At 50.3% G+C, this 115343-nt stretch carries 114 protein-coding genes, 7 tRNA genes and 1 pseudogene (1 of these 122 running past the window's edge); 38 read left to right on the top strand and 84 right to left on the bottom strand.

What is annotated here, in order from left to right:
• From GWK74_00610 to GWK74_00595, 4 genes are all read right to left on the bottom strand, one after another.
• Nucleotides 1-47: the start of a hypothetical protein gene (locus tag GWK74_00610; GenBank protein ID QHU90037.1), read on the bottom strand. Its footprint begins 982 nt before the window's first position; 47 of the gene's 1029 nt are visible here — the first part of the coding sequence; its start codon is at nt 45-47; its stop codon lies off the left edge, out of view.
• Nucleotides 22-555, bottom strand: a complete 534-nt coding sequence (locus tag GWK74_00605; protein QHU90036.1) for a PH domain-containing protein — start codon at nt 553-555, stop codon at nt 22-24. The genes GWK74_00610 and GWK74_00605 overlap by 26 nt, the downstream gene beginning before the upstream one ends.
• A gap of 7 nt (nt 556-562) precedes the next feature.
• A tRNA-Arg gene (locus GWK74_00600) sits at nt 563-639 on the bottom strand.
• A gap of 58 nt (nt 640-697) precedes the next feature.
• Entirely contained in the window at nt 698-1201 is a 504-nt protein-coding gene (locus GWK74_00595; GenBank protein QHU90833.1) for a nucleoside-diphosphate kinase, read from the bottom strand.
• A gap of 107 nt (nt 1202-1308) precedes the next feature.
• Here GWK74_00595 and GWK74_00590 point away from each other — a divergent pair, with 107 nt between their 5' ends.
• Nucleotides 1309-2229 (top strand): tyrosine-type recombinase/integrase, encoded by a 921-nt coding sequence (locus GWK74_00590; GenBank protein ID QHU90035.1) that lies wholly within the window; start codon nt 1309-1311, stop codon nt 2227-2229.
• A 12-nt stretch (nt 2230-2241) separates the two neighbouring features.
• On the opposite strand, the gene GWK74_00585 is transcribed toward GWK74_00590, so the two are convergent.
• From GWK74_00585 to GWK74_00510, 16 genes are all read right to left on the bottom strand, one after another.
• A complete protein-coding gene (locus GWK74_00585; protein QHU90034.1) occupies nt 2242-3396 on the bottom strand; it encodes a hypothetical protein in 1155 nt (384 codons plus the stop codon).
• Nucleotides 3389-4123 carry a prepilin-type N-terminal cleavage/methylation domain-containing protein gene (locus tag GWK74_00580; protein QHU90033.1) on the bottom strand — a complete coding sequence of 245 codons (735 nt, stop codon included), beginning with the start codon at nt 4121-4123 and terminating at the stop codon, nt 3389-3391. Before GWK74_00580 ends, GWK74_00585 begins: the two co-directional genes overlap by 8 nt.
• Entirely contained in the window at nt 4107-4667 is a 561-nt protein-coding gene (locus GWK74_00575) for a hypothetical protein (GenBank protein QHU90032.1), read from the bottom strand. The genes GWK74_00580 and GWK74_00575 overlap by 17 nt, the downstream gene beginning before the upstream one ends.
• Complete coding sequence (locus GWK74_00570) at nt 4651-5388, bottom strand: hypothetical protein (protein QHU90031.1); 738 nt, start codon at nt 5386-5388, stop codon at nt 4651-4653. Before GWK74_00570 ends, GWK74_00575 begins: the two co-directional genes overlap by 17 nt.
• A gap of 27 nt (nt 5389-5415) precedes the next feature.
• A complete protein-coding gene (locus GWK74_00565; protein QHU90030.1) occupies nt 5416-6282 on the bottom strand; it encodes a hypothetical protein in 867 nt (288 codons plus the stop codon).
• A 78-nt stretch (nt 6283-6360) separates the two neighbouring features.
• A complete protein-coding gene (locus GWK74_00560) occupies nt 6361-6834 on the bottom strand; it encodes a prepilin-type N-terminal cleavage/methylation domain-containing protein (protein ID QHU90029.1) in 474 nt (157 codons plus the stop codon).
• A 65-nt stretch (nt 6835-6899) separates the two neighbouring features.
• Entirely contained in the window at nt 6900-8111 is a 1212-nt protein-coding gene (locus GWK74_00555; GenBank protein QHU90028.1) for a type II secretion system F family protein, read from the bottom strand.
• A 3-nt stretch (nt 8112-8114) separates the two neighbouring features.
• Nucleotides 8115-9185, bottom strand: coding sequence for a PilT/PilU family type 4a pilus ATPase (locus tag GWK74_00550; GenBank protein ID QHU90027.1), 1071 nt, complete (start codon nt 9183-9185; stop codon nt 8115-8117).
• An 18-nt stretch (nt 9186-9203) separates the two neighbouring features.
• Nucleotides 9204-10967 (bottom strand): type II/IV secretion system protein, encoded by a 1764-nt coding sequence (locus tag GWK74_00545; GenBank protein QHU90026.1) that lies wholly within the window; start codon nt 10965-10967, stop codon nt 9204-9206.
• A gap of 12 nt (nt 10968-10979) precedes the next feature.
• A complete protein-coding gene (locus GWK74_00540; GenBank protein ID QHU90025.1) occupies nt 10980-11210 on the bottom strand; it encodes a hypothetical protein in 231 nt (76 codons plus the stop codon).
• A complete protein-coding gene (locus GWK74_00535; protein QHU90024.1) occupies nt 11207-11884 on the bottom strand; it encodes a hypothetical protein in 678 nt (225 codons plus the stop codon). The genes GWK74_00540 and GWK74_00535 overlap by 4 nt, the downstream gene beginning before the upstream one ends.
• Complete coding sequence (locus tag GWK74_00530; protein QHU90023.1) at nt 11884-12615, bottom strand: hypothetical protein; 732 nt, start codon at nt 12613-12615, stop codon at nt 11884-11886. Before GWK74_00530 ends, GWK74_00535 begins: the two co-directional genes overlap by 1 nt.
• Nucleotides 12612-13658 carry a type IV pilus assembly protein PilM gene (gene pilM / locus GWK74_00525; GenBank protein QHU90022.1) on the bottom strand — a complete coding sequence of 349 codons (1047 nt, stop codon included), beginning with the start codon at nt 13656-13658 and terminating at the stop codon, nt 12612-12614. The genes GWK74_00530 and pilM overlap by 4 nt, the downstream gene beginning before the upstream one ends.
• Before the next feature lie 40 nt (nt 13659-13698).
• Nucleotides 13699-15708, bottom strand: a complete 2010-nt coding sequence (locus GWK74_00520; protein QHU90021.1) for a hypothetical protein — start codon at nt 15706-15708, stop codon at nt 13699-13701.
• Nucleotides 15709-17367, bottom strand: a complete 1659-nt coding sequence (locus tag GWK74_00515; GenBank protein ID QHU90020.1) for a hypothetical protein — start codon at nt 17365-17367, stop codon at nt 15709-15711.
• A complete protein-coding gene (locus GWK74_00510) occupies nt 17345-17839 on the bottom strand; it encodes a hypothetical protein (protein QHU90019.1) in 495 nt (164 codons plus the stop codon). Before GWK74_00510 ends, GWK74_00515 begins: the two co-directional genes overlap by 23 nt.
• Nucleotides 17840-17903: 64 nt before the next feature.
• Between GWK74_00510 and ychF the strand changes: the two genes are divergently transcribed.
• Nucleotides 17904-18983 carry a redox-regulated ATPase YchF gene (ychF, locus tag GWK74_00505; protein ID QHU90018.1) on the top strand — a complete coding sequence of 360 codons (1080 nt, stop codon included), beginning with the start codon at nt 17904-17906 and terminating at the stop codon, nt 18981-18983.
• 69 nt (nt 18984-19052) lie between these two features.
• Here ychF and GWK74_00500 read toward each other — a convergent pair whose 3' ends face one another.
• The 5 genes from GWK74_00500 to rpsF all read right to left on the bottom strand — a co-directional run bounded on the left by GWK74_00500 (nt 19053) and on the right by rpsF (nt 22097).
• Nucleotides 19053-19772 carry a TlyA family rRNA (cytidine-2'-O)-methyltransferase gene (locus tag GWK74_00500; protein ID QHU90017.1) on the bottom strand — a complete coding sequence of 240 codons (720 nt, stop codon included), beginning with the start codon at nt 19770-19772 and terminating at the stop codon, nt 19053-19055.
• Nucleotides 19773-20217: 445 nt separating this feature from the next.
• The gene (gene efp, locus GWK74_00495) at nt 20218-20778 is read right to left on the bottom strand and encodes an elongation factor P (GenBank protein ID QHU90016.1); all 561 of its coding nucleotides are present in this window, start codon (nt 20776-20778) and stop codon (nt 20218-20220) included.
• 278 nt (nt 20779-21056) lie between these two features.
• Nucleotides 21057-21260: a 30S ribosomal protein S18 gene (rpsR, locus tag GWK74_00490; protein ID QHU90015.1), complete on the bottom strand. Its 204-nt coding sequence runs from the start codon at nt 21258-21260 to the stop codon at nt 21057-21059.
• Between the two features lie 11 nt (nt 21261-21271).
• Nucleotides 21272-21700: a single-stranded DNA-binding protein gene (gene ssb, locus GWK74_00485; protein QHU90014.1), complete on the bottom strand. Its 429-nt coding sequence runs from the start codon at nt 21698-21700 to the stop codon at nt 21272-21274.
• 37 nt (nt 21701-21737) lie between these two features.
• On the bottom strand, nt 21738-22097 hold the full coding sequence (rpsF, locus tag GWK74_00480) for a 30S ribosomal protein S6 (protein ID QHU90013.1): 360 nt from the start codon (nt 22095-22097) through the stop codon (nt 21738-21740).
• 136 nt (nt 22098-22233) lie between these two features.
• Here rpsF and GWK74_00475 point away from each other — a divergent pair, with 136 nt between their 5' ends.
• Nucleotides 22234-23043, top strand: a complete 810-nt coding sequence (locus GWK74_00475; GenBank protein ID QHU90012.1) for a prephenate dehydratase — start codon at nt 22234-22236, stop codon at nt 23041-23043.
• Between the two features lies 1 nt (nt 23044).
• Here the strand turns inward: GWK74_00475 and GWK74_00470 are convergent, their stop codons facing one another.
• From GWK74_00470 to GWK74_00435, 8 genes are all read right to left on the bottom strand, one after another.
• Nucleotides 23045-23875 carry a hypothetical protein gene (locus GWK74_00470; GenBank protein QHU90011.1) on the bottom strand — a complete coding sequence of 277 codons (831 nt, stop codon included), beginning with the start codon at nt 23873-23875 and terminating at the stop codon, nt 23045-23047.
• A 147-nt stretch (nt 23876-24022) separates the two neighbouring features.
• Nucleotides 24023-26245: a hypothetical protein gene (locus GWK74_00465; GenBank protein ID QHU90010.1), complete on the bottom strand. Its 2223-nt coding sequence runs from the start codon at nt 26243-26245 to the stop codon at nt 24023-24025.
• A 71-nt stretch (nt 26246-26316) separates the two neighbouring features.
• Nucleotides 26317-28485 (bottom strand): RNase J family beta-CASP ribonuclease, encoded by a 2169-nt coding sequence (locus tag GWK74_00460; GenBank protein ID QHU90009.1) that lies wholly within the window; start codon nt 28483-28485, stop codon nt 26317-26319.
• A gap of 143 nt (nt 28486-28628) precedes the next feature.
• On the bottom strand, nt 28629-29207 hold the full coding sequence (locus tag GWK74_00455) for a uracil-DNA glycosylase (protein QHU90008.1): 579 nt from the start codon (nt 29205-29207) through the stop codon (nt 28629-28631).
• A 63-nt stretch (nt 29208-29270) separates the two neighbouring features.
• Nucleotides 29271-30149, bottom strand: coding sequence for a hypothetical protein (locus GWK74_00450; protein ID QHU90007.1), 879 nt, complete (start codon nt 30147-30149; stop codon nt 29271-29273).
• Between the two features lie 60 nt (nt 30150-30209).
• Entirely contained in the window at nt 30210-32327 is a 2118-nt protein-coding gene (locus tag GWK74_00445; protein QHU90006.1) for a polyribonucleotide nucleotidyltransferase, read from the bottom strand.
• A 128-nt stretch (nt 32328-32455) separates the two neighbouring features.
• Entirely contained in the window at nt 32456-33235 is a 780-nt protein-coding gene (locus GWK74_00440) for a hypothetical protein (protein ID QHU90005.1), read from the bottom strand.
• Nucleotides 33236-33256: 21 nt separating this feature from the next.
• On the bottom strand, nt 33257-33877 hold the full coding sequence (locus GWK74_00435; GenBank protein ID QHU90004.1) for a hypothetical protein: 621 nt from the start codon (nt 33875-33877) through the stop codon (nt 33257-33259).
• Between the two features lie 121 nt (nt 33878-33998).
• Between GWK74_00435 and GWK74_00430 the strand changes: the two genes are divergently transcribed.
• A complete protein-coding gene (locus tag GWK74_00430; GenBank protein ID QHU90003.1) occupies nt 33999-34592 on the top strand; it encodes a sortase in 594 nt (197 codons plus the stop codon).
• 60 nt (nt 34593-34652) lie between these two features.
• Here the strand turns inward: GWK74_00430 and rpsO are convergent, their stop codons facing one another.
• The 4 genes from rpsO to GWK74_00410 are packed head-to-tail and all read right to left on the bottom strand — an operon-like array spanning nt 34653 to nt 37913.
• Nucleotides 34653-34919 (bottom strand): 30S ribosomal protein S15, encoded by a 267-nt coding sequence (gene rpsO, locus GWK74_00425; GenBank protein QHU90002.1) that lies wholly within the window; start codon nt 34917-34919, stop codon nt 34653-34655.
• Between the two features lie 52 nt (nt 34920-34971).
• A complete protein-coding gene (locus GWK74_00420; GenBank protein QHU90001.1) occupies nt 34972-35466 on the bottom strand; it encodes a prepilin-type N-terminal cleavage/methylation domain-containing protein in 495 nt (164 codons plus the stop codon).
• Between the two features lie 17 nt (nt 35467-35483).
• Nucleotides 35484-36140 carry a tRNA pseudouridine(55) synthase TruB gene (gene truB / locus GWK74_00415; protein QHU90000.1) on the bottom strand — a complete coding sequence of 219 codons (657 nt, stop codon included), beginning with the start codon at nt 36138-36140 and terminating at the stop codon, nt 35484-35486.
• Between the two features lie 3 nt (nt 36141-36143).
• Entirely contained in the window at nt 36144-37913 is a 1770-nt protein-coding gene (locus GWK74_00410) for a hypothetical protein (protein ID QHU89999.1), read from the bottom strand.
• 170 nt (nt 37914-38083) lie between these two features.
• Between GWK74_00410 and rpsT the strand changes: the two genes are divergently transcribed.
• Nucleotides 38084-38371 (top strand): 30S ribosomal protein S20, encoded by a 288-nt coding sequence (gene rpsT / locus GWK74_00405; protein QHU89998.1) that lies wholly within the window; start codon nt 38084-38086, stop codon nt 38369-38371.
• 64 nt (nt 38372-38435) lie between these two features.
• Here the strand turns inward: rpsT and GWK74_00400 are convergent, their stop codons facing one another.
• The 6 genes from GWK74_00400 to polA form a co-directional block, all read right to left on the bottom strand.
• Entirely contained in the window at nt 38436-39293 is an 858-nt protein-coding gene (locus GWK74_00400; protein ID QHU89997.1) for a hypothetical protein, read from the bottom strand.
• Between the two features lie 96 nt (nt 39294-39389).
• Entirely contained in the window at nt 39390-40301 is a 912-nt protein-coding gene (locus tag GWK74_00395) for a hypothetical protein (GenBank protein ID QHU89996.1), read from the bottom strand.
• Between the two features lie 51 nt (nt 40302-40352).
• The gene (locus GWK74_00390) at nt 40353-41225 is read right to left on the bottom strand and encodes a hypothetical protein (GenBank protein QHU89995.1); all 873 of its coding nucleotides are present in this window, start codon (nt 41223-41225) and stop codon (nt 40353-40355) included.
• 26 nt (nt 41226-41251) lie between these two features.
• Complete coding sequence (mutM, locus tag GWK74_00385) at nt 41252-42229, bottom strand: bifunctional DNA-formamidopyrimidine glycosylase/DNA-(apurinic or apyrimidinic site) lyase (GenBank protein QHU89994.1); 978 nt, start codon at nt 42227-42229, stop codon at nt 41252-41254.
• A 9-nt stretch (nt 42230-42238) separates the two neighbouring features.
• Nucleotides 42239-42886 carry a hypothetical protein gene (locus tag GWK74_00380; protein QHU89993.1) on the bottom strand — a complete coding sequence of 216 codons (648 nt, stop codon included), beginning with the start codon at nt 42884-42886 and terminating at the stop codon, nt 42239-42241.
• Between the two features lie 46 nt (nt 42887-42932).
• Nucleotides 42933-45467 carry a DNA polymerase I gene (gene polA / locus GWK74_00375; GenBank protein ID QHU89992.1) on the bottom strand — a complete coding sequence of 845 codons (2535 nt, stop codon included), beginning with the start codon at nt 45465-45467 and terminating at the stop codon, nt 42933-42935.
• A gap of 34 nt (nt 45468-45501) precedes the next feature.
• On the opposite strand from polA, the gene GWK74_00370 reads away from it, so the two are divergent.
• The gene (locus GWK74_00370) at nt 45502-46089 is read left to right on the top strand and encodes an AAA family ATPase (protein QHU89991.1); all 588 of its coding nucleotides are present in this window, start codon (nt 45502-45504) and stop codon (nt 46087-46089) included.
• Nucleotides 46090-46150: 61 nt separating this feature from the next.
• Here GWK74_00370 and rpoD read toward each other — a convergent pair whose 3' ends face one another.
• Both rpoD and dnaG read right to left on the bottom strand, forming a co-directional pair.
• Nucleotides 46151-47116 (bottom strand): RNA polymerase sigma factor RpoD, encoded by a 966-nt coding sequence (rpoD, locus tag GWK74_00365; protein ID QHU89990.1) that lies wholly within the window; start codon nt 47114-47116, stop codon nt 46151-46153.
• On the bottom strand, nt 47113-48846 hold the full coding sequence (gene dnaG, locus GWK74_00360) for a DNA primase (protein QHU89989.1): 1734 nt from the start codon (nt 48844-48846) through the stop codon (nt 47113-47115). Before dnaG ends, rpoD begins: the two co-directional genes overlap by 4 nt.
• Nucleotides 48847-48900: 54 nt before the next feature.
• Here dnaG and GWK74_00355 point away from each other — a divergent pair, with 54 nt between their 5' ends.
• Nucleotides 48901-49521: a hypothetical protein gene (locus GWK74_00355; protein QHU89988.1), complete on the top strand. Its 621-nt coding sequence runs from the start codon at nt 48901-48903 to the stop codon at nt 49519-49521.
• Nucleotides 49522-49592: 71 nt separating this feature from the next.
• Here the strand turns inward: GWK74_00355 and GWK74_00350 are convergent, their stop codons facing one another.
• The 3 genes from GWK74_00350 to GWK74_00340 form a co-directional block, all read right to left on the bottom strand.
• Nucleotides 49593-49928: an MmcQ/YjbR family DNA-binding protein gene (locus tag GWK74_00350; GenBank protein ID QHU89987.1), complete on the bottom strand. Its 336-nt coding sequence runs from the start codon at nt 49926-49928 to the stop codon at nt 49593-49595.
• A 15-nt stretch (nt 49929-49943) separates the two neighbouring features.
• Nucleotides 49944-50657, bottom strand: a complete 714-nt coding sequence (locus GWK74_00345; protein ID QHU89986.1) for a hypothetical protein — start codon at nt 50655-50657, stop codon at nt 49944-49946.
• A gap of 86 nt (nt 50658-50743) precedes the next feature.
• Complete coding sequence (locus GWK74_00340; GenBank protein ID QHU89985.1) at nt 50744-51298, bottom strand: oligoribonuclease; 555 nt, start codon at nt 51296-51298, stop codon at nt 50744-50746.
• Between the two features lie 43 nt (nt 51299-51341).
• Here GWK74_00340 and pyrH point away from each other — a divergent pair, with 43 nt between their 5' ends.
• A complete protein-coding gene (gene pyrH, locus GWK74_00335; protein QHU89984.1) occupies nt 51342-52046 on the top strand; it encodes a UMP kinase in 705 nt (234 codons plus the stop codon).
• 112 nt (nt 52047-52158) lie between these two features.
• On the opposite strand, the gene GWK74_00330 is transcribed toward pyrH, so the two are convergent.
• From GWK74_00330 to GWK74_00275, 12 genes are read right to left on the bottom strand one after another with little or no spacing between them, the layout of a single operon-like run.
• Nucleotides 52159-52593: a hypothetical protein gene (locus GWK74_00330; GenBank protein ID QHU89983.1), complete on the bottom strand. Its 435-nt coding sequence runs from the start codon at nt 52591-52593 to the stop codon at nt 52159-52161.
• Nucleotides 52594-52639: 46 nt separating this feature from the next.
• Entirely contained in the window at nt 52640-53281 is a 642-nt protein-coding gene (locus GWK74_00325) for a hypothetical protein (GenBank protein ID QHU89982.1), read from the bottom strand.
• 23 nt (nt 53282-53304) lie between these two features.
• Nucleotides 53305-53727, bottom strand: coding sequence for a hypothetical protein (locus tag GWK74_00320; GenBank protein ID QHU89981.1), 423 nt, complete (start codon nt 53725-53727; stop codon nt 53305-53307).
• A 14-nt stretch (nt 53728-53741) separates the two neighbouring features.
• Nucleotides 53742-55373 (bottom strand): arginine--tRNA ligase, encoded by a 1632-nt coding sequence (gene argS / locus GWK74_00315; protein QHU89980.1) that lies wholly within the window; start codon nt 55371-55373, stop codon nt 53742-53744.
• 30 nt (nt 55374-55403) lie between these two features.
• A complete protein-coding gene (locus GWK74_00310; GenBank protein ID QHU89979.1) occupies nt 55404-55559 on the bottom strand; it encodes a hypothetical protein in 156 nt (51 codons plus the stop codon).
• Nucleotides 55560-55612: 53 nt separating this feature from the next.
• Nucleotides 55613-57214, bottom strand: a complete 1602-nt coding sequence (locus GWK74_00305) for a CTP synthase (GenBank protein ID QHU89978.1) — start codon at nt 57212-57214, stop codon at nt 55613-55615.
• Between the two features lie 49 nt (nt 57215-57263).
• Entirely contained in the window at nt 57264-57665 is a 402-nt protein-coding gene (locus GWK74_00300; GenBank protein QHU89977.1) for a hypothetical protein, read from the bottom strand.
• Nucleotides 57634-60138 (bottom strand): hypothetical protein, encoded by a 2505-nt coding sequence (locus GWK74_00295; GenBank protein ID QHU89976.1) that lies wholly within the window; start codon nt 60136-60138, stop codon nt 57634-57636. The genes GWK74_00300 and GWK74_00295 overlap by 32 nt, the downstream gene beginning before the upstream one ends.
• 60 nt (nt 60139-60198) lie before the next feature.
• Nucleotides 60199-60372, bottom strand: coding sequence for a hypothetical protein (locus tag GWK74_00290; protein QHU89975.1), 174 nt, complete (start codon nt 60370-60372; stop codon nt 60199-60201).
• 58 nt (nt 60373-60430) lie between these two features.
• Entirely contained in the window at nt 60431-60829 is a 399-nt protein-coding gene (locus tag GWK74_00285) for a hypothetical protein (protein QHU89974.1), read from the bottom strand.
• Between the two features lie 18 nt (nt 60830-60847).
• Nucleotides 60848-61849, bottom strand: a complete 1002-nt coding sequence (locus GWK74_00280; protein QHU89973.1) for a ribonucleotide-diphosphate reductase subunit beta — start codon at nt 61847-61849, stop codon at nt 60848-60850.
• A gap of 11 nt (nt 61850-61860) precedes the next feature.
• Entirely contained in the window at nt 61861-64266 is a 2406-nt protein-coding gene (locus tag GWK74_00275; GenBank protein QHU89972.1) for a ribonucleoside-diphosphate reductase subunit alpha, read from the bottom strand.
• A 198-nt stretch (nt 64267-64464) separates the two neighbouring features.
• Between GWK74_00275 and GWK74_00270 the strand changes: the two genes are divergently transcribed.
• Nucleotides 64465-64656: a hypothetical protein gene (locus GWK74_00270; protein ID QHU89971.1), complete on the top strand. Its 192-nt coding sequence runs from the start codon at nt 64465-64467 to the stop codon at nt 64654-64656.
• A 2-nt stretch (nt 64657-64658) separates the two neighbouring features.
• Nucleotides 64659-65582, top strand: coding sequence for a hypothetical protein (locus tag GWK74_00265; protein QHU89970.1), 924 nt, complete (start codon nt 64659-64661; stop codon nt 65580-65582).
• 104 nt (nt 65583-65686) lie between these two features.
• Here the strand turns inward: GWK74_00265 and GWK74_00260 are convergent.
• A tRNA-Ser gene (locus GWK74_00260) sits at nt 65687-65778 on the bottom strand.
• Nucleotides 65779-65853: 75 nt separating this feature from the next.
• On the opposite strand from GWK74_00260, the gene GWK74_00255 reads away from it, so the two are divergent.
• Together GWK74_00255 and GWK74_00250 are read left to right on the top strand one after the other, a co-directional pair.
• A complete protein-coding gene (locus GWK74_00255; GenBank protein QHU90832.1) occupies nt 65854-67017 on the top strand; it encodes an ATP-binding cassette domain-containing protein in 1164 nt (387 codons plus the stop codon).
• A complete protein-coding gene (locus GWK74_00250) occupies nt 67014-68231 on the top strand; it encodes an FtsX-like permease family protein (GenBank protein ID QHU89969.1) in 1218 nt (405 codons plus the stop codon). Before GWK74_00255 ends, GWK74_00250 begins: the two co-directional genes overlap by 4 nt.
• A 95-nt stretch (nt 68232-68326) precedes the next feature.
• Here the strand turns inward: GWK74_00250 and GWK74_00245 are convergent, their stop codons facing one another.
• Entirely contained in the window at nt 68327-69364 is a 1038-nt protein-coding gene (locus tag GWK74_00245) for a hypothetical protein (protein QHU89968.1), read from the bottom strand.
• Nucleotides 69365-69441: 77 nt separating this feature from the next.
• Here GWK74_00245 and GWK74_00240 point away from each other — a divergent pair, with 77 nt between their 5' ends.
• The gene (locus GWK74_00240) at nt 69442-69912 is read left to right on the top strand and encodes a hypothetical protein (protein ID QHU89967.1); all 471 of its coding nucleotides are present in this window, start codon (nt 69442-69444) and stop codon (nt 69910-69912) included.
• Between the two features lie 113 nt (nt 69913-70025).
• Here the strand turns inward: GWK74_00240 and groL are convergent, their stop codons facing one another.
• The 4 genes from groL to GWK74_00220 all read right to left on the bottom strand — a co-directional run bounded on the left by groL (nt 70026) and on the right by GWK74_00220 (nt 73330).
• Nucleotides 70026-71669: a chaperonin GroEL gene (gene groL / locus GWK74_00235; GenBank protein QHU89966.1), complete on the bottom strand. Its 1644-nt coding sequence runs from the start codon at nt 71667-71669 to the stop codon at nt 70026-70028.
• A gap of 19 nt (nt 71670-71688) precedes the next feature.
• Entirely contained in the window at nt 71689-71955 is a 267-nt protein-coding gene (locus tag GWK74_00230; protein ID QHU89965.1) for a co-chaperone GroES, read from the bottom strand.
• Nucleotides 71956-72024: 69 nt separating this feature from the next.
• Complete coding sequence (locus GWK74_00225; protein ID QHU89964.1) at nt 72025-72444, bottom strand: hypothetical protein; 420 nt, start codon at nt 72442-72444, stop codon at nt 72025-72027.
• 28 nt (nt 72445-72472) lie between these two features.
• Nucleotides 72473-73330 carry a hypothetical protein gene (locus tag GWK74_00220; GenBank protein ID QHU89963.1) on the bottom strand — a complete coding sequence of 286 codons (858 nt, stop codon included), beginning with the start codon at nt 73328-73330 and terminating at the stop codon, nt 72473-72475.
• A 142-nt stretch (nt 73331-73472) separates the two neighbouring features.
• Here GWK74_00220 and GWK74_00215 point away from each other — a divergent pair, with 142 nt between their 5' ends.
• Both GWK74_00215 and GWK74_00210 read left to right on the top strand, forming a co-directional pair.
• A complete protein-coding gene (locus tag GWK74_00215) occupies nt 73473-74759 on the top strand; it encodes a hypothetical protein (protein QHU89962.1) in 1287 nt (428 codons plus the stop codon).
• Nucleotides 74759-75286 carry a hypothetical protein gene (locus tag GWK74_00210; protein QHU89961.1) on the top strand — a complete coding sequence of 176 codons (528 nt, stop codon included), beginning with the start codon at nt 74759-74761 and terminating at the stop codon, nt 75284-75286. The genes GWK74_00215 and GWK74_00210 overlap by 1 nt, the downstream gene beginning before the upstream one ends.
• Here GWK74_00210 and GWK74_00205 read toward each other — a convergent pair.
• The 7 genes from GWK74_00205 to GWK74_00175 all read right to left on the bottom strand — a co-directional run bounded on the left by GWK74_00205 (nt 75275) and on the right by GWK74_00175 (nt 83119).
• Nucleotides 75275-75574, bottom strand: a complete 300-nt coding sequence (locus GWK74_00205; protein ID QHU89960.1) for a hypothetical protein — start codon at nt 75572-75574, stop codon at nt 75275-75277. The two genes, GWK74_00210 and GWK74_00205, sit on opposite strands and share 12 nt — an antisense overlap.
• Before the next feature lie 145 nt (nt 75575-75719).
• Nucleotides 75720-76019 (bottom strand): hypothetical protein, encoded by a 300-nt coding sequence (locus GWK74_00200; GenBank protein QHU89959.1) that lies wholly within the window; start codon nt 76017-76019, stop codon nt 75720-75722.
• A gap of 94 nt (nt 76020-76113) precedes the next feature.
• Nucleotides 76114-76413 carry a hypothetical protein gene (locus GWK74_00195; protein ID QHU89958.1) on the bottom strand — a complete coding sequence of 100 codons (300 nt, stop codon included), beginning with the start codon at nt 76411-76413 and terminating at the stop codon, nt 76114-76116.
• Nucleotides 76403-77620: a hypothetical protein gene (locus GWK74_00190; GenBank protein QHU89957.1), complete on the bottom strand. Its 1218-nt coding sequence runs from the start codon at nt 77618-77620 to the stop codon at nt 76403-76405. The genes GWK74_00195 and GWK74_00190 overlap by 11 nt, the downstream gene beginning before the upstream one ends.
• Nucleotides 77621-77685: 65 nt before the next feature.
• Complete coding sequence (locus GWK74_00185; protein ID QHU89956.1) at nt 77686-79584, bottom strand: hypothetical protein; 1899 nt, start codon at nt 79582-79584, stop codon at nt 77686-77688.
• A 76-nt stretch (nt 79585-79660) separates the two neighbouring features.
• A complete protein-coding gene (locus GWK74_00180) occupies nt 79661-81817 on the bottom strand; it encodes an AAA family ATPase (protein ID QHU89955.1) in 2157 nt (718 codons plus the stop codon).
• 3 nt (nt 81818-81820) lie between these two features.
• Complete coding sequence (locus GWK74_00175) at nt 81821-83119, bottom strand: UDP-N-acetylmuramoyl-L-alanyl-D-glutamate--2,6-diaminopimelate ligase (GenBank protein ID QHU89954.1); 1299 nt, start codon at nt 83117-83119, stop codon at nt 81821-81823.
• Nucleotides 83120-83159: 40 nt separating this feature from the next.
• Between GWK74_00175 and GWK74_00170 the strand changes: the two genes are divergently transcribed.
• The 3 genes from GWK74_00170 to GWK74_00160 all read left to right on the top strand — a co-directional run bounded on the left by GWK74_00170 (nt 83160) and on the right by GWK74_00160 (nt 88072).
• Nucleotides 83160-84404 (top strand): tRNA (adenosine(37)-N6)-threonylcarbamoyltransferase complex transferase subunit TsaD, encoded by a 1245-nt coding sequence (locus GWK74_00170; GenBank protein QHU89953.1) that lies wholly within the window; start codon nt 83160-83162, stop codon nt 84402-84404.
• 18 nt (nt 84405-84422) lie between these two features.
• The gene (locus GWK74_00165) at nt 84423-85346 is read left to right on the top strand and encodes a peptidoglycan bridge formation glycyltransferase FemA/FemB family protein (GenBank protein ID QHU89952.1); all 924 of its coding nucleotides are present in this window, start codon (nt 84423-84425) and stop codon (nt 85344-85346) included.
• A gap of 170 nt (nt 85347-85516) precedes the next feature.
• On the top strand, nt 85517-88072 hold the full coding sequence (locus GWK74_00160) for a valine--tRNA ligase (protein QHU89951.1): 2556 nt from the start codon (nt 85517-85519) through the stop codon (nt 88070-88072).
• Here GWK74_00160 and GWK74_00155 read toward each other — a convergent pair.
• Both GWK74_00155 and GWK74_00150 read right to left on the bottom strand, forming a co-directional pair.
• A complete protein-coding gene (locus GWK74_00155) occupies nt 88059-88412 on the bottom strand; it encodes a hypothetical protein (GenBank protein QHU89950.1) in 354 nt (117 codons plus the stop codon). The two genes, GWK74_00160 and GWK74_00155, sit on opposite strands and share 14 nt — an antisense overlap.
• Nucleotides 88413-88607: 195 nt before the next feature.
• Nucleotides 88608-88700 (bottom strand) — tRNA-Ser (locus tag GWK74_00150).
• Between the two features lie 108 nt (nt 88701-88808).
• Here GWK74_00150 and GWK74_00145 point away from each other — a divergent pair.
• The 7 genes from GWK74_00145 (at nt 88809) to GWK74_00115 (ending at nt 91510) form a co-directional block, all read left to right on the top strand.
• Nucleotides 88809-89216 carry a hypothetical protein gene (locus GWK74_00145; protein QHU89949.1) on the top strand — a complete coding sequence of 136 codons (408 nt, stop codon included), beginning with the start codon at nt 88809-88811 and terminating at the stop codon, nt 89214-89216.
• Nucleotides 89217-89247: 31 nt separating this feature from the next.
• The gene (locus GWK74_00140; protein QHU89948.1) at nt 89248-89778 is read left to right on the top strand and encodes a hypothetical protein; all 531 of its coding nucleotides are present in this window, start codon (nt 89248-89250) and stop codon (nt 89776-89778) included.
• A 109-nt stretch (nt 89779-89887) separates the two neighbouring features.
• A tRNA-Arg gene (locus tag GWK74_00135) sits at nt 89888-89964 on the top strand.
• 12 nt (nt 89965-89976) lie between these two features.
• Nucleotides 89977-90064: transfer RNA gene (locus GWK74_00130), tRNA-Ser, on the top strand.
• Between the two features lie 23 nt (nt 90065-90087).
• Nucleotides 90088-90177: transfer RNA gene (locus tag GWK74_00125), tRNA-Ser, on the top strand.
• Between the two features lie 11 nt (nt 90178-90188).
• Entirely contained in the window at nt 90189-91061 is an 873-nt protein-coding gene (locus GWK74_00120; protein QHU89947.1) for a hypothetical protein, read from the top strand.
• Complete coding sequence (locus GWK74_00115; protein ID QHU89946.1) at nt 91058-91510, top strand: 50S rRNA methyltransferase; 453 nt, start codon at nt 91058-91060, stop codon at nt 91508-91510. Before GWK74_00120 ends, GWK74_00115 begins: the two co-directional genes overlap by 4 nt.
• Here the strand turns inward: GWK74_00115 and GWK74_00110 are convergent.
• Entirely contained in the window at nt 91443-92009 is a 567-nt protein-coding gene (locus tag GWK74_00110) for a hypothetical protein (protein ID QHU89945.1), read from the bottom strand. The genes GWK74_00115 and GWK74_00110 overlap by 68 nt on opposite strands.
• A 293-nt stretch (nt 92010-92302) precedes the next feature.
• On the opposite strand from GWK74_00110, the gene GWK74_00105 reads away from it, so the two are divergent.
• Nucleotides 92303-92791 carry an Hsp20 family protein gene (locus GWK74_00105; GenBank protein ID QHU89944.1) on the top strand — a complete coding sequence of 163 codons (489 nt, stop codon included), beginning with the start codon at nt 92303-92305 and terminating at the stop codon, nt 92789-92791.
• A gap of 107 nt (nt 92792-92898) precedes the next feature.
• Here GWK74_00105 and GWK74_00100 read toward each other — a convergent pair whose 3' ends face one another.
• From GWK74_00100 to GWK74_00075, 6 genes are read right to left on the bottom strand one after another with little or no spacing between them, the layout of a single operon-like run.
• A complete protein-coding gene (locus GWK74_00100) occupies nt 92899-93279 on the bottom strand; it encodes a hypothetical protein (GenBank protein QHU89943.1) in 381 nt (126 codons plus the stop codon).
• 58 nt (nt 93280-93337) lie between these two features.
• Nucleotides 93338-93712 carry a hypothetical protein gene (locus GWK74_00095; GenBank protein QHU89942.1) on the bottom strand — a complete coding sequence of 125 codons (375 nt, stop codon included), beginning with the start codon at nt 93710-93712 and terminating at the stop codon, nt 93338-93340.
• A gap of 17 nt (nt 93713-93729) precedes the next feature.
• On the bottom strand, nt 93730-94095 hold the full coding sequence (locus tag GWK74_00090) for a hypothetical protein (protein ID QHU89941.1): 366 nt from the start codon (nt 94093-94095) through the stop codon (nt 93730-93732).
• On the bottom strand, nt 94092-94391 hold the full coding sequence (locus GWK74_00085; protein ID QHU89940.1) for a hypothetical protein: 300 nt from the start codon (nt 94389-94391) through the stop codon (nt 94092-94094). Before GWK74_00085 ends, GWK74_00090 begins: the two co-directional genes overlap by 4 nt.
• On the bottom strand, nt 94388-94846 hold the full coding sequence (locus GWK74_00080; GenBank protein QHU89939.1) for a hypothetical protein: 459 nt from the start codon (nt 94844-94846) through the stop codon (nt 94388-94390). Before GWK74_00080 ends, GWK74_00085 begins: the two co-directional genes overlap by 4 nt.
• The gene (locus GWK74_00075; protein QHU89938.1) at nt 94846-95223 is read right to left on the bottom strand and encodes a hypothetical protein; all 378 of its coding nucleotides are present in this window, start codon (nt 95221-95223) and stop codon (nt 94846-94848) included. Before GWK74_00075 ends, GWK74_00080 begins: the two co-directional genes overlap by 1 nt.
• Before the next feature lie 97 nt (nt 95224-95320).
• On the opposite strand from GWK74_00075, the gene GWK74_00070 reads away from it, so the two are divergent.
• From GWK74_00070 to GWK74_00015, 12 genes and pseudogenes are all read left to right on the top strand, one after another.
• Nucleotides 95321-95398, top strand: a tRNA-Asp gene (locus GWK74_00070).
• Between the two features lie 197 nt (nt 95399-95595).
• On the top strand, nt 95596-96534 hold the full coding sequence (locus GWK74_00065) for a hypothetical protein (GenBank protein QHU89937.1): 939 nt from the start codon (nt 95596-95598) through the stop codon (nt 96532-96534).
• Nucleotides 96535-98273: 1739 nt separating this feature from the next.
• Nucleotides 98274-98543: pseudogene (locus tag GWK74_00060) on the top strand (hypothetical protein).
• A gap of 1300 nt (nt 98544-99843) precedes the next feature.
• Complete coding sequence (locus GWK74_00055) at nt 99844-102459, top strand: hypothetical protein (GenBank protein QHU89936.1); 2616 nt, start codon at nt 99844-99846, stop codon at nt 102457-102459.
• A 9-nt stretch (nt 102460-102468) separates the two neighbouring features.
• Nucleotides 102469-103368: a hypothetical protein gene (locus GWK74_00050; protein QHU89935.1), complete on the top strand. Its 900-nt coding sequence runs from the start codon at nt 102469-102471 to the stop codon at nt 103366-103368.
• A gap of 647 nt (nt 103369-104015) precedes the next feature.
• Nucleotides 104016-104453, top strand: coding sequence for a hypothetical protein (locus GWK74_00045; GenBank protein ID QHU90831.1), 438 nt, complete (start codon nt 104016-104018; stop codon nt 104451-104453).
• Nucleotides 104446-106308, top strand: coding sequence for a DUF87 domain-containing protein (locus GWK74_00040; GenBank protein QHU89934.1), 1863 nt, complete (start codon nt 104446-104448; stop codon nt 106306-106308). The genes GWK74_00045 and GWK74_00040 overlap by 8 nt, the downstream gene beginning before the upstream one ends.
• 15 nt (nt 106309-106323) lie before the next feature.
• Nucleotides 106324-109539, top strand: coding sequence for a hypothetical protein (locus GWK74_00035; protein ID QHU89933.1), 3216 nt, complete (start codon nt 106324-106326; stop codon nt 109537-109539).
• Entirely contained in the window at nt 109536-110030 is a 495-nt protein-coding gene (locus GWK74_00030) for a hypothetical protein (GenBank protein QHU89932.1), read from the top strand. The genes GWK74_00035 and GWK74_00030 overlap by 4 nt, the downstream gene beginning before the upstream one ends.
• Before the next feature lie 8 nt (nt 110031-110038).
• A complete protein-coding gene (locus tag GWK74_00025; protein ID QHU89931.1) occupies nt 110039-110506 on the top strand; it encodes a hypothetical protein in 468 nt (155 codons plus the stop codon).
• Nucleotides 110491-111837, top strand: a complete 1347-nt coding sequence (locus GWK74_00020; protein ID QHU89930.1) for a CHAP domain-containing protein — start codon at nt 110491-110493, stop codon at nt 111835-111837. Before GWK74_00025 ends, GWK74_00020 begins: the two co-directional genes overlap by 16 nt.
• The gene (locus GWK74_00015; GenBank protein QHU89929.1) at nt 111824-112633 is read left to right on the top strand and encodes a hypothetical protein; all 810 of its coding nucleotides are present in this window, start codon (nt 111824-111826) and stop codon (nt 112631-112633) included. The genes GWK74_00020 and GWK74_00015 overlap by 14 nt, the downstream gene beginning before the upstream one ends.
• 1 nt (nt 112634) lies before the next feature.
• On the opposite strand, the gene dnaN is transcribed toward GWK74_00015, so the two are convergent.
• Nucleotides 112635-113735, bottom strand: coding sequence for a DNA polymerase III subunit beta (dnaN, locus tag GWK74_00010; protein QHU89928.1), 1101 nt, complete (start codon nt 113733-113735; stop codon nt 112635-112637).
• A gap of 261 nt (nt 113736-113996) precedes the next feature.
• Nucleotides 113997-115343, bottom strand: a complete 1347-nt coding sequence (gene dnaA, locus GWK74_00005; protein QHU89927.1) for a chromosomal replication initiator protein DnaA — start codon at nt 115341-115343, stop codon at nt 113997-113999.

The raw sequence follows: 115343 nt of genomic DNA, 5'->3' as shown, positions 1-115343 counted from the left end.
AGTGAGCGTTTGTCCTTTTTCTTACCCTTCGTTGTCTTCTTTAGCATGATCACTCCTTTCAGCAGCGAGGTCCACCGCATCTTGCAGCTTATTATAAATCTTATCTGGGTGCTCGACATTTTTAATGACAAGGTCCCCGACAAACGTCTGAATAACTATTGTACCAAATTTGAACATTTCGCCCGTAAAACCAGGCACGACATAACTGATATTCTGGACTTTCGCTAGTTTAAGTTCAATTACATCCTTACCAAAAAAACCATGCTGCGTTATCTGGCGAAGTCGCTGATTTGTCACAATGTAATATGTATAAAACCACATTAAAAAATGATAACCAAACAGAACGAGTCCAAAGATGAAGCTGCCGAGAAATACCCATAAAAGATTGAGATTATCCTGCCAGATGAGATACGGTAATGCGCCAACAGTCATTGGAATGAGCAATAGATAAAAACCCTTACGCATAGCAATAATATGTCGACGAAACACAAATAACAGCTCCTCGCCATCGCGCTGGCCATCAAATGATTTATCTAATTTGGCTTTCTTCGTCATAATTCTTTGGTACCCCGGGCAGGAGTCGAACCTACAACCTTATCCTTAGGACGGATCTGCTCTATCCAGTTGAGCTACCGAGGCACACACAAAAAACCACCCGTGTTAATTATAACACGGGTGGTCGTCGGTCGCGACAATACTACCGAGTAAACTTTTCGTTTAACGTCGCATAATCCATCAACTCTTCGGGTTTAAACCAGTGGGCGACTTCTTGCGCCGCCTCGTCAGGATCACCCGATGCGTGAATCAAATTCGGCACACCCTTCTGGCACTCGTTGGCGTAGCCAAAGCTAACATGCGAATAGTCACCACGAATCGTACCCATATCGGCAGACTTTGGCTCGGTTGGGCCAACAATTTTACGCACCACGGCAACCGCTTCAACTCCTTCAAGAACCATAGCGATAACCGGCCCGTCCATCATCATATCAAGCGTCATGTCAAAAATTTCTTCACCACGACGGGTCACCATCTTGCCAATCGTTTCGTAGTGCGCAAAGTAATGCTCACGACCCGGAGCTACCATCTTGACACCGATAATCTTGAGACCAACACGCTCAAACCGCTGCAAGATCTCGCCAACGATTCCCCGCTGCACTGCATCGGGCTTGAACACAATCAGTGTTCGTTCAATGCCACACATATTCTTCTCTTTTGATTCAGTCATATGTCTCCTTCGTGTATTATTTTCTTCATCATAACAAAAAGTATTCGTTTGATAAACGGTATAGATGTTGTTAAAATTAAACTATGTATCTCTCAGAAGCATTAGCAGATTTCCTAGAACATCTCGAAGTTGAAGGTGGTCGCAGTCCGCGCACCATTGAGAACTACAAATTATACCTTGAGCGCTTCATTGATTTTGCTGGTGATATTGATGTTGCAAAAATAACATCAGAGACAATTCGTAAGTATCGCCTCTGGTTAAACCGTTATAAAAATAGCAACACCGGTGAAGAATTGTTGTTAATTACACAAAATTACCACTTAATTGCCCTACGTGGATTATTGACGTATTTATCACAACGAGACATCTCATCACTGGCAGCCGACAAGATCATCCTACCAAAAACCGTTCGCAAACAAGTCACATTTCTCCACTACGACGAGGTGGTACGGCTCATCGAGCAGATCCCATTGGACAATGAACCAGGCCTTCGCGACCGCGCAATTATTGAGCTTTTGTTTTCAAGCGGACTGCGCGTGTCAGAGCTTGTTAACCTGAATCGTGACCACATCAATCTCGCTCGACGCGAGTTTATGGTGCGCGGTAAGGGCCAGAAAGACCGGCCCGTATTCGTTTCAATGTCTGCTGCCGAGCACGTCAAAAATTACCTTGATGCGCGAAGTGACAGCTTGCCGGCTCTATTCATCAGCTATAGCAGGCGCCTAGCAAAGCCATCAGTTTCTGGCGATTATCGTCGGCTGAGTGCTCGCTCGATCCAGCGGATGGTATCGCACTATGCCCGACTTGCTGGCATCACCAAGCACGTTAGCCCGCACACTATGCGTCATAGCTTTGCCACCGACCTTCTGATGAATGGAGCGGACCTACGGGCGGTACAATCGATGCTTGGTCATAGCAATATCGCCACGACCCAGATTTACACACACGTCACCGACCAGCACCTCAAAGACGTCCACGAACGCTTTCACAGTGATACGAGATAGACCCCTAAGACACTACGGCCGACAGCTACCCGGCGTTACACTACCCTCAGTCACCGAAAAGTCTTTACAGAGGCTATTCTCAAGATCGATAGCATTTTCAGGATACGGGAAGTCGTCACCTATCTGAAGGCGCGCCTCAACCCGCCGAAATACATTACTAGCACGACCAGTTGCATCAACCGCTGGCTGAACACCATCAAATTTAACCGGTTCTGCACCATTATATAGGGCAATTCGCACGTGTGACATGCGATATAGCGGCGTCAGACGCAAGAATGAATTAACGCTGGCGGCAGCCGTAACAGGTGATATATCAATTGTGGCTCGGCACGAATAACCACTATTCGCAAAATCCGGAGAACAGCTCACCGGTGTCGGAGCATTATTAAATTGCCCACCACCGCCCGCTCGCGGTAGATTAATTGCCGATACACCTCCGTTCGTCGGTCCGGGGACACTCAGCGTCCGTGGATAAAGGAACATTGTCGCAACACGAGAGCTATCAAGACTAGCAAGGTCGAATGTATCGCCTGGAAAAATCATCTGAGTGCGCAGTAGCGCGGGTGCAGGACGAGACGGCGACTCATCCCAGTCACTGTATGCCGGCAGCGAAGTTGATACGGAGGCAGCATTTTTTACTCGTCCAGCAGCCACGTTGCCGTTCGCGTCCTCTTTAGTAAACCACTCGAGGACAATTTTATTAAATTCAGATTTGGCTTTCAGCGGCACCAAACGAGATGATCCTTCGGGTATGCTAACCAGGAAATCTTCCGTGTCCATCGTGATGTTGACGCAGGTATAGGCTTGGTTGAACTCTTTACCGTCCCCTGAGCGGCGCGACTGGATCAGTGTCTCGTTGGCGGCCACATTACCGGCAACGCCCGAACGTGCGACGACTTTACAATCGTTAGGTAATCGCAACTGCTCGCATGCCTTGCCACCATTATCTCCTTTTTGGCAGGCACGCACGACTCGCTTGGCGTCTTCAACACCAGACAGGGCGGCGTCATACGCACTTTGTGACAGCTCATTATTTAGAGCCTGTCGCTGATCAACCATCATCAGCCGCATAAAACCAAGCATCAAAACCGTTAGTAATAGCGTCGCAAAGATTACTGCAAATAACGATACCGCGCCTGACTGATTATCTCTTGTGATTTTATCCATTTGTCCTCACAATCATCTCAAAGCTATTTATCGCACAAAAATCGAGATTCTCGCTGTTGTCCGCTGGTGGCTTACAGGTGCCATTAGCGGTGTTAATCGCCTCAAGCTGGCTAGTCCCAAGTACAAACTCCAAACGATAGAGGCTATCCGCTCCGCCATCGCCCACCACTCGCGCTGCTTTCATGTGATGAATTGCCAACACCACATCATTCGACCCGGCTGGCTTGAGAAGATGCGTCACCTTATCCGTCGCAACTGTCGACACGTACGCCCCTGTTGTTTGATTTTTTTGACACAGCATACCATCTGGGTCAATCACTCGAGCAAAATTAATTGGACGACCAGAATGAGGCCCACCAACTTCGGTAATAATGCCTGCTCCAGCTTTCACTTCTCCAGAAACAACCGTTGGCACATTCCAGACATATGAATAATCACCGAGGCACAGTCGACCACTTCGATCGGCACCACCTGCCTGCACCATGACAACGGCCGAGTTAGCATTGCCGCTTATCTTGCCAGCATTAGCCTGCAGAAAGTCGCGCCGCAAACTATCGCTAATCTCGCGGCCGGACTGATTGATACTTTTGAGCGTGAGGCCTCGATTATACAGCTTGCCGGCCTGAATTGCTATCGTGGCGATTGCCAGCAGCAACACCGACACAAATGCCATCGCCAACATCAACTCAATCAAGGTAAACCCATATCGTCTATACTGCGGTGTCATACATCCTCACAATCGTCCCCGTGGTCATTGGCCGGTCAGTCCCCACACTCATCCAGCAGGCCTGAATGTATGCATCATAGGCGCGGCCACCTTCAACGCGCACCAGCTGAATTGAAATGCCTAAAGAAGTTGGATTTTGAGTAGTTGAAACCTTGGCATATGTCGATGATAATTCGTATTTATTGGTAATCAACTGAAAAGTATTTTTGTTGGGCGCCAGTGCAAATCCTCCACTTGGCATCGCCTCCGGACATCGATCAACATTCAGCACCGAATTAGCATGGTCAATCGTCCGATTCTTTATTCTATCCCAGAGAGCAGCAAATGAGCTCCCAGCCTGAGATGACTTATCATGAACGTAGCGCAGCATTTCTGCTTGACTATCAATTTGCTGCCGCACAAGCGTCAACTCTAGCGACCGCTGCGCCATTGCAATACCGCTGTTCATAAGCGCCATGATACCAATCGCCAGCATACTAAACATCGCTACCGCCATGACTACTTCGATGATCGTATCACCCCGGGCGCTATGCCGTCGCTTCATTATCACACCCCTTTGTTGCATGACCAACCGTCACCGCCTCGCTCGAGCCAGCCTTTGCACCCAAAAAGACTGACAGCCTCTGGCCAACTGACCAGCCAGTATCATAAATACAAAACTCTCGCTGCCGCAGCTGCAAATCGGCTGTATACGTACCACCATTTGGCTGCATATTACGGACAAAATTACTGATATTAGCCGGTGAATACGGTGTGTCATTCGTGCGTACGATAACCTGCCCGCTGTCTGGATCGCGGTATATTAATAGAGCAATTTCTCTACCAATAGTATTAGTTGCCGTGAGTGATCGTACCTGCGCACCCCAGCCAACCGTATAGGTATTTGCCTCACTTTCACTATAGCTATACGTCCACACTCCCGAGCGTTTCAGAGCATACAGCGGATAGGCGGTAAATGAACGTGCCTCGGAATTCGTCGACTTGACATAGCGACCAACGACAACGCAATTCGACTGGCCCCGAGTTCCGTCGTTTGTTGCACCCTTAACAGGACATGTGTCGCGATCGCCCCGATCATTCTCGATACTAATCACTCGGCTATACTGATCACGAATAAAGCCGGCGAACGATTGAACAGCGTCATGATACTGCTGTTGACGCAGCGCAGCGCTCACGCCAGCTAACAAGCCAACGGTCAATAGACCGGTGATCGCCAAGAACAACACCACTTCAACGATTGTAAACCCGGATTGCCACCGCTTCATATGCTCATTATTATAGCATAAGCACTATCAAATCACGATAAGCCAATCCACGATCCTCACGCCGAAAAACCACGCAATAAGAAAGCCAATGATTAATAATGGCCCAAATGGTATTCGTGCTCCACGCTGTACTGTACCCCGAAGCATCCCCGGTAGTACCAGTAGTGTGCCGAGTAAATTTGCTAGAAAGAGCGCGAGAAATGCCAGGCGCCAATCCATTAAAAAGAGTGAGAGACCGAGTGTCAGCTTGACGTCACCAAACCCTATCCAGCGACCACGTGACACGACATAGAGCAGCGCGTATACGCCACTAAGAATGACGACCGCCGCCATCAGTCCAAGCACTCCGCCCGGTAGCTGACCAGTTGCCGCGTGAATCCCAGCAAACAGTACTCCTAGCATCACAAATGGCCAATTCGCCACATCCGGGAGCAAAAACCACCGCTTGTCATACACGAACAGAAACGCTAAATACGATACCCCCATCAGAGCAATTACAACCTTGGTTATCACGAGCGGCGCCGTAAACGCCATCATGCCATGCCACGTCACGGCGACAAATAATCCCCCCATTACCAGCTCGAGTCCCAGCTCCATCCAGCCAATCGGTGCCTGGCAGTACCGACAACGACCTCTGGCAGCCAGCCAGCTTACTACCGGCAGCAAATCATACCAGCGTAGCTCGTGCCCGCAGGAAAGACACCGTGACCGATCGTCTTTGAGAGGTTTCAGCAGCGGCTTTAGGCGGCGGAGCTCCAGCATATCAACCGGTTCACCGGCCTGCTTGTCTTCAACCAGCTGCCGAGCACGAACTCGCCATACCTGAGCACCGATAAAACTCCCCATCACCGCACCAAGAGCAGCTACAACCACTAGTATTATCATTGACATCATACTGTTAATGGTAACAAGAAATCATGAAAAAAGCAGCCCCCTGGTAGTAGGAGGCTGCCAATAATTCGTTGTCCCTGCTTAGTTTTGGTTATCTTTACAAAACGCACCGCTTCCTTCTAGCTGCACCTTGACGGCAAATGACCGCGGCGAACCACTTTTGGCAACAATATTTTCGCCATCACACTGGGCACTCGTAGCATAGACCATCTTTTCGGTCGTTGCCGAACCCTGTTGGGCGACGCCAGTTACCACGCTGTAATTGTTGCCGGTCTGCGGGTCCTTGAATTCACCATTGCCACGTTTCATATACGAATCAAGGAAGCTATTAATCGACCCTGTATCGGTTTTCGGGATACTTCCCTTGTTATTCGTTGCATAACTATTCACCTGCGAGACGAACCGCGTTACATCGCTCCGTCGTTGTGTATCGCGCTGGCTACGCTGTAAAGCCGGCCATGCCAAGAATACCATCAAGAATATCAGTCCAGCAATTGCTAGCACCAACACGACTTCGATGATTGTGAATCCTTTATTTGCTTTTTGCTGAGCCATGAAGTTGCCCACCTTTCTGTGACTTAACTTTCTCTTGCTATTATACTGTACTGCTTATGGATTGTCTAGAGGCTAATGTCTCCGACCAGATTATAAATTGGGAAGATTATCGCACCGACCATCACACCAGCCACCACCGCGAGCACCACCATCAGCACCGGCTCAATCGTCGTCGTGATTGCCTTGATCTCCTCGTCCAGCTCATCTTCGTAAATCTGTGCGCACTTACCCATCATCTCATCGATTTTACCCGACTGTTCACCAATCTTGATCATCTGTGGCACCATCGGCAAAATATAATCTTCATTCTTTAACGACACCGACAATGCCTTGCCGCCCTTCACCTTCTCGCTGGCACGCTCAATGCCTTGACGGATGATCGAATTATTGACCGCCCGAGCAGTAATGCGCAGCATGTCCAGCATCGCTACCCCGCTATTGAGAAGCGTCTGACCAGTGCGAGTAAAGCGCGCCATATACAGTTTCCGGAACATGGTGTCAAACACTGGCACATTCAGCTTGAAAGTGTCTTTGGTGCGAATACCAGCCTCGGTCTTGAGGTATTGCTGAAAGAAGTACAAGCCAATGCCAAGCAAAATCACTAAGGCCCACCAAAACTGCGCCAAAAAGCCAGCGACACTCACCATCACCTTGGTCATGAATGGTAGTTCTTTGTGCAAGCTACTATACAGGCCTTCGACCTGCGGCACTACCATCACGAGCATAAATACCACCACCGCGATAATTACTAACAACACAATTGCTGGATAGACCATAGCGCCACGTACTTTACCAATCATTGCTGCATCTTTTTCCTGTTGTGATGCGATGCGCTTCAGTGCTTCGTCCAATGTTCCCGACGCTTCACCGGCCGCCACTAACGCTACGTATACGTTATCAAATACTTCTGGATGCTTCTCAAATGCACTTGACAGTTGCCGACCACCTTCGATATCAGAGATTATCTCCTGAATGATGTTCTGCATCTGCTTGTTTTGCGTTTGCTCCAGCACAGTATGCATACTCTGCGCCAGTGGTAATCCCGCGCCAATCAGTGTCGCTAATTGCCGCGTAAAGACGATCTTATCCTTGGGCGATATTTTATTTGATAATCGCTGAAAGAAGCCCTCGCGCTCATCCTGCAGCTCAATTTTCAGCGGCACGAAGCCTTGAGCGCTCAGCAGCTTCGCTGCGGCAACCTCACTCTCAGCCTGCACAACCGACTTGGTGATCTTTTGCGTGGCTGAATCTCTGGCCTCATAGTAATATTTTTTCATGCGTTATCCTCGAATAAGCCGCTCAAACTCCGCTAGATCAACCGCAAACTCACGGGCACTGTCATAGGTAATCGTACCGTTTTGCACCAGATTTACCAGCGTCCGGTCCATCGTCTGCATGCCTTGATCAGCGCCCGTCTGAATGACAGCATCCAGCTGATGGCTCTTGCCTTCGCGAATGATATTACGCACCGCCGGATTGGCAATCATGATCTCGGCCGCCACCACCCGGCCGCCACCAATGGATGGCACTAGTCGCTGCGAACAAATTGCCATCAGAATGTTCGATAGCTGCGCCCGAATCTGCGGCTGCTGATGCGGCGGAAAGACGTCGATCATACGATCAATAGACTGTGCCGCCGAGTTGGTGTGTAGCGTCGCAAACACCAAGTGCCCGGTCTCGGCAATGGTAATCGCCGCCGAGATCGTCTCGAGGTCGCGCATCTCGCCGATCAGCACCACGTCTGGATCTTGACGGAGGCTGGAACGTAGCGCCGCCGAGAATGAATAGGTATCATAATGAACCTCGCGCTGCACCACCACTGATTTTTTTGACTTGTGCGTAAATTCGATCGGGTCTTCGATAGTAATGATGTGCTGCGACTTTTCGGCGTTAATTTTGTCGACCAGCGCCGCCAGCGTCGTCGATTTACCAGAGCCAGTCGGCCCCGTCACCAACACCAAACCGCGTGGGAAATCGGCAAATGTATTGACAATTGGCGGCATGCCCAGCTCCTGCGCAGTCTTGATCTCGTTTGGAATTAAGCGCAGCGCCGCTGCCAAATTACCCCTCTCATGAAAGGCATTCACCCGGAATCGTCCCAGTGTACCGAACGCAAACGAAAAGTCAAACTCCTTATCTTTGAGCAAAATTTGCCGCTGATCCTCATCAAGAATCTGAAATACCAGCCGCTCCACGGTTGCCTCATCAAGCGGCTGCGTGCCCGTTGCTGCGACCAACGTTCCGTCAATACGCAGCATCGGTGGCAGGCCCACTTGAATGTGAAGGTCTGAGGCCCGCTTTTTAACCACCTCTTCGAGTAAAATTTCGATGCGTAATTCTTGATTGTTCATAATCGTCCCCCTTTTCTTTTATGCTGTATCGGCTGCTACCCGATTTACTTCTTCTAATGTTGTCACGCCACTGAGCGCCTTGAGATAACCATCTTGACGCATCGTTATCATGCCTTGCTGAATGGCGAGCCGCTGAATCTCGGCGCTCGTTGCCCGCTTGACGATCAGGTTTTGAACTTCCTCAGTGACGTCCATAACCTCGTACAAACCGCACCGGCCAGAGTAACCTTGCGGCGTCTGCGGCATATCGCGGCCCCTGACTAAAGTATAAGCGGCTTGACCAGATAATGGCAAGGCCTTGTAGCCCAAATCCTGCGAAACAGTCGATATGTCAGCCTGGGTTTTTGGCAGGAGGTGGCCAACCGTTGACTGAATGGTCTCCGTTTCAAGTGGTGACGATTGATATGAATCATATTTTGGCGCCACCCGCCTGACCAGCCGTTGACCAATGATAGTATTTACGGTACTAGCAATCAAGAACGGTTCAATCCCCATATCCAACAGCCGCGGCAGCACACCCGCCGCCGAATTAGTGTGCAGCGTCGAAAATACCAAGTGTCCGGTCAATGCCGCTTGCACCGCCAAGTTCGCCGTCTCAGTATCGCGGATCTCACCGACCATCACCACGTCGGGATCCTGCCGGAGGATTGACCGTAAGCCCGATGCAAACGTCAGTCCAACATCAGCGTGCACCTGAATCTGATTGACGCCGTCAATCTTGTACTCCACCGGATCCTCCAGCGTCACAATATTGATCGAGTCGTCCTTGATTTCCTTGATCAGCGCATACAAACTGGTTGACTTACCCGAACCAGTCGGCCCAGACGTCAAAATCATTCCGCTCGGCCGCTTGATGCCTTTTTTGATGGCTCTCAGTGCCCGCCCAGCATACCCCATATCAGTCAGATCAAACGAGTTACCTGTCTTATCAAGCAGACGAATCACCACCTGCTCTCCCCATACCACCGGCGAAATCGCGATACGTAGGTCGACGTCCTTGCCAGCCACATTGACTGCAAACTGGCCATCCTGCGGAATTCGATGCTCATCAATTTTGAGATTTGATAGAATTTTAATACGGCTAACCAGCGCTGGTTCAATACTTTTTGGTAGCTGCATAATTTCCCGCAACACGCCATCAACACGGCAGCGAATTTTCAACGCCTTTTCTAACGGCTCAATGTGCACGTCCGAGGCATGGCTCTTTACTGCATACTCTAGGATTGTACTAAGCGCCCGCGAGATCGGCGAATCTTGAACGATCGTCACAATGTTCTGCGACGACTCATCCAGTGCTTCGCGCTGTGAGTCCTCCGCTGCCTCATTGACCGATGATAAGTCTGTTCTGTACTGGCCAAGGACATGACGGATGCTTTCTTCGGAGGCCATAAATACCTTCAGCGGCCGCTGAATACGATTTGCTAGGTAGTCAACCGCCTGGACATTATTGGCGTCAATCATCGCCACCGCCAAGCGCCCCTGCACCTCGGCCAGCGGTACCGCCATAAATCGCTCGGCAACATCCTCCGGCAGCAGGTTCAAGATGTGCTGCTCAATCACGCTGCTTGCGAGATTAACATACGGCACACCAGACAATTGCGCCACCGCATGCACCAATAATTCATTCTCCAAAAGGTGCTCCTCGGTCAACAGCGACAGTAACGGCTTACCCGACTCGCTGGCACGCTTTTGCGCCTCCTTAACAACCGACCGCTCAATCAAGCCCTCGCTCGTCAGCAAGCCAATCAATTTTCCCTGCATATCATCCGTCAGTAGCGCCATATCACCTCCGCGCTAACTACCAGTCGCTTTACCAACAATTGCTTCCACCGTTGGGTTAATAGCATCGCGATGAAACACTGCCTTATCCGGCTGCTCAATATCTGGACTAATTTTTGATATCGTCTGTACCTCTACACCTGATGACGGTACGCGCAAGAACGGAATACTACTGGCAACGAAATATGCCACTACAACGCCGAGACTGGCTATCAACACAATCATCGCTATATCGCTCTTCTTCATGGCTTGATCACCTTCTTTCCTAATCCAACTTTTTGCGCCGGCTCAAAATAAGCCTTGCCAGAGATATCCATCGTCATCTTGCCGTCCTCGCTGGCCTGCATCTCGATCTCGGTAATATTGATAACCCGAATTGATTTTTCAAAGCGCGTCAATAGCTCCTTGAGGCTCGATGACGTGCCGCTCACTGTCATGGTAAAACTCACCGCCGAGCGACCATCACCAGCGTCCTCTTGCTCCGCACCCGACTCATTCGCCGTATAGTGGACCGAGATACTTTCTAGTGACAGACCGGCGATGCCATTAACGAACTTCTTCTGGATGGACGCACCAAGCGCATCGGCATTCGCACTAGCCGGCAGTGCATCAAGAATCGTCTGCAATGGACTACTACTATCCTTTAACTTCACTGAGTTAAGCGCCTCATTCGCCTCTAGTGAACGCACATTATCTTTGAGCGACTCGGCCGCCTTTTTATTATTCTCCAGTGTGTTGATGGTGTCTTGCTTCGCAAGGACAACTGCGCCATGAAACAAAATCTGCCGCACGAGGAAGAACGACACCACAATTGCCACGCCACTCACAAATGCCGCACCCGCCACGAACAGAAACATGGTTTTCTTTGATGAATCAATCTGCTGGCGTTTACGGATGGCAATGTCTTTATTTTCAGGCATTAGTTTTTCTCCTTATTTGAAGCGTCTTTTGGCTTCTTGGCAAATAGGCTCTCTGGTACCCCCAGCCGCGAATCAGTCACATCAACTTTACCGTTTGGCGTCGCAATCACCACTGAGCCACTCGTTTTCGAAAACAATTCTGCCGGATAGGTAAACGTGAACGAGAAGCGCAACACCTTCTTACCGTTGGCATCTTCACCAAAGCTGGCCTCACCCGCCTGCAGATTCTCAGCCAGCGGCTGTTTAACCTCTTGCCCATTTTGTGTTGTCTGCACAGTCGTATTGGTAATCGTCTTCTTAAATATCTCCAGCGCAATATAGCCATTCTCAGCTGATCCCTCAATAGTAATTGTCCGTGACTCTGGCTTGAGTTTTAGCGTCGCAATTTTAATACTATTTGGCGCCACCGGATTGACCGCCGTCATCACGTCAAATAGCCGCGAATCGGCCTGACGCTCACTTGATAGTTTGTTAATTGTCGCCAGCTGATGCTGAATGGTCACTAACTTATCGAGATCTTCAATCGACGTCAGCTCGCGCGTCTTACTCTTAATTGTTCCATCATGCAGCGCCTCCAAGGCTATCTGACCACCAAAGATTAAGCCGAGAGCAACCGCCACTCCGACCGCGATCATGCTGACGGTTATCGACATCGCTGTCACGGTGTTGCGCATCATTTTTGCCCGAAGCAGCTCGCGCTTGACATCGGGAATCAAGTTAATCTCAATCACGACCCACTCCTCCGCTGCGCTAGACCAACAACCGTCGCAAACTCCGAGGCAATTGGTGCTAATTTTTGCTGATCGGCCTGCCCAAGACTAACATGCTGCCACGGATCGGCCGTAGTCGCCGGTATACCAGTCTTGTTAGTAATATAATTATCCATCATCGGTATCGCCGCGCCAAAGCCCGATAGTAAAATTCCTGACACGGAAATACTCGGATAGCGCGTCTGAAAGAACTTAATTGATTTGGTCAGCTCGGTCGCAAAGTTATCCAGCACGCCATCAATCGCCCTGAGGACTTGCCCTTCAAGCCGGTCAGGCGCCAAACCAAACTTGATAATAAACTGGCGAGCCTGATCATCCTGCACGTTGAGATTTTGCACCGCCGCTCGCACCAGCGCCTGCAATCCGCTCGGCACCGTGCGCACTAACCGCGGCATATCGCCATAAATGACCGCCAAATCGGTCGAGTGTTCGCCCATATCTAGTACTAACTTTGCGGTCGCTCCATCAGTCGGTGCTAATGCCCGAAGCATCGCGATCGGATCCGGCTCCTCAGCAACCACATTAAAGCCAAGACCTTCGATGAACTCAAGCCGCTCCTCGACATAGCTAATCGCTGCACTCGTCAATAACACCTCATACTGGCCTTGCTCGCGCAAACTGTCGCCGAGCAGTGCCCAATCAACCTTGGCATCCTCAATCGCCATAGGAATGTACTGATCAACCTGGTATTTCATAGTCGCCTTTAGCTCTTGGTCTGACACTTTTGGCACATCAATAATCGCCGTAAAGGTCTTGCTCGACGGTAGCCCAATCGCTACATTTTGCGTCTTGATACCGCTCTGTCCGACAGCAGTCATGATCACTTCACCAAGCTTACGCTGCGCCTCTGGCGAATCACTACCCGTAACCTTCGGGTCAACAGGTGCATAACCATAGTGCAGCAGATTCCATCCGTTGCTCGTTCGTGCCAACTGAACGACACGCACCGCATTCGTCCCGATGTCTAATCCGAAAAAGTCGCCCAGCCCTTTAGCTAATTTCATACTATTCTATTATACATAAGCATATTGAAATGTAAAACCCTTAAAATCGTGGCGGTAGCTCTTTTAGATGCATCGTTTTGATAGCCCCCGATTCTTTCGACCGCTCATTTCCCCACAAATATGCATCAGCACGCAAATTCAATATTTCCGCCGGCTCGCCCGGATTATTGCCAGAGGTATCGCCACCCTTGGTAAAGGTACGACGCAAAAAGAGGTGCTTCGCAACAATCGGACCGTTGATCCGCAGCTGTTTTTCACACGTTTTCGCATCCAGCCCCGACAGCCACTGACGACTATCACGAACTATGGTATCACAGGTATTGATTGTACCATTCTTGGCCACCAGCCAAGCATCAAGCTGCGTGACATTCGGCTCAATGATAATATGCCGAGCGCTGATAATCAACTGCGGCAGATCCCGAGCCGCCGAATAGTTACCGCCCTCCTGCTTTACGTCACCCTTGATAGTCACCACGCCGCCCGATTTGATAACAATTTGCCGGCCACGCTTAATTTCTCCACCGGTAATCGTCAGGTTGCCAGCCTGATACACACCACCGGCCACGTCACTCATAGACACCGCCCCGGATAAATTTCCCGTGTTCGTAAAATAGGCATCAGGTGTGCGTACGGTCGGCATCTTGTCGCGAAAATTACCAAACGGGATGTTAGTGTTCTGAAACGTCAGATCATTATATTGCCGTGCCTCAATCGCCCCCGTTCGCCCTGTCGGCGTAGACGATAGTCCTGCCCCCGAAGAGGAAATAATTTGTCCAGGTGCACTAATGGCATATTCCGCCCACGATCCGTACAGCCGCGGCTCCCCCGGCACCGGCTGCCACCCCTTTGGCGCATACACACCGAGCAGCCACCGAGCAGCCGCATTAGCATTGGCGAGGCTAGTTGGAGCAATCGCATCTTGCACCTCTAGGGCAATCACATTATCACCAGCCCGTAAATAATCCGCGATGATTCTCTTCATCTCGACACCAGACGACGCTTTCGGATTAGCGAAGACTGGCTTGCCATTAACGTACACCGCAGCATAATCATCAACCGCCAAACGTAAGTATAGCCCTGAGCGCCCATCGTTCAACAAATCCAGCTGACGAATCTCTTCAAGCTGCTGGCTCGTCAGCCGGAATTTCTGCCGAAATAGCGTCACGCCAGACGACTTCACGTAATTTCCACCATTAGTATCAGTTTGCGGCGCATTATGGCGTCGAGTTAAGAACTCCTTTAACTTCGTCTCATCCTTGCAACGCGCACCCCAGAGCGGCTTTGATTGGCCGCCTTGATCATACATTGACTGCCGAAAAGCCCCGTCAGTCGCCCACGCCGATGTCCCCGATTCCTTGGCAACCCCGCCGCATTCGGCAAACTCGGCCGCCCCAGCCGCGCCCGATCGCTGGGCGGGTACACCAAACGGCACTTTCGTCGTGGTATTAGCGTCCGTCGCCCAGCCACCATACGCTCGTGGATTAACATATGCTCCACCCGCTAGACCACCGCTATTAGCCGCTACCACATCGTCAAACCAACTCGGCGCTGGCGTCGCCGAAGACGTGCTATTTTCACCATCCGGTGCCGTCCATGCTGACACCGATCCACTACACTTATCCTGACCAGCCGTCCGATTACCAGACATCGGTAATGGCATCATCATAAACCCACCATAATTAAACGTCCCGCCAATACCATCGACCACTGTCGTGGCATTTGCGTTCACACGACAGTCAAACCCACCATCCCCAGCCGTTGGCCAATTGCTAATCCGTTCTGGTGTCCCGCCGATCTGCTCTCTCTCGCCAACCGGATATTTCTCCCATGGCATGTGATATGACGTGGCTGGGCCATAACTACTGCCGCCCGGTGGCGTTGTCGTGCTTGCTGCTAGCACCGCCCTCTCGACGTGAGTTACGTCAGGCGCTACTTGCGCCGTCACGCTGATATAATGACGCCAGATATACACTCCAAGGCTTCCGAATACCACTAGCCCAACAACACCGACTCCGATCCACCACCTTTGGGTTTTTAACTGCAGCGCCATCTATCGCCTCACTCTCGTCAGTGATGTCCTGACTTCCGCATTATTATTACCCGCACTACCGTCTATTCCGATACCAACTCGCACATCCGCCCCCCAAAACTGAACTTTTGGCCGTCCGGCAACCTTTGCACAATCGACCGCATAGCGAAACGTACTGGTATTCACATGCTGGTTGTACGTACTCACGATGGTCATATAGCACAACTGGTCACCAGTCGTCATCGTCACCCCGCTCAAATTATCCTTACCGAGCGGAATTTCCAGCCCACCTCGCTGGATAATTGTTCCCGCGCCATTACGTGCCAAATTATTTGATGTACAATCTGCCACCTGTAAACCCGGTCGACTATTTTTAATCGTGTTCTTGGCGATATAACAATCCCAATCGCCCACTAAATTACCCGGCGAACGTCTATCATACGGCACAACAACTCCCTCACCGCCTGGCACGGTATAATTTCCACCGCCCCTTAACACAAACCGCACCACAGCATAATTTGCCCGATTTGACCGTGTCGATCCTGTATGATTAATTCGCGCGGTCACGCCACTCACCTCAATCGTTCCTTCATTAATATAATCTGGCGCCTGCACTTCAGGTCGCAACTCATAGTCATACGGCACCGACGCACAGGCATTCGATGAGACCCCCCAGCCATCAGTATTCCACGCGCCCGGCAGCCATAAAATCTTTTGACACACTGTTTTACCGACATCATCCTGCGTCACGATCCCCTCAGCCCCAAAGACATTATTATATGGCTTAACATCGCTCGGCTCATAAAACGTATTCCACGGGCTAGCACTATGCGTATACGGCGACGCCCACGCGTGATGCGTTGTCGTACCATTAACATCCTGATTAATTCCTATGCGCTTTAGGGTGTAGGGAGGAATCGTATATGAAGAATTATTCCGTAGATAATGAAAAAATCGTACGCGCTGTCCTGGCGCAGCGGTCGCGTTTTGCACTAAGCTGCCACCATTGATTGATACTCGCGATTGTCCTTCGACAGTCCATTGGTTTGGCGCCTGCTCACGCTTAATCCACACCTCAACATCTTGTGTCGCACAAACACCGCTACCGCCTGGACTACTATAGAAACAGCGCCGCACCTGCAAAATGATACGGCCGGAACTTCCTGGTGCAATTACGCCAGATATATCAATCCCATTTACTCGAATGCTGCTACCGCCATCAACCCAGTGGTACGCGCCCGATGGATGCGTCCCACGATCAAGCGTACCGCCAGATACTAATGTCCGACCATTCTGACTAACCGTTACATTTGTCGCCCACACCCGCGCCTGCGACTGGCCATTACCATTCACCGACCCCCTCAAGTCGAGTGATAATGACGTCGCATTCCAGCTAGCAGTGTTAATAACATCATTCGTATACGACGTCCCAGGCGACGACATCCACATCGCACCGCACCGCGTTCCGCCGCCCTTACAGATATATTGCACCGCAAACCGTTCACCATCATTGCGCGCATTAATACACATCAAATGTCGTCGACCGCTCAAACCGCTACAGTCCACCGCCTCTGCTTTATCCGCACCAATAATCACCAATGTCGATGCGACAACCACAAGTGCCAGCATATAGCCAATAATGAGACGCAGTCCGACCCTAGCCCTGACCCGGTGTACCATCCTTATTCCCCGCACCCGCATCAGCCTTACCGATCTCGACCAGTGCTTTTACCGTATCCTGATTAATACCCAGTCGATAAAACGGCTCGACCGCCTGGCGCATCTTCATTGAGTTGATCAACCCTTGATGAATCTGATCAATCCGCTGGCGATCATTCCGTAGTGATGCATCGTGAAGCACAACATAGTGACACACCGTATCGTCACCCGGGCCGCCACGCTCTGAGATCTTCTTCACTAGCCCCTCAAGCGCTGTCGGACCATACCCATTCGGTGCAGCGATAATTGATTGATATTCTTTTATCATATCCTCGCCACATATCATCTTAGCGGTTGGCGCGATATCTTGGCTCGGCTCTTTTAATCCAACATGCAATCGCCCCATCACCATCATGATAACGGCGACTATCGCCCCGACACTCAACACGATACCCGCTATCATAAATATTCGCGAGACAATAATCTTATTCATACTGCTTATTCTAATACATATTATATACTGAGGCAAGTTTGTATAATTTGTTATAATACACGATATGAGTCTATCAATCGGAATCGTCGGCCTGCCAAATGTCGGTAAGTCGACCATATTTAATGCACTTACTAACAATAATATTCTAGCGGCTAATTACCCGTTTGCCACCATTGAACCGAATACTGGCATCGTACCGGTTCCCGATGAGCGGCTCGATGTACTCGCAAAACTGTATGATACGCAAAAAATTATCCCCGCGACCGTAACGTTCGTCGACATTGCTGGATTGGTAGCTGGCGCCTCAAAAGGAGAAGGGCTTGGCAATAAATTCCTGCACAATATTCGCGAATGCGACGCCATTATCCACATCGTTCGCGCCTTTGAAAACTCAGATATATTACGACACGACAATACCCCGATTAACCCTCAAGCCGACATTGACATCATCAATACCGAACTTATCCTTGCTGACATCCAAACCATAGAACATCGTCTGCCTCGTCTCCAAAAAGAAGCCAAAGCCAAGCCGGAGGCACGACAGGTCGCTACATACCTTGAAACACTCCTGACATCACTTAATTCAGGTACACCGATAGCATCCATAGAAAATATCAAATATGAGATAATTAATGATCTTCATTTACTCACCGCCAAGCCAATTATTTATACATTTAATGTTGACGAGGCGGGGCTCGGCGACCATGTCCTACAGGAAAAACTTGCCAAACTCGTCGCGCCAGCTCGAGTATTATTTATTTGTGCCAAGCTTGAAGAAGAGCTCAGAGAATTGTCAAATAATGACGCCTTGGAACTGCTCGATAGCTACGGGGCTTCCGAAACTGGATTGTCGCAGCTTATCCATGCCGCGTACGACATACTTGGTCTACAAAGCTATCTCACGGCAGGTCAGAAGGAAGTTAGAGCATGGACAATACATAAAGGCTGGACGGCGCCACAGGCTGCTGGCGTCATCCACTCAGACTTTGAGCGCGGATTCATCGCCGCACAAGTCATTAGCTACCACGACCTTGTTGCCGCAGGTTCAGAAGCTAGGGCCCGTGAAGCGGGTAAAATACGTATTGAGGGTAAAAATTACATCATGCAGCCTAATGATGTTGTCGAATTTCGGTTCAATGTCTAATATTATTGTATAGTATACTACGTTGACTTAAGTACAACGATGCCATTTTTACTACAACTATTACCCCTGTTATTTTTTTAGTTGTAGCTTATAGAAGCGCTCGACATTACCCTTACTGCCAGCGACGGTGCTATCCTTTTTATCAAGAACTACAAAGTACTGTTTTGCCCATTGCTCAAAATCGGTCAGGATCTTTCGTCGTATAGCAGCATTTTTTACAACACCCTTTTGTACCAAATGACGCCCTGCCTCAAACTGCGGTTTTACCATTGCTACAAGCACCGTCGTACTGCCCATCAGCCGTTTTGCAACGTGTGGTAGAATGTCGCGCAGACTAATAAATGACACGTCTCCCACGATAATGTCTGGTGGACAATCAAGCTCAAAGTCACGAATGTCTGTCTTTTCGTGTAATATTATACGCCGATCGTCACGCAGTCGATGATGCAACTGATTCGTGCCCACATCAACAGCATACACGCGTCGGGCGCCATGACGCAGCGCAAAATCAGTAAATCCACCAGTACTCGACCCTATGTCCAGCACTGTTTTCCCCTGAAAGTCCAACCGAAAACTATCCGCCACACTCGCTAGTTTGAGGCCTGCACGCGAAACGTACCGCTCACGAGTCAGCAACGTAATGTCTGCTGTATCATTAACGAAACATCCGGGACGCGTCGCCACCCTACCATTGACCATGACTTGCCCTAAGCCTATCCAATTCTCTGCTTCTGAACGCGATTCAACCAACCCGCGTTCTAGTATCATTTTATCTAATCGCTGCTTCATGTCACTTCTCATTGTAGCCTGAATACATATTTTTCTCAATCACTAGTGACCTATTGTGATAGTAGAACTGCTGTTATAAATACATCAATAGTTATTCTTACTTTTACCTATAGGCCGATCTTCGCTATCGTTAATTCTACGTTAACTAAAATACAACGTTGTATACTACACACCAGTGTAATTTATACATCAATAGTTATATTTACCTCTGTAGTGGCCAAGGATACTCTCACCATTATCGCAAATAGACCCATAATTTTCATGAAAACAATTGTCGTATGTATCACCAAAAACACCCTACCAGCTATACATATATTACGTTGTATTTTTAGCATCAATACCTAAACTCTTGCTCCACTCTTTATCGTTATTTGATGTATTAACAACAACAAAAAGCATCGCCCGAACACCCTGGGCGACGCTTCCGACAAGAAGACCCCTTTGTTTATTTTTTGCGCTCTCGATATTCACCCGTCGCTGTGTCAACACTGACAATATCGCCCTGTTTAATGAATGCTGGTACCTTAATAATAAGGCCCGTCTCAAGCGTTGCATCCTTAAGTACGCTTGAGGTTGTATCGCCCTTTACGACATCTTCAGTATATGTAACTTCGAGATAGAGATTTTTTGGTAATTCAACATTAATCACTCGCCCATCAAACACCTGGAGATTCAGCTCACAACCCTCTTTCAAATAATCTTTCGCCTCATCTACCACGTCATTAGACAATTCAAATTGTTCAAAATTTTCTGGATCCATGAAGCAGAACATATCTCCGTCATGATATAAATATTGAACAGTCTTGCTAGCCACTTCAGCTGGCTCAATTTTGTCTTGACCCTTAAAAGTCTTCGGGATGACACTTCCATCCAGTAAGTTTTTCAATTTAACGTTCACAATAGAACCTCCACGCCCCATAACCTTCTGTCCATATTCAATGACGCGATATGGCTTACCGTCAATCTGACAAACCGTACCCTTTTTAAGATCTGTCGGCTGATACATATTGTTTTTCCTTTCCTATAACTATTAAGCTACCGTACCTAATTCTAACATTCTTTCGGACGGTAGAGTATTTCTCGCTGACTGAACATATTTTTTACTCAAATACCCCACGGTGGTCTTAGTAACATCATAATACTATCCTGCATCAAAAATAAAAACGCGCTGTACAGCAGCCCACAAGCAACAGTGGCCTGTGCCTTACCCCTGCACAGACCACTCGACTTTCTCTCTTATCTATAAATACGTTCGGGGTTAGAGAGTTCCCTCAATGTATACTTTTATTGCCCTTGCGATACAAACGGCAGCAATGCTAAGTGCCGAGCACGCTTGATCGCCACTGCCAAGCTACGCTGCTGCTTGACACTGAGACCCGTCTTTGCTATCGGCTCAATTTGGCCATACGCGTTAACATAGCGCATTAATGTTTTAACATCCTTATAGTCAAAAACCGTTGGGGTATCTTTCTTTAATCGTTTTGCCATTTTGTTCTCCTTTAGAACGGTATCTCGCTAAGATCGATCGGTTTATCATCAATATCCGCTACGGTCTCAGCCTGCTTGGTATTAGTATTACGTGATGCGGTTGTATTCGCGCTATCACCGCTCGGGGCGTCAAGGAATGTTACATCGGTCGCCGTCACTTCAATACGCGAGCGGCGCTTGCCGGTTTCTTTATCATCCCAGCTGTCCTGTCGCAACCGACCCTGCACCAACACGCGGCGGCCCTTTGACAGGTACTGCATCACCAGTTCGCCCAATTTTTCCCACGCGGTAACGTCGAAGAAATCAGCTTGATCATCCTGTCCGGCACGATCAACCGCGATACTAAAGCTAACAACTGTCCGACCTGATGGCGTTGTCCGCTGCTCTGGATCGCGCGTTAACCGTCCCAGTAAAATAACTTGGTTGATACTTCGTGCCATGATGACCCTCCTTTTTTATTATGTATCGCGTCGAATATTAGGCTTCTTTATCAGCCGCCTCGGTAGCGACCTTAGCTTCGCGCTCTTTCTGCTCAGCAAGCGCCTGGCGTGTCTTCTCGTCGGTCTTAACCAACAAATAACGAAGTACCTCGTCGGTGATATTCAGAACATTTGATATCTTGAGCGGTGCACTGCTTGGCAACTTCACCTCAAAGTAAACATACACCGCAAAGTCTTCACGGCGAATCGCATAGGCTAGTTTTTTCTTGCCCCAGTTGTCTTCTTTGGTGATTTCACCACCATTGTCTTTGATCAACGCTCGAACCTTGTCCAGCGCCGCGTCCAAATTTGCTTCCAAATCTGGATGAATAAGAACGGTCAGTTCGTATTCGTTCATGTTTCCTCCTTTGGAATCCATTACGGATGGTTATGTTATCGCACATAACCTTAGGTTATTATTCCTCCGTATTATACGGTAATCTAATGCAAAAGTCCAGTGATGCACCCCGCCAGACCATGCTACAATAGAGTTCATGCGTATCGCCATTCAAGGACAAGCTGGATCATTTCACGAACAAGCAGCAAAACAATGGTATGGATCTGACATCACCATTGTTCCGTGCATGACCTTTGGCGACATCTTTCAAGCCTATGCTCGCAATAAAGCCGACGCCGTTGTTGTGGCAGTAGAAAATACCATTTACGGCACCATCAACGAAACCTACCGTCACATCGAATCTTGTAGCGCTCCCGTCGTCGGTGAAGTGACGCTTACCATTCAACAAACCCTCATCACCAATCCAGGCACACAACTTGAGGACATTACTACTGTCTATTCACATCCTGTCGCCTTGTCACAATGTCAGCGTTTTCTCCAAGAACGCCTACCGCAAGCTGCACAAATTGAATATTTTGATACCGCTGGCGCTGTCGAATTCATCAAGCAACAGGGTTCACCACACCTGGCAGCCATCGCCGGTGAAACCGCTGCCCAACTATACAATATGCCAATTCTCAAACACCACATCCAAGATGCCCAGGACAACATCACTCGTTTCCTCGTCCTTGATCCAACCGCCACAGTGACTAACGCCAATCGAGCAACACTTGTGGTGACCACTGCCCATCAACCAGGCAGCCTCCTTGAAATACTCCGCACATTCGCCGATCAGTCCATTAACCTCACCAGCCTCCAGTCCCAACCCATCATCGGCCAACCATGGAACTACAAATTCTTCATGACCGTTGACGCTGCCGGCCCGTCATTGCATCACGCCATCAATAAAATTACCTCAACTGGTCACAAAGTAACATTACTCGGTGAATATCTGGCGGCACGTTAGTTTACTGAGAAGGCAAGATATCGGATATATCACCATCGGTCGCGAGCCGATCAAATAGGCTTTTTGCCGCATCATATACCTTAGCACTCTTCACGGCCCGACCGTTAATCTCTCCCTTAGCCGGTACCGCCGCTATGCTTTCATAATCTGGTCTCGATGGCGAGACAGACTTTGGTGAAACGATCGTAATTGCCTTAGTCTCCGACCAACCATCAGTGATCTGTCTGTGCGACCATTCCACTTTCGTCAGTAACACGCCTTCGAGGGCCGGTAGTAGTGCTTCTGGAGATTCAATATGCTGATGTGCCACAGGTTCTGGAGACAAAAAATCCAACCGCCACGTTATCCGGTCCGTCTGTCTACTCTTTGCGCCGACCTCAATCATATCAGTGGCAACTTCTACTGCGATCTCACTTCCACCAAGCCTTTTGTCGCCTTGAGTAACATCAACCGATACCACATTTCCCCTATCATCTGTAATCGCTATTGACTGCTGTTTAAGCCTATTGTGATCATCATGATAATCTTGGCGAGTAAGTCGAGCGGCCTTACTATCAACCAACTTCCCCGCAGCAGTAAGCACTCGTCCGGCAATACCGCGTGCCTGTCGAAGCATATCAGGATTCTTTAAAAAGACCTCTGCCTCTTGACGGCCTTCGGTGTCTGGTAGCGTAAATGTAATTTCTTCCGCTCTCGAACTATCATTGGACTCTTTGAATGTTCCACCATCGGTATTTTCTACTGATGGTGCGGGCGGAACATTGTGTGACCGGCCAAGACTATACCCAAGTATACCTGATACGGCTAACGTGACCGCAGCAACCCCCACCACAAGAGGCCTCCTTAACTTGTCGGCTCTACTATTAGGAGATAATTCTCCATTATTTCTACAACTTATGCGCGCCACGTAGCCATCCTTCCACATACAAATCAATTTCTCACTTAGCGTATTATAACCTATAAAAATAATTATGTCAAGCTAGCTATTACCCAGCTCGTCTATACTTGAGACCAAAACATCACGAGCTTTTGAGCCGTTCGCTGGGCCGACGATGCCACGCTCTTCCATCTCTTCAATCAGTCGCGCTGCCTTGCCGTAGCCAATCCGTAGCCGCCGCTGCAAATAGCTGGTAGAGGCCTTGCCACCCTCAATCACCACTCGCACCGCGTCCATAAATGCTTCGTCTTCACCGCCGCCGCTAAAGTCAACTGCCAGGCCGCCCTTGCCATTTAGTTGTACTGGCTGCGCCACCACCTCATCATTATACTGCGGTGCTGACTGCATCCGCAAATGGTCAGTAATTTTATTGACCTCGTCATCGGTCACCCACGCGCCCTGGATACGTTTTGGCTTACTCATGCTCGGCGTATACAGCAGCATATCACCCTGGCCAAGCAGTTTCTCGGCACCAATTTGGTCAAGAATGGTCCGCGAGTCAACCTGCGACGCCACGGTAAAGCCGATACGCGCTGGCACGTTCGCCTTGATCAATCCGGTAATTACGTCAACACTTGGCCGCTGCGTTGCCAGGACCAAGTGAATACCCACCGCTCGGGCTTTCTGCGCCAAGCGAACAATCAGCGCCTCGACGTCGCGTGCTGCCACCATCATCAAATCGGCTAGCTCATCAATTACAATAACGATGTACGGCATCGCTCCATCTTCGTGCTGTTGAATGTTGCCATCAGCGTCCGCTACCGGGATTTTTTTAGCTCGCGTGGCTAGCCGTTGATTATACCCTTTAATATCACGAATCTTCTCCGCCGCCAGTAATTTATAGCGCCGCTCCATCTCATTGACCGCCCATTTCAAGGCCGAAATAGTCTTTTCTGGCTCAGTAATCACCGGGGTCAGCAAATGTGGAATGTCTTCATACGGCGCCATTTCCACCTGCTTTGGGTCAACCAAAATCAACTTCATATCGCTCGGGCTGTTGCGATATAGCAAACTGGTCAGTAGGGTATTAATCATCACCGACTTACCAGAACCAGTCTGTCCAGCGATCAACATATGTGGCATTTTGTTGAGCTCACCGACCACTGCTTCACCAGAGATGTCCTTACCAATTGCAAAGCTCAGCGGCTCGCGAGCATTCTTCCACTGCTTAGAATCCAACACGCCATACAGCCGCACATCAGCCGCTCGGCGATTTGGCACCTCAATACCAACGGCTTTTTGCCCAGGAATTGGCGCTTCAATCCGCAAGCTCTGTGCCGCCAGATTCAAAGCAATATTCGTCTCCAGTGCCGTGATGCGTGTCAATTTCACACCACTCGGCGGCCGCAAGGTATACTGCGTCACCTTTGGTCCAATATTTGCGTCTTCCATCTCCACATCAATGTTAAATTCTGCCAAGGTATCATGAATAATCTGCGCATTCTGCCGAATATCACCAGCATCAGCTGGACTTTGCTTCTTCTCCAATAGATCAAGGCTCGGTGCCTGCCAATTCGGGTCGTGTGCCGCCACCAGTGCTGCCTGCTCCTCAGCTGCCTTATCCCGCGCTACACTACCACGCAGACTGCTCAACGGCGATGCCTTTTTATCCTTTGGCGTAACCGGATCGACGGTTGGGACGCCGGCATTCAACTTGATGTCGCTCGATGATTTGGCGCTGGCCGCATCTTCACGAGCCGCCTTCTTCATCACCGCCGCATTGTTATCCTCCTCGGAGTGGTCGCGCTTGAGCGCCTCGGCGATTTTCTTGATCACCATAAACGGCGACGTCTGAGTAATAAATAGCGCGGTAATAATGATGAGGACCACATATATCAAAGCAGCGATGCCCGGGTCGACCATGGCGCTCATCGCCCGATTGGCCGTATCACCGATAAATCCACCAGCATTTGGGCGGGTTGGTGTCTTTAATAATCCAAACAAACCAGACAACCACACCACCTCGAGGATGGCTGCTAATTTCATCGCCAGCGGCAACCGATTATTCTCCGCCCGGAAAATCTCCACAGCAATATATATCAGCAAAATCGGCAGCCCATACATCGCGTAACCAAGCATGCTCAGAATCGCCTTATGTAGCCACTCCAGCACCGGGCCACCAACACCAAACCACGCCACCATCAGAAGAAGCGACAACACAACGAGCAGTACCGCGCCGACTTGCGCCCAAAAGCCGCTCGGCACATCATGTTTTGGAGCGGTGGAAACTGATTTCTTGCGGGTAGATTTTCGTTTTTTTGGCATACCTGTTTTTATTATATCACTTTACCGACGTTCACATTGTAGCATATTTTACAACAAATAGCAAGTGTTGGCTAGTATGCGCGCACTCGGCCGACCTCTCGCGCCTTGGTATCATTTGCCTCGGTGTCTGGCACCTGGCGGCGCGGGAAGCGGCGGCGCGGCATAGTTGGCAGAGTCATTTTTGGCTCCGCCGCCGAGTTAGTCACAACCTTTTTACTGCGCGCCGGTGCTTTTGCGGTAGAAGTACTCGAGGTAGCGGCTGATTTTACTGTCTTCAAGCCACCCACTTCGTTAATCACCGGGATAACAATCGGTGTCCGACGCGTCTGGTCATACAAAATATGCGTAACTTCATCCTTAATCTCTTTTTTCACTACATCAAGATCATACTTACCAGCAAAACTGCGCGCTGCCTTCTGTTTCAAATACTGACGAATCATGTTCATCAATTCCTCGGAATCACGCAGATAAATGAAACCGCGGGAAATAATGTCTGGGCTGGTCAGTAACCGACCTGTGCCGCGTTGCACCGTCAATACCACCACGAACATTCCTTCCTGAGACATATGAATGCGGTCTTTTAGTACCACCTCGGATACAATAGCACCCGTATCATCATACATCACGCCGCCAACTTGAATTCGACCAGCTTTCTTGGCTTGGCGCTCAATATCAATTTCAATAATATCACCAGCGTCACACACAAAGATGTTCTTCCTCGGAATACCACACTCTTTCTCTGCCAGCCGGGCATTGTGAACCAACATGTGGAATTCGCCATGAATTGGCATATAGTACGTTGGGTTCAAGGCGTTGATTAGCTTAATGTGATCGTCGTAATAACCATGTCCCGACAAGTGCAGCGGTCCAATCCCGGTAAGGTGTGTCTTACCATTCTGAATCACATCAGAACCCTCGCGCATTAAGCCATCCACTGTTCGCACCACGTTTTTCTCATTGCCCGGAATCGGATTAGAGCTAAACACCACCACGTCAGAGCCTTTAATCTTCATGTATTTATGCGCGCCAGTCGCCATACGGCTCAGCACAGCATTAAACTCACCCTGCGAACCAGTACAAACCACCGTGACCTGGCTGTCTGGTAGCTTGATGATATCCTCCATCTTCATGACGGTATTTTTCGGAATCTTAATGGTGCCTGAACGCAGCGCCACTTCCAAGTTCTGAATCATCGAAAATCCGGCAAACGCCACCTTACGCCCATGCTTATGCGCTTCTTCCAAAATTAATTGCAAACGGTGTACCTGTGATGAGAAACAACTTAAAATCACTCGACTATTACTAAATTTATCCATCACCTGACCAATGGAGTATTGAATATCAAACTCAGTGTGAGTGTGCGTACCGGCCGATTCACAGTTGGTCGATTCGTTCATGAACATCAACACGCCTTCTTTGGACGCCACTTCAGTCATCCGTTTGAGGTCGAACTTCTGACCATCAACCGGACTTTCCTCAAACCGCCAGTCACCAGAGTCAATCACCACACCCAACGGCGTCCGAATCACCACCGCCGTTGAATCTGGAATTGAGTGATTCACCCGCACCAATTCTACCGAAAAGTGCTTCGACACCTGAACAACTTCGTGGCTCAATGGATCCATCACCCGAAAGTCCGGCTGGAAATCAGTATCCGCGTCAGCCATCGACTTATCTAGCATGCCGACGGTAAATTTCGACGCATAGACCGGTGCTGGAATCCGGTGGATAAAGTGCCGGAAGGAACCGATGTGATCAAGGTGCCCGTGGGTGAACACATGCGCCTTGATTTTATGTTTATTTTCCTCCAGCCAGGTGATATCCGGTGTGATGTAATTAATACCTGGATAGTCGCTCCCTGGAAATAAAAAGCCCATATCCACAACGATAATTTCATCGTCATACTCAATGGCGTTCATGTTTTTACCGATACCCATTTCGCCGACACCGCCGATTGGGATAATCCTCAGCTTCGATTTGCCGCCGCGAGTCCGTTTTGGCTGCATTTTAGCGCTAAATTGTTCGCCGCCATAGCCGTTGTAAACTGATTTGTTGACCGGAATATCGATCACGTGCTGCGACGCCCTGAGATTAACGTTCTCACTCGTGCGCCGCTGCGCCCGAAACACCTCACCCTTGCGAGTAGTAGTGCTATTCATCACCGCTGTGTTACTTTTTTTTGTAGCTGGTCGTTTTGACTGATCATCGCCCTTCGGCGTCGCAAGTCGTCTCTGGCCCATGCGTATTGTTCTCCTTTTATAAAAATAAATACCTTGCAAAATTAGAATGACAGGTGATAGACACGGGGGCAACGTACGACAAATCTATCCCCTAACAATTGTGTTCATTATAGCACGGGGCGCCAGCTCTTGTCAAAAATAGCTCAGGCGCTCGCCTGGGCGGCCAATTGCGCCGCCCGCACAAAATCGTCAATTAACGTCTGCCGCAATGCCCCGTTATACAGCGCTGCTGCCGGATGATACAGCGGAATTACCAAGAACTTCAAACCGTTGAATTGTGCCCAGCGCGGATTACCATGATCACGCGAAATCGCCAAGTCAGGAATGAATGCCGTGCCGCTATGCCGACCCAATGTGATGACTACCTTTGGCTGAATAATTTGCAGTTGGCGCATCAAATACGGCCAAAAAGCGCGCTTCTCCTCCGGCAGCGGGTCACGATTGTTTGGCGGCCGATATTTAACGATATTGGTGATATAGACATCTTGACGACGTAACTGGGCTGCGGCTAACATCTCGTCAAGAAATGTACCAGCTGCCCCAACGAATGGTTTACCCTGAAGGTCTTCATTTTTTCCCGGCGCTTCACCGATAAATACAATGTCCGCGTCAGCTCGACCGTCGCCCATCACCAGCTGCGTTGCCTGTAGCGCCAAGTCATGACAAACATCACCAGCGATAATCTCTGCCGCCAAAACCTCCAGTTGCGCTACCTCATCCATATTTCTATTATACAAAACACCTCGTCACTATGCGAGGTGTTTTGCTTGATGCTGAGGCGAAAATTACTTTTCAGCTTTTTCTTTCACTAAGTTGATGAATTCTCGCTCGTGTTTCTGTAGGTTTGACTCTTGAATCTTTTTAGCAAAGCCGGCCAGTGGATTTGAGCTACCCGACGGTAGACGCGGTACCCGAGTAGTGTAGTCTTTATTAGCGCGTGCCACGAAGTAATCACCCAGCAACTTGTAATACTCTTTCATTTGCTTGCCAAAGTCCTGTGCTTCTTTCTGTTCTGATTTGGCAACGTTATCGAGCAGCTTATAGCAGTCGCTCATCTTTTCATCGTAGAGCTTCTTTACTTCGTCTCCTGACTTACCGACATAGCCGAAGAAGCTTGGTGCGCACTTCTTAGAAAAGTCCTTCATATCTCCTATCAGACTGGCAATGGCAAGCAAATTCGGGCGTACTTTTTCGTAGGCAGTCTTGTATTCACCGAAAGATTTTTTGGTCTCCTCGTCGCGCATAATCTTTGATGCATCAAGTTTTTTCATCATTGTATCAGCACGCTCCACCGCCTCTTCAATCAGCTTCTTTGCGTTATCAGCATTCGACGACTTGAGTGCCGAGTTGAGGCTGTTGCCGTCAAACTCTTTCATGGCCTTAGCAGCTTCTTGGTAATCAGCCTTTGATGGCCCACCAAGGAATATAACTGCCAACACGATACCAACGACAATGACTATCAAACCAATTGAGCCACCGATGATACCCCATAGCGCACCCTTGCTCAAGCCCTTTTTGGGCTGCATTGGCACACCCTGCTGCAGCGGCTGCTGCGATTGTGGAGCCGATGGTACTGGCTGTGGTACTACTGGAGCAGCCTGCTCATTTGCTGCTGGCGGTGTTGCTGTCGGTTGTGGTACGTTTTTATTATTCTTATCGTCCATAATCCCCCTCAATTAGTCTTATATTCTCCTATTGTAGCGTACTTTGCTAAAAAGCAAAAGTTACAACCCGATCATCGTCAAGTTAATCTTACCGCGCTCATCGATGCCAGTGATTTTCACGCGAACGGTTTGTCCTTCCTTGACCACATCAGTCACCTTAGCCACGCGATGATCGGCCAGCTTCGAGATGTGCACCATCCCGTCAACTCCCGGCAGAATATTCACGAAGGCTCCGAAATCTTTGATACTGACCACCTTGCCCTCATAGATTTTGCCAACTTCCGGCTCCTCAACCAGGCTTTTAATCCAATTGAGAGCTTTCTCGATCGATTCGCCATTCGGGCTGGCGATGGTGATCAAGCCGTCTTCCTTAATATCAACCTCGGCGCCAGTCTCGCTGGTGATCTTGTTAATCACCTCGCCGCCCTTGCCAATGACCGCACCGATTTTATCTGGGTCAATTTTTAGCTTTTCAATCCGCGGCGCGTATGGGCTGAGTGCTTCGCGCGGCGCTGGCAAAATACTTAGCATATGGTCAAGGATAAATGCCCGGCCAGCCTTACTCTGCTCAATCGCTTGGCGCAGCACTGCCACCGGCAAACCATGCACTTTCATATCCATCTGCAGCGCCGTGATGCCCTTGGCTGTACCAGTCACCTTGAAGTCCATGTCACCGGCAAAGTCCTCGGCATCGGCAATATCGCTCAATACGTACGGTGTATCACCGTCCATCATCAGACCCATGGCGATACCGCTAACTGGTGCCGAGAGAGGCACGCCAGCATCCATCAACGCCAGACAGCTCGAACAGGTCGCTGCCATCGACGTCGAACCGTTCTGGCTCATAATTTCGGTAACGCTGCGAATGGCGTACGGGAAGTCTTCTTCGCTCGGCAACACCGGCGTCAAGGCTCGCTCCGCCAAGTAGCCGTGGCCAATCTCGCGCCGGCCCGGGCTACCCATCCGCTTGACCTCGCCAACCGTGTAGCCCGGCGCATTGTAATGATGCATGTAGCGCCGCTCGCCGTCGTTAACTTCCATAGTATCAACCAGCTGCGCATAACTCAGTGGCGCCAAAGTGACGATATTCATACCCTGCGTCACGCCGCGAGTAAACAGACTTGAGCCGTGTGCTCGCGGCAACAAACCAACTTCTGAACTTAATGGGCGAATTTCCGTTAATTTGCGGCCATCTGGACGCATATTATCCTCGACGATACCGCGGCGAACATCTTTGTGCAATGCCAGCGTGAACGCTTCATCATAATCATTGCGAACTTCGCTATATTCTTCCTCATCTATGCCAAGTCTTTTGGCCATCGCTTCATGAAACTCAGCACGAATATCGCGAATCAGCTCATTGCGCTCCGGATACGGCCGGCGAATTTGCTCACCCAATTTACCATCAACCCATTCGTCAGCCGTCTGCTGAATTGCTTCATCAGGTAAAACTAATTCATATTCTTGTGCGGCTGGCGCCACTTTGGCTGCCAACTCTCGCTGCAACTGAATCGCCGGTTGCATCATCTGGTGCGCCCAGGCCATAGCGTCGACGATCACCTCTTCTGATACCTCCTCGGCGCCAGCCTCCACCATGGTGATGCCACTCTCGATACCCGCCACCACCAAATCCAAATCAGATTGCTGGCGCTCCTCTGGCGTCAAAAAGGCCTTAAACTCGCCATTCACCCGCCCGACGCGGAGCCCTGCTACCGGTCCGTCAAACGGCGTCCCGGTCAGCATCAGGGCACTCGACGCCGCAATCATCGCCACCACGTCCGGGCGGAAATCCGGATCCATGCTCAGCACCGTCGCCACGACTTGCACCTCTTGACGGTAGCCCTTTGGAAACAGCGGCCGAATCGGACGGTCGATTAGCCGGCCGACCAGCACCGCCTCGTCGCTCGGCCGACCCTCGCGCTTGATAAACCGCGAGCCAGAAATTTTACCCGCTGCATAAAACCGTTCTTCATAATCAATCGACAGCGGGAAATAATCCAATTGCACCGGCCGGCTGCCCACCTGAGCACTGCCCAAGACCACCGTATCGCCATAGCGTACCAGCACACTACCAGTCGTCCGAAAACCAACACGGTTGACCTCGAGCGTCAACGGCCGGCCACATAATTCCGTCGTAACCGAAAAAATCTCCTTACCACTCGGGTTAATAATTGCCATAGATCCTCTCTTTCTCGCAAAGACAGTAACAGGTGCATGCGTGCTGGTTTACTATCAACACACCACACATCCATCACCGTCTGCGGGTTATGCTTCGTACCATCTATTATATCACAGCGCCGCACGCTTTATAGGAAGCCGGCCTGAGCAAACGCATCCCGAACCGCAGCGAGCTGCTCACTTACTCGATCCAAAACCTCTGGCGTTGGTGACAACGTCTCCGGCGAACTACCGCCAGCCGCACCAACGACTTGTTGTATCACATTAAAACTCTCCGTTCCCGGCAGCATAGCAGTCCACTCATACGGATGCTCGCTAGTTGGTGCTGTCGGTAGCCTCTGAGATTTTGGCACAAAGGACAACATCAGCTCTTCCGGATTAATCTCATACAATATGTCCCGAAAGGCACGTTCTGTCGGCAAACCTCGCCTTGAAATTCCCCAAACCGCCATCAGCTCAGCGATCTTAGCTTCGGGTTTGCCCGCCAACAGCTCAAACGCGACGGCTACACGCACCCTACTGTCATCATCCAAATCCGAAGAGACTGCTGTTCCGATCACTGCTCGCTCAGAATGACCGGCCTTACGAAGTAGCGCACCCCCCGTCATAAAACCACGCCTACCTCCGTCTCGAGAGATAGATACCGATGCGGGCGGTGGCAATATCGGCGGCATCTCACTCGTAAACACGGGCGCCTCCTCAATACATTGCCGAAACATATCACGGGCTTGGCCATATATCTCATACGCCCAATCAAGATCAAGCTTCGGAGCATTCGTCTCTACCGATACTCTCCGTTGACTTTCATCGCCACGATTCATAAGCAGCCCACCAGCTGTGGCCGCCACTGCCCCAACCGCACCACATAATAGACCGCGCCGACTTATCCTTGGTGGCTCTGCATTCATATTTCTTACCATACCGAACTCCTATTTGCACAAATACTCATGCGCACTTGAACACTCAGCCTCAATAACATTTTGTTGAGTAACCGTATGTAGTGCCAGCACATAGAGCATAAACATTGCCTCCTTAAGATCGGTAAGGTGCTCTTCACCAGCTGCTGACTCCAGGGTAGCAAGTTTGTGGCTATCAATATTGGTATCCTCAAATAACATCCCAAACAACTGCTGAACCGATGTGAGGAGCTCTCCTCCCGCCAGCTTCAACCGTTGTCGCGGTGGTTTGCTTAGCACAACCGAGCCCAACAGCTCATCCTTCTCAAACATTTCATCCGGAAAAAAGTACTGCCAAAAATTATTAACAAATTTACTCGGCAGTTTTTCAGACGCATCAGAGCCGTCTTGCGACGAATTTGCTCGCGATGGATCCATGCCGTTTTTCCAAAAATCATCCGCATTCGTAAACCTTGGATTATGATCATCAGCACTCGGCTCTTCCAACTTCTCAAGATGCAGCGGGCTATCACTTAACCGTCCCCCATCCGGACCAAGCTGCTTCTTAACAGCAGCCAGAACTTCACCAATCTTTGTCACTTGGTCAGCCACATCTGGCGGTAATTTATCAGCCCGCGGTGCGTATTCACTCATAATCTGTAATTTAGCATAAAAACTATAAAAAGTCAATTTAATACCCCTAAATAGATCAACCCACTCCGATAAGGCAACAACCCATACTGCCAGAAAAACCCGCCCATGCTACAATTAACAAGTGAAGCAGATAACCCACGCCAGAAACCGCCGCCGATGGCTCAGTATGAGTCTGGCCATTATCATGCTCACTGGTGGCGGCTACACACTCATCACGGCGTTTAGTCCATTCTTTCGTGCTCAGCTCATTAACCCAACGCGTAACGAAACCACCCAGCTTCTCGCCGCCACGCCAGAAACCAGCATCACCGAGGATCGTCTCTATATTCCCAAAATTGACATTAACGTGCCGTACGCTACTGGCGGCGCCGAGACTATGGAGCGGGGTGCGTGGTGGCGCCAACCAGAGAATGGCAATCCAGTCGACGGCGGCAACTTCGTCTTGTCGGCCCACCGATTTATCATGGGCCTGACGCCGCAGCAAACCATCCAAAAATCACCATTCTACAACATCGATAGACTACGCATTGGCGATGAAATAATCATTGACTACCGCGGCAAGCGCTATACCTACGTCATATCTCAGTTATTTGATGTCAAGCCAGATGCCGTTCACATTGAAAACCGAACCAACAAACCACAGCTTACCCTCTATTCATGCACCCTTGGCGGCGCAGCTGACGGCCGGACGGTTTTTGTAGCCACACCGCGCTAAATAAAAATACCCACCTCGTGATATATCAAGGTGGATATCCGTACAACTACCGAGGCGCGACTACTTACGCAGACCCAGGGCAGCCACAACCGCTTTATAACTCTCAAAATCAGTTCGCTCCAGGTATCTGAGCAGGCGTTTGCGCTTGCCAACCATCTGGATTAAGCCACGGCGCGCCATGAAGTCGTGCTTATTCGCCTTCAGGTGCTTGGTGACCTCTTTGATACGAGCCGTCAAGATCGACACCTGCGCCTGCGGGCTGCCAACGTCGTCCTTGCTGACCTGAGTCAAAGCAATTGCTTTCGCTTTATCGTCTTTGCTAATCATAGCCTCGTCATTATACCAATGCTACGCTAAAAACGCAAATCAACCGCATTTACTAAAATGTCTGCACGTAATTATAGGCTGGTTTACCCGTAGTCGGCACGGCTGCGCCCGGAATGTTGCAGGTCGCCTTGACCGCATTAACCTGAGCTGCCTCCTGCGGCTTAGCGGAATTAAGGGCCGCAAATACCGCAATACCTGTTATCTTACCAGAGGTATCTTTGCACGGATACCAGACAAAAATATCATCCGGACCAGACGCGTTCTTGCTGCTGACACCCTCACGATATCCTGGCTGGATATACTGCGGTACAAGCGAGTCAACGCCATTAGCGTTATTGAACGTCCCCTGTCCTGACGGCAGCGTTCGTTTCTGTGTGTCATATATCTGCAGCGCATCCCCGGCGATCTTGACGATGGAACGGATCTTAGTATCAGTAGCATCCTGGCGCACGCCTGAATACGCCACAATACCGATGGTCGCCAAAATCGCGATCACGACCATCACAATTAATAATTCAACGATTGTAAAACCTGTCTGCCTACCCATGCTTTGATAATAGCACTTCAAGACAAAATCCCAAAATCCGCTAATGGTTTTGCTTCGGCAACGTCATACTCGGCGATAGCCTGGCGGCGTAGCTGGCAGCAGTAGGCCCCTGTTCCCAGCTTCCGACCAATATCAACCGCCAAGCTCCGAATATACGTACCGCTCGAAACATGTACTCGAATCACCAGGCGAGGATACGCATAGGTGACAAGCTCCAAGGCATAAATCGACACGGTGCGCTCTGGCATATCGACCGGCTGACCCTGACGTGCCAGCTGATAGGCCCGACGGCCATTGATCTTGATGGCGCTAAATATCGGCGGGCGCTGTTTAATTTCACCCACAAACGTACCAAGCGTCGCTTCAACCTCACTGCGAGATGGCTGCCGCGTCGACACGCGAGTCAGTTCACCCTCAGGATCACCAGTCGTCGATACCTCGCCAAGCATGATTTCTGCTTCATACCACTTATCGAGCTTGGTAAAGGTATCGGCCTCGCGACACTTCTTGCCCGTCACAATAATCATCAGTCCCGTAGCAAACGGATCGAGCGTACCAGTATGGCCAACTTTCACTTTCTTGCCCGCCGCCTGGCTGAGCACTCGCCGCAGCCGCGCTACCACGCCGAAACTGGTCATGCCAGCCGGCTTATCAATGAGCAACACCTCGTCCATGGGCTATTTTTGCCCCGGGATCTGGAACTGGGACGGATTAAAGGTGCGCGGCTGTGTAGAGGCGGACGGTGCTGAAGGCGATGTGTTCAACGCTGGTAGCCCCCCGTCTGCAGCACCGACCGGAGCTGGTGGCAGCGGTGGCAAACCTGATCCTGAGAAGTCAGAGAAATCAGGCAGCGGTGGCAGGCCATGCATTACATTAGACTCAATATCAGCGAGCGTAGCCGGAGCAGACGACACTGTCGGTAGCGGCGAAGATGAAACTACCGGAGCGGGCGAAGCCGCAGATTCAAGCGGCGGTGCAGCAGCCAGCGCCTCGGTAATTGCCGCGCGGGCGTCGCGCTCAGAATCTGGTAGCGATGGCAGCGAGGTAGATTGAGTCTGCTTGTCAGCCAGCGCCTGCGTCTCCTCTTTTAGCGCGGCAATGACCGCTTCGTCTTTGTTGGTGGTCGCAAACGGGTCAACGCTCGGTGGTTCATCAGACTTCCCCATGGCAGCATTCAACGGCGATTCACCGAGGGCTGGCCGCGACGCACCGACATAGGTGCCGTGATGCAGAATAGTCTTGTTTTGATCAATGTCAAGATCGCGGCGCTTATCCTCAGCCGCCCGCTCCGTCGTTGCGTTTAGCGTTCCACCCAAGAGCGGTGTGGCCGTTTCTGGCTCAGCCGACACCGACGCACTGATTGGTTGCGATGTCGATGGCGCACTGCTCCGTCCGCTCGTCACTGACGCTGCTCGAAGGCGATCAAGCTGCGCCGTGGCCACACGAGCCGCTGCATCCTGCTCTTCGGCCCGAGTCTGCTTGGCCACATCATCAAGGCTACCCCGCCGCTCGTGGCTGATTGACAACGCGCCATCATCTCTTTTTGACTCAGCCGGCTTCGAGCGTTTTCCCCGCTCGACCTTAAAATTAGCGCCATCCTGGCCGCCATTATCGTGCGTCTCATCATCAGCTGCATCGGCCGCTTGCTTTGATTGCTCTGACTCTGAGTGCTCCTCGGCTTTGATCGCCTGTCCCTCAGCCAACTTGGTAGCAATCAATTGCTGGTTTGCACCAACCGCCATCAGCTCCGCCGCCAACGTCATCACCCGCGACGACGTCAAGTTATTACTGAACCGCTCCGTCACCGCCACAACACCGGTCAGCAGTGCTGTTGCGATCTGCTCATCCATGGTCACTTTCGGTGTTCGTAACTCATCAATCAGGTCAACCAGCATCTCGCTCACGCCTGATGCCTTATCATCATGCCAATCAACCGTCCCGAGACTACTCCTCACCATACCAGCAGTCACCGTCGACACCACTGCATCATGCAAAATCTTGCCATGGGCCGTCAGCGCCTTGTCGAGATGATCCTGACTCTCAACATTAAGCGCAAGCACCAGTTCAATGTTATAATCGCCCTGCGAAAACTCTAGATCAGCCTCGGTAATTGTCGCCCGGTACGGCGTGATAAAAATCTTCACCGCATCATCAACCACCTTGTAGCGCAGATGGTCGGCTTTTTCCTTATCGAGCGCGATGATAAAATCACGCAGGCTGTCCGCCGTGGCTTCAAACGTCTCATCCGGCTCGAGGAACGAAATCGCCGGCGGAACTTTGCCACTAAAAACAGCCGTGGCGTGCTTGCCCAGTTTATTCAGGAAAATTGTCAGCCCCAGCGCTGCCGATAGCTCGTCCACCGATGGATCAGCGCTCACCGTCACCAAGATATTAGTCACATCTTTGATGCTCTGAATGATCTGCTGCTTTTGTGACTGGCTCGCCATTGTTGTGTCCCTGTTTATTTTTGTTTATACCGTCGAGTCACATTATACATAAGCATTTCAGGAAAGTCAATAGATTATCGTCAATGCGAGCCACTCTTTACTTTTATTGGGTTTTTCTGTATAATCCATCCTTGATTAGCGAAACAAATTTATAGAGGTAAAGGAAATCTATGCCAATCATCAAATCCGCCATCAAACGGGCAAAACAAACCCTAAAACGCCGCGAGCGCAATATCGGTATCAAGCGCGACATCAAGTCAGCTGTCAAGGCCTTCATGGCCGAGCCAAGCGCCACAACACTGGCCGCTGCTCACAGTGAGCTTGACACCGCTGTTAAGAAGAACTTGCTGAAGAAAAACACTGCCGCTCGGCGCAAGAGTGCCCTCTCAGCTATCGCCAAAAAAGCCGGCGTTAAGCTTGAAGCGACCAAAAAGCCAGCAGCCAAAGAAGCTAAATAGCCATTCAGTTTGCATCAATAATTACTCCCGTCGACTGGCGGGAGTAATTTACAATTTGTGAGCCCTAGTACCGAGAAAGTCTAGTGCTTGTTCGCGGGCCAAGATCCTCCTTTATTCTATGGAACAAGTCATCCATATTAACTCGCTCCAACAGAACCCCTTGTGGCAAGCCCTTATCTACCTCGAGCGTTGTTATCATCCGAGTTACGAGCTGTGGGTAATAATTGTCCGTCTCACAAAAAACTCCACGAATCACATGCTCTTTTTTCCCTATAACCAGCTTTACCGCATCATAAAGACTTTCATCAGCAATTCTCAGTGTTTGCTCCTGTAGCTCATCAATGTCAGACACTCGCCCTGAGTTAAGTCGCATTTGTTGATATATCTGACTCTGCGGAGAGTCTGGGTGATAAACATAATTAAAATGAACGGATGCCACGGCCATTTTGTCAAAAAATTCCTTAGGAAGCCCGTTTCCCATCATACTTTCATACAAATACTGAGTTTTATAACCGTCACCACGTGGACCTCTTGAGCCAATTGGCGGTGCAGCCCTTCCCTCTGCCCATGTATCATAGTTATCCTTGATCTCCCCGGCAATCTCATGCAATTCTTCGGGTCTTGTTTCATTTAACCTTATATCTATATCTGCTGCTAATGAGCTCAGGTGTTTGTCAGATAGTTGCATACGTTTAGTCTCCTCAAATATCTGAACGAGATGAGGACACTCTTCACCAACATACTTTGCCATCTCGGCGATCACTAACGCAGGCTCATTGTCAATAGCTTCTCGGCTAATCTCTGTTTCTTTTCTAGCCATTTTCTCCTCGAGTCCCAGCTCCATCCATTGCTTTTGCCGTTCGTCTAAAGACTGTTGTTTATCAGACCCCTGCGTATCAAGCTCCGTATCTTTGAAGACCATGGCTAATTCCTTTTTACCTTTCTAGTAAACTAATAGTAGTTTGCATTGTACTATACCATACTTATTTTGTCAAGTGTATAAACAGCTTATATTGACTTAGTGATCTCTTCTAATCACACCAGCCAGCGCTACCTCAACCAACAACCACGGCGACACGCGGGTTGTCTTCATATGTTCATCAGCCTGCGCCAAGGCAGAATTAATTACCGCAAGTTGCGCCGGTTTCATCCGCGCTGCATACGGTGCTACCTTTCGCAGTGCATACGGATGGGCCGCAAAATCACGAGCCACCACCCCCGTGTCACCGCCAGATAGCACCAGCGCGTTCAGCTGCACCAATTGTGAAACTAACAGCCCCAGCGTCTGGTACGCCCCATCATCACCACTCTCTGCCTCGAGATAGGCAATGATCGCGCGCACTTTTCCCCGGTCGCCATCCAGCATTGCCGCAAACAACTCAAACGCACTTTCAGCCGGAGCCAGCGGCACCAGTGCATCGATTAGCTCATCATTCAATTCACCGGCCAACGCCAACTGCTGCAACACCAGATCAAGTCGCAGTTGATCAAACCCCAGCCGATCGATCAACGTTGTTGCCTGTGCCGCTGTCAACACTGCCCCATGCACCTTGGCTCGCTCAATACACCACGCACTTAGCTGCGGCTTTTGACGTTCAGTGAAATGAGCGCATTTCCTTACCTCGGCATGGCTTTGCAGCCACTTATACGTCTTTGTGCGCTTGTCGAGTTTTGTCTCCACAAGGACAACCGTGGTCGCCGCGCCGCTGAGTAGCTCCGGCAAATCACGCCACAGGGTCACATTCTGACTCGCATCAGTAATGACCACCGCCTGCTCTAGCGTGAACAGGCTCTGCCCCATCACTACCTCAGAGATCCCAGCCGCCGTCAGTTCTTCACCATCGCACCGCACTACCTCCATATCACCAACCAGCGCCGCAAGCGCCGCCCGTTTCTCAAACTCGTTGTCGCCATAAAAGAGATATGTCACGACTTAATTATACCAAATACCCCCTTAGGCCATGCCTTTCGGTGTACTGATTTATTCTTCCGCTTTAGGCGGCTTTTGCACAATCTCTTTATATGCGGTTATCAGCGTGGCTATTTGCTCATCAGATAAGCCATTACGCTGCAATTTCTCTATGCAGTATGCGTATTCCCCGCCACTAGCCTGATCAGTCATCTCTTTCATAGCAAGGCCAGCAATATCATACGCTACCAATGCTGTTTGCACCGCAGAAAGCCCACCGCCAGTTTCCATAAATATGCGGTCATAAAACTCACGAGATTTCTCATATGGATCGCCTGTTTTATTAGCAGCAGCCTGAGCATCCATTACCCGCTCCACCCGTTCTGGTGAAACATCCTCACCACCAAGTGCTTCATTGAGAAAACCAAACCAAGGCGAGCGGGACGTCTCATCAAGCACCAGCAGATGGTCTGCGATCATGTCTGTTTTCTCGGTGCCATCCATCACGCGTTGAGAATCCAGCTCAGTCGACACACACATCATCACGAACATTTCACTCGCAATACGCTTTTCGATGTAAACTTGTAGCTGCAAATCAATTGCTTCGGCCAGTGCTAACTTATCCCCTCCATACTCCTCAAGAGCTGAAATATCTAGCTTGCTAAAATCACCGTTTTCTACATCTTGTCGGTAACCCTCAAGGGCAGCATCCTCTCTTTTGGACGACTCTTCATCACTCAATCCCAGCTGATAAATTGTGTTCACGCCATGCCTAATCAACATGTCGTTAATCTGTGAATTAACGTCGGAAATACGCTCTGATTTCTCTACGAGGGCCGCCAGTGCAGCATCCATGTCATCTGGATCACCCAGTATCTCCGAGCACTCCCAATCCGACTCTTTACCAAATTGACCATTGCGTGGTGGTTGATCTATTCCTGCCATATTCCTGTAGCATACACTATAAACCACTATTTGTCAAATATCGGTGTCTTCTGGCACACTGGACAAATATGCGTACCGCGACCGCCGACTTTTAGCTTAATGACCTCTTGGTCAGGGTGACGATGACAGGCTTGGCCTTCGCGACGAAACACATGAGCAAATGTCAGATAATTTCCTTTTCGACCCTCGGCATCAACGTAATTTTTATCAGTCGAGCCGCCCTGATCAATACTGAGTTGTAAGATGCGCCGTAGCTCAGTAAATAATGTATTCAGCTGCTGATCGCTAACGTTTTTTACCCGCGTTTGCGGATGAATACGTGCCGCCCACAACGCCTCGTCAGCATAAATATTACCAACCCCGGCGATCACTGTCTGGTCAAGAAAAGCTGGCTTGACCATCGAGTTTTGGCGGCGGCGAATCCGCTGGATAAAATCCTCGGCGCGCGTCTGAGAATCAAGCGGTTCCGGCCCAACTTTTTGCATGAACGGCAAGTTCTTCACCTCATCAGTCGGCAGCAACTTCACCCAGCCAAATTTGCGCTGATCGTTAAAAAACAGCCGCGACCCGTCCACAAAATCAATCTGTACCCGCGTCGACCGATCTGGCAACTCACCAATCAAACTGTCGTTCGGATGCCCGCCAGCGAAGTCGTCGATCTCGCGCGCGGTATCCGCAGAAAAATTGCGGGCAAGGTTACGTGGGCCCCGAGATTTATTTGAAGACACCCGAGCACTATAGCGAGAGCTTTGGCGAAACACCAACTGCCCCGTCATCTTCAGGTGTATCACCAACGAATACTGTGTATCCAGATCAATCATCAGTACCTTTGCCCGCCGCCGCACCGCCGTCACGCGCGCACCATACAAAAATTGTTCAACATCAGCCGGCGCATTCGGGAAGCTTTTTGGCGAATCAAATACGGTTGCCTGCGTCACCGCTCGGCCCGGCAGTAGCTCCGCTAAACCGCGGCGAACTGTCTCGACTTCAGGAAGTTCCGGCATAAGACGCTCCTAAAACTTGAACAGCGTATCCCGCTGGTACAGCCCGATAGAGGTGGCCATTTTGCTACCGTCAGGGATTTGCTTGATAAACATATCGACAATTTCCTCGACATTAGCAACCGCCGAGCCCTTGGAGCCGCCACAATCTGACGTCCATAGTGCCTTGATCGCTGTTCCATTCATCAACAATTCAAATTTATACACCTTGCCGGTCGCACAAATACCGCGCAGGTCATTTTGCTCATCGCTCAGCTGCCGGCCCTCCATCATCTTGCGCTTGTCCAGTGCGTACACCAACTCTTCATAGGCCTTGGCGTTATTATTCAGCTGCTTGGTGTTCAGCTGCTTCTCAATATACCCCTCATACGTCGTCATCACCCGCGACGACGGCGCAATAGTTATTTGATACGAACGGAATTTTTCATTAGCGACAATCGGGCCACGCACTGTCAGCCTGACCGATCGACCTTCGTCGGTTTGTAGTAAGTCGCTTTTTTTCTGCTCAGTTGTTTCTGGCTGCTGTTTTTGCTCATTGCCACCAAATATCGACCGGCTGATGCTGATAATCGCGACGATGGTCACGATGGTGATAATAATAACGAGCAAAATTGGCACAAACCGGGAAAAAGAATTAAACGAATTATACGTACGCCTCATGGGTTGATTATACCATATTCTGCCAGTTTTGCATTTATTGCCTCGGCTACACCTCGTCCCAGTGCAGCCCTACGCCGACATCCACTTTTAGCGCAATCGGCAGTTCCGGACAAATACTTTCCATTTCCGCACGCATCATTTCGCCGACTTGCTCAGCATCTTCCGCTCGACACTCCACCAAAATCGAGTCGTGAACCTGCAAAATTGGCTCGGCCAGCCCAGCCAATTTGTCCTCCAGCCGAATCATCGCCAGCTTCATCAAATCCGCTTCCGTGCCCTGAATTGGCATATTCATCGCCGCCCGCTCGGCCGCCGAACGCACCATAAAATTGCTCGACTTGACGTCGGGCGTTGGCCGCCGCCGGCCAAAATAGGTCTCAACAAATCCTTGTTCGCGCGCTTGAACTAAAATTGTATCCAAATAGTGGCGGATTGGCTGGCGCACCGTAAAATAGTGTTCAATAAACCGCTTCGCCTCAGTAAAGGTCATACCGGTAGCTGCCGCCAGCCCGTGCGGACTCATGCCATACAGTACGCCAAAGTTGATCACCTTGGCCGCACGACGCTGTGCTTTTGTCACCTGCTCCATCGGCACACCGTAGGTCTCGGCCGCCGTCTTGGTATGAATATCAACGTCGCTATTAAAATCGTTAATCAGCCGCTCATCGCCCGCCAGCACCGCCGCCAGTCGCAGTTCAAATTGCGAATAATCCGCGCCAACGAAGACCTTACCCTGGCTCGGCACAAACGCCTGGCGAATTTTCCGACCCAATTCCGTCCGCACTGGGATGTTCTGTAAGTTGGGATTTGTACTGCTCAGCCGCCCAGTGCTGGTGACGTCTTGATTAAACGTGGTATGAATCCGCCCGTCCCTAGCCACCAACTTCGGCAGCGCTTCAATGTAGGTGCTGATTAGTTTAGTCAGCTCCCGGTACCGCTCAATCAGCTCGATGATTGGGTGCTGGCCGCGCAGTTTATCCAACTCTTTCTGTCCCGTCGAATAGCCAGTTTTGCCTTTTTTGATACCAGTCGTCGGCAGCTGCAACTTGGTAAATAACACCTCTGACAGCTGCGCCGGACTAGCGGCGTTGAATTCGCGCCCAGCCATCGCATACATTTGTTGTTCAAGCTGACTGACTTCCGTCGCCAGCTCCTTACCCATGCGTTCAAGGAGTGCCGTGTCCAACTTCATACCGCGCTTTTCCATCTGAAACAGCGGCCAAATCACCGGAAAATCAAACTCGCGGAGCACCCTGTTAATCTGCTGATGCGTCGCCATATAATCCTGCTGCTGGCGGTAAATCTGGCGTAGTCGCGCCAGCTGCCGCTCTGGGGAATTATCCTCAGAAAAATCACCGGCCAGTGCCACTAAACGACGGTCACGCCTGAGTGGATCGATCAAAAACGCCGCCTGCCCAACATCCCAGACCTCATGAAACCGCACCGTCACACCGTGAGCATCCAGCGTGTGATATAGCCCCTTGACGTCCGCCGCGATAACCACGCCCTGCGCCAACAATTGCCAAACCGACCAGCCAATTTCACTAACCTTTGCGCGCCACGCCACGTCAGGCTTGGAATTAATATAGACTATGTCCGGCTCCGATGGATCAATATAGATAATATTTTCTGTCTCAAACAGTGGCTCAGTCGGCAGATTTTCGACGCGCGGCAATTCCAACTCCGCCGTCTCCACTGCCTCATCCGCCGCCTGCATTGTCTTTGGCAGCCGCCCAATCAGCGAATGAAACTCCAATTTCCGCAAAATCTCCGCCACCCGCGCAAAGTCGCAGTCGTTAACATCCGCCACCTCCCAATCCAGCTCCACTGGCGCATCCGTCCACAGCTCCGCCACTTGCTTGGTCAAATATGCCGACTCGCGACCATTTTCCAGCTTTGTCCGTAGAGCGCCTGTTTGCTCATCCACATGCGCATACACGCCGTCCAGCGTGTCATACGCTTGCAATAATTTCACTGCTGTCTTTTCACCAACGCCCGGCACGCCCGGCAAATTGTCGCTGGAATCGCCCTTCAGCGCCTTCAAATCCAAAAACTGATCCGTCCGAATGCCATATTTTTGTTCAAAATATTCCGCGGTAAATTCCTCGATATTCCTCAGGCCATTTTTCATGGCGTAGACTTTGGTGAGGGGCGACACCAATTGCAGCGCATCCAAATCCGACGTCAGCAGACAGGTTTGCACGCCGCGCGCTTCCGCTTGCCTGGCAAACGCACCCATGATATCGTCCGCCTCATAGTCATCCAACTCATACAGCGGCCAGCCAAAGGCATCCAAAAGTTCCATCAAAATCGGAATTTGCTGATAAAAATCATCGGGCGCTGGCTTGCGACCCGCCTTGTACTCTGGGTATAATTCCCGCCGCTTACGGATGTTAGTGCCGCGCTTGTCCCACGCCACCGCCACATAATCCGGCTCCAATTTCTTGATCAGCTCAATTGCCAAACTCACAAATCCATACACGCCGCCAGTCGGCGTACCGTCCGCCGTACTGAGACCTGGCATGGCATAATACCCTCGGTAAAACACTGATTTTCCGTCGATGACCGCCAAACGCTTCATATACTCAGTATAGCAAATTTGCTATACTAACAACATGACACAACCACATGCAAACATTATCGCCCTCGTCGGTCTGGCTGGTAGCGGCAAAAGTTCGGCGGTCGAATATTTCACCAAAAAGGGTATTCCGAAAATCTATTTTGGCGGCATCATCTACAAGGCCATGGAAGAAGCTGGCATTGAACCAACGTGGGACAATCAGCAAAAATTCCGCGAGGAAATTCGCCGACGCGAAGGCAAAGATTTCGTGGTCAAGCGCGTCGTTAAATCCGCGCATGACTTGATTGACGCTGGCCAAAAACTGATCGTCCTGGACGGCTTGTATACCTGGAGTGAATATAAAATTCTCAAGCACGAATTCCCTGGCCAAATGTCCGTCATCGCCGTTGTCACGCCAAAACACCTGCGTTATCAACGTATGGCCAAACGCCCTGAGCGACCGATGCAACCACGCGAAGTTGACCAACGCGATTGGTCGGAAATTGAAAACCTGGAAAAAGGCGGACCAATTGCCATCGCCGATTATTTTGTGATGAACGACCACGGACTGGACGAGCTATACGCGCAGTTAGAAGCCGTCACTCACCACGAACATTTTTGTAAGGCGCCTGAGCAGTGCTGAGTCACAACGCATCAAAAAGGCCAGACATATCCGCCTGGCCTTTTTATTATCGCCCGTCAATCTAGCTCAAATACTCATATAACTTTTTAGCGTCTTTGTGCTTCCGTAGCTTCGCCAAAGCCTTCGCTTCAATCTGGCGAATTCGTTCGCGCGTCACAGCAAATTGCTGGCCGACTTCCTCAAGCGTATGGCTTTTGCCGCCATTGTCCAGCCCGAACCGCATGCGCACAATTTTTTGCTCGCGATCAGACAGGCTCGACAGCACCTCGGCGACCTTTTCTTTCAGCAGCTGATTGGTCGCTGATTCTTCTGGCGAAATCGTATCTTCATCCTCGATAAAATCACCCAGCACCGAATCTTCCTCGTCACCATCACGCCCGATGCCAGCATCCAAACTCGACGTCTCTTGCCGAATTTTGTTGATATACTCAATTTTTTCCGGCTCCATGTCCATCTCCTTGGACAGTTCTTCCATTGTCGGCTCGCGGTTTAGCTCCTGGGTAAGCCGTCGCTGCGTCCGCACCAGCTTGTTAATCGTCTCGATCATATGCACGGGGATGCGAATCGTCCGCGCCTGATCAGCGATCGCCCGGGTAATCGCCTGGCGAATCCACCACGTCGCGTAGGTCGAAAACTTAAAGCCCTTGTCCGGATCGAATTTCTCCACGGCCCTGAGTAGACCAGTATTACCCTCCTGGATCAAGTCCAGAAAATCTAACCCACGGCCCGAGTACCGCTTGGCAATTGACACCACCAAACGCATGTTCGCCTCAGCCATCTTGTCCTTGGCCTTTTTGTCACCCTCGATGATCCGCCGCGCCAGCTCCATTTCCTCATCCGAACTTAACAGCGGGATTTTACCAATCTCACGCAGATACAGCCGCACCGAATCGTCCGAAATGTCATCCAGATACTGACCAGCGCTCAACGCCTCTAGATCTTCTATCTCCTCGTCATCATGTACCGCCGTCAAATCTGGCTCGAGTGGATCGTCATTGGTCGGGGTGTATTGCTGGTCGTTGTTCACGCATTCTCCTTAATCAGTGCGTTCAGCTGCTGCCGCAAGATGCGCGCCCGCGCCTCATCGCTGAGCTCCTCAGCCTCACGCAAATCTTCTAATAATTGTTGTTTTTTTGTGTCGCGGTGTTTACGTATCAATTGCTTTACCAAACGCGCCATTTCACTGTCCAGAGCTTCTGGCTCCCAGTCCATGTAGCGGCGTTCACTTTTTAACTGTACTATTTTCACATACTGCTCAAATTTTTGCAAGGGACGGGGTAATTTTTCTATGTCAAGTAGCGGCTCAGCCTGCAGCGCCGTCACCACTGCTCGAGCTGGCTCGTCCAAGCTTGCCACCTCAAGTGCCCCGACCCAGCGCCGCGTCGACGGCTGACTAAGCGCCAGACCGACGATGATGTCCGCTAATTCGTCACGAGGTTTACTCGGAGTCGCCTTTTCAATCTTTGGTTTTTTAAGCTGAGCGGGCGGCGTTGATCCATCAACGCCCAGCTTTGCCCGCAAGGCCGCGAGGCTAGCGCTAGTTTCTTTAGAAATCACCGCCAAATAATGCTCTTGTTCCACCGGGTCTTTCAAGCTGCGCACAATTCTTAATGCAGTTGTCGAAAATCGCCGTTTGCCCTCGGCCGTCGCCAAATCTTCCATTTCGGCGTGCCGAGCGATCACCCAATCGACGGCTGGCTGTGCCCGCTCAACCGCCGCTTTCCATAACGCCGCATCCTTTTGGATCAATTCATCCGGATCTTTCACACCATCCGGCAGACTCACCACCTCTAGTTCCACGCCAATTTCCTGCGCCAAATTGATCGCCCGCTCGGTTGCACTGACGCCCGCCCGGTCGCCATCAAACGCCAAACGAATCCGCCCCGCCAGCCGGCTCAGCGCCTTCAAATGCTGCAGGGTCATCGCCGTTCCTGCCGTCGCCACCACATTTTTGACGCCGGCTTGGTGGCTGCTAACCACGTCCAAATTCCCCTCGACGATCACCGCCGTGTCGCTTTTACGAATCGCCTCTTTCGCCTGATACAGCCCAAAAATATGGCGCGATTTATCAAATAGCAGTGTCTGCGGCGTATTCAGATACTTTGGCGCACGCGGATCATCACGAATAATTCGCCCCGTAAAGCCGACCACCTCGCCGCTGCTATCGCTCAAAGCCACCATCATCCGCCCCCGAAATAGGTCGCCGCCAAACCGATTCACCAGCCCCGCGTCAGCCAGCTCCCGGCGCAAAAATCCCCGCCTCTCCAGCGCTTTCGTCAGCGCATCGCCCTGATCTGGCGCATAGCCGATGAAAAAATCACCGATCGTCTGCCGATTCAGCCGCCGTTTTTTCACTGCATATTCCAGCGCCACCGAATTTTTCACCAAATTTTGCTGATAAAAATTCGCGGCCAATTTCAGCGCTTCCCTAGCCCGGACCCGCCGCTTGGCGGTTCTCCCATCGCCGCCAGAAAATAAACTTAAATCTACGCCCGCCTTGCGCGCCAAATGCTCCAGCGCCTGGCGAAAATCCATTCCCTCCACCAGCATCACGAATGTAAAAATATCGCCGCCCTTGCCCGAAGAAAAATCATGCCAAATCTGTTTTTCCGGACTGACCATAAAACTTGGCGTCCGCTCATCAGTGAATGGACTCAGCCCCTTCAGATTACGACCCGCCCGCTTCAGCTGAACATATTCACCGATCACGTCCTCAATATTTAGCCGCGCCCGCACTTCTTCCTTGGCATCATGCATGGTTTTTATTATATCACTCTTTACCTCTGTTGTTGTTTATGCTTTAATGGGTATATGCAGCCACACAATGACTATGACGTGCCAACCGGTATTGATTATCTTAATCAGATTTCTGCACCACCAGCGCCGCAAGGCTTTGATAAAAAATCAAAGATTATCTTGCTCGTTCTCGGTATCGTCGGACTACTCGGCCTGGTATTCATCATCAACGCCGCCCAAAATGCCTCCCGCGGCCCTTCATTAAATAACCTCATCGCTCGTCTACAAAAACTCCAAACTGTCTCCGAGAAATTTACTTCCCGCCTCAAATCCAGCCAACTCCAAGACGCCAATAGCTCGCTCACGGCCGTACTCACCACTGCCAATAAGTCCATCGAAACACCAGCCGCCGCCCAGAACATCGACGTCAAAAAAGACCTCAAAAACATCACCGCACTCGACCCACCGACAAAACTCGAGGAAAAATTTGAGGAGGCCTATCTCAACGCCGACCTCGACAACACCTATGCCTACACCATGAATACCGAACTGGCCGACACGCTGTTGATGATGAATCGTATCAAAGAGGGCTCGCGCAGCAAAAGCACAATTGACTTTCTCGAAAAAACCATTTCCGACCTCACCAACGTGCGCAAACAGCTCATGGCGATCACCGGTGATTCGGACAAGTCATAACCGCGCACGACGCGGCACAAGTCGGTCGGAGCAGCACCACTTCTCCCGGCACTCAGTTTACGCTGTTTTACTCACTCCGCCACCAGCTGATAACTTAGCCGCACCAAATCAAAAATTTCTTCATCGCTCAGTTGCCCCGAGCAGATAATCGTATTCCAATGCTTCTTATTCAGATGATACCCCGGCAGCACCGTCTCGTATTTTTCCCGCAAATTCTCAGCCAACAATGGATCACACTTCAGACTAACCCTGAGCGGCTTCGAGCCCTCCGTCACTAGTGCCACCATCTTCCCCGCGCCGTTATTACTCTTGCCAAACTTATACACCGCAACATCATCACCAAACGGATAGTCCAGCCACACACCGGGCAAACTCAGGATAAATTCTTCAAATTGTTTATGGGTCATAACCTAATTATACAATCACAATGTCTTAAGAGCAATTTTCTCAGCCATACCCCGCGTCGCGCCAAATCGGCTCGTAGCATTTACCGCCACGGCCGCCATACCGCGAAGCGCCGCTCGTGTTCGCGCCCTGAGAACATCTCGCCCAGTCAAGCCCTTTTGTTGATCCCGCTCTGATTGCCAGGCCAACCGGATTGCCCGGCCCGCCAGCGCCAAGCCTCGCTGCTTATCGCCCACTAGACTTTCAATCATACCCCAGCGGGATGCCATATTTATCTCGTACTGGTCAGCGTCCTCTTCTTTAGAAAGCTGGTTTACTTTTGCCATGTCCTGCTCGGCCTGCCGCGTCATGAGCCGCGCCTTGTCTGCCAACGCTTCATCCCGACCCTCCGCTAACAGATACGCCCTTAAAGCAAACACACCAACATACGATGCCGTGGCCGACCGCTCGCGTAGCGTCTCAACTCCAGAATTCTCATCGACCGCTGTATCGTGAATATCATATGCCTGATCAATATAGTTGAGCGCCGCGTCAGTTTGACCCAAGCGATCGCTCGCGGCGGCCATATTGCGATACACCTCCCCTAGCAGCGGCTCGTTACCCTCGCCATGCAACTCCTCCGTTGCCAGCGCTTTCTCACCAAGTTGCACAGCCTCATCAAAATGACCGCGCGAAATCTCATTCGTTAGCCCGGTCATATATTGCTGTAACTCAGAACTCACTGCACGCACTTTCCAACTCCTTTTGTCAGGAGATTATCAGATAAGTACACTCTCGTCAAATAACTCAGCAGCCGTGAAGGTGCTGGCTGGTAAACCTAGCTTTTCACCTTCTTCAAATAATATTGTAATTCTTGAATACTGCCGCGGATATCCTCCAGCGCCCGATGATCCTCTGGCTTGGCAAATTTTTTGCTATATTTCCCCTCAAACACCACTTTCCAGGCACTGACGTCCAACATCCGGTAGTGGAGGCGTTTTGAAAATTTCTTGAACCAATGGTCGATAAAGCGCCGATCTTGATGAATTGAATTGCCCGCCAATAAAATCGGCGTGTCATCAAAATGCTCATCCAAAAATGCTAAGATATCGCGCTCGAGCTGCGCCTTGGTTGTCTTGGTGGCTTTGTTTTGCGCCATCAACTGCTCTCGCGCAGCCGCACCATCGCCATACCAAAATGATTTATTCTTATCAAATCGTGCTTGCATTTTCTTGCTACACCAGTGCGCTGCACCCTCAAAATGAGCAATTTCCGTAAACCCCCAGTCGGTCACAATCATCGCCACCTCAATCGGAAAATCCTCCACCGGATCTAGCCCGGTCATTTCCATGTCCAACCATAAAATTCGTTGCGGCTTGAATTTCGCTTTCATGTTTCTATTTTACCACTTCCTTGCAGCATGCTACACTAAAGTTATGGCAAAACGTATCCTTCTCAAATTATCCGGCGAGCAGCTCCAGGGCGAGTTTGCCAGCGGCTTCGATCCTAAGCGGGCTCGTTGGATCGCCGAACAAATCAAACCGGCCTTGAGCAGCGGCGCCGAAGTCGTCATCATGGTCGGCGGCGGCAATTACGTCCGCGGCAACCAAATCATTGGCCACGGTATCCAGCCCGTCTCGGCCCATAACATCGGTATGCTCTCCACCCTAATGAACGCCATCGCTCTGGCCGATGTGTTCAACGACGCTGCCCTACCGACCCGCGCCCTGTCCACCGTCGAGATTAATCAATTCATCGACCAATACACCTTCCGCCGCGCCCTTAGTCATATCAAGAAGGGCCGCATCGTCATCGTTGCCTGCGGCACTGGCCGGCCCTTCCTGACTACCGACACCGCCGCTCTCAACCTCGCCCTCGAGATGCAGTGCGACGTTGTGATCAAAACGACGAAAGTCGACGGTGTATACGACAAAGACCCAGCTAAATTCCCTGACGCCGTTAAATTTGACCATCTTAACTACGACCAAATCCTCACCAATCCTGACATCACTGTTATGGACAAGGCCGCCATTGGACTGGCCGCCGAGGAGAACAAACCGGTCATCATCTGCGACCTGCTCACCGACGGCAACATCGCCCGGGCCGCTCGCGGCGAGACGGTCGGCACGCTAATTTCCTAGCCCACTAAGCACCATACTCTCGCGCTAGGAGCGGTACGCCTTGTTCTAGCATAAACCGTTTCATATAAAAATCCGCCGTCATTTATCCGGCGGATCTGTTTTTAAGGCCCAATTAGTCTTTTTTCTTGTCTAATTTATCCAGCTTCAAGAAGTGAATAATCGCATACACCACAAAGGCCACCGCTAACAAAGTGATGAGCGAGCTAACAAACGCGCCGTACAGAAACTCACCCTTACGACCGGCAATTTCAACAGAGAATGATGCCGCTTGCAGACCTTCCTGCGAGCCGACAATCAACTGCACCAGCGGGTCGATAAACGCTGTCACCAACTTTTTCACGGTATCGCCAGCCGCTGTACCGATCGCCAGACCGACAGCCAAGCCAACCACGCCCTGCTCACGGATAAATGTCATAAAACCGCCGCCATGGCCCTTGACTGCTGCCGCTTTTTCTTTCAGTGCCGCCACACTTGGTTTTTTCACAATTGATTTCTTAGCAGTCGTCTGTTTAGTAGTCGCCTTTTTGGCTACTTTTTTCTCTGCCATAAAAACTCCTTTATGTTAAGTGGTGTCTTGATTGTAGCATAAAACTTTACAAATTATTTAAAAGTTTTCTGGCTGCAGCAAGCTTGCCGTTGCGCAGGCTATTTGGCGGTTTCGCCTCATATAGTGCAATGGCTTCTTGGGCAAGTCTCTTGTCGCCCTTCTGTTTGGCAATTTTTCGCATGACATCTGGCAAAAATAGCTTATTTTTCGATTTGTCGTCTGGAACCAAGCTCTCGTCCGCCATAGTCGCCAAATCAATTGCTTCGTCATATTTTCCCGCCGATATTAGCCGACGGCACAACTCATCAACTTCTTTCAGGCCATTTCGCGAATCAACATCAAGATATATCCCTGATAATTCTGACAGCTCTTCACTTGCTGCTTCAATGTCGCCCGACCCCGCTTGTCGGGCAGCATTGTACTGCTGAATCAACAACATGCGCCCTGGTATTGAAGGTAGCGTCAAGAATTGTAATATACGATTTCGGGGCTTATGTTCATGAGATTGTACCGCATCAATAGCATCAAACGACAACCATGGCCTTGAGCAGATAAATTTTTGCCTGTCGACCGACGGCGGTAGTCGTTTCAAGAGTTCCTCTGAAAAAAATGTGTTCACTGCCCGCAACTCACCCATCGCCAACTGGTCAAGCGGGTTGGACGCGCCGCTACCAATTACGCCAGTCATATCACAGCACAACTCCTCCGTCGCTACATCCAGCAAAAAGCTCGCTCGCTGCTCCGATCAAATAGTGTCACCATGGCGTGCTGATTCGCATAACTGACAAAATGCTCAATGCCGAGCTGCTCCAGACATTCTGAGGCAATAATGACATGGCCAAAACAGTTTGTAGCCTCACGATTGGCAACTTCAACTGCATCGAGTAGCGGTGAGTTAGCCAAAGTCGGAGCAAAATCCACCGTTTGTCGTACCACCCGTGCTATGTCAACCGCTGCCTTCGTCGCATCATCAAACGTCTGCGGAGACTGTTCATACACCGCACGAATTAATTTCAGCTGCTGCGAATCTAATAAAAACTCACGCCGTAGTCCTGGCTCGGCCTTGATCAATCGCTGCTTAGGCGTCATCAAATTAGCAGAAAGATACTCGTCCATCTCTGCTATATCATACAATATTTAATAATATTTTACAACTTATCAGGGGCGACGATACCAAGAATGGTGAGTCCCGCCTTCAAGATATCAGCATACACCGCCACAATACCGACGCGGTGCGCTTCTTTGTCGCTGCCGACAACTTGATTCTTCTCATAATAACGGTTGAACTCCTGCGCCAATTCAAACAAATAGGTGCAGATATGATGCGGCTCCAGTTGCTCAACTGCCCGCTCAACAACTTCCGTATATCCAGTCATTTTCCGGATAAGCGCTCGATCCTCACCTTCAATCACCCTTGGAAAGGCAACGGACTCTGAAGATTTAGCGAGAATACCGCAAGCGCGAGCGTGGGAGTATTGCAGATAGCTACCCGTATTGCCAGTCAGACTGACCGCATCATTAACGTCAAAGACCACATCGCTACCAATTTTGACCTTCAAAAATTGATAGCGCAGCGCACCCGCCACCACCTCGTCGGTCGGCTCGCCGCCAGCTTGGGTGATAGCTTTCTTGAACTCGTTAAACAACCAATCGATGGTAATCACTTCGCCAGTGCGCGAGCTCATCTTGCCAGTCGTTAGTTTGACGAGGCCAGTCGCATAATTAAACAATTTACCTTTCAATTCTGGAATTGCCAGTTCACTAGCGGCGATCACGCCGCGGAAATACGCCGCCTGCTCTTCGCCGTTAACCGTAACTGACAAATCTAAGTTCGGATAATCTTGATATTTCAGCTGAATCAGCCCCATATCGTGTGCGCCGTACAAACCGTTGCCGTGCGAGCCGATGAACACATTATCAAACGCACCATATTGACTACCTTTGAAGATATACGCACCGTCTGATTCGGTAAAGACCTCTGGGGTTTTTTCTTTGATCAAGGCCTTGCCTGGCACTTCGGTTTCACTCTCGACGTAGCGCCGCTCAATCGGCACATTGCCCAGCCGCGCCACATTGGCGTCAATTTCATCAAAACTCCAGGCTTTACAAATCTCATACACCTGCTTATACAGCGGATCGTCCAGCACAAACGATTGCTTGGCTAGCTCATCAATTTCCGCTCGTGCCTCTGGCGATTCCTTGGCTGCCCGTGCGCCTTCAACGTACATGCGGCTCATAAACTCATTGCGTTTATCGGCTGGAATAGCCTCTAATCTACCGACATCGCCATCAATCTCGCGAAGAATCGCCCACATACTCTTGCCGACATGCGTGCCGACATCACCGTGATAACTCACCCGGTGTACTGAGGCACCATCCACCGCCAGCAAATTCGCCATAGTGTCCGCCAAAATCGCATTCAGCGCGTGGCCAATGTGCATAGCCTTAAATGGATTCGGACAATTGGTTTCAATGACCACTGTTTGTCCTGCACGATTAGTCGCTGGCCGCACTTTCAACGACTCCAGCACCGCTTGGTCACTTAACGTCATGTTGATGAAACCCGGCCCAGCCACGCTAACCTCGCTAAATTCCTGACGGCCGCGTAGCTCTTCAGCGATTGCCTCAGCAATCTCGCGCGGATTCTTACCTAAGGGTTTCGCTAATTGCAGCGCCACATTCGTCGCAAAATCACCAAACTTCGGGTCGGGACGCGTCAACTGCACCGATACATCTCGATCAAAAAGTTGCTTCACCGCCTGAGAAATAATCTGTTCCATACCTTCCAGTATAACAGACGGCGAACGGTTTTAGTCCTGGCTCAGTTCTTCCAGCTGCAGCAGCGTCACCGAGCTCGGACTCGAACCCTTGACGTGACGCAAAACATACCCAAGCGCCGAGGCATCGTCATGACTCAGTGTCGTCCCATCAAGCGGATCCTGCATTTCAATTGTTTCTTCAGCCATTTTTGTTCCTTTTTATTTTAGGTACTATCTGGCCGTATGTTAGCATAAGTTTTTTACTTTGTCAAGCTAGCTCGAATCAACCCATCAAATAGCGGATGCGGGCGGAACGGGCGCGACTTAAATTCAGGATGAGCTTGCGTAGCCACGAAATACCGATGATGCGGTGCTTCGACAAATTCCACCAACTGGCCGTTCGGCGACGTGCCAGAAATCACCAGACCGCCCCGCTCAATCGCTTGAACAAAATCTTGATTCACTTCGTAGCGATGGCGATGCCGCTCAATTACCTCTGTTGTACCATACATTTTAGCCGCAAGCGAACCAGATTTCAGCACCGCTGGATAATCACCGAGGCGCATCGTGCCGCCGGTCAACTGCTTGCCCTGCTGGCCGTCCATGATGTACACCACATTCGCGCCAGGCTCAGCACCGAACTCTTCACTGTTAGCATTCGCCACGCCGCCCAAACGCGCTGCCGCAATGACCGCCGCCTGCAAACCCAGGCAAATTCCTAGATACGGCTTGTTGTTTTTTATACAATATTCAGCCGCCTTGATCTTGCCCTCCACGCCGCGCGTACCAAAACCGCCCGGCACCACGATAGCGTCAACGCTGGCAAAATCAGCTTCACTGGCTGTCTCAGCGTTAATCCACTTGATAGAAATCTCGCTTTTGTTCGCCCAAGCGGCAGACTTTAGCGCCTCGGTTACCGACAAGTAAGTATCAGAATTATCAATGTATTTAGCCACCAAGCCAACGGTTACCCGCTTGTCATACTCAGTTTTATCACGCTTTGCCAAACGTTTCCATCGCTGCAAATTCGGCTCCACTGAATTGTCGGTAAATTCGCCCAATAACTTACCCAAATCACGGTACACCGTCAATGGCACTTCATACACGGTGTCAACATTTGGCATCATAATAATTCCCTCGCGGCGCACGCCAGACGAAATAGCAATTTTTTCGCCGATACTGCGCGGCGGCTTGTCATGACCCTCAGTCCGCACCGCCACCACGTCCGGCATAATACCAAAACCGCGAAGATCCGCCAGTGCATTCTGAGCCGGCTTGGTCTTGTACTCGTGCGACGCCTCCAAAAACGGCACGTACACCACGTGCACGAACAGGCAATTGTCTCGTCCCACATCCAGCGCAAAACCGCGAATCGCCTCGATAAAACTCAGGCCTTCGTAGTCGCCAACTGTGCCGCCAATTTCCACAATATGAACGTCGCCCTCGGCCGCCTCGCGGATAGCCGCCTTGATAGAGTTAGTCAAATGCGGCACCATCTGTACCGTCTGGCCGCCAAATTTGCCGGCCCGCTCATCGGCGATCAAATCACGCAGCAGCCGGCCCGACAGCGTGGTGTTTTTTCGCGTCAATTCCAAATCTAAAAATCGCTCGTAGTGGCCCAAATCCAAATCAGTCTCGGCACCGTCCTTGGTCACAAAGCACTCGCCGTGTTCTTTCGGGTTCAATAGTCCAGCATCAACATTCAGATACGGATCACACTTTTGTGCCGACACGGCGATGCCTTTGGCCTGCAGCACTGCGCCGATACTTGCCGCCGTGATACCCTTGCCAACGCCTGACAGCACACCGCCGGTTACGAAAATAAATTTTTGTTTTTTCCTCACAGTTTTATTCGCCTCCATGAGGCCCTATTGTAACACTTTTTGGTATAAAGCAGAAGATATTTAGCCATCACCGCTGCTGGCGCCGCCGCCACATATCAGCTTTTTCTTCCGGAGTTAAATGCGGAAAATCTGGCTTATTTGGATTCGCCGAATAGCCGGCCAGTTCAGCTTCATGGGGTGTACAGAAAAATTCAATAGAATTCAACAGAGATTTACTCCCGATAAAAGGGCCGCTGACGGTATAATAATCAACCTTTGTGGTAACGTAAAAAGACTGTCCTACGTACGGTCGCCTTCCGCACTGAACCCATTTCGTGTACAACTGAACATTGTTTGCGCCGAAAGGAGAAGCATCCACGAGCAAGATGATAAACAGAAGTATACCAAATCCTAAGCATATCTTTTTCTTGTGCTTAGCTAGGTTTTTGAATAGTTGTTTATCTTTTTCTGAGATAATTTTGAAATGCATATAACAATCCCCCGATTACCATTATTATCAACACTATGATTGAGCCATAGAAATATACTGCGCCCCGATAACCGCCCTTCGTGATGACCGCAGCCCGTGACCTTGTCTCAAGCCCGTCTCTGGAGCTATCCTTGTTTGTCTTACTTTGGACTGCGCCACTGTCGGTTTGTCGCTCAACTGTAACAAAATCATAGTATGTAACTCTCTTTCCATCAGGAAGCATCCCCACAAGCACCAGTGTATGTCTTCCCGGCTGCACTCCATTAGGCAAATTCATTGTCATGTCCAACTGACCACTCGCACTAACCATATGAGCGCCTAGGTCGGTAGGCGTGGAATAAAGCGTCGCGCGTACGGTACTGTGCGGCATGAGTTGATCGTCCACTGAAGATATGCGCAACTTCTCGCCTAACTTTACACGTACAGGCGAAGCATTATTGATACGCCGCGTTATCGGTGCCGCCTGATAAAAACTTCCTTCCTTGGCAGCATTAACCACGTCTCCCCCAAAAGCTTTTTTCACACCTCCGACCTTTTCAGATATTTGTCTGGCAATTCTTAGATGTCCATTTGGATTCGGGTGATAGAGATTTTGCTTTTGCTCATTAAGACGCGATAAAGAAATATTGTGAAGACCCGTCATATACTTATCACCACCACATAACCGACCACCAGATAGAGCATTTGTAATATCAACAAAGGGCACTCCGCTATCTGTCGCCGCCCTCCAAAGTACTTCGTTCATTTCTTTCGTCATATCAAATATGGCTGCTCGTTCACGCTGGTTAAGAAGACCGCCATTAAGAAAACAGTTCTGCTCCCCTTTTTCAATAAACTGCGGGTATCCAACAACGTAAATCTTACTCCCCGGTGAAGCCTCCTTTAACTTTTTAACCAATAGCTTCGTGACACCATACTGATTATGAATGCTGTCTTTCAGTAGTTGCTTCACACGATCATCCGCCGCGTATGAGCAGGTATCCGTATCATTACACGTCGCTAGTATATCGCCAAAGCCCACATCATTACCGCCACCAGTCAACGTGATAACTTTGGGTTTGTATTCTCTAACAAACTCTATCTGCGGTATATAGCCTGGCAGGAAGTTACTTTTTGCATTTTTAATAATTTCATCTCTATTTCCCTCACTAAACTTATTCTTTGTAACGGTATTCTGCCCAGAATAATACTTTAACCGAAAAATATAGTCGTGTATTACCCTTGCGCCGCTACATGCTATCGTATTAAATTTACCATCCGGAACGTTCCAAGCCTTAGCGAGCAGAAATGGATATGAGCGACTGCTGAGATGACAGTCCTCCTTACCTCCAGTTTCGCGAATATAATGACTTGACACCCCATTCTGAATATCCCCCTCCCCGCTCGAATACGAATCACCCATTGCGAGATAGTCGAGCCGAGAGGCTTGAGGTTCATCCTTGGCTATAGATATCGTCACCACTTCATTGATCGCCTGACCACGTAACGCCCGATGTTGATACGTTAACTCTGTAAAATCATCATTCGCAGATATTCGCTCATGCGATGCCTCAATATTTTTCCATTGATCACCATAAAACTTCGGGTATATCATCCTCGTCGGACACGGGTCGCGAAATTCATCCTTCATTTTTTCACGATCAACGAGGCACTCAGGCGTAATCCGCCATACTTTAAATATCGCCGTGCCGCCGATAACCACCTGCGTTCCGTCATTTGACACCGCCACACTCGGCTGTGGCTCTACGTTGTGCGTGTGATCGTAATATCCTCTGCCGAATACCTTTCGCTCGCCCGTCTCTAGATCAATGCGCGAGAATATATCATAGGCATTAACGTGTCTTGCGTTACCAGAATAGACGAGATACCGCCCATTATTAGAAATTCCCCAACTGATGGCGTACATAGGTTTTCCTTTATAGTCAAGCGAAAATGCTGGATTCGACATGTCAAAGTCAAATGATTTTTTACTGCCACTCATCATGAAGCGCTTGGTGAAATTATTATACTTCTTTAGATGAGAGATTTCATCATAATCAAACGCATGTCCACGATGCATACCGATGACCGTATCCGTCCCCTTGAACCAATGAACTGCACTGAGATTATTCACCTTATAAAAGAGACCGCCATTTGAGGCATACACATCATACAATCCATTTGCCTGCCCAAACCGCCAACCGTTAAACTCATTCAGACAAAGTGTCAGCTCCATGGTCGGATTTTTATCCTCATACGTTTTTGCTACCGTCACCGTTTCCAACTTACAATGGCCGCGGACATTAGCATTTGGATCAACCGCCGAATCAAGCGGCCGCACATGCCTTACCACCGGATCACTATCCATCCAATTAGCCCCAGCAGCAGAAGCCGTCACCTGATGCAATAAAAACGACACTCCAACGAGTGCCGTCATAGCTACCAAGCCGATAGTTTGCAAATTACCGTGTCGCTTTTTGATTGTTAACCCCATACGCCCCCTTACGTTGTCTTAAGTATAACACATCAACAACAAAGTATATTTTTGATCGCTTTATTCGCAGCCATCGCAAATCGTCAGACTTGCCGGATCAATGGGCGCAGCAACACTACTATTCGCCTTGGCCTGCTCGTCAGCTACCGCCTGCGCTGCCTGCATCGCCGCATCAATAGCACTCAGCTTTTCTTCCAGAGACATGTCATCAGTAATAATTTGGGCTGCATTCATTCTTATTTTCCCCTATATTTAGTATAGCCTTATGGCTATTGTACGCTAGTGATAGCGCTTACGCAATAAAATGCAGCCGATTTTCCGTTGTGGTTTTTTCATCAAGCTGGCCAATCGGCATAGCGTAAAACCGCGGCGTAGCGACTTGGGGCATAAAGCCTCCGAGCTTCTTGGCGTACGCTTTCCAAGCAGCCGCCAGCTCTGTTTCCTCAACAATCTCCCGGACAGTTGTCGTCAAAAATACTGCGTTTTTCTGCTCATCCCAAACCACAAACTCTGCCTTACCGGTACGAAAGGCGTTGTGCGCGTGACGTGATGTTGGATCTGACACCCAAATGATCATGTCATCCAGCCGCGCAAAATGCAGCGCCGTTACCAGCGGCGTGCGGTCACGATTGACCGTCGCAAGCGCCCCCACCTCTACCGTATCTAAAATCTTTATTGCTAATTTGTTCATCGTAACTCCTCGCTGGTCCTATTTCGTGGTATTCACTTCATAGCTTGTATTTGTGCTTTCAAAGAAATTAACCAACTCCAAAGTGTCATTTGCCGTAGCCATCCATTTGGCTGGGTTGGCTACGTTGTACTCCGGCTCAAATCCAAGTTCAACCAAGCGGCGGTCAGTCATATGCATAACGTATTGATTAACATAATCAGCGTTCAAGCCAAGGATTCCCTTTGGCAACATGTCCTTGTTGTATTCTTTCTCCAACTCAACCGCCTGCAAGATGAGGTTGCGAATTTCCTCAGCAAACTCCTGGGTTTGCAGTTCTGGGTTTTCGTCCAAAATAGTCAGTAGTAAATTGATCCCAAAGGTCAGGTGTAAGTTCTCATCCTTAGTGATCCAGTCTAGCAGTGTGCCGACATTACGCAGCAAGTTGCGCTGACGGAAGCTCATACCAACCATAAAGCCCGAGTAGAACCAAATACCTTCCAGTACGATGTTATACGCCACCAGTGAGCGAACAAAGTTTTTCTTACCCTCCAAGGTATAGATGTCGAGATTTGGATCAAGCATGACATCCAGGTGCTTGTTCTGGAAGTTCGCCTTGTCAGCCAGCGATTTTTTGCCAAAGCCCGCCGCGTAAATCTCCTCGCGGTCAAACGGAAAGGTCTCGATGATGTATTCAAAGGTCATGAAGTGGTTGGCTTCTTCCCACATCTGTTTCGACAGATATAGCTGCGCTTCAGCAGCATTAACATATGGGTAAATGCCAAAGGCTAACGACTTGTTGATCAATAGCTCGTTCGGGTTGAGATAGCTGATGACAGTTTTGAGCGCGTGCTTTTCTTCGTCACTGAGTTTTTCAAAATCTATCAAGTCCTGTGCTAACTGAACTTCGTTAGGAAACCAAGTGTTGGCCACTGCTTGGTTATATAAATCGTATGCCCATGGGTAACGAATTGGGTGCAAGCTGAGCCCATCGCGCAGCCCCGAGCCTAAAATTCCACCTTTTGGATGTGTATAGTCTGACATGATAACCCCCTTTATTTATTAATTTTTGCAAAGCCAAAGCCACGCGCCTTGCCTGCACCTGTTCTAATCTTTTGCTCAGCAATTTTTTCCACTGAAACCGTGGTCTGTTCTGATTGATGACGTGGTTTAACGTGTAGATAGTAGGTCGTTTTCAGACCACGCCGCCAGGCTTCAGAATAAATCTCTACATATTCATCGATATCGCGCGTTTCCAGATACATGTTGCGGCTAATCGCCTGGTCGACCCATTTTTGAGCTCGTGCTGCTACCTCGATAAAAGCATAAGGACTGAGCTGGAAGCTAGTTTTGTAGACATCTTTTAGCTTCTGTGGGATAGCGTCGATGTGTTGAATATCACCTTGGTTGGCAAAGACTTCTTCCTTGATGTCATCCCACAAGTTCAGCGCCTTGAGGTCACGCACCAGGTTGTTGTTCACCTCCAAAAACTTACCGTTCAACGTCGAGCGACTAAAGATTTGCGCAAACTGCGGGTCGATACCCGGCGTGGTACCGGCAATGTGACCGATGTTAGCCGTTGGCGCAATAGCCATCAGTGTCGCATTGCGCATACCCTTCTTGACTTTCACCCGAAGCGAATCCCAATCGAGGCTCGATTTGTGATCAATTTTCACCTTTACCTTGCGGTCAGTAGACAGCGTCTCCAGGGTGTCAATCGGCAAAATACCCTTACTCCAACCACTACCCTTGTAGGTAGGATAGCTGCCCAGCTCCTGTGCCAAGTCTGCTGATTGGTCGATGGCGTGATAGCTGATGAATTCAGTCAATGTATCGATCAAGTTATATGACTCCTTAGACTCATAGCAGTAGCCAAGCTTTTCGAGCACATCAGTAAAGCCCATTATCCCCAAACCAATTGCCCGCGTTTGGTTGTTTGAGTGCATGGCTTCCGGAATCGGCGTCTGGGTGATATCCACCAAGTTATCCAGTTGGCGCACTGCTGCTCGCGACGCTTCTTTGAGTCGATCCCAATCCCATGTTTTATCTTCATTCAAAAAGGCTGACAAATTGATACTCACCAGGTTACAGGTAGCAATGTTGTCTTTGTCCTGCGGCAAGGTAATTTCCGTACAGAGGTTAGACAGATGAATCGTACCCGTATTATTGTTTAAGGCCCGAACGTTAATGGTGTCTTTCCAGGTGAGCCATGGGTGACTGGTAGCCTGTAAGCTGGTCAAAATCTGTTTAAATTGCTGGCGAGCTGATGTCTTTTCAAAGACGCGCATTTTACCAGCCTCGGCTAGTTTAATGTACTCTTTGTAGCGCGCGGAGAATTCTTCACCGTACAGTTCTGGTAGATCTGGCGTATCTGCCGGGTCAAACAAGTACCAATCTTGGTCTTTTTGCACCCGCTTCATAAATTCATCAGAGATAAACACCGCGGTGTTAGCAAAACGCGTTCGCATGTACGGGTCACCGGAGTTAGAGCGTAGGTCGATAAACTCCCTAAAATCAATATGCCAGTTTTCCATATATACTGCTGCTGCACCCATCTTTTTACCCTTACGGGAGACGGCAAATAGCGCCGTATCGATCATCTTGATAAATGGAATTGGTCCAGTACTCACCGTATTGGTTGTCTTGACTGGACTGCCTGATGCCCGCAATTTAGTAAAGCCGATACCGATACCACCAGTACCTTTGGCGATCCACATCGTGTCACGCACCGCCTTAGCAATTGATTCCATATCATCATCAACGTTCAGCAAGAAACAGTTACTGAGTTGCGGGAATGAACCACCGGCATTGACGCGGGTTGAACCACCTGGCACATACTCCAGGCTACTCATGTGATTGTAAAAATCGATTGCTGCAGCCGTCGGATCTTTTTCATTGTAGCTCAGTCCCATAGCAATACGCATGTGAGTAAACTGTGGTGGTTCAATTGGCTCACTACCGTGCTTACGCAGGGCATAGCGGTTACGATTGGTGATGACACCGAGGTACTTACTGAGGTCGTCTTTAGCAGGATCAAGTGCTTCACCAAGCTTTTTCAAATCAAACCTACCGTCAGTCATCCGCTGGTCCAGTAGTCCAACCTTTACTGCATCCTTCACGAACTGAGGAAATTTCTTTGCGTGCAGTTTCTTTAGTTCATCAGCAGTTTCATAATCATCTAGGGTGTTCTTATAAATATTTTTTAACAACAGCCGTGCCGCGATCTTGTCATAATCTGGATCGTCTTTAACATTCTGTAGTGTCGTCTGGATGACAGCCTGGTCCAGCTGCTCGGTCGTAATCCCGTCAAATAGCGTCAGCTGCAGCTCGGTCGCCACCTGCACCACCTTAGAAACCTGATCTGGCAGCCCGTCGCAGGCCTTCAAAATCGCCGCATTAATTTTATTGGCATCAAACGGCTCTTTTGTACCATCGTGCTTGACCACGTTAATTTGTTGCATGTACCCTCCTTAATTTGCCCTGCTAAAAATCAGCCGCCAGTGCCCCATCTGGTGGCTCATTTGGATAATTTGCCTTTTTGTTTATTTATGGGTTCGCTACATATATAGCGTACAACACTAACTATAGCCGCTACATATAGTGTTTTTCAAGACATTTGGTAAATTTTACAACCTATTTTTGCTATAATCAGATACGGTATGAAATTTGCCTCAATGCGCGACATTGTTTATTTTCTGGACGAGCTCATCGCCCATCCGCCCGAAAAGCACGATCGGCTGGCGTATGTAGCGCATATTCTGGAAATTCTTGGTAGTCCGCAAAGCAAATTCCCGCCATCCACATCGCTGGCTCTATATTGTCGCCAACTCATTATCTATAATATAATGTAAACATGTCCAAAGTGGCAGATATCAATAAAGAATATTTCGGCGAAGATAAAAAGAAAACCTATATAAAAGACGATTTTACTAATGTGCTTCATTCTGCCATTCAGCGCGAAGTATTTCTTAATATCCTCAATGAAGTTTCAAAAGCACAACATACCGAAGAAGAGCATGAAAACGGCAGCGTATCATTTGGCTATTTTGATCCAGACAATGCGGGTCTCTTAATAAGCATATTTGAAACCTATGAAAAAGGATTCATGCTGGACGTTCGCCAGCTATTAACGCCAAAAGAAACTGGTGCTGGCGGAAAATTTATAAAAGATATCCAAGCGCTAAAGGTGGAAGATTTTATAGATTTCTATAAAAATAGCAAACCCGACAGCATCCGCATACCGCCCATATTACTGGATGACCGGATAAACACCCGCGCTAAAAATAAATCTATAAAGGACGTAGACTTTATAGATAACAACCCTATAAAAATCGAGCGAGCAGTTAATTATCTAGTAGAAAAAGCTCGAACATTTCAGAGCGAAGGATACTACAATAAAATAGTTGACGAGTATCAGGCACTAGAGTTTCACAAGGACCGTCAACCAGAAAAATATGATGTCTACGAAGAATCCTTAGATCTTCCTTATGCCATTATAAAAAAGACCACAAGAAATCGTAAATCCAAGGTCGAGACCAGTATTATATCTGATTGTTTAAATGAGTTTGCAGAAATCGTAATAGCTTACCGGAATCTGATAACCAACAATACGAGTTTCCTTAGCCCAAATTGGCCGTTGGATGTCTATATCGAAAGAACTTTTGCTTTATTTTATAAAGAAATTCCCAACGACGTTAAGAAAAAAGTTGTCCAAGACATCGCTAAATATCTTCAGGTGTCTATAGAAATTGTTGGCTGGAATTATAAAAATGACTAAGATAATCAAAAAGCTAGCTTCTTATCTTTTTAACAACATCAGATAACAATATTTACCGCACGAACAAAATATTAGATACATTCAAACACACTAGGGATTCCCTCTGGCGGAAGGACGGGGATTCGAACCCCGGAGGCCCCGTGAAGAGCCTACACACTTTCCAGGCGTGCCAGTTCAACCACTCCTGCATCCTTCCGTGATGCATATTATAACAGAAAGTCCGCTAGCGGTTGCAACCGGAGCGGCTTTTTGTCTATAATAAAAGGCAATGATGAACGATCCTTCAACGCGAATTAAACTTACTAATGTAACCAAACGATTTGGCTTTGGTGACGCCGAGCAGGTGGCGCTGGACAATGTCAATCTCGAGGTCAAAAAGGGCGAGTTTATCGCCATCGTTGGCCCGTCTGGATGCGGCAAGACGACCCTGCTCAACATCCTCGGGCTGCTCGACCACCCGTCAGAGGGCGAATATTACCTTGATAATAAACCGGTCGAGGATCTGACGGCGACCCATCACGCCACGATTCGTTCTCGCGATATTGGCTTTATTTTTCAACATTTCAATCTCATCCCGCGCCTGACAGTGATCGATAATGTTGCCCTGCCGCTCACCTACAAAGGCATCAGCAAGACCAAGCGCCTCCAAGAAGCCAGCCGAATTTTGCGTAATTTCCATCTGGGCGAGCGCGAGTATTATCTACCGCATCAGCTATCCGGCGGCCAGGTTCAGCGTGTGGCGATCGCCCGAGCACTGGTCAATAGCCCATCAATTATCCTAGCTGACGAGCCGACCGGCAACCTCGACTCCAAGTCCAGTCACATCATCATGGAGGAGCTGTCCGACATTCACCGCCGAGGCAACACAATTATTATGGTGACGCACAATCCAGAGCTGCTGTCCTATGCCAGCCGCGTGATTTCTATGCTCGATGGGCGTATTGATACCGATACGCACCACATCAAGAAGATCTTTAAGCAAAAGCTGGGCGGCGATGACCAACCAGCAACCCCAGTGAGTTCAACGCCGACGCACACAGTAGCCGCCAAAGACACAAAAGACGAGTCAGAGGAAAAGGGCGAGAAAGTAGAGAAAGCCGAGCCAACCAAAACCACTCCTGAAAAACCAACGACCGAGAAGGCAGCCCCATCTGCTACTCCCAACAAGCCAGCTGATCCAGTGAAATCGCCGGATGATCTCCCACCAAAGCGGCCGCTTGGCGCTGCTTCAGCCAAAGCAACCACAAAGACTGTTAAAGCTGACAGCGATCATAGTAAAAAATCAATAGATTCTGACGCCGCAAAAACCGCTGCTCCGTCGACCGAAAAGAAACCCGCCCCTAAGTCCGATAAAGCCGACGACGCAAAAACCGATGCCGCCAAATCAACCAAGAAACCAGTCAAAAAAGAACGGAAAGCTACGAAAAAGTCATGAAAATGCTCCTCAATAATCACTTCGAGAACGCGACTGAATCGCTCAAGTCAAATAAAGTCCGCACCTACCTATCGATTTTTGGCATCATGGTCGGCATCGCCAGCATTACTATTATCTTGTCGCTGCTGACCGGCACGAGCCGCCTATTTGGTGATCAATCCGCCAAGATCTCTGACACCACCGCACTAATCCGGTCTGGCAGCGAGGCGCGGCCGGATTCATTGCTGTCACTCAGCTCCGGACACGCCGCCCAGATGGTGAACACCCTGACCGAGCAGGACGCCCGGGAAATTGCCAAGGCGACCAACAACAGCGCCGCACCGCTGGCAACGTTTCGCACTAACGTATCGACACCGGACGGTAAGACGAAGCTAGAGCACATCACTGTTACCGGTAGCTCAGGCGAACTGGCAAAGCTCGCCGGCCTCAAGTTACGCGAGGGACAATTCATCGACGAAGCCAACGGCGTCGTGATTGGTAAGCAGCTATCAATTGACCTATTCGGCACTGAAAAATCCCTCGGCAGCGTCCTCAAGCTCCGCGGCGAGACACTGACAGTCGTTGGCGTGCTCGACGAGCCGGAAACTGCGCCTAGTTACCTCGGTGTTGATTTTAATCGCTCCATCATCCTGCCGCTGGCCGTCAGCAAAAAATTCACCCAAAACACCGCCCAGATCCAGCAAATCCTCATCACCGCCGACAATGGTGCGGCGCTGCAAACTAAAATTGATGCCGCCAAAAAAGTCCTTGCCCAGCAGCATCAGGGCGATACCGACTACCACACCTTGGTCGGCCAAGCCATCACCGCACCGAATTCACACCTAGTGAACGCGCTCTCAACCGCCATGGCGGTCATCGCCGGTATCTCGCTACTGGTTGGCGGTATCGGCATCACCAACATCATGCTGGTTTCGGTCGCCGAACGCCAGCGCGAAGTCGGTATCCGCAAAGCCGTTGGCGCCACCAACCGCACCATCGTCGCCCAATTCCTCATCGAATCAGCCATCATCGGCCTATTTGGCGGTATTCTTGGCTACGTTATCGGCCTCGGCGCGTCGTTCCTCCTCGGCATGTACCTACCATTCACCCCAGTTCTCGAATGGCAAGCAGCCGCTCTGACTATCGGCGGAGCGCTGATCATCGGTATGCTCTTTGGCATCTATCCAGCCAGCCGCGCTGCCGGCAAAGACCCGATCGAGAGTCTGCGCCACTGATTCACACAAATCCGCCACGACCCTCAATGGGCTCTAAAATAAAAGCGACGCCCCACTCCCCGGGCGCCGCTTTTTATTCTCCGGCTCAAATGAGCCTACGACAATTCTCTCTTTAGCTGCTCCACCAGCGCCACTGGCTCTGGATTAACACCGTTGAGAATGCCCGCATAGATACTGACAATTTCACCCAGCGCCAGCCCCCACAGCAGCTGCTCGAGCAGCGTCTTGCCCTGTAGCTCGACTACTTCGGCCTTCGGGCGCATACCCGACAGCAACCGGTCGGTCAGCTCCATCCGCTCCCGAATTCGCGGACGCTCAAGGCTGCTCCGAAAATCCACGACCTTATATGGTTTATCGACCGGATGTGATGACCAGCCGATGAATTCATTGTGGCTGAACTCCGGATATTGATTCCAAAACGCCACGTTTTTCGCTGACTCGTTGAAGCTAATCTTCCACTTATACGCCAGCGGCCACGTCAGCTCGCCCGCATAAAACACTTGGGTCGAACCAACGAGCTTAAGCGCCAGTTGCTTGGCATAATTATCCGCCGTCGGTACATCCTCGGCCCACTGGCTCAGCTGATCTTTCAGCCACACACCACTGGCTGCAACCGCGTGGTACAGGCTATCGTCAATCACCTCAAACTGGCTGAGCAGCTTTAGCAGCCCGCGCAAATGATACATCGTTGACATCCGCGGCTGGCCACCCGACGGAACGCGCACCCGCGGCAGATTATCGGCCTCGGCCGCCATAAACAATTTCCCGCCCGTCGCCATCACCGCCAACTGGCAGCCATGCTCACGAGCCTGCTGGTAACAGCTCATTGTCTCCTCGGTGTTGCCCGAGTGGCTGATAGCAACAACCAGTGTTTTTTCATTCACAAAATGTGGCAGCTGGTAGCCTTTCACTACCTCAAGCGGCACCGTGACCCGATCCGCCGTCAGCACCTTGACCATATCCGCCGCCAGCGCCGAGCCGCCCATACCCGCCAGCACCACATTCGCCACCTCACTAGGGGTCGCCGGTGACTCCACTTCAGCTGCAAAGTCCGTCTGCATCGTTACCGCCACCGCACTCGTTCGTGTACTGCCCGGATCGCGCTGCGCTAAAAGATTTTTATCGTCAAGCATCTTGAAATTCCTCCTTTTCCTGTGTTACAGTATAACATAGGAAGCAAGCGTAACCGTAATGTGAAAAGAGGTGGGGTATGACAATTCAAGACAGCGGACAAGTCAACAGCGATCAAGATCTAGCCAACGTGCTAGCGAGCGTCTCTGGCGGCAATGATGACAATCTACGATTTGAAGAAACCGGCGCCCAGGACGCCAACACGACCAGTCGCCCGACCAAGCCACAGACCGGCGTCGCACCCGGGTCGGCCGCACCAGCACCACGGCCAACCACCGACAACACTAGTCGGCCATATACCACGCCGACCGATATGTCACTTGATGATATCAAGCAAAATGCTCTAAATGAGCTTCGACCACTGGTCAACAAGCTCAACGTCTCGCCCGAGGAAAAGTTCGACACCTACCTCCTATTGCTGCGCTCAACTGACGACACCTCGCTAATCGCCCCAGCACACGAAGCGGCCGTCGCCATCCCCGACGAGACCCGCAAAGCCCAGGCGCTGCTCGATATTATCAAGGAAATTGATTTCTTGTCGCAGAGCTGAGACTGCAGACTCAAACATAAACAGAGCGCAGGCCCAAGGTCGGTAATTCACTTCACGAGCAATATAAAATGTCCCGCTTCATACGGGACATTTTACTGGTAGAAGCAAGAGTCTTACATCATCCCCATACCTGGCATGCCACCAGGCACAGCTGGAGCTTCTGGCTCTGGTACGTCGACGACCAGTGCGCCCATGGTTGCTGCGGTTGAGGCGATAGATACCGCGTTCTGCACTGCTTCCTTAGTGACGCGCGCTGGGTCGATGACGCCAGCTTTTTTGACGTCCACCAGGCCTGCTTCCGGATCCATGACATTAACGCCAAAGCCAGCCTTGCCCGCCTCGACTTGCGCTAGCAGCGCGTCGGCATTCAAGCCAGCGTTACGCATAATCTGTAGGAACGGCTGCTTCAGGGCATCCTTTAGAATCTGCCGGCCAGCCGCGATGCTATCTGCACCGCTCACTTTCAAGCCGCCAGCCAAATTCACCAGCGTGACGCCACCACCGGTGACAATTCCTTCAGCCAAGGCTGCCTTGGTCGCTGCCACTGCGTCGTCCACCCGGAACTTCTTTTCGTCAATTTCTGTCTCGGTCGCGCCGCCGACTTTAATAACGGCCACCTTGCCGCTCAAGGCAGCTGCCCGCTTGTCGAATTGTTCTTTTTCGTACTCGCTGGAAGCATTGTCGGACAGCGCCTTGATCTGAGCGATTTGTTCCTTCACTGCTGACGGCTTACCCGCGCCCTCAACGATGGTGGTTTCATCTTTACCGACAATCACCTTGCGCGCCGAACCCAACACCTCTAAGCCAGCATTCTCAAACGTCAAACCATGATCCTCAGAAATCACCGTTGCGCCAGTCAACGCTGCGATATCGCGTAAAATCTCCTTGCGGCGGTCGCCAAAGCTTGGTGCCTTGACCGCCACGGTGTTAAACACGCCCTTGAGCTTGTTCAGCACCAAGATACTCAGCGCCTCACCTTCAACTTCATCAGCGATCAGCACCACATCCTTTTTCCCACTTTGTGCCAATTTTTCCAGCATTGGTAGGAACTCTTGCACGCTGGAAATCTTCTTATCGGTGATCAAAATCGCTGGCTTTTCATAAACCGCCTCTTGCCGACCGGTGTCGGTGACAAAGAACGGACTGACCCAGCCTTTGTCCAGGCTGAAGCCTTCAACAACCTCAGCCTCCAGCTCCAAACCTTGGCCAGCCTCAACCGTTACCACGCCGTCTTTACCAACTTTCTCGATGACACCAGCGATCAATTTGCCAATTTCCGCGTCGCCCGCCGAAATGGTTGCCACTTCTGCCACACGCTCAGACTTGCCTTCAATTGGCTCAGCTAATTTGTTCAGCTCTTTGACAATTTCCGCACCGGCCTGCTCGATGCCCTTGCGCAGCTCCATTGGGTTGTGGCCCGCTGCGATCAACCGGTTAGCCTCCTTCAAAATCGAATAGGTCAGTACCGTCACAGTCGTGGTGCCGTCGCCAGCCTGCTTGTTCAAGTTCTTGGCCGCCTGTTTGATCAAATCAGCACCGACCTTATAACCCAGTGTCTCGTCGTCTTGCTCACCCAGCTCAATACCTTCCGCCACCGTTACACCGTCATGCGTCACGGTTGGTCCGCCAAACCCCTTGGCAATCACCACATTGCGGCCCTTTGGCCCGTAGGTTACCTTGACTGCGTTATACAGTGCCTCGGCACCGCCCAACACGCGAGCGCGCGCATCATCATCGTAAAAAACTTTTTTTGCCATAATAAAAACTCCCCTTTTCTCAAACAACCGTTGCTAAAATATCTTCCTCGCGGACGATCAAATATTCCGTACCGTCAATTTTCAAATCCGTGGTCGAATATTCCTTATATACAATCTTGTCGCCCACCTTTACACTCTTGACATCACCGCCAACCGCTTTGACTTCAGCCACCACTGGCTTCTCCTTGGCGTTGTCCGGCAAATATAATCCGCTAGCCGTCTGCGTCTTCGCCTCCTCGCGCACCGCTACCACGCGGTCGCCGAGAGGCTTGATAGGTGTATCCATATCATCCTCCATTTCGTTAACAATACACCCATTGTACCGCACCAAATTAGCACTCGTCAAGCGTGAGTGCTAGAAATTGAACTTCATAGCCGCCTCACCTGGTTCCTCCGGATTCGCCAGCTTTTCATTAACATGCAGTTTTAATTGATCATTCTTATCTTTTTCAAGCCTCCCCGGGCCACAAACTGCTTTCTCTGTCCCAACCGTAACATTTCCAGTCGCTCGAATAGAGGACTCATCAAAACCCGTTGCATCAAGCACCATGGTTGCATTTAGCATAATTGTCTCAGCACTACCGTTCTGTTTGTGTCGCCGTGTCGCCAACTCATTACCATCAGAATTAGGAGTCACAACCAACCGAAGTGCAACCGCGCCTACCTTGCCAGGTATCTCAGTGCTACGCTTGAGCGCTTCTATATATTGTTGTCTCAGAAATGCTTCCGAGTTTAAATCGTCAGGGGTGATAATATCATATGAACGTATAGGCATCTTTAGTATTATAAACTATTCTGATATATCATGCAACATTATGTCCAACTTGCTGAATCACTACATCCATAACGGAGCGATAATAGCCTTGTTGATTTCTAAGCTGCCAATCCTCCAAAATGAGATTGCTACCAAAATCACAACCGGTAAACCCAGACCACACTGCCATGTACTTAGTATCTCTATGTTCTCTAGCGACTCCATTTGCTTTATCAGCGGCAGTTTGGCTTGATTTAATATCAATCCCAACCTCAATACCGTTATAATTCACGACAATATCTATACCGTCCAGTTCTTCCTCGTCGTTTGCACCCCTGATGCCATGCACTTCCTGCATTGAACTTAGCACGCTCTCTGCCGCAATTTCCTGTCTCATACCAACGAGGGTTATTTGTGCTGCATTTTCTGCATACCGAGCGACCTCCTCGCTCTCACTCATCATTAAAACAATGTCATTAACAAAATTAATCAACTGCTGCATCCCTGAACATTGTTCCGCGTCGATTATCTTACGAAGGGCATGGTTAAATGCTATTATTGGACCAAGTAATTTCTTTTTCTCAGGGCGTTCCATTGTTTTGCCATGTTTGTCAAGCTGTCGCTTCGCTAACAGCCAATTTGGTATCGCTGCCATAAGCGCTAATTGACGAGTTTGGTCGCTCTCATATTTATGGGTTCGCCCCACTCGCTCCGACACGGCTTGTGCAGCCAGAAGAGTGACCGCTTTTCCGCGCAGCACACTAGGCAAGCTTTCGATAAGTCGTGCACCCCACTCTTCGGTATTACTCTCTTGTGCTGGCTGTCGCTCAGCTCTTTGAGACTTCACCTCATTGATTGTTTTTTGGTATTCTGGTGTTTTTGTGACAGCATATAATATGTCATCCACCCTGCCCCAACGAGGTGGTGCTAACCTTCGTGCTGATGTCCGTTCATGATTAAGCATAACTGTAGTGAATATTAGCATAAACTTGATAAAAAATCAAGTTCCTGATTCACTACCCATATTCAAAAGATGCTATACTATACTCATGAGACTCTTCAAAACCCTCATCTCGCGCATTCTCGCCCGCTCTGTCACTACATTCTTCCTGCATAATCCACACATCAAGCTCGTTGCCGTCGTCGGCAGCGTCGGCAAAACCACTACCAAATCAACCCTCGTCAGCGTCCTAAACTCCAGTTATAAAGTCCGCACCAACCGCGGCAACTTCAACGCCGAGTTTAGCGCGCCACTAGAAATCCTCGGTGTTGACTCACCGCAGAATCCCCGCTCGGTATGGAATTGGTTATCGGTCTTGGGTCGAGCCCGCCGTGCTGCCCGCCGCCAGCATGACATTGATGTTGTCGTCCAAGAATTTGGCATTGATCACCCCGGTGAAATGGCTGCGTTTGGCCGCTATATTCGCCCCGACATTACCATCGTCACCGCCATCGCACCTGAGCATATGGAGTTTTTCGGCTCATTAGAAACTGTCGCCCGCGAGGAATTTGCCCTCGCTGCATATAGCGAAAAAGTGATCTACAACCGCGACGATATCCGCCCCGAGTTCGTGGACTTCGCCGATTGCGGCCAAATCATTTCCTATGGCACCGAGCCGGGCGCTGACTACCAGATGGCTATTGGTAAATTTACCAGTGGCAAGGGCTTTCAGTGCCAGCTCGTCCACGCCGACCAAACCTCGCGTCTATTCATCATCCCCGTTGTCGGCGTACATCAACTCCGTGTTGCCGGCGGCGCGGCGGCGGTGGCGTTGGAGCTTGGACTTGACATTGAATGCGTGATGACCATGCTCGAGAATTTCACGCCAGTCAGCGGCCGCATGAATATCTTGCCCGGTATCAACGACGCAACCATCATCGATGACTCGTATAATGCCAGTCCCCTCGCTGTAAAATCCGCCCTGACGACGCTTTACCAGCTGCCCGCCAAAACCAAGATTGCCGTCCTCGGCGACATGAACGAGCTGGGCCAGACCGCAGCCGATGAACACGCTGCCATCGGCGCGCTGTGTGACCCAAAACAGCTCGATCACGTCATCACTGTTGGCCACTTGGCCGGGCAATTCCTCGCTCCAGTTGCTCGGCAAAATGGCTGTACTGTCACTTCGTTTACTAAAGCCACTGATGCCACTGAGTTCCTCACTCGCTTGGCCAATAAAGACACCACCTTCCTCTTCAAAGGCTCCCAGGGCGGCATCTACCTCGAGGAAGCCATCAAGCCACTCCTCAAAAACTCTGCCGACAGCCAAAAACTCGTCCGCCAATCAGACGCGTGGCTCGAAAAGAAACGGCAGTTTTTTGAAAGCGACTATTGATGACTGAAAATACTCCATCAAAAAAATCAATTGCCACCCGCATTATGCGTTGGCTTGTTTACGGCCTGACGATCCTCGTTTTTGTGCTTGCAACTGCCCATAATGACCACCTACACAAGCTCAACTCCGACCAATTTGGCCCGCCCGACTATTATTATGATTATTATCTGCACGACTCGATGTGGTTCATTGTCGCCATGCTTATCACCTTGCTGATGATGGGGATAACGGACCGGTCAATCACCGCCCACCATCAGACCCTACGCAATCGCTGGCCGCTTGTCATAACAGGTATCCTGTTTTACCTCGCAATACTCATACTGCTCCTCGACATGACGATCGGCGGGTGGGGCATTCCTGGACGCTGCGGTAGCGGATTTTCCATAGGTAACTGCTTTCTGGCTGATGGGCTGGGAGAGTTTGTATACCTATTCTGCGCACCGCCACTTTTCATCTGCGGAACAGTGCTTATGACTATCAATCACCGCACCAAGTACCACGAGAGTCGTAAAAAATCACTGCGATAGCTTATAAAGGAACGCCAGCCAGAACAATGCCGCTACCGCGAGGCTACTGAACGCGCAGAGTTTATATATACCCTTCAGCCACACCGCCATCCACACTCCCGCCGCCGACAATAGCATCGGTAGCGCCATTGCTGCTATCTCGATGACATGATATTCACGAATCCACCACGTATCCCACCCAGCCACAACAAAGAGCAGCCCGCACAGAGCCACCGGTGCGACCACTAGCAAAATCACGACCGTATCGCTTAAGTATGGCTTATCCGTCGTCGCTACATCATCTTTCATAACCTACCCCTCATGATAAATCGGCTGCGTTAGTTAATCAACCTATCACAATGAGCAATGGGCCGCCGAATGGTCATGAAATCCCCGATTATATTGGCAATGATATTGATAACAAAACATATAAGCTGCTTCTATTCTTCACGGATCAACCCCATTTCCAGTTAACTGCTAGATAATAATGAAAACCACCGACCAAGCCAAACACGATACACAACATTAGCAGGACAATAGCCAGGGTCCTCGATGTTCTAAGCCTTATTGCAATAATCACATTTATAATAACCCCGGCCACACCCAACCACCATATAGTTGCTCCCAGCAACATCCTGTCGTGTCTTGAAGCTGTATCAAGGTTTGGTATGCCTAGAAACTGGCACAATCCTAAAACCGACAGTATACCAGTATACAGCATGATTGAATACTTTATAACTTTCTTATTCTTCACAACCAACCCCCTTCGCTAGTTTACTTAATTTTATTAATCCTCGTAGCTTGTAGTCATCATCTCCAGATTTCAATGCAATCGCACAATTAAGGCGTTAAAACCTAATATCGTCTAGTACTCCGTACAAAAGCCAACTAGCCAACAAGAATAATGCTAACAAAATCACAGGCAGAGACCACATTTTACGCCTACCTTTAGTTTTTGCCAATAGAGTTACCCCAAAGAATAGCAGCATAGCTCCAGTTACCGCATAGCTAGAGTATAAAAATTCATAGTAGGAGTTGCCGTAGGGAAAGATTTTAGCCGCAAATTGACGTAATATTAAGAAAAATAGAATTACTATGACAATAGGAACCATAACAATAAATAGCATTTTTAAATCTTTATTCTTCACAACCAACCCCCTTCGCTAGTGTATTTAGTTTTGTTAATCCTCGTAGTTTATAATCTTTTGATCCTGGTTTGAGTGCTGGCGATAGGTAATTTTCTGGTTTTAGAGCATAGCACTTCTCGTTTATGTCTTTGGCGAGAATAATTGGCGTTCCTTTTTTAATATCACCGTCAGCTTCTTTCATAACGACCAGTTTATTGAATGCAAGTCCGCGTGTCTCTTCGCTTAAAGTATGTCCAACCAGCGCATCAGTGTTGTTCTGGTTTTTTGACTTGTCAACGTAATCGTTTGTGACACCAGTCAGATTAGCTGCTCGCGTATTGCGAAAGAGATAAATCCGATCCTCATCCTCGCCAAGCGACGATTTACCGTTGCGAGCAGTGTAGAGGATAGGGTCGGTGACTTCGGGGTCACAGGCGTCGTCGATGCCGTCAAGGTCTTCGTCTTTATTAGCAGCTTGAGCGAAAGCCCCGCAGGGTTGAAGTTTGTCCGGCGTACCATTTTCATCAATATCCTCGGGGTTTGGACCTTTAATGAGAATGGTTTGGTACAGTTCCTGCTTCTTGCCATCTGGAGCCTCGCCAGACACCACCAGCGTGTGATATCCAGCGGGCAAATCCTCAGGCAGCGCCACAGATCCATTAATTTCACCATTCTTATCAGCTTCAATCTCGCCCAAATCTCTTGGCTCAGAGTAAATCTTTACGTATACCTTTTTCCAGGGCTTGTACGGGCGTCTGGATGTTTTGATCTCTATATATTTTTCTTGAACTTTTGTTGCTGTCCCGTTGGATAGTTTATAATAAGTAAACTTTATGTCTTCCTGTTCATTAGCAACGTTAAAATAGGGAGGTGCTGGTATATTATCCTTCGTCGCAGAGTTGTCAGGACAAGTTGTCGCGTCATTTTTACAGATTTTATAGTCTGCAGGATTAACGCCACCTAGCTCTTTCCTAAAAGCACGAGCAATATCGGCGTGGCCTTTGGCGTTTGGATGGAAGCTTTCTTGAAACTCTACCCAAGGAAGTCGAAGATCTGGAATTCTACTAACAATCATCTCATTCAGCAAGAGTGGGTTAACGTGTCTGTCACCGTTACCACAAAGCCAGTGATCTCCAAAAGCGTTTTCTATATCAACATATTTGACACCAGCTGCTTTCGCAGCCTGTTTAATAGTGTTATTAAGGTAAGTTACAGAATTTGTAATCATCTCACGCTCCCTTGCGTCTAAAAAGAGAAGACCGCGCCCAAAACATGGCGCATCTGGAGCGCCATTTACGAATTGTGGCCAAATACGTAAATTTTTGCTTTATTACCGGAAGCTTTCCTGAGTTCTTCATACAAAGTTTTTAGTCTGTCGAATTGATTTACAATGTCACTCTTCAATTTGTTGCGCCACTCTATCTTTGCCCAGGTGCACGTATTGGGGAACGGAACGCAGCTGAATAATTTCCCTCCAAAATCCACATCATTCCCGCCCGCCGTCAGCGTGATCACCTTTGGCTGGTATTTCTTCACGAACTCGATTTGCTTGACGCGTCCTGGGATCATCTCGTTGAGCGCCATCTTCTGCAACACTCCTTTATTGTCATAACCATGCAGCCGCCCGAGCGGACTGTCCTGCCCTTCATAGCCGCCCGAATTGTCCCAATTCATGTCATACACGGTCGCCCCACTACACGCAACCGACGCCCACGCCGCCGACGGGCCGCTACCCAGCCCCATCCAATTCGCCAGCTTGTACGGATACGAACGCGTACTGACATGGCACTTTTCCTTCGGCGCGCCCTTCGCCTTATCTTCATTCACGTCCGTCCACTGGCGATAATACTTCCGGTCAGTCGCCGGATTTTTATCAATGTCGCCTTCGCCGCTGGAGAAGGAGTCGCCGAGGGCGAGATACTTGATATTGCGTCGATCGCCAGGAATCGGCTTACCCTTATAGCCGTCTGGATATTCGACGTCAAAGGTTGAGGTGAAAAGCTTTCTGTGCCGATCCTCGCGTATATGAACCTCCGACACTTGATACTGTGAATATCCCCATAAAAAAGCGGGGTCACACTGATTAGTAAAATTTTGAATAAGTCGCGGACTAGCAATAACTGCCGAATGTAGTCTTTCTGAGATGTTAATTCCCTTAGAGCGAACTATACTAAATGACCTCCAAGAGTCCTCCCCAAGGAAGAGCCCTCTGAAAGCTCCCTTGGTTTCTGTCCAATACACACTTATCAAATATGGTGATAACGGTTTCGTATTATTTTTCTGGTCGTAAACGACCGCATAATCACCGTAAGCCATTGCCCTACGTAGGCTGGCAACTGCATCTTGATGATAGGGGCGCTCATAGTAACGGCTCTGGCGTTCAAACAAGGTTAGCCATTGGCTAGAGTAATCACTTCCAAAAGAGCCACATGATTTGCCATAATAATTATTAATATAGTTGACCAGTTTCTTCGTTGTTATTTTATCTAATAAATCTTCATATCCGGACTTCTCAGGATACCACTTCGCGCCCGGATCATCCGAATTTATTTGAGGACCACTGTAGTTTTCAGGATAAACCGTCCGAAAATTAGATGAGAGGAGCTTGTTGTGACCAATTTCATCTATTGCAAATTGACTAGTACTGCCGCTAGTGTAACCTAAGAAAAATTCGGGTATACAATAATTTGAATTAATTTGCTGCAGTGCTGGGCTCGCTATGCTTGCAAAATATAGTTGTTTGTGCGACCCCGCCTTCCGCTGGACTACGAGTCGACGAACCTTGTTGACTTGCTGAAAACTAAGTTCAAAATCATCCCTACCATCTTCGGTCCAATATACAGCAGCCAGCGAGGCACTAGAATTGTTATTGTGATTATTCTTTTGTGTATAAATCACCGCGTACGCACCAGCTGGTGAATTGATGGCTTTTTCAAGACTTGCAACAGCTTCAAGGTGATGCGGATTTGCAAAAGATTTTTGTCTTTTAAAAGAATAAAACCACTTCTTCGCATAATCATCCGTCGGTGAACCGCACGTCTTACCGTGGTAATTATCCACATAGTTAATCAGGGTCTTCGTCGTCACTTTCTCGACCAGATCATCATACTCAGAAGCCGCTCCAGCCGTCGCCGGCACCGCGATGCACACCACTAACGCAGCCCCAATAATACTAATGACAAGCTTCCACATAAGCACCCCCTCCGTTATGCGTATATCAAGATTGTACCAGACCGCCCCCGCGTACGACAAGAAACCAGCCACTCGCCTACTCAAACCGTCGCCGCAGCGCGATGATGTCCAGCCGCGCCAATTCCTCGACGGGCAGCTGCCGCATATATTTAATTACCCGGGCTGCCAGCGCCGGATCGGGACAATCGGGCCTCGTTGATGGCTGCCGACCAGCCTGCAGCGCCGCCAGTGCCGTCCGCATCTGCCGCCAAAAGGTATAATAATCAAGCTTGACCTTAACCTGATAGCCACCAGCATCTTCAATTACAAAACCCTCAATCCACTCGCCCTGCCACTGATACGCCATGCCGTGAAGCCGGTCAAACCACGTCATAAACTCCCTCCATGATGAAAACTCCGCCGCCAGACGCTTGCTGTTCGCCCCAATCTCGCGCGCAAATCGCTCCCGCTCCTGCCGGTCGACCGCCTCGTATGCAACCTGCCGCTTGACGATATCGAGCAGCACCAGCTGATCCGACTCATAGGCGATAATATGCGGGTCAAATCGCGGCAACATGACCTCAAACAATAGACACACGTTATGACGGCGCAGATAATCAGTGATATACGGCAGTCTGTCTCGAAATTGCTCCAAAAATTCTCGCCGAAAGGCCGCCGCATAGTCACCCTCGGTCGTTGACTTTGACGCCATCACCAGCCTGCCCGCCGCCGAATTGTACCCGACTAATCCTAAAAATCCATTCTCTTTCACCCACGCCCGCACCGGAAAGGTCATCGTCTGCTCCAGCGCCGCTAGCTCAGTATCGCGCCGCTCGCCAATGTTAAAAAACTTGTCATAGGCCCGAATCACGATCTCGTTTGTCAGCGTATTGAGAAACAGTCCGCGCGCCCGCATCGTTTGCGTCGTCCATGCTTGACGATAAAATGCCTCGGGCTTGAAATTAAACGAGCTGATATCACCCGGCAGGATTGATTCGCGAATGTAACGATTCTGCCGCAGCTGGCTTAGGAACGCTGCGTTTTCCGGATACAGCCGCGCTGTTGCCTGTTGGTTTCGAATAGTGATTGGCGTCATGCCGTTCTCGTCCAGCCGCACTGTTCGCAGCTCGCCGCCAAACTCAACCTTTCCCTCTAAGTTATAGCACCGTTCGTTGTAGCGCGTGGGGTAATTTTGCCTGTTGCGATGTCCGTGAATCTGAAACGTCGCGTCATCAGTCTGCGCCATAAATGCATCATCCACCGCCCCAACCTCATCATACACCCCCACGCCATGGATCAGCTGGCTGGTCGCCACCAGCGGCAACCGCTCCGGCAGCGTACTAAGTCCACCATGCGTCACCAAGACGGTTTGGTCTCGAAATTGGTACAAAATATATTGATCCATCCGCCGCATCAGCCGCGCTACCTTGCGCTTATCAATGCCTGCCGCCTCCAGCTGCGGCTGCGTTTGTTCGCTAAACACCCGCGCCGCAACCGGCTGATCAGTCGCCCACTGCCAGAGATATAGCTCATGATTGCCCTCGACGAACCGCACGTTTGGTCGGTCAAGTAGCTCGTCACAAACAAATCGCATCACCGCATCATTCTCCGTGCCGCGATCCAACAGGTCACCGACAAAAATATACAGCTCATCATCCCGAAGCGGATACCGCTCGACATATTCCTTCAGCGGCGTAAAACACCCCTGGACATCGCCAATGTGATGAATCGCCCGATATCTATCAACGTTCTCTGGCTGATTAGTAAGCAGTTGATTCACCTCCTCAGCTGTCCGCACCACCGTCACCCATTTCGGCAGTGAACTTTGCTGCAGCCGCCGATGCATGCGCTCAAGTACGCTACTCGGCACCACCTTATGGCTCGGCCGCCCTCGATTACGCTCTTGACATACCGCCAGCGGCACATCAGCAAAATCAATCACCACCAGCCGGTAGCGATATTTCCGGCACAGCTCGCCGTACGTCTTGAAGTAATTCGGCGTCGTGTGCGTTGCATCAACCACCGTCGTCTCACCCCGCGTCATCCGCTGCTCCAGCATCTCGTGTAATAGCCGCCACACCATTGCATCCTGACGCGACGGCATAGTCGTTTGCCCGTCAAGCGTCAACTGCGGCGACGCCAGCATCAGCCGTATCGCATCCGGCGACAAGGTATACATATCAAGCCCCTGCTCCGCGAGAAACGTCGACTTACCAGAGCCGGGAATCCCTCTGGTTACCAATAGTAGCCGCATACCTCACGCCGCCCGTTCCCGACCAACGATCTCGCGCACCACCTGGCCATCATTCCACGGCAGCCGCTGACCATTGACGATCCGATATTGCTCGTGACCCATGCCGGTGATTAGCACCATATCGCCCTTCTTGGCACAGCCAAGCGCCCGCTCAATCGCCTGGTGCCGGTCGGCAATTTCCGTTGTTTTCGCGTCACCGCGACCGCGCTCAATTCCTTCCATTAGCATCCGCCGGATCTGCTCTGGATCTTCGTTATAGCTTTCCTCATCAGTCAGGAAAATCCGATCCGCCCCACGCGCCGCGATCTCGCCCATGATCGGTCGCTTGCCCTGATCACGATCGCCACACGCCCCGAACACCAAAATCACCCGCTGCTTAGTGATACCGCGGGCCGCAGCCAGCAGTTTTTCCAGCGCATCCGGCGTATGCGCATAATCAACGATCACGTCATAGCCCAGGCCCTCGACCGCTCGCTCAAACCGCCCTGGCACGGCCTCGACATTGGCTACGCCCTCCTGGATATCCTCCAGCTTGACGCCCAATAAATACGCCAGCGTCGTCGCAGCCGTCATATTCATCACGTTGAACTCGCCCGGCAGATTCGTCGCCAACTCCAAGTGTGTCTGATGATCCAGCACCACGTCGGCCTCAGTGCCCTTACGATACAACTTGACGTGGGTAATTTTTGCCTCAGCCTCCGCACTTCGACCGTACGTCATCTTTTGCTCGCTGGCAACAAACTGATTAAAATAGTCATACCACTCATCATCGCGGTTGAGCACGATAAACCGCGGACGCAGCTGAAACAGCTTGCTCTTGGCCGCTGCGTACTCTTCCATCGTCTTGTGGTAATCGAGGTGATCCTGCGTCAAATTCGTCATCACCGCTGCCTCGATCGGCACGCCGTCCAGCTTGTGCTGATCCAGCGCATGACTCGTCACCTCCAGCACCACGTAGTCAGCGTTCGCCCGCTTAGCGTCGCGGAAAAACCGCTGCATCCGCGCTGTGCTCGCCACCGTAGCGTTGAGGTCATTGAGTTTTCGCTTGCCCGCCACCTCGATCACCGCTGTGGTGAACATCGCGGTCGTGAAATGAGCTTCTTTCAAAATCTCATTGATATAGCACGACGTTGTCGTCTTGCCATTCGTCCCAGTCACCGCGATCACCCTGAGGTGCTTTGACGGATTGCCATACCGCGCGCTAACTAGTTTGACACGCAGCCGCCGATACCCATTCTCCAACCGCCGCAGCATCCCGCCCGGCAGTACTTTCCTTACAAACTTCACCAATATGGCTTTCATATCCCTATTTTACCACTTATATTTGCTATAATAAAAGCAAATGAGGATTTTGGGAATCGAGTCCAGCTGCGACGAAACAGCGGCGGCGGTCGTTGAAGACGGCGAACGCCTGCTTTCTAATGTGATCAATTCCCAAATCGACATCCACGCCGAATACGGCGGCGTCATCCCAGAAATTGCCGCCCGCAGCCACCTGGAAGTTGTCAACCCGGTCATTAAAAAAGCTTTGTCTGACGCTGATTGCACCTGGGACGATATCGACGCCATCGCCGTCACCTATGCGCCCGGCCTGATCGGTTCGCTGCTCATCGGCACTCTCGCTGCTCGCACTCTCGCCATCATTCACGATAAGCCGCTTTATAAAATACACCATGTCGAGGCGCATGTGTATGCTAATTTTATCACCGAACAGAAAAAGAGAGGCTCAAAACATGCCAAATTGCTGGAATTAACAACATCTGCACAAACCCGAGAGGCGAGCTTGTCAGATTCCTTGCGAGACGAGGACTGTTTGAGCAAAGCAAGTCCCGCAGTCGCCAAAGAATCTGACAAGAAAGCATCTCGGCGTGCGGAAGCCGTTGTTAATTCTAGCGATTTGGCGCTGTCTTTACCGCATTATCAACCCACCTTCCCCCTCCTCGCCCTCATCGTCTCTGGCGGGCATTCGCAACTCGTCCTTTTCCAAGGTCACGGCGACTACCAGCTCATCGGCCAGACCCAAGACGACGCCGTCGGCGAGGCGTTCGATAAGGTTGCCAAAATCATTGGTCTGCCCTACCCTGGCGGCCCTGCCATCGCCAAAGCAGCCGAGCTCGGCGATCCCCACGCCTTTCACCTGCCCATCGCCAAGCTCACTGGCAAGTACGATTTTTCCTTCTCTGGCCTCAAGACAGCCGTTCTGAGGACCGTTCAGCGCGAGGTGGGCAAAGACTTCACCTTTCCGTCGCACGAGCTTCCAGAGCTAGTAAACGACAGCCTAAGGCATAATATGGCAGCCAGTTTCCAGTACACCGCCGTTAAAACCCTGGTCGATAAGACTAAGAAAGCTTACGACAATTTCCAGCCTGCCTCCGTCGTCATCGCCGGTGGCGTCGCCGCCAACCAAGAATTACGCCGCCAACTGCGCCGGGCCTTGCCTATCGACATCGAGTATGCACCGATCCAGCTCTGCACCGACAACGCCGCCATGATCGCCGCGCTCGGTTATTTCCGCGCTCAAATCGACCAGCCCGCCGACCCGTACGACCTGGAAGTCCAACCAAGTTTATCAATGACAACAATCTAACGTTGTGAGGATTACAACATGAATCAACATTTTTTACAATCAACCGCCTGGCAAGCCTTTCAAGAATCACTCGGCCGCACCACCTTTCGCGATAGCGGCCCAGGTTGGGAATATCTGGCTATTTTGGAGCGCAGCACCGGCAATTCCCGCCTGTATTGCCCGTACGGTCCTACTGCCAATGACGAGCATTCGCTAGCGGCAGCCCTTGATTCCTTAACTCAACTTGGTAAAAAACATCATGTTACCTTTCTGCGCGTCGAACCAACCAACCTCGACTTTACCGCCCATCTGCAAACTCACGGCTGGAAAAAGGTCACCTACCAAAAGCTCCAGCCCGAGCACTCGCACGTCATCGACCTGACCCAGCCGCAAGACCAGCTGATCGCCCATATGGCACAGCCAGTTCGTAATGTGTACCGCAATTATCATAAAAAAGGCGTCTCTGTCCACCGCTCGACCAACCCGCACGACATTGATATCTTACTGAAATTCGTCCACCAAGTCGCTCAGCACCGCGGCATTACGCCGCACCCCGATAGTTATTTCCGCCAGCAAGCCGCCACTCTCTTCCCGCTCGGTGCAGCCACACTGTACTACGCCGCGCTTGATGATCAACCCATCGCCGCCGCCCTGTTTTATCATAACAGCGACACGCTATATTACGCCCACGCTGGCGCCTCATCAGACCCAGCTCACCGCAAGCTCAACGCTGGCACTGCCCTGCTAGCCGAGGCAATCGTTGACGCTCAGCAGCACGGATTAACCAAAGCTGACCTCTACGGTATCGCCCCCGACGGCGCCGATAAAAATCACCCGTGGGCTGGCTTCACCAAGTTCAAACGCTCATTTGGCGGACACGACGTCACCTTTGCCGGAGCTTGGGATTTGCCATTACAGCGCAGTCGCTACTGGTTGTACCGCGCCTACCAAACGCTGCGTTAACACCCCCAGCCAGGCATCGTCCGCGGTTTTGCCGCCCCTTTTTCTGTGGTATAATTGGCTTGGTAATATAACCGCGTGGAGAGATCATTTACGCCTATTGTCTGAGTTTTCACGTGAAAAATATTGACGGTAGCGATGCTCGCTTTTCACGTGAAAAGTAGGAATTATTCATGCAACTAGCCAAACAATACACCCCAAACGATTACGAACCAAACATTTACGCCATGTGGGAAACCAGCGGCGCATTAGAGCCGACCGGTGTCGGTAAACCGTATTCCATCGTCATGCCACCGCCCAACGCCAATGGCAACTTGCACATTGGCCATGCCCTGGACATGAATTTGAAGGATATTATGATTCGCTATCACCGCATGAAGGGTGATGATGCGGTATTTATTCCTGGGGCAGATCATGCTGGCTTTGAGACCTGGGTAGTTTATGAAAAAGAGCTAGCCAAACAGGGAAAAAGCCGCTTCGACTTTTCACGTGAACAACTATACGACCAAGTTTGGAAGTTTGTGGAAGAAAAACGCGGCAATATGGAGTTGCAGCTGCGAGCTCTGGGCGTCAGCGCTTCTTGGCAGCATTTGACCTTTACGCTGGACGATAAAGTCATCGCTACGGTGTACGAGACGTTCAAAAAAATGTGGGACGACGGGCTAGTATACCGCGGTGAGCGGATTGTCAATTATTGTACCAAACACCAAACCAGCTTCGCCGACATTGAAGTTGAGCATAAGAATGAAAAAGGGAAGTTGTGGCAAATCGCTTACCCGACGCTGGATAAAATCGGCGAAATCGTAGTCGCCACCACGCGGCCGGAGACTATGCTGGGCGACGTGGCAGTAGCTGTCCACCCGGACGATGAGCGCTACAAACACCTCATCGGCACGCGAATTTTACTACCAATTACCGACGAGGAAATCCCGATTATCGCCGACGAGTACGTCGATATGAACTACGGTACTGGCGCGGTGAAAATTACACCGGCACACGACCCGAATGACTTCGAGATGGCCCAGCGCCACAACCTGCCGCTCAAGCAAATCATCAGCCAGGGGGGTACGATGGTCAACGTACCGCCGCAATTCCTAGGTCTGACGCCGGCAGAAGCCCGCACTCGCGTGTTGGCGGCCTTGGAGTCGCTGGAGCTGCGCCGCGGCGAAACAGACATTGAACACGCCGTCGGACATTGTTACAAATGCGGCAGCGTCATTGAGCCGATGGTTAAAGAGCAGTGGTTTATTAAAATGCAGCCACTGGCCCAGCCAGCCATTGAAGCCTTAGAGAGGGAAGAGATTACCTTTTATCCAGCCGCCAAACGCAAAGAGCTCATCGCTTATTTCAAGCAATTGAAAGACTGGAATATTTCTCGGCAGATCCCATGGGGCATCCCGATTCCAGCATTCGTCAATGAAAGCGACCCGCGCGATTGGATATTCAACATTCGTACTGACGAACGAAAGATAGTTGTAAATGGTACAACATATATCAGGGAAGAGGATACCTTTGACACTTGGTTCTCGTCTGGACAGTGGCCATACATTGTTACCGATTATCTAAACGGTGGGGAACTAGCCAAATACTTCCCAACCAGCTTGATGGAAACTGGTATGGACATCATGCGGGCATGGGTAGCGCGCATGATTATGCTCAGCCTGTACCGCACTGGCAAACTACCGTTTAAGGATGTTTATCTGCACGGTATGGTTAACGACGAGCACAATCAAAAAATGTCCAAATCCAAGGGTAATGTCATCAATCCAATGGAACTGGTTTCACAATTTGGCTCGGACGCTACCCGTATGGGTATCATCACTGGCCGTGCACCGGCACAACACCAAGCCTTCAACAAGGGCGCTGTTATCGCTGCTCGCAACTTCTGCAATAAACTATGGAATATCGCACGCTTCGTCGAGGCACAAATTGGCGATGAACACCAAATCGTTGACCTAGAGCCGCAGACGCCGGCCGACCACTGGATTATCCGCCAGCTGAACGACGCCGCCAATAACGTTGCCGTCCGCCTGGAGCAGTACCGCTTTTCTGAAGCCGCGGATACGGTCTATCACGCTATTTGGGATGATCTGGCTGATTGGTACATCGAATCGTCAAAAACCGCTATCAATCGCCCATTACTGTCATGGGCGCTAGCGACCAGCCTGAAAATCGCTCATCCGTTCGCGCCATTTGTCACTGAGACGATTTGGCAGACGCTTAATTACACCGATGGCATTTTAATGCGCGACCACTGGCCAACCCCAGAAAAGTTTGATCCTATCGCCGCCGAGCAGTTTGAACAGCTGAAGACGCTGGTCGCGGAAGGCCGCTGGGTAATCGCCGAACTGCCGGGCAATAAGAAATACCGCTTGTTATACGGTAATGACAGCCTCATCGCCGATAATCAAGACACCATCAAACACCTCATGCGCCTGGAGTCAATTGCACACACCGATCAACCGCGAGGCCTTAGGTTGGCGGCGGCAAACAGGGAAGCGTGGTTGGATATTGACGAGGAGACACTCTATCAGCACCAGACCGATCTGGAAGTGCGGCTAAGTGAAGCGCGGCGAACCCTGTCAAGCCTCCAAGCACGGCTGGATAATCCAACTTATGTTGAAAAGGCGCCAGCCCATCTCGTCGAGGAAACTCGCCAGCAGCTGGCCGAGCAAGAAAAGCTCATCCAGCGCTTCATCGGCGAGCTCGAAGTCATCAGCTCACGCTAATCGGATCGACTATCAGTCGATGCCCATCAATGTCACCATCGCCACCACGACTGACAAGCTTGGTGTGTAGGTGTTTGCGATCAGCGCTGCGCGGCGTCGTCCGCGGATGAGTTTGTCCGTCCTTTAGCACCCCTGAAAAATCATGATGGTCAGAGTGAGTGTGCGGTGAGGAATGCGGCTTGCTGTGATGGTCGTCATCAACCTGGCGCGCATCACTCATGAGTTGCCAAGCAGAAACAATCGCTTTATCAATATTCGTATCGTGTAGAAACACGCCGAGGCTGGTCGACAGGCCCAGTGCCATCGTGGTAGTAGTAATAATGTGTGATAAATATTTCATATTCTTTTTATGTTTATCTGTATGGATCTGGCCATAGCAATGTTAGGATAATAGCATAAGGTTTTTAATTTGTCAATAATATTTCCTGATTTAGATGGTGCCATCGGCCCAAAATTCTATTCGATACCCACTCCGCGTACTAAACAAAACAATAAAATAAGTCCCGGATAAACCGAGACGGGAGCGGCATAACTCTGGCGGAGGAGGGGAGATTCGAACTCCCGCTACAGGTCTCCCCGTACTAACGATTTAGCAAACCGTCCCCTTCAGCCACTTGGGTACTCCTCCACGAGCTAAAAATAGTGTATCATAGAAGCAGTGGTCTGGCTAGCCCCGCGATTGACGGGCGGACCACAAAACTTGACAATAAACCTAAGAGAGAGGATAATAACGCGCATGAAGAGGTTTTTCGCAGGTATCGTTAGCATCATGCTGACCATCGGTGTCGGCACGGTAGTTTTAAGCACTCCAGTGTTCGCACTTGGCGAGAGCGGCGTCACTCGTGGCATCAATGATGCGCGTGGCGACGGCGTGCCAACCAACTTAACTAACGGTGACAGCTCGTTGGTGAAAAAAATTATCAACATCATGCTCTATTTTATCGGTATCCTCGCTGTAGTAATGCTGATTTTTGGTGGTTTTCGCTACGTTGTCTCCAGTGGCAATAAAGACGCGGTCACCTCAGCAAAAAACACCATTCTCTATGCCGTCATTGGCCTGCTCGTCGCCCTATTTGCTTACGCCATCATTCAATTTGTCCTCAATACCGTAATTGGTCTTGGTGGTAACTCTACCGACGTATAGCAGATCATACCGCTCATGGTATACTAGATATATGGAAGAGCAGCCACACGTAACCGACACTGAAAACACCCAGCAAGACGCGGCCCAGCCGGTGACTGACTTATCGCAGCCCATCGCCTGGCAGGCCCCCGAGGGCGTACAGGCTCACCGCACGACTGGCTGGTATGTCGCTGTTGGTTTCGTAGTGCTTGCCCTGATGGCGCTGGCAATCTTTGTTTTTAATAGCTGGACATTCGCGATTTTGCTGCCGATTATGGCGGTGGCACTCATATTGCTGCGGTCGCGACCATCGGTGATGGTTAATTACGCCATCAGCCCCAAGGGGGTTTACGTCGCCGACCGCTTGTATGATTTTAGTGAGTTTCGAGCCTTTGGGCTGGGTCAAGACGGCGATCAGCACTCGGCAGTGTTACTGCCGGTCAAGCGGTTCTCGCCAGCGCTGACCATCTATTTTTCTGAAGCCGAAGGCGAGGCCATTGTCGACATGCTGGGGGCGCGGCTGCCAATGCAGGAGATCGCACCAGATGCGCTGGAGAAGCTCATTCGGATCATCAGGCTATAGCTTGCCCCGAGCTAACAGGTGTGCTAGAATACAAAAGTTCATTGCCGCTGGCATTGAAAGTTCTTTATATTTTTGTTATAGCCAATCGGACTTGTCTGAAAGGCTGTATGCACCCGTAGCTCAGCTGGATAGAGCGTTGGCTTGCGGAGCCAAAGGTCGTACGTTCGAATCGTGCCGGGTGTACCACATTAGCTTTATGGAGAGGTGCAGGAGTGGTTGAACTGGCCGCTCTCGAAAAGCGGTATGGGGCAACCCATCGAGGGTTCGAATCCCTCTCTCTCCGCCAGAATCCAGTCGCTACGATTAATTGGAAGGGTGACCGAGTGGTTGAAGGTACCGGTCTTGAAAACCGGCGTGCGCTAACACGTACCGAGGGTTCGAATCCCTCCCCTTCCGCCAGACACGATATCATGGGAGAAAGATTAGAAACATTAGCCAAACGGGGGGTCGCTACGATAGCGGCCCTCGCTTCATTAGCGCTATCAGCGTCCAGCCACCCGAGCATCTCGCCCGAGCAAGCAAAGCACACTTACGTCGTTGGCATGGGCGATTCAGTCGCCAGCGGGGCAGGGCTAGGGAATTACGACGACACAACAACAGAGTGCCGGCGCTCACCAGAAGCTTATGCGCGGCAACTCGAAGCGTTTGGCATTCCCCCGGGTAACATTACCCTCGTAGCCTGCCGTGGCGCCGGGCCAGAGCATATCTCTAACCAGCAGTTTGACGACCAGCCACCGCAAATCAACGCCCTTAGCCCCGAAACTGATATTGTTACACTGACGCTTGGCGCCAACATGATTGACCTCAACGTAGTGTTCGACGCCTGTTTGCACGAACGGTGTGGTACGCGCAGCGAGATGTATATCGATGTCTTTCGCCGACTGTACTCAGACGAATATCGTCAGTCGCTCGAGCAAGCCTACCGCGCCATCCTTGAACATGCTCCCAACGCCCAGCTATACATCAACCTCTATACCACGCCCATCCAGCCACGCGATATCTGTCCAACGATTATCAATAACGATACCAATCACTTTGTCGCCAGCTTTATCGAGACGGTCAATCAAGCTATCCGCGACGTTGTCGCCAGCATGCGCGAACCGCGCATCACCTTGGTCGAGCCGCCAAAGAACGTCGATGCTTGCGCCACGTTTGGTCTTGGTGTGGTAACTGGAGGTGACGACGTGGGCCATCCGACCACCCATGTCCACCACCAAATCGCCAAGGCAACCGCCGAAGCTATCTTGCATGATAATAACGCCCCACCGAAAGCCCGCACGTGAAAATTACTATTCTCACCATCGGCAAGCGGCACGAGCCCTGGGTAGAGCCAGGCATTAAGCGCTTTTTAGGGCGCCTTAGAGCGCCATTCGCCGCAGAAATGATCATCATCCCACATTCCGGCCAAATCGGCGACAGAGCGCGCCAGGACGAGTCAGAGCGCCTGATATCTCGTCTCAGGCCGCACGACTTCGTCATCCTCCTCGATGAACGTGGCCGCAACCTGAACTCGCCAGAACTATCGCGGCTCATCCTTGACCATACCGATCAGCACATCGTCATCATCATTGGCGGGGCGTATGGCGTTACCGAGACGCTTCACCGGCGAGCCGACATCGTTTGGTCGCTATCACGCCTGGTGTTTCCGCACCAGTTGGTACGGCTCATTCTCGCCGAGCAGCTGTACCGCGCCCAGGAGATCGCTCGAGGCGGTTCGTATCATCACGACTAGGGTTCGATTTGTCGTTTGTAGTGGCCTTTTTGTCGTTCCCCTGGCGAGCGACAATCCCCACGCGAATGTCCCGCGCGCCAGCCGCTTGTAGCGTTTGGGCCGCCGCTGCAATCGTTGAGCCAGTGGTGAAAATATCATCCAAGATCAGATAGGGAACATCGGCCCGAACGCCACGCGCGCGGAAAAACTGCTGCGCCTGCTTTCGACGCTCAGCCGCCGAGCGAGCATAATGCTGCGTCACATTCGTCTGTCTGACCAAGGGTCGCTCGACTCTCAATCCCCGCCGCCGAGCAAACTGCCGAGCGATCAGCAACATGTGATCATAACCGCGCTTACGAATATTGGCAGGGGCCGTCGGCACCGGCACAACCACCGTCGAGACCTCGTATTCTGGAAGCAATTCGTCTAGGAGCCTAGTCAACACCCCACTGGCGGCACGTACGCGGTGAAACTTATAATCATCAATCAGCCGCGCCACCGCACCTCGCCGCCACAGCACACAGTCTAGCGCCCCGTAGGGCAGGGCATGTCGCCGACAGGCATTGCCATTAGCGCACGGCTGTCCACAAATAACGCAGACCTGACAATGATGCCGCTTCTCCGCCTCAAGACACGACCGACACAAAAGCGAGCCAGTCGCACCACAACCATAACAATAATGTGGCGCGATATATGATAATAGCGTATCAATAGGCATTTTTCGCTTTTTCGCCTTTCACTCTTGATTATAGCGCACATAACCGTTATACTAATAGATGATATTGTCAATCAGCCTATAAAGGCGGAGGAAACATGGCACGCAAAAACGACGATTTGTTAATTGAGGATGAGCTAACTGCAGCTTTCTTGAATGATGATCTGGCTAATGACGCGCCGCAACCAGCCGCACCCGCAGCAGCACCGGCTACCGCAGCGCCCACCCCTGATGATGATTGGGAGGACGAAGCAGATGATTTGATGGGGCAGCTGGCAGTCGATGTGTTTGAATCAGAAACCGAACTTATTATCAAAGCCCGGACGGCTGGTGTTGATCGTAACGACCTAGATGTCAGCATCTCGGACGGCATCCTCACGATCAGCGGCACCCTATCAAGCGGCGACGAGACCGATGTCAAGAACTGGCATATCCAAGAATGCTACTGGGGCGAATTTAGCCGTACCCTGGCGCTGCCCGTCGCGGTCAACGAAGAAGGCGTCAAGGCCGAACTCAAAGACGGCGTGCTCACCATCACTTTTGAGAAAATTAAACAAGAACGTGCCAAGAAGATCCAAGTCTTGTAGTCCTTCGCCAGACCCGTTGACGTCATAGTGTTTGACGCCGCCAGACAACCAGAATAAAACACCCTCGCCATAAACGAGGGTGAATTTGTCATAGACAGGACGCGGTCTTATGAACTTACACCGCGCGACGTTGTGAGAACAAAGTTAACAATCGCATAAGCAAAGATCGCCACCACCAGACCAATCACCGCGTACATGATGGTATTTTTAGCAGTAGTCACCTTATTCGAGTCACCAGATGATGTCGTGTAAAGAATACCACCCCAGATGAGCATAATCACCGACAAGATACCGACGAAGTAGAGAATACCGTTGACAATACCCTTGACTAGTTGCTGTGGATCGTCAACCTTCTCGGCAACCCGATCACCCTTTGAGTCGCTGATGCCCTTGTCCAGGTTGTATTGTGCCTGGGCCACTGGTACTGTCGCGAACGCCAACGCTAGCGTAGCCACAATACCAACAACGATGAGTTTTAATTTGTTCATTCTTGATTCCTTGTTTACCAGTTAATATAGTTTCAGCTGTTATTCTATCATCATTTAGCTACTTAAACAAGCCAAAGACCCAGTTAACAATAGCATACGACATGACCACCACAACGATACCGATCACCGCGTACATGATGGTGTTTTTGGCAGTGGTCGCTTTCTGGCTATCGCCTGACGAGGTAATGTACTGAAAACCGCCCCAGATCACAACGATAACCGCCACCGCACCGACAAAGTAAAGAAAGATATTAACCACCTCGCCAATGGTGGTACCGATAGGTTTCGTGCTCATCTCCTGTGTTCGAGCTGCATCCAAACCGCTCTGAAACTGGGCCGATGCGGACGGCAGGGTGATCGGCATTACGACGGCCACGGCAGCAACCGCTACTGACAAAACGGCGGCTACGAGGGTTTTTCTATATCGTTTCATACATTTCTCCTTTTTTCTTATATTTTGCCAAACACAAAGTCAACGATAGCATACGATAGAAGCGCGACGGCGACACCGATCACCGCGTACATAATGGTCGATTTGGCGGTTTTGACCTTGTTAGAGTCGCCGGCCGAGGTTACATACTGAAAGCCACCGATGATGATCATGATGACAGAGATGGCACCGAGGATGAGCAAGATAGCATTGATGAGGTTCTTGAACAGTGGCTGCACCGTTGCGCCACGGTTTTTACAGACTTCACCACTGGAGCCCGAGCAGGCGCCGTAAATGTCGACGCTCTGGGCGGATACACTTGATGCCACCACTAGTGGGGCAACGAGCGCCGCTATCACACCGATAATGACTACGAGTTTTTTCATATTGCCGATCCTTTCATGCCACTAATGACAAAGTTAGTTATGAGAAATGCGGAGAGGATGATAATGATGCCGATAACGGTACCGAGGATGGTATTTTTCGCCTTGGTAAGCTTGTTAGTGTCGCCGCCCGAATTGGCGTAATTGATACCGGCCAGCACCAACATCAAAATCGCGATCGCCCCGGCAAAGAAATACACCGTATTGAGAATGTTACCCAGTGCATCCGCTGAAGCACTGTTCGTCGGAATGCCCAGCGAATCTGGCGACCCCAATACACCGGCTACGAATCGCATCATGATCGCGGCAACCCCAATCCGTCAGCCACGACATTCACCAGCGCCACCGAGGCAATAGCAATCACTAGGCCGATCGCCGCATTAATCACCGTCTTCATGCCATTGGCCATCTGTCCCGGCTCGCCATTGCTCGTCAAGTACAAAAAGCCGCCGTATATCACAAAGCCGACCGTCACAAAGCCCGCCAGCTGCAACAGATCCTCGACAACATTCAATATCGCCCGCCAGATAAAGCCGTTGAGCGTGGCGTAATTACCCGGGTCGTTTTGGGCGCGCTTATCGTTATTGTCGACGATCGCCTTGAGATTACAATCCGACTTGGTCAGCCCGTCGTACCACGGCTTGAGCGTCAAGATGTTGCCGCCACAGGCCGCGCTGGCCGGCGTTGCCTGAACCACCGACAACATCAGCGACCCTGCGATCATCAGCCCCAGCGCGATCACAATATGCTTCATCAGAACACCCCTCCCGGGATCAGGAAGTTAGTGATAGCCACAAAAAACGCGAATATGATGAGGCCGATGGCGGTGTTGACCCAGAGCTCTTTGGCCTTTTTGATATTGTCTGGGCTACCGCCAGACGCAGAGTAGAGAATACCGCCATATATCACCGTACCGACCGCCAAGATACCGATACCAGCAGTCATGATCTGGATAACCATTTTGATGATACCGAGAATAGCAGCATCACCAGTCGCACCGCTACAATTAATGATCGAGGTCTTTGCGCCGCCGCATTCAGTATCAGCGAACGCAGGCATACCAGACAGCACGACGCCGCAGATAATGGTTGCGAGAAAGATAGCGGTGATGAAAATATTTCTTTTTGTCATAACGGATCTCTTACCCTAAATTGTAAAATAGTGGCAGGAAAAATGCAAACGATTTCTTGAAAAAGCCATAAAAGTTTGCTATCATACGGAAAGTTATGCGCCCGTAGTGAAGTTGGCCTATCACGCCTCCCTGTCACGGAGGAGATCGCCGGTTCGAATCCGGTCGGGCGCGCCAGAATGAGAATGTTACTACCCGAGCAGCCCATCTTTGTAGAGCAAGGGCTGTTTTTATTTACTTTATTGCCGTTAGGGTATTGCTAAATTTACAGAATGTGTTACAATGATACTATTCAGAGTTTAACTTATCTACTCTGAGGTGGATTAAAACTACTCTATGACTGGCCACCGGCCAGAGAAAGGACTCCAAGCGTTATGGCACGTTCATGTGAAAGCTATGACCCAAGTAGTTCATTAGAAACAAAAGACTTATCTCGTCGCGGAGTGTTGGCCGGACTGGTTGGCGGAGCAGCTGGAGCAGCTATGCTGCTTGCCGGTTGTGGTAAAGGAGATCGAATAGCCGTTCCCCCAGATTACTCTACACAGAGCGCCTCACCATCAGAGTCACCATCCGCCTCACCATCACCGTCTGAGACTATTGATCCAAAAGACTTGGCTGAAAAAAGATATAAGCAGGTTAGAGAAAAGTATGCAAACATGACCCCCAAAGAGTTTGCTGGACTTACGAACGAAGGGCGCTTGTCACCGTGTAGGGAAGAACTTCTTCTTGCAGAGGCGTGGGGAATCATACATAACCCAAACAATAGTTTATATAATCCATCAACGGGGATTAAACCTGGTGAATTTTACGGAAAACCCGCATCACCAACAGATTCCCCCGAAGAAGTCGCGGGCAAGCTATTTCTTCCTGTGGTCGCGGCTTTTGATGTTGGCCCGTGGGACCCTAACTTTGCAAGATATGTAGCATCCGCGGCAATCTATGGCAATCCCGAGTTAAGAATATCCGTCCTGAACGATATGTTGCGCAATGGAAAGATACCAGGCCCAGAGTACGACGGCAAAAAGGCCATAGCGACGCTTCTAGCGGCTAAAGACGAGAAAGAAAAATTGGGCTACAAACATAAAGTGCCCGGCTCAAATATGTTTCCGATTCTTAAGCCAAGGTTTTGTAGTGCCAAACCCGTTGTGGATACAAAGACTGGCGAAGCACTACCAACAGAAGGGCTCCAGATTTTTACCGAAGCAGAAACCACCGGCACAATTCTTGGTATGGCCTGGAGGGTTGTAATAGACAATGGATTGTGGCGAATCGTTGATAACGAGGTTAGCGATCTTAAGTCTACTCTTGATTGATTAAGAGACATGGCCGCATCACCACAATAAATAACATTTCAAAAGAGAGGTCATTCGGGGCTTCTCTTTTGAAATTATAGCATAAGCATGATACTATACTACACATAATGCTTGCGCAAAAGAAAACCCCGCATAAACGTATTCGCCCCATTCTAATCGGACTTGCCGCACTATTAGTCGTTCCGATGCTCATGACGTTTTTTGCGCTGTCGCCGACCGCTAGTGCAGCTCGGGCGCGCCTTGATTATTCACCATACCTCACTCAAGTCAAACAGCGCTCTCTCGCGTTGGCTATGAGCAACTGTATTAGTCATCGTCAAGGATTTGATAGTGGACTCACCCCAGCAAGAATTGCCAGCGGTGATTGGGGCGGCAGCTTCACCACTATTACTACCGTCGGTCCAGTTGCCGACGGTGACGATGGGCAGTTTAGCTGTAAAGAACTAGTGTCCGCCACACGAGACACATTTGGCTACAGTTCTTTTACCGACATGTTCTGCGCGCTAAAGGGTGAGTGGCGAGATAACGCCGGCCTTGACTGTATTAGCAATATTACCAAGGGTGAGTACAGCGGTGGTAGGTGGAATATACCAAGGGACAGGGGCGCGTACGCAATTCAGGTTCTTGAAAAAAAGGCTGGTAAAAGCCTAAAGTTCGACTCGGCATTGGTTAATTATTCCACGGCGATGGCGGCACTCTTGTCGGCCCAAAACGCTGGTTGTAAGGCCGAGTGGCGAGGATATGATAGCGGGGATGACGCCGCAAGTAATGACATAAAGGCCGATCAGCGCAATAAAAAAACAGCGGTTGCTTTAACTGACAGTACGGCAGCTTATGGATATTTTTATCTCCCGGATGCAGGTAAAAGGGTTCGTATGTTTCATGGAGCTGACTCGCCTTATGGTCCTTCTGGTGGTGCAAAAACAGAGATGTCATGTGCGGAGATTGCACAGTGGGCATCAGACAACGCTGAAGCAGCCGCAAAATCAGCAAAAACCGAAGCCGCCGATAATACCCGCAAGGCCGTTTATGACGCTCTCCTAAAAAAATGTATCGAGAAAAACGGCGGAGGCGTCGGAGGGCCAGCGGAGCAAATATGTAAACAACAAGTTGACAGCTGGATGAACGCTTGTAAGGATAAGATGCCGTCGAATGGCAACGTGGCAAACTCTAGTGAATATGTTGATTGTCTGAAAAAACAATCAGGGTATTCTGAAGACGACATAAAAAGCTCTCTCTCTAATATAACCGCCGACACCCCATCCGGTCAAAGCGATAATGGTAATGACGACAGACCCGACTGCGCCGTTAAGGAACTCGGCTGGCTCGTCTGCCCGGTGATTAATTTTATGGCACGTATAGCAGACGCGGCTTTCGCCATGATCGCCGACAACTTCCTAAAGATTGAGCCGGGCCTTGCTTCTGGAGGTGAGGTACAGGCAGCCTGGGGGATCATGCGCAACATTGCCAATGGTGCGTTTATCATTATGTTCTTAGCAATCATCATCTCACAGCTCACTGGCTTTGGCATCTCAAACTACGGCATCAAAAAGATGCTGCCACGGCTCATCATCGCCGCAATCTTGGTGAACTTATCAATTTACATCTGTCAAATTGCCGTTGACTTATCTAATATCCTTGGCTACGGCCTACGAGCAGGTCTGGGTGGTATCGGTGACGGTATTAGTGCTGCTAATAGTGTCCTAAAGTCAGGACAAGGAGGCGAAACCTGGGGAGGCATAGCATTAACCGTCCTCGCTGGGGCTACGGCCGCAGTTCTCGCTCTTGCGGTTCTAATCGGAGCACTTGTTTCCGGACTGGTCGTAATGGTGACTATCGCCGCCCTGTTGATCGCCCGCAAGGCTCTCATCGTCATCCTTATCGTTATCTCACCGCTGGCTTTTGTTGCCTTCTTGCTACCAAACACCGAAAAATTCTTTAGTAAATGGCGCTCAACCTTTGTGGGGCTACTCATGGTCTTTCCAATCGTTGGGTTGCTATTCGGTGGTGGTATCTTGGCGGGATCAATTGTTAAAGCGGGAGCTACAGATGCTGATAATACGGTCATGCAAATCGTTGGTGAGCTGATCAAAGTTCTGCCGCTCATCGCCGTGTGGAGCGTTCTCAAAAAAGCCATTGATGTCGCTGGGGCGATCGGCCAGCACATCAACAACGCCGGTGGTCGCCTCGGTGGCCTCGGTGGCAGCGCCAAAAACTGGGCAAAAGGTGCATACGATAACTCACGGCTTGGCGAGATGCAAAAGTTTCGCAAGCAGCGACAGCAGCGCCGCAAGGCCCTCATGCGGGCCGGAGCATGGGAGGGCACCGGAGCCCTAGATAGACTCTGGAGAAATCGAAAGTCTCGGCTCAGCAAAAGATTTAACGAGAGCGCTTTAGCAAATAACCGCTTCCTCGGAGGAGATTATGGTATTCGCAGTGCTGCCGAGGGTCAAGATGCCGTGGACGACGAAGAGCGCAAGACAGCAGAGCGTATGCTTGATTATCGGTACAACGGCGATGCAGCCGCTGCACTGAAGGGCGCCGGAGACAATGAGATACTTAAACACATTGCCTTTAAAAAATTAGAGTCAACTGGTAAGCACGGTGCCGAACAAATGTACGAGTATCTCCAGGGTGGTGGAACTATCAGCAACCGCCGCATGGCGGAAACCCTCACCAGAATGAAAGATGACCATGCCGGCCTGTTTGAAATGGGTAGAACGGCCATTGACCAAATGGAACAGAACGGGGCAACCTCGGTCAGCTTTAGCCAGCAACAAATGGCCGAACTGACCGCCAAGGGAGTCAGCGGATTAAGTGATGAAAAATTGGCACGACAGACATCCAGTGCAATTAAGGTCGCTGGTGAAACTGAATTCACCAAGGGCGGCCAGAAAATGGTCGGTGTCTCCGCCGAGAGGGCAGCCTCAGTGCTTGACAATAAACGTATCAATACCTCGATATCAGGTAGTGCGCGCAAAGAGCTTGAAAATATACGAAACAGCGATAGAGTAGCCGAACCTCAGGAGCTACAAGTGCCACACGATATGAGTGGCGTAACAGCAGATGATGTCAAAAATGCGATTAATTCTACGGTAGAAATTAACAATATCACCGAGGCGGTCTCGTCAGACACCCCGACGGGGAGAACATTCGTTGCCGGAACAGGGAGAGGGCCGGCTCCACCGCAATCCCCACCTTCAGCACCGCCAAATAATCAAAATAATCGCAATAATCGAAACAATAATCCACCTGCCACCAGCTAAAAACTATTGACTTTTCTCTATAAAAATGCTACCATTGCCAGTAATGGAGTGGTTACGTTCACAAGGGCGATCGTCGATGCGATGGTTGCAATGGTTTATATTGCTGGCGGTGGGCCTCCTAGTCAGTGTTTTTTTGAGTACGGTCGTAACCTCAGGCCAGGCGTTGGCGGCGGACGCAAAGTGGGATAGTAGCAAAATATCCTACGACAACGAGACATTTGAGCGAGTTTCCGACGTCGACAAACTAAAGGTCCTCAACTTAGGGTCTGACCAAGTGGTCTACATGTCAAAGAAAACTGTAGCCAATAATCAAGACGTTCGCGTAATTCACTTTCCGTCAACAGGTGACCTCGGATCGATGACCTCGGTGTCCCTAACGACGTTCACGTATACTGCGCCAAACACTTACACAAAGAAAGAATCGACCACATTATCAATTGACCCACCGAGCCAAAACTCTGCGTCTTCGTGTGAAGTTGCTGGCGGTATCGGCTGGATCCTTTGTCCCGTTTCGGCGTGGTTAGCTAGCTCCATCGACTGGATGTTTGGGGTGCTTAAAAGCTTCCTCGTGGTGCCACCGCTTCAGACGGGTAATCAGACCGGTGGCATCTTTCTGGCTTGGAATATCGTTCGCAATATCGCCAACGGTATCTTTATCGTCATGTTCATAGTCATTATTTATTCACAAGTTACTTCTATGGGCATCTCCAATTATGGCATCAAAAAGATGTTGCCTCGGTTGATTGTCGCGGCGATACTAGTCAATTTGTCGTTCCACGTCTGCGCCATCCTCCTCGACCTGTCAAACATCGCCGGAAGTGCGCTCCAGGACATGTTCATGAATATTCGTAACACAGTCGCCACCCTGGGCGGATCGGCACCAGCATCTGAACCAATGACTTGGCAAGAGGTTACCTTCCAGATTTTGGGAGGTGCCGCTGGCGGTGCGGCGTTGGCTGCGGGGCTCCATATGCGAGCCGAGCTACTTCCTTTTGTTGTGCCGCTTTTGTGTGGTATTGGACTTGTTATTCTTCTCGTTGTTATCATTATGGCCGCCCGTCAGGCGTTGATCGTTATTTTGATTATCATTTCGCCGTTGGCTTTTGTGGCTTATTTGTTACCGGGTACGGAGAAGTGGTTTGACAAGTGGAAGGACGTCTTCTTGACGATGCTAATATTCTTCCCGGGGTTTGCGGCTGCCTTCGGTGGGGCACAGCTGGCGGGCTCAGTCATTATGCAAAACGCCGCGGGACCGAACGGGGCAGTGATGTATATCCTCGGTATGGCAGTCCAGATCGCGCCACTCGCCCTAACACCGTTGATGATTAAGTTGGGCGGCGGACTCCTCGGTAAATTCACCGGTCTCGTCAATGACCGCAGTAAGGGATTATTCGACCGATCTAAGAACTGGGCAAAAGAGCAGAGCGAGATTACGAAACATAAAAAACTCAACAAACGTCCAAATAGCAAATTTACCCCAACGGCATGGCGACGCAGACTGGCGCAGTCATCACAAAACCGTAAGGATAGGCTAGAGGGGCTGCGTAATCAGTCAAACGTACAGCGCACCGAAACCGCCAGCTACAGAAAGCTTGACCAGTTTAGGCGCTCTGTTGAAGAAGATAAAAATATCGCCGAAGGGAAGCTGCAGTCAGCATGGAATGCGCATCAAAGTACTGACAAGGCGGCTATCGTTCAGGATTTCCAATCACGGTCCATTCGTCAGATGGTTGATGCCGAGAAGCAGGTGCTCGACAATCGCTTTACGGCACTTCAGACTGGACACGGGGAATTGCCAGAAAATGTTGCCGATAACACCGCAGTCCAAGAGGCTGTACAACGAGCACGTGATTCACATCAAACTCTAGCGGTTCAAGGTTTGCGCAAGAGTGGTATCGATCGCGTCCTTAATGATCAGTTCGCCCGCGCCATGCGTGATGACAATACCGGCGCAGCACTTCGATCGGCCGCTGGTGGTATCGAGGACGCTTACTATGCATCAATTCCAGGTATGAGTGATGACCTTGGGTCGCGGCGCGCCGCCGCTGCTGCCGCTCAAACGGTGAGTGCCGCCTATGAAGAATCGGTCAAGAACGCCACTGCTATCCTTAACGGCAGCAATGTGAGCGATGCCGATACAGTAAGCCTCATCGGCGGCAATGCTGTTGGCAATATCCCAGCAACTGACGATATCAGGAATGCGGCTGGTCGCAAGATCGCAAGCAGTCGTGGTGCTAAACCACTGCTTGATATGCTCAGCAAGGTACAGATGAACAATTTGACAGACGACCTCGCTCAGGAGCTTGGTGTTGCGCTGAAAAACAATAGTGCACGACCATGGTGGCTAGGTGGATCGGAGTGTGTTGATATACAGGCCAATGCCATCAAGGATACTGGTGACGCCTTCAAGGTGCGCAATATGATAAAGGCTTTTGAGAAGGGTAAGTTGAGTGCTGACAAAGCCCTGGCAAGTGACGCGGTGTTCCTTGAGGATACGCTTGATATGATGCAGAAGCATAATATTGCCGCACAACTGACACCAGAGGCGAAGAAATTCCTTAACAAGAGCATTACAACTGTTTTAACTGATAAGCTATACAGGGGCCGATATAGTCGTGAGCAGGGAGACGCCCTCAAAGGCATTCAAAATCTGCTATAATAGTACCCAATGGCTGTCTACAAAGTTCCCCAGGATGTGGAAGCTGAAGACAAGCTGCTCGGGCCGTTTAGTTTCAAGCAGTTTATTTTCTTGATCGTCGCGATCGGCATGATTGCGCTGGCGTGGGGGCTATTCTCGGTGCTGCCGCCGCTGGCGATTATCCCGGTGCCGGTTGCACTGTTTTTCGGGGCGTTAGCCTTGCCGCTGCGCAAGGATCAACCGATGGAGGTGTACCTCGCGGCGGTTATTTCGTTCATCCTCAAGCCCAAGCAGCGACTGTGGCGAGCCGATGGTATTGAGCGAATGGTCGAGGTGATCGCCCCGCGGGTTGAGGAAAAGCAATACGGCAAGGGGTATGACCAGGCCGAGGTCAATCGCCGGCTGTCGTATCTGGCGACGCTGGTGGACACGCACGGTTGGTCGGTGCGCGGTGTCGATAATCCAAACAGCTCGGTGATGAATAGTTCGATGCAGGCGGATTGGTACAACGAGGCCCAAACCGCCCAAGACCCGCTCGACCCAAGTAGCAAGACAGCCCGCGCCTTTGAAACACTCATTGAGCGAGCCGACGAAAGACGCCATGATAAAATTGTCCAGCAAATGCAGCGAGCCCAAACTACCCCAACCACCCAGACCACCCAAGACAGCCAAGACGACCAAGCCTACTCGCTACAAACCTCGACCTTCAACCCCTATCCAACTATGCAGCAGTCTATCATCACGCCCATCAGCGAGCAGACGACCGCGACGACTCACACCGACCAGGCGCCCCCTAGCACAGCACCCGTCTCGCCTGCTATAATGGATCTAGCGCGTAATCACAGCGATCTGTCGGTCGCCTCACTGCAACGAGAGGCCGGTCGCATCCAAAAAGAACATGATAAGGAAGTCGTGATTTCGCTTCACTAGGTGGGATGTCTATGCAACCAAATCAGCAACAGCAACCATATCACTATCCACCAGATGCAGCCGCTGCACCACAGTTTGGTGCACCATCAAATCCGCCAACCATGCCGGGGGTTATCGCCTCTGGGCCTGACCCAGTCTCTACGGAACCAACCTCACCGTACGCTCAGTACCCCGATCAATTCAGCCCGCTGCCACAGCAATTACCACAGGCGCCAGCCCAGCCACAACCGATGCCAAGCGCACAACCCGCGGCACAACCAGCCCCCAACCCACCGTCCACACCCGAGCCCAACCAACCACAGCCAGCCCCACAACAACCCGCCAAGCAGCCGACTAACCAGGCAAAACCTCAACAAAAAGGCCCGACCAGCACCCAGAATACGCTGCTATTTTCTGAGATGCGCGAGAACATGATCATCATGAACGACGGCAGCTTTCGGGCGATTGTTCAGTGTCAATCAATTAACTTTGACCTGATGAGTGGCCGTGAGCGTGAGGGAATTGAGTTTAGCTACCAAAACTTCCTTAATTCGTTATATTTTCCGGTTCAAGTGCTCATTCGCTCACGGCGCGTTGACATCGGGCCGTACATCGACCGGCTGATTGACATTCGCCGCAACCAAGACAATATGCTCCTGAACGTGCTGATGGATGACTACATCAACTTCATCGATGTCCTCGCCCAAGAAGCCAATATTATGGATAAGGATTTTTATATCGTTGTGCCGTATTATCAGAGTGGCGACATGCAAGTTATTAAACAGCAGGCCAAGGGTCTGTTCGATAGCTTCTTCGGCGGCAAGAAAGACAACACCGTCACCAAGATTGAACAAACCGCCTACGAAAAGGCCAAGGATGAAATTAAGAACCGAGTTGATTCGGTAATGAGCGGGCTGTTTCAGATGGGCGTAAAGAGCGCGCAGCTTAATACCAAACAGCTGGGCGAATTATTCTACAGCTCATACAACCCTGACGTGGCGCCACAGCAGCCACTCAGTGTTGGTGCCGATGAACTAGCAACGACCTATGTTCGCAAGGGACAGGGCGAATCGCCACATGGATATGGAGGAGCACGACATGGCTAGGAAAAAGAAGCTGGACGCCATTGATATCGCCGCCCAACAGCGGGCCCGCGAGCAGGCCGAGGTTGAGCAGGCCTTTCTCACTGGCGTGAGAACCCTACGCGACTTCATCGCCCCAAGCAGCCTCGAGCTCAAGTCTGACCACTTCCGTCTCGGCTCAAAGTACGGTCGCACCATGTACGTCTATGGCTATCCGCGCGAGTTATACACCGGTTGGCTCAGCTCGGTGATCAATATCGACGAGGTGCTGGATATCAGCATGTTCATCTATCCAGTTGACACCCAGGTGGTGCTCAACAACCTGCGCAAGAAAGTGACGCAGCTTGAGGCCAGCCTCAGCATCAACTCTGAGAAGGGCAAGGTGCGCGACCCAGCGATGGAAGCGGCATTACAGGACGCCGAGGAGCTGCGTAACCAGTTACAGATCGGCTCGGAAAAGTTCTTCCGCTTTGGCCTTTACATTACGATTTATGCCGACAGTATTGATGAGCTCAACTTTATCCAGCACAAGATTGAGACAATTTTTGGCCAGCAGCTAGTATTCTCTAAGGTTGCCTCGGCCCAACAAGAGCAGGGTCTCAACAGCACCATTCCGCAACTGACCGACCAGCTCCAGGTTCGCCGCAACATGAATACTGGCGCTATTTCCACCAGCTTTCCGTTTACCTCGGCTGACCTGACCGACGGCGAGGGCGTGCTCTATGGTATCAATATGCATAACAACGGCCTGGTGATTTTTGACCGCTTCTCCCTCGAGAATGCCAATATGGTGGTGTTCGCGAAATCTGGTGCCGGTAAGTCGTTCACAGTCAAGCTGGAGGCGCTGCGCAGCATGATGCTTGGTTCAGACATCGTGATTATCGACCCAGAAAACGAATACCAGAAATTATCCGACGCCGTCGGCGGTAGCTACATTCGACTGAGCCTCAACAGCGATACCCGCATCAATCCGTTTGATCTACCGCGAGTGATTGATACCGATGAGGCGGACGATGCGCTGAGGGCGAATTTGGTGACGCTGCACGGGTTGTTACGACAGATGCTGGGCGGCTCACAGACAACAGCGGGCGGACAGATTATCGCTGGACTGACGGCCGCCGAGGAGGCTGATATTGACCAAGCGCTGATTGATACGTACGCCCGCGTCGGCATCACCGCTGACCCGTTGACACATCACTCGACACCGCCAACTATCGCCGACCTCTACGATACATTGCTTCATATGGGCGGCACCGGGCCGAGCCTCGCTCAGCGGCTGCGCAAATTTACCTCCGGTACTTTCGCTGGTATCTTTAGTCAGCAATCAAATATTGATATCAATAACACCATGGTGGTCTTTAATATCCGCGACCTTGAGGACGAGCTGCGGCCGATCGCTATGTATATTGTACTGAATCACATCTGGAACATTACGCGTACCGACCAGAAACGGCGCATGCTCATCGTCGATGAGGCCTGGCAGCTGATGCGCTACGACGACTCAGCTAACTTCCTGTTTTCTCTCGCCAAGCGCGCCCGCAAATACCAGCTGGGTCTCACGACCATCACCCAGGACGTCGAGGACTTTATGGGTAGCAAGATGGGTCGGGCCATCGTCGCCAACTCGTCGATGCAGCTGCTGCTCAAGCAGTCAACCAGCGCCGTTGATGTCCTTTCTAGCGTCTTCAAGCTAACCGAGGAAGAGCAAAAACGCCTCGCCAATTTCCCCGTGGGCCAAGGGCTATTCTTTGCCGGGCAAAACCACGTTCACATTCAGATCCAGGCTAGCGACACCGAATACGAACTGATCAACACCTCGCCGATCTCTCGACACCAACTACCATCAGAAACACCACTCGGCGGGTACGGAGCAGTGTAGTATAATTGGAGGCATATGGCAACAGCAACAAAACCGCCGCGATTTGACACCACGACCGATCCCGATGCTGATGGGCGAGCAAATCCGTTTGAGCTACACGATGATTCATCGGAGCGACTGAATGCTAGTGAACAGGCAGCGCTTGACCAGATAGAGGCTGGTCTACGAGATGATGGCCTTGAAAATGACCCGTTCGGCTACCAGGCGAATCGAGATACCAACATTGAAGCTGCCGCGCAAAAAATAACAGACGAAGAGAACAGTGCTGCAAATCAAGGACCACAACGTGGTTTTTATCAGCCGGGAGGCTCCAAGCGGAACAAGCCTAAGGGTCGAGGTGCCAAGCTCATTGCTCTTGCTAAAAAACGCGGCGGTATTGTTGGTTTAATGATATTATTTGGTGTTGGCGGTGGTCTGCTGGCTTCGGTGTTTGGTCCGACATCAATGCTCATCAACCTCATGGAAAACCTAACCCTTGGCAACGATTCTAGTTCAGTTGTCTCTGAACGGCGTCTCGCAAAAAACTTGGCGAACATGATAACAAAGCCTGGTGTCTGTAACAGTAAAAAGATGAAGTGCAAGGCCGGCACGATTTCGAACAAAGGCCTACGACGTCTCGCAAAGCACGGCGTTGTAGCGGCCGATGCTAAAGGCAATCCGCTTAATCTAAAAAGGCTTGGCTACCCCAGTGGTAACCCAGAAAAGTTCATCGTTGACGGTAAACATATCAAGGCCCAGGATCTGCCAGGTTTTTTAAGTGCCAAAGAAAACCGCGGTCTTGCCGCCAAAGTCCTTGGTCGATCCGGTGCATTTAACATGCGATTTCGCGTTTGGTCAAGTAAATATCTCGCCAAAAAGTTCTTTAGTAAGTTTAAGCGCATAAAGCGAAACGGGGGAGCGGCCACGTGGGCCGAAGAAAACAAAAAGAATAACCGACAAAATCAAGGCCCAACCGGTTCTGACGGTGAAAAAAAGAAGACCCCATCCGAAGAATATCGTGCTGACGATAAAGTAAACCAATCGGACATTGAAGAGTCGGGCAACAAAGCCAAGGCGCATGCCGACAAAAAACTGAAGCGTGCGCGGCGTGCCGGCTCGGCCTATACCCTCGCAACAGGTGCCTGTATCGCTGGACATGTGCCCGACTTTATCGTTGGCGGTGTCGCTGGAGCGCAAATGGCGGCACTTATCCCACCGATAGCTAATATCGTTCTCTCACCAGGATCACAACAAAAGGCTTCAGGCCTTGATCCGCGCTTCGCAATGACTGCTGCTGGTATGGAGTTTGTTGGCACAATGTTAACCTCTCGCCACAAAGGCAGTAATGGTAAAGCCGAGTCAGCCCTTGATTCACCACTCCTGCTCTCTGCTATGGGCGTCAATAAAAATAAAGTTCCACTATCTGAAAAATTTGCACCCGGACTTAAAGTTCGTCGTCATCCAGCCATCCAAGCGATGTATCAATATAAAGATGCCACTAAGGGCGCCTGCAACGTCATCATGAGCGACCAGGCTATGTATTCTGCTATGGCCGTCGATGCAGCAGCGACGGCCATAGCAGCGCCGACACTTATCGGCGGTATTGTCAAGGCAGTAGGTGATTTTGCAATCTCTCAAATTACCTCTGTCATTATAGGCGAAATAACCAAAGCGGCCACAAGTGCAGCTGTTCAGGCGATATTCAAAGCCATTGTTGGCGATAATGACATTGCGAATGCTAAGGGTAAGGAGTTTGGTGATATGCTCGGAACATCGGCTGGTGCATTTTTTGCAGCAGCAAACTCAGCAAAACATCTGCCGGTATTGTCTAAAAAAGGCCTCTCTAGTTTTAATCAAGTTCGTCTCGCTAACGAGCGACAACAACGTGAATATGACCTCGCTTCACTCAGCCCATTCGACACCTCTAGTCGCCACACATTCCTTGGTAGCCTTACCTTTAACCTACGTCAGATGATGCTCCAATCTGGCAGTTACAATAATTCATTCGCATCAATCTTCTCTAATATCATCCACCTCCCAGCAATGGCGCTTTCATTTGGAGCCACCGCCAATGCGAGCGATAACTACTCGGCAAATTACTGTGGTTACGCCGAAGACTTTGGCTTAAAGTCCGAGGTTAATGGCCGCGACGTTACCCCGGCAGTGAACTTTGCCGGCGCTGGGTGTACAGGCTTCACCAAACAGCAGGATGATATGGGTGTTGAGGAGGCACGAGAGATCCTGGCAAAGGCTGGGTGGATCGATGAAAGTGTTGATATAGAAAAAGAAGACGACATTGAGGCATTGGTCAGTAAAGGATATATAAAAGACAATACCCCACTAAAGTCGTTTATTGAGTCTTGTAGCGATGTCAGTTCGGCAGAATACTCAACCAATATGGCCGGCTGCGTCCTTGATGAATCTAGTACCAGGCAAAGTACTGGCAAGATCTCCAGTGGCGGCTATCGCCCTGTTGTCGAAGGTGAAAATGGCAAGACAAGCGCTGACACCGACTTTGGCTCCGTTGATACTGCTGACGGCAAAGCCCTTGCTGCCATCTCCGTCTTCTTGATGGATTATCAGATCCAAAATTCCATTAACGGCGAAGACGACGAAGAGCTTGTCGGCAGCAACCAGTCTAATAGCGCCTCAAACTCCCAAACCGGCGAAAATCTCGACCAAATTAAGATGTACTATCAGTCAGAAGAGCCATGGAAGAATAAAAAATACGGCATTGGTAATATTGGTGATTGTGGCTGCGCGCCAACCTCTATGGCTGCTATCGTCTCGACTGTCGGCAATACAACCGTTGATCCAGAAAAAATGGCTGAGTTTTTCTATCAAAACGATGGCCAGAGGGGTGGTGAGCATTGTGGTTCGAATTGGATATGGGAAAGTAAAGCTCAGCTATTTAAGGATAAGTTCGGTATTACGATCAAGAAAGTACAGCCAAGCGCCGAGAATGCCTCAAGAGGTCTGTCCGAAGGTGGCCTAGTTCTTATATCAGTTGGCGGGAAAACACCGTTTATCCAGGGTGGTCACATTATGTTTATTCGCGGAAAAACTGCTGACGGTAAGTTCCTCGTTGGTGACCCGAATAAGCGCTCCAACACCGAAAATAAAGCCGGCTTTGCGGCGAGCGAATTTCACTTTGGTGAAAAGGCAGACAAGGGTAAAAATGAAGAGAATGATGGCACAACAGGTATGTGGGTGATCACTGGACCGAAAAAAGTTGGAGGACGGTCATCGTGAGAGAGTTTCTTTTAGCACACAAAACAGCAATTATTGCTACGTTATCATTCATCATACTCTCCGCCTCAGTCGTTGTCGTCATTCTGCTGCTACCACCCGCCAACCCATCGACCCCACCGCAATCGCCTAGTAACAACCAATCAGAGGGTAAACAGTACGAGGGACCAACCGGCGGCAGTGGCCAGCCAACAGCGCAGCAGCTGATCCTCAGCGGGTGGGATACAAAGAATAGTGCCAACAAAACACTGGCCGCATTCATCAATGATGACACCCAAAATTCACTCGTTGTAGCAATTCTTCGCCACTACGTAAGTAAACATGCGACCTCTGACACCCTTGTGTCTGGAGCGATTACTAATGCAGTTTTTGACGAAAGGGTAATATCATTCACCGTGACTGTTAACAACACCACCGCGTATGTCGTGCAGTTCACTATCGCGGATAACGCCATCACCATTCGAACCGCAAGTGGGGAGCCAGTAGCGTTATGATAGATAACATGAGTTATTACTCCCAGCAGCCACGTGACGATAGGCGGTCGTTGACGATTATGGCTGGGCTATGTATTGCAGCGATCGCACTGATAATCGTCATTATTCTAGTTGTTATCCGCAACAACACTCCATTAAATCCAGGACCAACTAAAAATCTTACAATCCCAGAAAAAACATTGCGTGAATCGACTTCCGCTGCTTTTACCAACCTACAAGTTACGACAACACCGCGACAAACATTTCTCGAAAAAATTGACTTCGAAAATGAGTGGATTTTTCTGAAAGCAATTGCTGCCAATGTTGCAACTACCAATCCATCGCGCACATTATATGTCATATTAAAGAAAGATGATCACGGCAATTTACAGCTCATCGCATATTCAACCGGCAGGGAGGCGTGGCGGGAAGCTGGTGGTAACATACTACCGGATAACGCGAGAGAGCGAGCGAGGAAATTATGGAACGAAAATTAGCCTTGCAAAGAGTCGCTATTATTATATCAATTATTTCGCTGCTTTTTGGGAGCTCACCGGTATTTGCCGAACTAAATACCGATCAACTGCGCGCGACATTTGAAGACAATAGTATCCTTTTTAGTAATAATTCTGAAGATACAAACTGTTCACCAAATGCTGCACAGCGGGCGGGCGATGCCGCAGGAGAGTTGGTCGGTGAAGATAATCTAAAGAAAGCATTTAATTACTTTATATCCAAAGGTGCGCCAAAGTTTGTTGCAGCAGCAATCGTTGGTAATTTATATCAGGAGTCAAAAGGTAATCCAATTCTTCGTCAAAATAAAGGCTCCGAGCCAAATCCGCTCAAGGCCGGCGGTAAGTATCACCCATGGAACCCGAGTAAACCGGCTGGTATGGGCGACGCCTGGGGAATCGCCCAATGGGACCCGGGCGTAGCTGTTCTTTACTGGCAACAGCAGGCTGGCGTCCAGGGTGACGTTACTAGCCTCGAGGTGCAACTAGCTATCGTCTGGTGGCAGCTTCAGAACCTTGCACCGACCTCGCGTAAAAACGTTCTTGCCGAAATGACAGCCTCGGGCAACGTAAACGAGGCAACCTCTATTATGGTAAAGAAGTTCTTTGGTGCTGGTATCCCACGAACCGATATTCGCGCAGCTTATGCTAACAAGGCCATGAGCTGGGAGCCAGATCCTTCTATCGCAGCAGCAGCGGCTTCTGGTGCCGCTACTAACTGTAGTGATGGTAATGGGGGCGGAGGCGGTACTATTTCTGAAGGTGGTCTCAACGAAGAGCAGGCAAAGAAGTTCATGATGAATTATGGCGAAAATAAAAACAATGAGAGCCGCAAGGCTATGGGTGACTACTTATGGAATACTTGTAATGGCGGGGGGTCAAACTGTGTGTCGTTCTCTGTATTCTTCCTTGAGAAATTTACTTCAACTAAAAACCTCGGCACCACGGGTAATGGCGAACACGTCGTTAAACACTTAAGGAACGCTCGAAAGCTACCGACCGGCAAAACACCAAAGGTCGGCGCCGTGTTTAGTTGGTCTGGTGGACGCTATGGTCATACCGGAGTCGTCCTCGGCATTCAGGGCGACAACGTTATTGTCGGCCATGCAAGTTGTGGTAATTCAGGTAGGGGCCGTGGTGATGGCACACAAAGAGGTGGTGGATCTGGCTTTATTCTTACGGGCAAGGTTAACGATCCAAAAACTTGGCTCGGACATCTTCCGGACGAGTTTGCCTATCCAGAGGTTGATATGACGGCAGTAGCTAGTTATGTTGGAGCAAGCACAGGTGGAGGTGGTGGCAATGTTGCACTATAATAAAAAGCTAATTTTCATCACCTTAGGATTTATTGGTGTTGTTATTATCACTACGGTTGCCTATATACTACTGCTACGCAACCCTCTTGGTGGAGAAATGCATATCGAAAATCTCAGTACATATACAAATGGTAAACCGACCGACGCTAAAACCCTCGAAACAATCCGTCACGCATTATATACTGCCATCCGTAACAATTACGCTGGCAATTTGCCGGACAATTCCATTAAAGACATCCTTATTCGTGATGGGTCATTTAAGCAGACTCACGATCAAGCGAAAGACATCCACACCGTTAACTTCATTGTTGATATTAAAAGCTTACAGCAGTCGTATCTCGTTGAATATACGTGGTCACAAAAAACCAATCTTGACGAGGATGCTCAGTATCAATATGGCACAACCGTTTCGTGTCTACCAACCGATCAGCTAATATACGGTTATTTTGGCTGTAATGATGACTTTTCACGAATGCGCGGACTACGAAGCCCATACTTAGTCATAAACTGGGGTGGTGAAAAAGACCAGTATGACAACTCTTTGTCCGACCAGCTAACCGGCAATGACACTGACTACATTGAAAAGCTAATCATGAGTGATTATTCTTATGACCATAAACTATCACGCATCGCCACACAAACAAAAATTAAACATATTACACGTAATACATCGACAGGGAAAAATACGCTATCATTTACTGTTACTGTTGAGGATAAATTAGCCTACAATATCACTATTGATTACAATAATAATCGACGAATTGCCATTACTCAAGACGGTCGATCACTTAACTAACCTAGCGCTTCAACGGCATAACAATATGCATACAATCTGGCGTGGGGGTCTGCTCGCGGATGACGCATGGCGACAGTTTGCCGTTAAACGAGAAGGTGACAGTCTCGCCATCAGTGGCGCCAAGTGACTCGATCAGATAACGAGAATTGAGCGTAATCTCGCCGTCGCTCGACACCTCGGCACTAGCCTCAGAGGTATTCTCACCGAGCTCCGAAGCAATTGAATGGATTGATAGTAGCGCTTGCTCGTGACTAGCCTTGAGGGTAATGCCGCCACCCGATTCGCGCGCAAAGAGACTGGCAACCTTGGTGATGCGCAGGAAATCGGCTTTTCTAATTACCACCTCGGTCTCGGCGAGTTTAGGAATCAGTTGACGATAGTCGGGAAATTTGCCATCGATCAGCCGACTCACGATCTCTAGATGATCCGTCCGAAACCCGACCTGTGTTTCATCAAAAAACAAACTTACGTCACTTGTTTCGGTATCGAGACTCCGCAGCACCTCCTGGAGTGTCGATGCTGGCACGATGGCGGTAATTTCACCGTCAAATCTCATCAGCCGTTTCTCCGCCAACCGATAACCGTCCGTGGCCGCTAGATACAACTCACCATTATAGGTATGCCAGTACACACCAGTTAACACCGCCCGCGTGGCATCACTAGACGTCGCGATAATGGTTTGCGAAACTGCCTTTTTTAGCTCATCGGCACTCATATCCAGTCGCACCGCCGTCTGCTCATCCACTGTCGGTAGCTCCGGAAACTCATCCGCCACGACACCATTAATAACGGATGAAAACTTGTCTGCGGTCAGATGTAGATGCTCGTCCTTAACCTCCAACTCGACCGTACCACTTGGCAGGCTGGCGACAAACTCGCTCACTAGTCGGGCTGGGATAGTTATCGAGCCGGGCCTCTCGACCTTGGCGCCAACATACTGGGTAGAGGCGATCTCCAGATTCGTCGCCGCTACGACCAGCCGAGAGCCATCGGTTCGTAATAAAATGTTATTCAGTATCGCCAGTTCGTTACGACTAGCGGCGATGCGCCCGACATTAGCGAGGGCTCTGGCGAGGTTTTCTTGGGTGACGGTGAGCTTCATATTCTTATTATAATCCTTTTTCTTATTTTTATTCAGTAGTTAGTAATAATAGGTACTGTGGAAACTGGGTAAAGATCGTATTCGGACAGGGGTAGTAGTGGTATTGTGTCAGTGGAAAAGATAGTGGATTTGCTGGGTATGGTGTCGTGGACAAGACGCCGATTATCCACGTGATGCTGCTTAGCCCATTTGATGATAACCAGATTAGTGGATAGTCGTTCACAAGTTTGTCGCTGGTTACGCGCACGTTTTACCCAGGTTTTACACATAGAGCTTGTCCCGGATGTCGTTAATTTGTTCACGAACATTGACGCTAATGAGCATCTCCTTGCTAATTTTGTCAACCGAATGAATGGCGGTGGTGTGGTCTTTGCGGCCAAGCTCTTGGGCAATTTTTGGAAAGCTCATCTTGAGCTCGCTGCGCAGCAGGTACATGGCAATTTGGCGTGGCTGCATGATGTATTTATCGCGCTTTGGTGAACACACATCCTTGACCTCAACGCCAAAGTGGCGAGCAGTTTTGTCGATAATTTGCTTGGCGGTGATATGTTGCGGGCGAGAGCGCTTGATATTACCGAGCAGCCCCTCGGCGGTTTCGGCATCGGGCGTGATGTTCTGCATCTCGGCGTAGGCGAGGAGTTGATTGAGCGCCCCCTCAAGTTCGCGAATATTGGTCTTGAAATTGGTGGCGAGATATTCAACGACATCAGCGGATAATTCGACATTGCTCAGGCCGGCCTTGGCAGTAACGATAGCGCAGCGAGTTTCATAATCGGGCATCTGCACGTCAATCGTCATGCCCCACTCAAAGCGACTGCGCAGGCGGTCGGTCAGGGTAGGGATGCTTTTGGGCGGCTTGTCAGAGCTGATGATAATTTGCTTGTCGTTTTGGTGTAGGTCGTTAAAGGTGTGAAAGAACTCGTCCTGAGTTTTTTCCTTATTGGCGATAAACTGCATATCGTCAACGATCAGGACATCGACGTTACGATATTTATCGGAAAATCCTTTTTTCTTGAAGCGAATCGAGTCGAGAAATTCACTCACAAAGGTCTCGGTGGTGGTATATAGTACGCGGGCGGAGGGTTGGCGCTTAATAATCTCGTTACCAACGGCCTGCATTAAATGGGTCTTGCCAAGCCCCGAACCGCCATAGAGATAAAGCGGGTTATATTTGGTGCCAGGACTAGCGGCAATTGCTTGACAGGCGGCGTGCGCCAAGTCATTACTCGAGCCAACGATGAAGTTGTCAAAGGTATAGCGCGGGTTGAGGTTGGTTGCTGATTTTTTAGACTGCTTGATGATCGGTTGGGTGGCGGCCGCTGAATTTGGTTCATCACGGCTGAGGCGCTGCTTTCGAGCAGCTGTTTTTTTGGGTCGAAAATGAATCGTCGAGACCGCAAGGCCGCTTCGCTTCAAGCCGTCAGCGATGCGCTGATAGTAGCGTTTTTCCAGCTGTGTCAACACGAAGGGGTTGGGTGATAGGACGGCCACCTCATTAGCAGATATAATGTCAAGCTCGGTCGACTTAAACCAGGTCGAAAATGACGATGGCGGAATTGAAACCTCAATTTCACCCAGCACTCCCTGCCAAATAGCCTGACTATTCAC

This window comes from Candidatus Saccharibacteria bacterium oral taxon 488 (assembly GCA_010202115.1).
GTDB lineage: Bacteria > Patescibacteriota > Saccharimonadia > Saccharimonadales > Saccharimonadaceae > Nanosynbacter.
This window is presented reverse-complemented; position numbering and strand designations above follow the sequence as displayed.

Coding starts and splice junctions, on each gene's coding strand:
- GWK74_00605 (QHU90036.1), bottom strand. CDS start 555: ATGACGAAGAAAGCCAAATTAGATAAATCATTTGATGGCCAGCGCGAT.
- GWK74_00595 (QHU90833.1), bottom strand. CDS start 1,201: ATGTGTGGCATTGAACGAACACTGATTGTGTTCAAGCCCGATGCAGTG.
- GWK74_00590 (QHU90035.1), top strand. CDS start 1,309: ATGTATCTCTCAGAAGCATTAGCAGATTTCCTAGAACATCTCGAAGTT.
- GWK74_00585 (QHU90034.1), bottom strand. CDS start 3,396: ATGGATAAAATCACAAGAGATAATCAGTCAGGCGCGGTATCGTTATTT.
- GWK74_00580 (QHU90033.1), bottom strand. CDS start 4,123: ATGACACCGCAGTATAGACGATATGGGTTTACCTTGATTGAGTTGATG.
- GWK74_00575 (QHU90032.1), bottom strand. CDS start 4,667: ATGAAGCGACGGCATAGCGCCCGGGGTGATACGATCATCGAAGTAGTC.
- GWK74_00570 (QHU90031.1), bottom strand. CDS start 5,388: ATGAAGCGGTGGCAATCCGGGTTTACAATCGTTGAAGTGGTGTTGTTC.
- GWK74_00565 (QHU90030.1), bottom strand. CDS start 6,282: ATGATGTCAATGATAATACTAGTGGTTGTAGCTGCTCTTGGTGCGGTG.
- GWK74_00560 (QHU90029.1), bottom strand. CDS start 6,834: ATGGCTCAGCAAAAAGCAAATAAAGGATTCACAATCATCGAAGTCGTG.
- GWK74_00555 (QHU90028.1), bottom strand. CDS start 8,111: ATGAAAAAATATTACTATGAGGCCAGAGATTCAGCCACGCAAAAGATC.
- GWK74_00550 (QHU90027.1), bottom strand. CDS start 9,185: ATGAACAATCAAGAATTACGCATCGAAATTTTACTCGAAGAGGTGGTT.
- GWK74_00545 (QHU90026.1), bottom strand. CDS start 10,967: ATGGCGCTACTGACGGATGATATGCAGGGAAAATTGATTGGCTTGCTG.
- GWK74_00540 (QHU90025.1), bottom strand. CDS start 11,210: ATGAAGAAGAGCGATATAGCGATGATTGTGTTGATAGCCAGTCTCGGC.
- GWK74_00535 (QHU90024.1), bottom strand. CDS start 11,884: ATGCCTGAAAATAAAGACATTGCCATCCGTAAACGCCAGCAGATTGAT.
- pilM (QHU90022.1), bottom strand. CDS start 13,658: ATGAAATTAGCTAAAGGGCTGGGCGACTTTTTCGGATTAGACATCGGG.
- GWK74_00520 (QHU90021.1), bottom strand. CDS start 15,708: ATGGCGCTGCAGTTAAAAACCCAAAGGTGGTGGATCGGAGTCGGTGTT.
- GWK74_00515 (QHU90020.1), bottom strand. CDS start 17,367: ATGGTACACCGGGTCAGGGCTAGGGTCGGACTGCGTCTCATTATTGGC.
- GWK74_00510 (QHU90019.1), bottom strand. CDS start 17,839: ATGAATAAGATTATTGTCTCGCGAATATTTATGATAGCGGGTATCGTG.
- ychF (QHU90018.1), top strand. CDS start 17,904: ATGAGTCTATCAATCGGAATCGTCGGCCTGCCAAATGTCGGTAAGTCG.
- GWK74_00500 (QHU90017.1), bottom strand. CDS start 19,772: ATGAAGCAGCGATTAGATAAAATGATACTAGAACGCGGGTTGGTTGAA.
- efp (QHU90016.1), bottom strand. CDS start 20,778: ATGTATCAGCCGACAGATCTTAAAAAGGGTACGGTTTGTCAGATTGAC.
- rpsR (QHU90015.1), bottom strand. CDS start 21,260: ATGGCAAAACGATTAAAGAAAGATACCCCAACGGTTTTTGACTATAAG.
- ssb (QHU90014.1), bottom strand. CDS start 21,700: ATGGCACGAAGTATCAACCAAGTTATTTTACTGGGACGGTTAACGCGC.
- rpsF (QHU90013.1), bottom strand. CDS start 22,097: ATGAACGAATACGAACTGACCGTTCTTATTCATCCAGATTTGGAAGCA.
- GWK74_00475 (QHU90012.1), top strand. CDS start 22,234: ATGCGTATCGCCATTCAAGGACAAGCTGGATCATTTCACGAACAAGCA.
- GWK74_00465 (QHU90010.1), bottom strand. CDS start 26,245: ATGCCAAAAAAACGAAAATCTACCCGCAAGAAATCAGTTTCCACCGCT.
- GWK74_00460 (QHU90009.1), bottom strand. CDS start 28,485: ATGGGCCAGAGACGACTTGCGACGCCGAAGGGCGATGATCAGTCAAAA.
- GWK74_00455 (QHU90008.1), bottom strand. CDS start 29,207: ATGGATGAGGTAGCGCAACTGGAGGTTTTGGCGGCAGAGATTATCGCT.
- GWK74_00450 (QHU90007.1), bottom strand. CDS start 30,149: ATGGACGATAAGAATAATAAAAACGTACCACAACCGACAGCAACACCG.
- GWK74_00445 (QHU90006.1), bottom strand. CDS start 32,327: ATGGCAATTATTAACCCGAGTGGTAAGGAGATTTTTTCGGTTACGACG.
- GWK74_00440 (QHU90005.1), bottom strand. CDS start 33,235: ATGAATGCAGAGCCACCAAGGATAAGTCGGCGCGGTCTATTATGTGGT.
- GWK74_00435 (QHU90004.1), bottom strand. CDS start 33,877: ATGAGTGAATACGCACCGCGGGCTGATAAATTACCGCCAGATGTGGCT.
- rpsO (QHU90002.1), bottom strand. CDS start 34,919: ATGATTAGCAAAGACGATAAAGCGAAAGCAATTGCTTTGACTCAGGTC.
- GWK74_00420 (QHU90001.1), bottom strand. CDS start 35,466: ATGGGTAGGCAGACAGGTTTTACAATCGTTGAATTATTAATTGTGATG.
- truB (QHU90000.1), bottom strand. CDS start 36,140: ATGGACGAGGTGTTGCTCATTGATAAGCCGGCTGGCATGACCAGTTTC.
- GWK74_00410 (QHU89999.1), bottom strand. CDS start 37,913: ATGGCGAGCCAGTCACAAAAGCAGCAGATCATTCAGAGCATCAAAGAT.
- rpsT (QHU89998.1), top strand. CDS start 38,084: ATGCCAATCATCAAATCCGCCATCAAACGGGCAAAACAAACCCTAAAA.
- GWK74_00400 (QHU89997.1), bottom strand. CDS start 39,293: ATGGTCTTCAAAGATACGGAGCTTGATACGCAGGGGTCTGATAAACAA.
- GWK74_00390 (QHU89995.1), bottom strand. CDS start 41,225: ATGGCAGGAATAGATCAACCACCACGCAATGGTCAATTTGGTAAAGAG.
- mutM (QHU89994.1), bottom strand. CDS start 42,229: ATGCCGGAACTTCCTGAAGTCGAGACAGTTCGCCGCGGTTTAGCGGAG.
- GWK74_00380 (QHU89993.1), bottom strand. CDS start 42,886: ATGAGGCGTACGTATAATTCGTTTAATTCTTTTTCCCGGTTTGTGCCA.
- polA (QHU89992.1), bottom strand. CDS start 45,467: ATGAAGCGTTTGGCGGTCATCGACGGAAAATCAGTGTTTTACCGAGGG.
- GWK74_00370 (QHU89991.1), top strand. CDS start 45,502: ATGACACAACCACATGCAAACATTATCGCCCTCGTCGGTCTGGCTGGT.
- dnaG (QHU89989.1), bottom strand. CDS start 48,846: ATGCATGATGCCAAGGAAGAAGTGCGGGCGCGGCTAAATATTGAGGAC.
- GWK74_00355 (QHU89988.1), top strand. CDS start 48,901: ATGCAGCCACACAATGACTATGACGTGCCAACCGGTATTGATTATCTT.
- GWK74_00350 (QHU89987.1), bottom strand. CDS start 49,928: ATGACCCATAAACAATTTGAAGAATTTATCCTGAGTTTGCCCGGTGTG.
- GWK74_00340 (QHU89985.1), bottom strand. CDS start 51,298: ATGAAAGCGAAATTCAAGCCGCAACGAATTTTATGGTTGGACATGGAA.
- pyrH (QHU89984.1), top strand. CDS start 51,342: ATGGCAAAACGTATCCTTCTCAAATTATCCGGCGAGCAGCTCCAGGGC.
- GWK74_00330 (QHU89983.1), bottom strand. CDS start 52,593: ATGGCAGAGAAAAAAGTAGCCAAAAAGGCGACTACTAAACAGACGACT.
- GWK74_00325 (QHU89982.1), bottom strand. CDS start 53,281: ATGACTGGCGTAATTGGTAGCGGCGCGTCCAACCCGCTTGACCAGTTG.
- argS (QHU89980.1), bottom strand. CDS start 55,373: ATGGAACAGATTATTTCTCAGGCGGTGAAGCAACTTTTTGATCGAGAT.
- GWK74_00310 (QHU89979.1), bottom strand. CDS start 55,559: ATGGCTGAAGAAACAATTGAAATGCAGGATCCGCTTGATGGGACGACA.
- GWK74_00305 (QHU89978.1), bottom strand. CDS start 57,214: ATGGAGGCGAATAAAACTGTGAGGAAAAAACAAAAATTTATTTTCGTA.
- GWK74_00300 (QHU89977.1), bottom strand. CDS start 57,665: ATGCATTTCAAAATTATCTCAGAAAAAGATAAACAACTATTCAAAAAC.
- GWK74_00295 (QHU89976.1), bottom strand. CDS start 60,138: ATGGGGTTAACAATCAAAAAGCGACACGGTAATTTGCAAACTATCGGC.
- GWK74_00290 (QHU89975.1), bottom strand. CDS start 60,372: ATGAATGCAGCCCAAATTATTACTGATGACATGTCTCTGGAAGAAAAG.
- GWK74_00285 (QHU89974.1), bottom strand. CDS start 60,829: ATGAACAAATTAGCAATAAAGATTTTAGATACGGTAGAGGTGGGGGCG.
- GWK74_00280 (QHU89973.1), bottom strand. CDS start 61,849: ATGTCAGACTATACACATCCAAAAGGTGGAATTTTAGGCTCGGGGCTG.
- GWK74_00275 (QHU89972.1), bottom strand. CDS start 64,266: ATGCAACAAATTAACGTGGTCAAGCACGATGGTACAAAAGAGCCGTTT.
- GWK74_00270 (QHU89971.1), top strand. CDS start 64,465: ATGAAATTTGCCTCAATGCGCGACATTGTTTATTTTCTGGACGAGCTC.
- GWK74_00265 (QHU89970.1), top strand. CDS start 64,659: ATGTCCAAAGTGGCAGATATCAATAAAGAATATTTCGGCGAAGATAAA.
- GWK74_00255 (QHU90832.1), top strand. CDS start 65,854: ATGAACGATCCTTCAACGCGAATTAAACTTACTAATGTAACCAAACGA.
- GWK74_00250 (QHU89969.1), top strand. CDS start 67,014: ATGAAAATGCTCCTCAATAATCACTTCGAGAACGCGACTGAATCGCTC.
- GWK74_00245 (QHU89968.1), bottom strand. CDS start 69,364: ATGCTTGACGATAAAAATCTTTTAGCGCAGCGCGATCCGGGCAGTACA.
- GWK74_00240 (QHU89967.1), top strand. CDS start 69,442: ATGACAATTCAAGACAGCGGACAAGTCAACAGCGATCAAGATCTAGCC.
- groL (QHU89966.1), bottom strand. CDS start 71,669: ATGGCAAAAAAAGTTTTTTACGATGATGATGCGCGCGCTCGCGTGTTG.
- GWK74_00230 (QHU89965.1), bottom strand. CDS start 71,955: ATGGATACACCTATCAAGCCTCTCGGCGACCGCGTGGTAGCGGTGCGC.
- GWK74_00225 (QHU89964.1), bottom strand. CDS start 72,444: ATGCCTATACGTTCATATGATATTATCACCCCTGACGATTTAAACTCG.
- GWK74_00215 (QHU89962.1), top strand. CDS start 73,473: ATGAGACTCTTCAAAACCCTCATCTCGCGCATTCTCGCCCGCTCTGTC.
- GWK74_00210 (QHU89961.1), top strand. CDS start 74,759: ATGACTGAAAATACTCCATCAAAAAAATCAATTGCCACCCGCATTATG.
- GWK74_00205 (QHU89960.1), bottom strand. CDS start 75,574: ATGAAAGATGATGTAGCGACGACGGATAAGCCATACTTAAGCGATACG.
- GWK74_00190 (QHU89957.1), bottom strand. CDS start 77,620: ATGATTACAAATTCTGTAACTTACCTTAATAACACTATTAAACAGGCT.
- GWK74_00185 (QHU89956.1), bottom strand. CDS start 79,584: ATGTGGAAGCTTGTCATTAGTATTATTGGGGCTGCGTTAGTGGTGTGC.
- GWK74_00180 (QHU89955.1), bottom strand. CDS start 81,817: ATGCGGCTACTATTGGTAACCAGAGGGATTCCCGGCTCTGGTAAGTCG.
- GWK74_00175 (QHU89954.1), bottom strand. CDS start 83,119: ATGAAAGCCATATTGGTGAAGTTTGTAAGGAAAGTACTGCCGGGCGGG.
- GWK74_00170 (QHU89953.1), top strand. CDS start 83,160: ATGAGGATTTTGGGAATCGAGTCCAGCTGCGACGAAACAGCGGCGGCG.
- GWK74_00165 (QHU89952.1), top strand. CDS start 84,423: ATGAATCAACATTTTTTACAATCAACCGCCTGGCAAGCCTTTCAAGAA.
- GWK74_00160 (QHU89951.1), top strand. CDS start 85,517: ATGCAACTAGCCAAACAATACACCCCAAACGATTACGAACCAAACATT.
- GWK74_00155 (QHU89950.1), bottom strand. CDS start 88,412: ATGAAATATTTATCACACATTATTACTACTACCACGATGGCACTGGGC.
- GWK74_00145 (QHU89949.1), top strand. CDS start 88,809: ATGAAGAGGTTTTTCGCAGGTATCGTTAGCATCATGCTGACCATCGGT.
- GWK74_00140 (QHU89948.1), top strand. CDS start 89,248: ATGGAAGAGCAGCCACACGTAACCGACACTGAAAACACCCAGCAAGAC.
- GWK74_00120 (QHU89947.1), top strand. CDS start 90,189: ATGGGAGAAAGATTAGAAACATTAGCCAAACGGGGGGTCGCTACGATA.
- GWK74_00105 (QHU89944.1), top strand. CDS start 92,303: ATGGCACGCAAAAACGACGATTTGTTAATTGAGGATGAGCTAACTGCA.
- GWK74_00100 (QHU89943.1), bottom strand. CDS start 93,279: ATGAACAAATTAAAACTCATCGTTGTTGGTATTGTGGCTACGCTAGCG.
- GWK74_00095 (QHU89942.1), bottom strand. CDS start 93,712: ATGAAACGATATAGAAAAACCCTCGTAGCCGCCGTTTTGTCAGTAGCG.
- GWK74_00090 (QHU89941.1), bottom strand. CDS start 94,095: ATGAAAAAACTCGTAGTCATTATCGGTGTGATAGCGGCGCTCGTTGCC.
- GWK74_00085 (QHU89940.1), bottom strand. CDS start 94,391: ATGATGCGATTCGTAGCCGGTGTATTGGGGTCGCCAGATTCGCTGGGC.
- GWK74_00080 (QHU89939.1), bottom strand. CDS start 94,846: ATGAAGCATATTGTGATCGCGCTGGGGCTGATGATCGCAGGGTCGCTG.
- GWK74_00075 (QHU89938.1), bottom strand. CDS start 95,223: ATGACAAAAAGAAATATTTTCATCACCGCTATCTTTCTCGCAACCATT.
- GWK74_00065 (QHU89937.1), top strand. CDS start 95,596: ATGGCACGTTCATGTGAAAGCTATGACCCAAGTAGTTCATTAGAAACA.
- GWK74_00055 (QHU89936.1), top strand. CDS start 99,844: ATGGAGTGGTTACGTTCACAAGGGCGATCGTCGATGCGATGGTTGCAA.
- GWK74_00050 (QHU89935.1), top strand. CDS start 102,469: ATGGCTGTCTACAAAGTTCCCCAGGATGTGGAAGCTGAAGACAAGCTG.
- GWK74_00045 (QHU90831.1), top strand. CDS start 104,016: ATGGATGACTACATCAACTTCATCGATGTCCTCGCCCAAGAAGCCAAT.
- GWK74_00040 (QHU89934.1), top strand. CDS start 104,446: ATGGCTAGGAAAAAGAAGCTGGACGCCATTGATATCGCCGCCCAACAG.
- GWK74_00035 (QHU89933.1), top strand. CDS start 106,324: ATGGCAACAGCAACAAAACCGCCGCGATTTGACACCACGACCGATCCC.
- GWK74_00025 (QHU89931.1), top strand. CDS start 110,039: ATGAGTTATTACTCCCAGCAGCCACGTGACGATAGGCGGTCGTTGACG.
- GWK74_00020 (QHU89930.1), top strand. CDS start 110,491: ATGGAACGAAAATTAGCCTTGCAAAGAGTCGCTATTATTATATCAATT.
- GWK74_00015 (QHU89929.1), top strand. CDS start 111,824: ATGTTGCACTATAATAAAAAGCTAATTTTCATCACCTTAGGATTTATT.
- dnaN (QHU89928.1), bottom strand. CDS start 113,735: ATGAAGCTCACCGTCACCCAAGAAAACCTCGCCAGAGCCCTCGCTAAT.